The organism is Winogradskya humida, from assembly GCF_016862215.1.
Lineage (GTDB): Bacteria > Actinomycetota > Actinomycetes > Mycobacteriales > Micromonosporaceae > Actinoplanes > Actinoplanes humidus.
Genome location: NZ_BOMN01000057.1, coordinates 55,222 through 165,782 on the forward strand (window position 1 = coordinate 55,222; position 110,561 = coordinate 165,782).

The following is a 110,561-nucleotide window of genomic DNA, read 5'->3' on the forward strand; positions in this document are numbered from 1 at the left end:
GAACGGTGGCCCGCTGCTCAAGAAGTACCGCGAGCAGGGTGCGGCGCACCCGATCGAGATCACCGGTAACAAGCTGCGCGGCATGATGAGTTGGGTGGACCGCCCGATCACCGAGACCGCCTGATTATCGATGACTACTACGGGTCATGAGGTCTCCGGACCTCATGACCCGTGATGTTAATCGGAAACGTGGCCGTTACGTGCTGCTTACCTGTCCGGCGTCGTCATCGAATTGTGCACTGTTCAAGCACTTGTGAGTGGCATTGAACAGGTAGCCTCGCCGCATGCGACTGGCTGATTCTTTCCGGAGTGAGCGCTTCGGCGCGGTCCGGATTCATGAGCTCCAGAGGGTGATCGAGCTCGACTCGGGCGCCGTGCACGACACCGGTCAGGCGAGTCTTTCGGCTGGTAGCCGCGTCGTCCCGCCGGATGCAATGCGCGCCGTCGAATCGCAAATGGTAATCGTCGTCCCCTGCATGAATGAGACACGAAGCGTCATCGAAGGCGTGCTCTCCGGAATTCCCCATGACTGTCTCATTGTGCTCGTCTCGAACAGCGACAGGCTCCCTGTCGACCGGTACGAGATCGAGGCGCAGACCCTCGAACAGTTCTGCCGGCTCGCCGGGAGATCCGCGATCTCGATCCACCAGAAGGACCCCGGGCTGGCCGCGGCATTCAAGGCCGCCGGCATGGAAGAACTCATCGGCGACGATGGACTGATCCGTAACGGCAAGGGCGAGGCCATGCTTGTCGGCATGGCGGTGGCGGCTATGTCCGGGCGTCGTTACCTCGGCTATGTCGACGCCGACAATTACGTCCCCGGCGCCGTCAACGAGTACTGCAAGGCGTATGCGGCGGGGCTCCACCTGGCCGACAGCCCGTACTCCATGGTCCGCATCTCGTGGCACTCCAAGCCCAAGCTGCGTGACGGCCGGCTGTTCTTCAGCCGCAAGGGCCGCAGCTCGCAGATCACCAACGAGTGGCTCAACAGGTTCCTGGCGGAGTATTCGGGCTTCGGCACCGAGGTGATCGCCACGGGCAACGCCGGTGAGCACGCGATGAGCCTCGATCTGGGTCTGCGGCTGCGCCTGGCGGGTGGTTTCGCGGTCGAGCCGTACGAATACATGGATCTGTTCGAGCAGTTCGGCGGGGTCCTCGAGAGCAGCGACCGGGACGTCATGGCCGGCTCGGTGCCGATCCTGCAGATCGAGACCCGCAATCCCCATTTCCACGACAACAAGGGCGAGGAGCACGTGCAGGGCATGCGCATGCAGGCCCTCAACGTCATCTACCACTCGCCGGTGACCCTGCCGTCCGTGAAGAAGGCCATCGTCGACTTCATGATCGCCCAGGGCGCGCTCGAGCCGGGCCAGGAGCCGCCGAAGGAGCGGGTCTACCCGCCCGTGGGCAGTCTTGACCTGGAGCTTCTCTACGACGGCCTGGACGCGGAGGCGCTGACCTTCCGCCAGTTCGACGGCCGGGCGTCAGCGGGCCTGCCGCCGTCGCCACCGATCGCGCGCGCCTCGATCCCGCGCCAGAAGGTCTGATCACTGCAACCGGTCGGCGTGGCGGCGCCCACCGGTTCTTTCATTTCTGCAGAGCTCACTTCTGCAGGGCCCGCAGATATCGCCCGGTCATGAAGTCCTGGACCAGGGTCGCCACCGGCCCGCCGACCTTGGTGAGCAGCGTCGCCGGCCGCGAGAACGCCCTGATCCTGGCGCGCACCGCACCCTCCGCGGTGCGGTAGACCTCGAAGGCTTCCTCACCCTGTTCGGGATGGCCCGCGAGCGTTCCGTACGCGAACCCGCGCCGGTCCGGCTCGTCGAGCACATAGATCACCCGGCACAGAATCCGCACCACGAGTAGGTGCAGCGTCACTTCCACACCGGGCGCCGCCCGATCGGCTCCCGCATCAACCCGCAGTCCGGCGTCCCGGTGCATCTGCCAGGTCATCAGTCGTTCCGCTGCCTGATCCAACGACCCCTCGACCGCCACGTCACGGTCGACATGGCGATATCCGGCCGGCATCTCGGCGTCACGGGTGGCACCGACATTGACGTACGTGAACGGCTGCATGCGATTTCGTTTCACCTATGAGTCGGCTGTAACCGTATGATGACATCCCGTAGTGCAGGTCCGGGATGGAGACGTATGGCTCCCGTCGTGCTGATCGCAGAGGAACTCGCCCCCGCCGCCCTCGATGTCCTGGCCTACGACTTCGACGTGCGCCACGTCGACGGCACCGATCGCGCCGCCCTGCTCGGTGCGCTGGTGGAAGCCGACGCCCTGATCGTACGCAGCGCCACGCACGTCGACGCCGAGGCGATCGCCGTCGCGCCCCGGCTCAAGGTGGTCGCCCGTGCCGGGGTCGGACTCGACAACGTGGACGTCGCCAGCGCCACCGCGCACGGCGTCATGGTCGTCAACGCGCCCACCTCCAACATCGTCTCCGCCGCCGAACAGGCCATCGCGCTGCTGCTCAGCGTCGCGCGCAACACCGCCAGCGCGAGCGCGGCACTGAAACGCGGCGAGTGGAAACGGTCGCGCTACACCGGCGTCGAGGTGCAGGGCAAGATCGTGGGCGTGGTCGGGCTCGGCCGCATCGGGGTGCTGTTCGCGCAGCGTATGGCGGCTTTCGGGACCCGGCTGATCGCGTACGACCCGTACATCCAGCCCGCTCGGGCGGCGCAGTTGGGCGTACGCCTGGTCGGCCTCGACGAGCTGCTGCGCGAGAGCGACTTCATCTCCGTGCACCTTCCGCGTACCCCGGAGACCCTGGGTCTGATCGGGGAGAAGGAGCTGGCGACCGTCAAGCCGGGCGTACGCATCATCAACGCCGCCCGCGGTGGCCTCGTCGACGAGCAGGCCCTCGCCGACGCCCTGGCCGAGGGCCGGGTGGCCGGGGCCGGGCTGGACGTCTTCGTCACCGAGCCCGCGACCTCCTCGCCGCTGTTCGGCTTCGACAACGTCGTGGTGACCCCGCACCTGGGTGCCTCGACGGGCGAGGCGCAGGACAAGGCCGGGCTCGCGGTGGCCCGCAGCGTCAAGCTGGCCCTGCAGGGTGAGTTCGTGCCCGACGCGGTGAACGTGCAGGCCGGCGGCGTGGTCGACGAGGACGTGCGGCCGCTGCTCGGGCTCACGGAACGGCTCGGCAAGGTCTTCACCGCGCTGGCGGGCGGGATCGCGGCCAACGTCACCGTCGAGGTGCGCGGCCGGATCGTGTCGCACGACGTGGCAGTGCTCAAGCTCGCCGCCACCAAGGGGCTCTTCGCCTCCGTGGTGGAGGAGCGGGTCACCTATGTGAACGCGCCGCAGCTCGCCGCGGACCGGGGTGTCGAGGTCGAGCTGCTGGTGAACCGCGAGGTGTCCGACCATGACAACCTGGTCACCGTACGAGGCGTGCTGCCGGACGGGCGCACCGTGAGCGTCGCCGGGTCGGTCGCCGTCGTACGCGGCCGCGAGCTGCGCAAACTCACCCGGCTCGACGAGTTCGAGCTGGAGCTCGACGCCGGCGGGGTGCTGTTGTTCTTCCGCTACTCCGACCGGCCCGGCGTGGTCGGCCGGATCGGCTCGATCCTTGGCGAGGCCGGCGTCAACATCGCAGCGATGCAGGTGGCTCGCCGGGAGGCCGGGGGTGAGGCGCTGATGGCGCTGACCGTGGACTCGTCGGTCGACGCGGATCTGCTGTCCACGGTCGCCGCGGAGATCGGTTCCGCGCGGGGCAGCATCGTCGATCTGCGCGAGGAATGATCAGCGGGCCTTCACCGGCGGGGGGTAGACGGTGCCGTCCTGCAGATCCAGCAGATCCAGGTTGAGCTCACCGGCGAGTCGCTCGATCGTCTCCAGCACCGCGTCGGGGCAGCTCTCGTCCAGCCGCATCGTGATGTGGTCCGCGGCCGCGTGCAGCGGCGCGGTGGCCCAGGGGGAACCGGTCATCGTCGCGCGCGGCCCGCGATCCGGGTAAGTGCTGGTCAGGGAGTTGTAGAAGGCGACTACGCGGGGGTCTGCGGGGCGTTGCGCGTGCTCGCCACGGGCACAACGCGCATTAGCGGCCCGCACGTCGTCCGGCCGGTCGGCGTTGTCCATGGCCCACACCACGAGGTCGAAACTCACCGGCGCATGGTGCCATAAAGGTGGCCGCTACATCCCATTGTCGCGCCGACACGCGGGGGATGCGTCTTGCGCGACATTAGTCCGCATCGCTAGCGTTGGTCCTTGCCACGCGGGCGTGGCGGATTTGTCTTCGGGTGACGACTCCGTCGCTGTCCCGTGTGGTGGTTGCACCCCCGGCGGGCGCGAAGCCACGCGTTTTCGTCGTGACGGCCCCCGTGAGATCGTTGCCGCGATCCCGCGGGGGCTGTTCGCTGTCCGAACGCTTCCAATCCACAATCTGAGACCGCCGTACCGAAGATCGGGACAGCGAGATACGGTGGGCCTGGTCTTGTCTAGGTGAGGGAGTGCTCGTGAGCGTGGCGCGGATCGCGGTGGTGGCCGGCGACGGCATCGGGACCGAAGTGACCGCACAGGCTCGCAAGGTCATTGAGGCCGTCCTCCCCGGCGCTGAGTACAACGAGTACGACCTCGGCGCCCGGCTCTACAACCGCACCGGTGAAGTCCTCCCGCAGGCGGTCAAGGACGAGCTGGCCGGTCACGACGCCATCCTGCTCGGTGCCATCGGCGACCCCAGCGTGCCGCCGGGCGTGCTCGAGCGCGGCCTGCTGCTCAAGCTGCGCTTCGACTTCGACCAGTATGTGAACCTGCGCCCCTCGCGCCTCTGGCCCGGGACGGTCAGCCCGCTCGCCGGCATCAAGCCCGGTGAGATCGACATGGTGGTCGTCCGCGAGGGCACCGAGGGCCTCTACGTCGGCGCCGGCGGCGTCCTGCACAAGGATACCCCCGCCGAGATCGCCACCGAGGAGAGCCTCAACACCCGCTACGGCGTCGAGCGGGTCATCCGTGACGCCTTCGCGCGGGCGCAGAGCCGTGAGCGCCGCCACCTGACGCTCGTGCACAAGACCAATGTGCTCACCCACGCGGGCGGGCTCTGGGCGCGCACCTTCAAGGCCGTCGCCGCCGAGTTCCCGCAGGTCACCACGGAATATCAGCACATCGACGCGGCGAGCATGTTCATGGTGAGCAACCCGCAGCGCTACGACGTCGTGGTGACCGACAACCTCTTCGGTGACATCCTCACCGACATCGCCGCTGCCGTCACCGGCGGCATCGGCATGGCAGCCAGCGGCTCCGTCAACCCGGAGCGCCAATACCCGTCGACGTTCGAGCCGGTGCACGGCTCCGCGCCCGACATCGCAGGTCAGGGCATCGCCGACCCCGCCGCCGCCATCCTCTCCGCCGCGCTGCTCCTCGAGCACCTCGGCCACCCGGACGAGGCCCGCCGAGTATCCGAGGCGGTCGCGGCCGAGGTCGCTTCCCGTGCCCCGGGAGCCTCGCTGCGCACCGCCGAAGTCGGGGACCGGGTCGCCGCCACCGCGGCCGCCTGATCCACTCGTCGCCCTATCGGGCGTTCTCTCCACCCCGAGTCCCCTCGCCTGAGCGGGGGGACGGTCAAGCCTGACATCGGCTTTGAACGACCGTTCGGGGTAAGTTCATGGGGCCCTACGGGTGCTACCGCATGTCTTGAATCAGTCTTTTCGACAGAAAGCAGGTCTCTGCCATGAGTGGTGGTGACAACCTCGATTTCGAGATCCGTCCGCACACCGCGCCCGTAGGCGACGCGGACCGGTCGGCACTGCTGACCAACCCCGGCTTCGGCAAGATCTTCACCGACCACATGGTCACCATCCGGTACGCGGAGGGTAAGGGCTGGTACGAGCCCCGTGTCGAGGCCCGCGCCCCGATCCCGATGGACCCGGCCGCCGCTGTTCTGCACTACGCCCAGGAGATCTTCGAGGGGCTGAAGGCCTACACGCTGCCCGACGGCGGCGTCGCGATGTTCCGCCCGGATGCCAACGCCACGAGGTTCGCCCAGTCGGCGCAGCGGATGGCGATGCCGGCGCTGCCCGTCGACACGTTCATCGAGTCGCTGCACCAGATGATCAAGATCGACCGGTCGTGGATCCCGCAGAGCGAGGACGGCTCGCTCTACCTGCGCCCGTTCGCGTATGCGAGCGAGGTCTTCCTCGGGGTGCGCCCCGCCATGGAATACCTCTACCTGGTCATCGCGTCCCCGGCCGGCGCGTACTTCAGCGGCGGCGTCAAGCCGGTGACGGTGTGGGTGACCCCGGACTACACGCGGGCCGCGCCCGGTGGCACCGGCGCCGCGAAGTGCGGCGGCAACTACGCCGCCGGTCTCTCGGCGCAGGCCGAGGCGATCGAGCACGGCTGCGACCAGGTCGTCTATCTCGACGCGGTCGAGCGTAAGTACATCGACGAGCTCGGCGGCATGAACATCATCTTCGTGATGGACGACGGCAGCCTGGTCACGCCGCCGCTGACCGGCACGATCCTGCCGGGCATCACCCGCGACTCGGTGCTCAAGCTGGCCGAGCGGGCCGGTCGCAAGGTCGAGGAGCGCCCGGTCAGCATCGACGAGTGGCGCGAGGGCGCGGGCTCCGGCCGCATCCGGGAGACTTTCGCGTGCGGCACGGCCGCGGTGATCACCCCGATCGGCACGGTCCGCTCGACCGAGGGCGAGTTCACCGTGGCCGACGGCGGCTCCGGCGAGGTCACCATGGGCCTGCGCGAGGAGCTCACCGCCATCCAGCGGGGCCGCGCCGAGGACCCGTTCGGCTGGGTCCATAGGGTTCTGTAGCGCTTATTCGAGCAGGTGGTCGCGCATTGCGGCCACCTGCTCGCCGGTCACCCCGAGCTCCTTCACGTACGCCTCGACCGAGCCGTGCCGCGCCCGCAGGTCGTCGAGGAACAGCAGCATGGCGTCCCTCGGGCAATTGAACATGTGGTACTTGTCGTTGATCACGTGCGGCCTGGTCCTGGTCAGGTATTCGGTCAGCGATGCCATGGACGCCTCGGTGAGCGCGTAGTCCTCGGCGATGTCGGTGTCCGAGACCCCGAGCAGCTCGAGGGTCAGCGCGCAGACCACGCCGGTGCGGTCCTTGCCGGCCATGCAGTGCACGACCATCGGGGCGGCCTCGGGGCTCGCGATCAATGACAGTGCCGCAGCCAGCCCGTCCCGGCCGTCCTCCGCGAAGTTCAGGTAGCGATCGGCCAGCCACCGCTCGTGCGGCGTGCCCGCGGGCTCCGGCACGGTCGCCCAGTCCACGTGCTCGATCACCAGGTTGTGATAGTCGAGCCCCTCCGACTCCGGCACCCGGCCGATCTCCTCGACCTCGTGCGCGCGGCGCAGGTCGATCACGCTGCGGATCCCCAGCGCGTCCCAGGTGACCAGGTCGTCACCCTTGAGCCGGTGCAGCGAGTCGGAGCGGAACAGCCGCCGCCAGCGGACCGTCCGGCCATCGAGCCCGGCGTATCCGCCGACGTCCCGGAAGTTGTAGTTCGTGGTGAATGCAAGACTCCGCGAGGTCATGGACCCAACCTAATGTCTGCCGGCTCGCGTCCCGGAGTCTGGACTTCTGTCCCACAAAGCGGCAAGCAGTGGCATGCTTCCGTACGTGACCCACCACTACGTGCTGATTATTCGCACCTTGCGCGCCGGCTGACGCTCCCCGCCGACGCGCAGACCTCCCGCATCCGCGGGGGGTCTTTTGTTTTGGGTCTAAACAGTCCTCCGAAAGGAAGCTCGGCATGGTCTACCAGGTGTTCGACACGACGCTGCGAGACGGCGGTCAACGCGAGGGCATCAGCTACTCGGTCGTCGACAAACTGGCCGTCGCGCGGCTGCTGGACGAGTTCGGCGTGGGCTTCATCGAGGGCGGCTGGCCGGGTGCGATGCCCAAGGACACCGAGTTCTTCGAGCGGGCCAAGACCGAGCTGGACCTCAAGAACGCGCTGCTCGTCGCGTTCGGCGCCACCCGCAAGGCCGGCGTCGACGTCGCCACCGACCCGCAGGTCAAGGCACTGCTCGACGCCGAGACCCCGGTGGTCTGCGTGGTCGCCAAGTCCGACATCCGGCACGTCGAGCGGGCCCTGCGCACGACCGGCGAGGAAAATCTCGCCATGGTCCGCGACACCGTCGCCCACCTGGTCGCCAACGGCCGCCGCGCGTTCGTCGACTGCGAACACTTCTTCGACGGCTTCCGCTACGACCCCGATTACGCCGCCTCCGTGGTCCGCGCGGCCTTCGACGCCGGCGCTGAGCGCGTTGTCATGTGCGACACCAACGGCGGCATGCTCCCGTCGATGATCACCGCGGCGATCAACGACGTGGTCGAGCGCGCCGGGGTCAGCCCCGACCAGCTCGGCATCCACTGCCAGAACGACACGTCCTGCGCGGTGGCGAACACCATCGCCGCCGTCGAGGCGGGCGTCGAGCACTTCCAGTGCACGGCCAACGGCTACGGCGAGCGTCCCGGCAACGCCGACCTCTTCGCCGTCGTCAGCAACCTGCAACTCAAGCTCGGGCTGAAGGTCCTACCGGACGGATGCCTCGAGAAGGCGACGCGGGTGTCCACCGCGCTCGCCGAGATCGCCAACATCGCCCCCGACACCCACCAGGCCTATGTCGGGGCCGCTGCCTTCGCTCACAAGGCGGGGCTGCACGCGAGCGCGATCAAGGTGGATCCGCTGCTCTACAACCACGTCGACCCGTCGGTTGTCGGCAATGACATGCGGATCCTGGTGACCGAGATGGCCGGCCGCGCCAGCATCGAGCTCAAGAGCCGCGAGCTCGGGCTGGACCTGGCCGGCCATCCGGAAACCCTCACCGAGGTGACCCGCAAGGTCAAGGATCTCGAGGCGGGCGGGTGGTCCTTCGAGGCCGCCGACGCCTCCTTCGAGCTGCTGGTCCGCGACGTCCTGCCGGGCGCGGCCCTGGTGCGGCCGTTCACCCTGGAGTCCTACCGGGCGCAGGTCGAGCACCGCGAGGACGGCACGGTCGTGTCAGAGGCAACGGTCAAGGTACGCGTACGAGGCGAGCGCGTGATCGCCACCGCCGAGGGCAACGGCCCGGTCAACGCCCTCGACGAGGCCCTGCGCGTAGCCCTCTCCCAGCACTACCCGGAGCTCAAGGACTTCCAGCTCGCCGATTACAAGGTGCGCATCCTCGAAGGCTCCCACGGCTCCAACGCCATCACCCGCGTCCTCGTCGAGACCAGCGACGGCGCGCGCGACTGGACCACGGTGGGCGTACACGAGAATGTCGTCGAAGCCAGCTGGCGCGCCCTCACCGACGCCCTCACCTACGGCCTCGCCCCCGCGCGAGCGAAGGTCTGACCGTCAGTCCCGCCTGGTCATCACTCGCAGGGTGATGGCCAGGCCGGCGACGCACCACACGCCGAGCACGGCGAAGGACAGTGCGGGAGCGCCCCCGGCCGGCGAGGTCAGGGTGTCGCGGACGGCGTTGGCCATGTGCTCGAAGGGCAGGAAGTGGTGTATCGCCTGGAGCCAGCCCGGCAGGCGGTCGGCCGGGAAGTTGATCGGTGAGAACATCAGCGAGATGAAGATGAGAGCCTGGCTGACCAGGTTGGTGATGGCCGGGGGCAGCGCGTAGGCCAGGGCGAAGCCGACCGTCGTCGACGTGAGCGCGACGAGCAGCATCGCGGGAACCACGAGCCAGCTGACGTGCAGGTGCAGGTCGAAGCGGAACACCGCCGTCACCAGCCCGAGGACCAGACCGGGCAGGCCCGTGACCAGCCACGTCGTCAGGTCGGCGGCGAGCACCGCGGTCCGGGGCACCGGCAGCGTCCGGTTGTAGGCGAACGTACCCTCGGACTTGGCCTCCGCCACGAGCTGCGGGGCCATGACCATCCCGATGGTGATGAGGCCGAGGGTGGGTGCGCCGGTGGAGAGGTACAGCGCGGTCGCCGGGTCCACCTCGGGCATCAGGTAGGCGAAGCCGATGACTATGCCCACGGCGAGGAACGTCTGGATGATCAGGAAGAGCGGGAGCAGGAAGCGCATGCGCAGCGCGGTCCAGCGTACGAGCAGCAGGTAGCTACGGAACCAGGACCGCATCGTGATTCCCTTCGGTGAGGCCGACGTAGACGTCTTCGAGGCTTGCGGGGTTGAGCGAATAGCGGTCGGTGTGCTGCCCGGCCCAGGTCACGGCCGCCGCGGCGTCGGCGGCGGCGAGGGTGACGGTCAGCCGATCGCCTTCGCGCCGCGGGGTGTGCGCCCAGCCGGGGAGCGCCGGATCGGCCGGCGTGGACAGCGAGAGGTGCATCTCGCGCCCGGCGGCCAGCGCGGCCGGGGTGCCGGTGGCCACCACCCTGCCGTGGTCGAGGACGACGACGTGGTCGATGGTGCGTTCGGCCTCGGCGATGTTGTGGGTGACCAGGACAACCGCGTGCCCGGTCGCGGACAGTGCGCGGACCTGCTCCCACAGCAGACGGCGGCGCACCGGGTCGACGTCGTTGGTCGGCTCGTCGAGCATCACGAGCCGGCCCGGGACGACCACCGCCATGCAGAACGCCGTCAGCCGGCGGACCCCACCGGAGAGGCGCTCGGCGGGGGAGTCCGCCCACTCCTCGATGTCGAGAGCCGCGAGCAACTCCTTCGTGCGCCCGCGGACCTGTTTGCGGCCGCCCCCGCGCAACCGCCCGACGATCTCGATGGCCTGTCGCGCGGTGACGCCGGTCAGGGGTGCCTGGGCCTGGGGCTGGAACGAGCACACGGTCCGGGCCCAGGCGGCCTCGGCCACCGGGTCGCGACCGAGCAGCGTGATGCGCCCGGAGGTCGGGCGGACCAGGCCGACAACCTGGCTGAGCAGCGTGGTCTTGCCCGCGCCGTTGTGCCCGAGCAGCCCGATCACCTGTCCCTCGCCGACGTCGAAACCGATGCCGTCGTTGGCCCGTACGCCCCGCCGGTAGGTCTTGGTCAGGTTCTCGATCGTCAGCATTCACATACTCCTCGGTATTCGAATACCACTCAGTATCTGGATACTCGGAAGAATGTCAACGGGTACGCTGGCCACGTGACAGAGCGACTGACCCGGGCCGAGCAGCAGGCGCGGACACGCGAGAAGCTGCTGGACAGCGCGGAGACGCTCTTCGGCGACAAGGGGATCCACCAGACGACGCTCGACGAGATCGCCGCGGCGGCCGGGCTCACCAAGGGCGCGATCTACGCGAACTTCGGCGGCAAGAAGGACCTGATCGCCGGGATCATGGCGCGCAAACTCGCCGAGGACGTGCCGATGCGGCCGCCGGCCTCGACGCAGGAGTGGATCCGCCGGCTCGGCGACGACTGGGAGACCAACGCGCCCACGCCGGAGGTCCGCCGGTTCGCGATGGCGTTCCTGGAGCTGCTGCTGCACGGCCTGCGTGACCAGGACAGCCAGGACACCCTGCAAAAATGGCTACAGACCGTCCGCGACTTCCACGTGCGTGACCTCGCGAGCTTCGACCTGCCGCTGCCGCCCGAGCAGATCGCCGCGCTGCTGGTGGCCCTCGACATCGGCGTCGCCGTGCAACACCTCGTCGACCCGGACAAGGTTCCGGTGCAGACCTACACCCGCGGCGTCGAAGCGGTGCTGCGAGAGGTCAAGCTGCGGGAATGACGATCGAGGCGATGACCGCGCGGTGATCGCTGTGCCGGGTGGTGTGCACGGAGACGTCGCTCACGCCGAGCCGCTTGTCGACAAGGACGTGGTCGATGGTCACCGGCGGGATCGGATCGCCGTCGTACGGTCCCCACGTCCCGATCAGCCCCTCGCCGGTCGCCGCCGCCGCGTCGCGGTAGCCGTCCCCGATCAGGTCACGCAGCGGCTTGTGGTCCAGCGTCGAGTTGAAGTCACCGAGCACGATGCGCGCCGTGCCGTTCGCGTCAGGCCGCGGCTCGGCGGCCAGATCGGCACGCCAGTTGTTCTCCGCGGAGAGCGCGGACGGCGCTGCCGGGTGCGCGGACTCGACGATGAACGCGCGGCCGCCGGGCGGCTGGACGGTGCCGTGCGCCTGGTTGAAGCCACCGGCCACGTTGCGCTTGACGCCCGGGTCGGTGATCGGGAACCGCGAGTAGAGCCCCGACCCGCTCGCACCCCACTCAGCACCGAGCACGGAGTAGGGCAGCAGGTCGCCGAGCCCGGCTTTGGCCAGCGAGTCCACCGCCCCCGGGCTGAACTCCTGCAGCGCCAGCACGGACACGTCGTTGTCCCGGACGTAGGACACGATCTCCGCCGCGTCCGCCGTACCGAAAAGCATGTTCTGTGTCATGACCTGCAGCTTCACGCCGCTCTGCGGCCCGCGGTCATTGTCGGCGATCGCCCGTGGCAGCACGGAAAGCGCAAACAAAGCCGCCGTCACGACAGCTACGGCCCCCACCAGCCACCGCCGGGTCGCCAGCGCAAGCACCGCCGGCAACACCGACCAAGCCGCTATGTACGGCGTGAACGCGAACAGCTGCACCAGCGGCCCCCGCTCCCACCCACCCAGCCGGACCGCCGCCCAGCCGGCCCCGGGCAGCACCAGCACCCAGAGCACCACGAGCCAGAGGGTCCGCCGAACCCGCGCCGGCCTGGCCACAGGATCCGAACTGGTGATGGTCATGGCGGCGACGGTATCCGCCCAGGGCCACCGTCACCGAGTAATCACGGCACAGGTCACATCAACCGGTACGGGTTGAAGTCCTGGGCCGCCATCAGGAACCAGGCCGTCGTGCCGACGTGCTGGCGGGGGAAATAGCCGAAGGCGAAGCCGGTGTCGAGGGGGCTCGTGGCCGCGACGATTCCGCCGTTGGTGGGCAGCGGGGTGCCGGTCCAGGAGCCGCCCTCGCCCGGCTGGGAGAGCTTGCCGTCCTGGGGGTCGCTGGTCCGGCCGACCGTCTGCCCCGCGCCGAGGGACTCCTGGGCCCGGACGGTATCGCGCAGCAGGTTGCGGGCACGGGCGGCGTCTCCCGGCTTGTCGCGCTGTCGCAGGGCAAGGGCGGTGTGGGCGTTTCCCTCCAGCCAGACCGCGTCGGTCTCGCCGCGGGCGTGGCTGCTGTAGGTGACGCCTGATACGTCGCGGTCGGTGGTCGAGAGGTTGGTGATCGCCCAGTCGACGGCCGTGTCGAAGCGTGGGTCGCCGAGGCCGAGAAGCTCCCAGGCCTGGACGTCCTCGGGGACGTTGCCGGTGTTGACCTCGTTCGGGTCCTCGTCGTCGAGGCCGCCGAGCGTGCCGGACCAGAAGTGGCCGGCGCTGCGGTTCCACATGGTGCGGACGAAGGTGGCGGCGACCTCACGGCGTACGGCCCAGGTCTTGTCCTTGGTGAGCTTCAGGAGCAGGTCGAAGAGGGCGTACGCGTCGATGTTGTGCTCGGTCGACGCCCAGCGCTGCACCGTCTCGCCGTCGGCCTGCACCCCGCCGTGGTAGCCGCCGCAGCGGTACGGCGAGCGCTGCTCCGCGATCCACCGGCCCAGGGCGATCGCGCCGTCGAGGTACTTGGCGATCCGGGTGTCGACGTAGAGCTGCGCGAGCGCCAGCCCGGCCCAGGCCTGGTCGCCCGTGGACGAGCCGCTGAAGCCGAACGGCCACAGGTGTGCCGCCTTGCCGTCCGCGCGTTTGAGGCCGGGGAAGTACGCGCCGTCGTCGCCGTAGAAACGCATCGGGCCGGCGGCGTACGCCTGGCGCAGCCGCCCGTCCTCGTACGTTTCATCATGGTCCTGGGCCCACAGCAGTGCGTCGCCGACCAGCCGGGCCCGGCGAACGTTGGCGACCGTCGGGTTGGCCAGGTAGGCGAGCACCGTCAGCGCGTTGTCGTAGACGAACGCGGTGGTCAGCAGCTCGGATTCGTTGTTGTAGCTCTGCAGCAGCCGCGGTTCGCCACCCGTGACGTACGCGTCCTGCACGACGTCGAGGTAGTGGTAGGCCCGCCCGACCGGCTCGGTGAGCACGGCGTCGGTGACGTTGCGGGGGGCGTACGCGTTGAGCGCCGCGGCCTCCGGGGCCAGCCTGGGTGCCGCCGCGGTCCGGGGCGCGGGAAGTGCGCGGCGGTCGAACGTGGCGGCGGAGGCGGTGAGATTCGTGGGCATGAGGCCGTCCCAAAACTGCGGGGGCCACCGCCGATCCCGACGGTGGCCCCGCAGCTTAACCCACCTTCTTCTACACCTCGGAGGTGATGATCTCGCCCAGCTTCGCGGCGGCGAGCTCGTCGCGGATCAATGCGGCGTCGCCCTCGACGACCAGCGTCAGGGCGTCCGGGTGCAGGTGCTGCGCGGCCGCGGCCGACACCTCCTCGGCCGTCGTCTCCAGCAGCCGCTTGCGCAGCGTCGGGTAGTAGTCGTCGGGCAGCCCATGGATGACCAGGGTGGCGAGCGCCCCGGCGATCGAGCCCGGCGTCTGCATGTCGACCGAGAGCGAACCCGCCCGCCAGGTACGCGCGACCGACAGCTCCTCCTCGGTGACCCCGTCGAGCCGGGTCCGGGCGATCTCGCCGATGGTGTCGGTCAGCGCCGGGGCGGTCACCGCGGTCTGCACCGAGGAGCTGACCCCGAACCGGCCGAACCGGCGGGTCATCGCGAAGTCCGCGCGGATGCCGTACGTGTAGCCCTTGACCTCGCGGATCAGGTGGTTGAGCCGGGACGTGAAGGCCCCGCCCAGCACCGTCGCCGCCAGCGTGATCGGCACGTAGTCGGGGTGGGCGCGTTCCGGTGCCCGGTGCCCGAGCCGCAGCGTCGACTGCACCGAGCCGGGCCGGTCGACGAGCAGCAAGCGGCGCGCGCCCGCGATCGGCACGCCGAGCGGACCCTCGACCGGCAGCGGGTCGCCGCCGGAGCCCGCGAATGCGGCCGCGCCGAGCTCCTCGAGGTCGAGCCGGTCGAGGTCACCCGCGACCAGCAGCACCCCGGGGCGCTTGAGCCAGGACTCGTGGAACGTCGTCACGTCCTCGACGGTCACCGCCGCGGTGGACGCCGGGTCGCCGTTCAGCGGGCGGCCGTAACGCTCCCCGGCACCGAACAGGTCGGCGCGCAGGGCGGCATCCGCTCGCGGGCCGGGCTGCGCCCAGTCCATCCGCAGCGCGGTCGCCTCGTCGTCGCGGACCCGTTCGACGTCGGCCGGGTCGAGCCGCGGTGCCCGGGCAGCCTCAGCCATCAGGGCGACCGCGCGGGACAGGACCCCGACGGGCACCGACAGGCCGACCCGGAACGAGTCCCAGTCGACCGAGGTGCTCAGTTCGGCGCCCAGACCCTCGAGCGCCAGCGCGTACGCCGCGGAGTCCCGGGTCGTCGTGCCCTCCTCCAGGCACTTGGCGAGCACACCGGCCGTGCCCTCGCGGCCGGCGGTCTCCCGGGAGGCACCCGCGTCGAGCAGCAGCGACGCGGAGGCGAGCAGGTGCCCGGGCATATGCGCGGCGACGATCTCGCCCCCGGCCACACTCGCGCGGCGGATCTCCGGGAACGCGTACGGCCGGGCTTCGCCGGTTTCGGGCCGCGTAGCGACGAGGCTCATGCTTCGGTCCCTTCCGGGAGGTACGTGAGAGTGACTCGGGATTCCGGGTTCAAAGTGCGAGCAGCGTCGGCGATGTCCTCCGACGTGACGGACTGCCACTGCGGCAGGCGGTACGCCGCGCTCGCCGGGTCGCCGAACTGGGTCGCGTAGCGGCTCAGCGTGTCGGCGCGGCCGGCGACCGTGGACATCTGCCGCCACCACGCGGTGGTCAGCAGCGCCTTGGCCCGTTCCAGCTCGGCCTCGGTGACGGGTTCGGTGGCCATCGACGCGACCACCTCGGCGACACCCTCGGTCAGCGTGGCGATGTCGACGCCGTCCTTGGCCGTGGCGGTGACGATCAGCGGCGCGGGTGCGTGCGCCAGGTCGACGCCGTACGAGCCGATGTAGTCCGGCTGCGCGATCCGGGCACCGTCGGCGAGCCGCTGGTAGAGCCGCGAACCACGGCCGCTGCCCAGCACCGTGGCAAGCACGGTGATCGCGTCGTACCCGGCTGTGCCGAACGGGTGCGTGCGGTGCGCGAGGTAGACGCGCGGCGCGGGCACGGTGCCGGTGACGGTCTCACTGACCGGGCTGGTCGCCGGGCCGGGAAGGTGTCCCGAGGGCGCGGCCGGGATGTTGGCGACCGTCTCGATCGCCCCGAAGTACTTCTCCGCGAGCGCGAAGACCTCGACCGGGGTCACGTCGCCGGCCACGGTCAGCACCGCGTTGTTGGGCGCGTAGTACTTCGCGTGGAACGCCTGGAACGTCTCGAGCCCCGCGGCGTTCAGGTCCTCCATCGACCCGATCGTCGCGTGGTGGTACGGATGCCCCGCCGGGTACAGCAGCTCCAGCATCCGCAGCCAGGCATCGCCGTACGGCACGTTGTCGTACCGCTGCCGGCGCTCGTTCTTCACCACCTCGCGCTGGTTGTCCAGCGTCTCCTGGGTGAGCGCGGGCACCAGGCCACCCATCCGGTCCGCCTCGAGCCAGAGCGCGAGCTCGAGGTGCTCGGCGGGCAGCGTCTCGAAATAGTTGGTCCGGTCGGGGTTGGTGGTCGCGTTGAGGGAACCACCGGCGCCCTGCACGTACCGCATGTGCTCGGTCTTGGCGACGTTCTGCGAGCCCTCGAACATCAGATGCTCGAAGAGGTGCGCGAATCCGGTCTGACCGGCCGGTTCGTGCCTTGATCCGACGTCGTACCAAAGGTTGACCGCCACCACCGGAGCGGTGCGGTCCTCACTGACGACGACCCGTAGCCCGTTGTCCAGGCGTGCGGTTTCGATTGGCCACGGATAACCGGTCTCGGCGACCGGCGCGGGCTGAGCAGACACGCAACCTCCCTTGTCGGATTCCAGTATCCCGTCTCACGCACCTTCGGCAGGTTTTCGGTGCGGGTTGCATAGTCGAAGGATGCGGTTGCTGGTGGTGGAGGACGAGGAAGACCTGGCCGAGGGGCTGCGGGTCGGGCTTTCCCGAGGGGGGTACGCCGTGGACGTCGCGGGCACCTGCGCGCGGGCCGGTGACCTGCTGGCGGTCAACGAGTACGACCTGATGCTGCTCGACATCAACCTGCCGGACGGTGACGGCTTCGCGCTGTGCCGTGCTCTGCGTGACGGGTCGCTCGTGACGCCGGGTGACAACGACGTGCGGGTCCTGATGCTCACCGCCCGGGGCCGGGTGGACGACCGGGTCCGCGGTCTCGACGAGGGCGCCGACGACTACCTGGTCAAGCCGTTCGCGCTCGCCGAGCTCCAGGCCCGGATCAGGGCGTTGCTGCGCCGCGACACCAACGGCGGGTCGGCCGTCCTGCGCGTCGGTGACCTCGTGCTCGACCAGCCCCGGCACACCGCCACCCGGGCCGGGACCCGGCTCCCCCTGACGCCGAAGGAGTTCGGCGTCCTGGAATATCTGATGCTGCGGCCCGAGCACGTCGTGTCGAGCGAGGAGCTGCTCGAACACGTCTGGGACGCCAACGCCGACCCGTTCACCCAGACCGTACGCGTCACGGTGGGCACGCTGCGCCGCAAGCTCGGCGAGGGCTCGATCGAGACCGTGGTCGGCCGCGGATACCGCTTGCGGGTGCCGGCGTGAAGCCGCCGCGGGTGCTGCGGTCGATCCGGTTCCGGCTCACGGTGCTCTACTCGACGCTGCTCTTCGCCCTGGCCGGGGCAGCGCTTGCAATCACGTACTTCGCGGTCGCCCAGACCACCGAGGCGCGGCCGTTGACCACCCGGGACGCGAAGCTCTACGAGGGGCACTCGTTCGTCCGCCGGGTCAGCTACGCCGATATCTCGGACATCGAGGCGGCGGTCAACTACGACACGCTGCAGTATCTGCGTACCTACTCGTTGATCGCGCTCGGCGGGCTCTTCGTCGCCAGTCTCGGCATCGGCTGGGTGCTCTCCGGGCGCGCCTTGCGGCCGGTCGGTGCGATCGCGCGGACCGCACGGGAGATCCAGGCGACCGACCTCACCCGGCGGATCCGGCTCGAGGGACCCCGCGACGAGCTGCGCGACCTGGCGGACACCATCGACTCGATGCTGGACCGTCTCGACCGCGCTTTCCAGGGGCAGCGGCAGCTCATCGACGACGCGTCGCACGAGCTGCGGAGTCCGCTCGCGATCATCCGTACCAATATCGACGCGTCCTTGAATGCTCCTGAGGCCACGATCGAGGAGCGCGAGCGGGCGGTCGCCGTGGTCGATCGGGCCACCACGCGGATGTCGCGGCTGGTGGAGGATCTGCTCGCTACGGCCCGCCGGGATGCCAGCGAGCTGACCGACGCCGATGTGGACCTGTCGGAGCTGGCCCGTGAGGCCGGTGAGGAGTCGTTCCTGCCGGACAGGCCGCTGCACCTGCGGTTTGTCACGGCCGAGGACCTGCAGCTCATCGGGGATGCGGACGCGTTGCGGCGGGCGGTGGGCAATTTGCTGTCCAACGCCGTACGCCTCGCGCCCGTGTCCTCGACCGTGACCGTCGCGACCGGCCGGACCGGATCATGGTTGTGGCTGGCGGTCGCCGACGAGGGCCCCGGCATCGCACCGGACGACCTGCCCCGGGTCTTCGACCGCTTCTGGCGCGGGTCGTCCCCGTCGAAGGAACGCCGCACGGGGCTGGGGCTGGCCATCGTGCGCCAGATCGTTGAGTCGCACGGGGGACAGGTCGCCGCATACTCCGAACTGGGCGTCGGCAGCACCTTCGTGCTGTGGCTGCCGGCGCTGGACCGCTCCGACGACAGCTCGCCGCCCGCGGACGACCCCTACCCGCGCACCTGATCCTGCAACGCTTTCCGGAACGCGCGGATGGCGGGCTGCTCGGCCGAACCGCTGCGCACCGCGGTGAAGAGCCGCCGTCGCGGTCGTCCCGGCAGCGGATGCAGCTCCACCCTGCCGTGGGCACGGTCGGTCCAGAGCAAGTCGGGTAGGAACGCCACGGCGTGCCCGGTCTCCACGAGCCGCACCTGGAGCAGCAGGTCACCGCTCACGAACCGCACGTCGGGCTCGAAGCCGGCGGAACGGCACTGGGTCCGCGCCCACTGGCCGGGCTCGATGTCGCCGGGATCGAAGACGAACGGCGCCCCGTTCATCTCGGCGAGGTCGCTCTGGTGCCACGGCCCGTCGACGGGCACGGCCATCCGGATCTCGTCGTGGACCAGGTCCTCCTCGTCCACACCGGGATTGCGGGGCTGGGCGAGACCGGGGTATTCCTCGCCGAGCACCACGTCGAACTCGTGCGCGAGCAGTCCCGCGAACGCGGGCCCGGCCTCCAGCTGGGTCACGCGGATCCGCAGCCCGGGATGCGCCGCGACGAGGCCGGACAGCACGCCGGGGACGAGCGCCAGCAGCACCGACTGGAACGACGCGACCCGGATCGTGCCGGTGACTTCCGTCATGCTCGTCGCCAGTTCCGCCTCGGCGAGCTCCAGCCGCTCCAGGATCGCGTCAGCGTGGCGTACCAGAATCCTGGCCTGCGGGGTGAGCCGGACCCCGCGCCCCACATGCTCGAGCAGAGTCGCCCCGGTCTCCGACTCCAGCAGGCTGAGCTGCTGCGATATGGCCGAAGGGCTGTAGTTGAGGGCCTTCGCGACGGCGGCCAGGGTGCCGCGTCGATCGAGCTCACGCAGCAGTCGCAAACGGTGAACGTCCAACATCGCTAATGATTATTGCTCAGAAACGTTCGCTGGACGAAATGATCGCCGGTCGGCGATGGTCAAGCCATGAACCGCCCCGCCGTCTTCATGGTCCTCGGCTCCTGCGCATCCCTGCAGGTCGGCGCCGCCCTCGCCGCCGGGCTCTTCCCCGTCGCGGGCAGCTCGGGCGCGACAGCGCTACGCCTCGGCCTGGCAGCGATCATCCTGGTCCTGCTCGCCCGCCCCGCGCTGCGCACCTGGACCGGCGGCCAGTGGCGAGCGGCCGCCCTGCTCGGCCTGGCGATGGCGGGCATGAACTCCTTCTTCTACGCCGCGATCGCCCGCATCCCGCTCGGCCCGGCCGTCACGATCGAATTCCTCGGCCCGCTCGTGCTCGCCGCCGTCCTCTCCCGGCGCCTCCGCGACATCGCCTGGGTGCTGCTCGCCGGCCTGGGCGTCGCGATCCTCGGCTTCGGCGACGGCGCCACCGCCCTCGACCCGCTCGGTGTCCTGTTCGTCCTGGTGGCGGCGGCGTTCTGGGCGCTCTACATCCTGGCGGGCAAGCGGGCCGGCGCGGCCATCCCCGGTCTCGGCGGCCTGGCGGTGGCGCTTTCGGTGGCCGCGCTGGCCGTGCTGCCGTTCGGTATCACCGGCGCCGCCAAGGTGGTCGTGTCGCCGCACCTGCTGCTCGTCGCAGTGGGCACGGCCGTGCTGGCCTCGGTGATTCCGTACTCGCTGGAGCTCTCCGCCCTGCGCCGCCTCCCGCACGGCGTCTTCAGCATCCTGCTCAGCCTTGAACCAGCGGTCGCAGCCATCGCCGGCTGGCTCCTGCTGTCCCAGGCCCTCTCCTGGACCACCGCGCTGGCCATCGTCGTGGTCATCCTGGCCAGCATCGGCTCAACCACCACGGCTCCCGCCCCGGCCGCTGAGGATGCCGTGTCGATCACAACTGGATAGCGACGAGGCGCCGGTGATGGAATGCTGTCGTCCGTGGCCGAAAGGGGGATCTCATGGCCGATGTAGTCGTCCGGCCGGGGATGGTCATCCCGGAAGCCGAACTGACCTGGCGTTTCTCGCGCTCCAGTGGCCCCGGCGGGCAGGGCGTCAACACGACCGACTCACGGGTTGAGCTGTCGTGGAACCTGCTCGCGTCGAGCCTGCTTTCGCCCGCGTTGAAGGAACGAGCGGTCGAGCGGCTCGGCAGCCGGCTGATCGACGGCGTCATCACCATCGCGGCCTCCGAGCACCGTTCCCAGCTCCGCAACCGCGAGGCTGCCGAAGCCCGCCTCGCCATGCGGGTCGGCGAGGCCATCGCCGCCCCACCCCGCCAGCGCCGCGCGACCAAACCGACCCGCGGCTCGGTCGAACGCCGCATCGGCGAAAAGAAGCGCCGGGCCCAGATCAAACGCAACCGCCGCAGCGACGAAGACTGACCACCCGACCAGGCGGCCCCGGCGACTAACGCTCCAACGGAATGGCGATCGCGCCCGGGTAGGTCGGGTTTTCGGCCTCGTCGAGCATGGCTGCGGCGACCGTTGCCCGGCTGACGCGGGCGGGGAAGAACCGTGCCGGTGCGTCGTTGAGGCCGACTGTGCGGCGGGTTTCGCTGAGCGGGCCGGTCGACAAGGGGCCCGCGTGGAAGACGGTGCCGCCGGCCGCGAGGATGGCGGCGTCCGAGGCGACCTTGTCGGTCAGTTTGTCGCCCATCAGTTTCAGCAGGGTGCGGGTAGCGGGGCCGGCCGCGTGGGCGGACGGGCCCGTGCCGAATGCGCCGAGCCAGATGATGCGCTGCGGTAGGGCGGCGACGACCGATCGGGCTCCGGCGGTGAGGGCACCCGGCTTGTCGCCGCTGGCGATGCCGAGGCCGGAGAGCACGATCTTCTGGCCGTCCAGAGCCGCCGCGATCGACTCCGGGTCGCGTACGTCGGCGGTCAACCGGATCAGCCGCGGCGAATCCGCGACGGTGATGTTGGCGGGGGTGCGGGCGATCGCCGTGACCGTGTGGCCGCGCAGCAGCGCCTGGCGGGTGAGTTCAAGACCGGTCGCGCCGGAGGCGGCGAGGATGGTGAGTTCCATGTCAGTGCACATCTCCCGCTTGCAGCAGAGCCAACAATTCTTTGTGTACGCCCGGAGCACCGGCAACGATGTCGCAGTGCCCCGGCCGCCAGGGTTCTCCCCGTAGATCGGTGACCACGCCGCCTGCCTCGCTGACGAGCAGGGCGCCCGCGGCCACGCCGACCAGGTCGCACTCGTACTGCCAGTAGGCGTCGGCGTGACCCGCGGCCACGTCCAGTTGCGGGAACGTGCTCGGCACCGTGGACCGGACGAACAGCACCTTGTCGAGCAGGGTCGCCACGGCGTCACCGAAGCGGCGGTTCGAAGTGCGGGGCTGGGTCATGGTGACGATCGCCGCGCCCAGCTCCGTCTTCGCTGACACGGTCAGTGGTTTGCCGTTGAGGAAGGCGCCGCCACCGCGCACCGCGGTCCAGGTGCGGTTGCCGACCGGCTGGTGGACGACGGTCAGGACCGGGACGTTGTCGCTGATCAGGGCCACGGTCACCGCCCATTCGTCCATGCCGTGCACGTAGTTGACGGCGCCCTCGGTCGGGTCGACGGCCCACCACTCGCCCGGGGGCAGGGCCGTCATCTCCTGGTCGTCGCCGGCCCAGCGGGCTTCGGGCCGGAGGTCGGCGAGGGCGGGTTGCAGGATGGCGGTGACGAGCTCGTCCAGGCGTCTGCCGGCTCGAGCCATGTCCGCTTTGGTCGCTGGTCGCGCCGTGGTGGCGTACCCGTCGAGCAGTTTCTCGCCGGCCTGGATGACAACGGCCCTGACCTGCTCCAGAAGCTGTTCCATCGGGATTTCCTTTCAGCTCGCGAGGCGGAGGATGACGAGCGCGGCCGCGTGGAGTCCCGGGGCGGCGGCGAGGTAACCGGCGCTGGAGATCTCCCACGGCTTGCCGTCGAGGTCGGTGACGGTCGCGCCGGCCTCCCGCGCGATGAGCACGGGGGCGATGTGCGAGCGCAGGTTCTCGAACTGCCAGTGCAGATCCATGCGGCCCGCGGCGACCTGGGTGAGCTGGTGACCGACCGGCACCGACGCGCGTACGTAGAGGGCGTGGCGCATCATCGCCGCGATGGCGGCACCGACCCGTTGCACGTGCGCCGGGTCGCGGTTGGGCTGGGCCTGGCCGGTGCCGGTCAGCGCCACGGACAGGTCGGTCTTCCCGGAGACGTGGATCGGCTCGCCGTTGAGGAACGCCCCCTCGCCGGCGAACGCGGTGAACGTCTCACCAACCGCCGGTGCGTGCAGGACCGCCAGCACGGGCCGGCCGTCGCGCACCAGGCTGACGCCGATGTTCCAGTCGGGCATGCCGTAGATGGCGTTGAGGTTGCCGCCGACCGGGTCGACGACCCACCAGTCGCCGCCGGGCATCGGGCCGGAGCCGTGCTCGTCGGTGTTCCAGCCGGAGCCGGGCAGCGCCGCGGTCAGAGCGGGTCGGAGCACCTCGGTGACGGCGTCGTCGTTGGCCTTGAGCGCGGCCATCAGGGCCTCGGAGTTCACGGGCCTGGAGTTGATGAAGCGCAGGTGTTGCCCGGCTTCCTGGACGGCTGTTGTTGCTGCTTCGAGCAGTTCGTGTGGCATGCATCAACCATCGAGCCCGCCGACGATTAAGTCCAGTGCACTCTCGTTACGCTAAGATTTACCACCATGCAATTGGATCTGAATCTGCTGACGGTGCTCGACGCGCTCCTGGAAGAGGGCAGCGTGCTCGGCGCCGCCGACCGGTTGCGGCTGTCCTCGCCGGCGGTCAGCCGTTCGCTGGGGCGGATCCGGCGGCTGACCGGCGACGACATTCTTGTGCGAACCGGCCGCACGATGACCCCGACGCCGTACGCGCTGGGTGTCCGCGAGCAGGTCGGCGATCTCGTGCGGCAGGCGCGGGACGTGCTCGCCCCCAGCCGGGAATTCGACCCCGCGGAGCTCGACCGCACGTTCACGCTGCAGTGCCACGACGCCCTCGCCACCTCGCTGGCGCCGCCGCTGCTGGACGCCATCGCCCGGCTCGCGCCCGGTGTGCGGCTGCGCTTCCTGGCGGAGCCCGCTTCCGACAACGACGATCTGCGTCACGGCCGCATCGACCTGGCGATCGGTTCGGCCGCCCCCGACCTGCCCGAGTTCCGCTCCGACAACCTGGGTCACGATCGGGTCGTCGCGATCCTGCGCCGCGATCATCCGTACGCGGGGAGGCTCGACCTGGCCGCCTACGCCGCGCAGCCGCACATCCTGGTCTCCCGCCGCGGCCGCCTCACCGACCCGATCGACGAGATGCTCGCCACGCACGGCCTGCGCCGCCGCGTCCTCGCCTCGGTCGGCACCGCCGCGAGCGCCCTGCTCGTCGTCAGCCGCAGCGACGCCGTCCTGACCGCCCCCGAAGCGACCTGGCTTCCCCTGATCGAGACGTTCGGCCTGAGGACCGAGCCGCTCCCGCTGCCCGTGCCGCCCCCGCCGATGATCTGCAGCTGGCACCAGCGCTATGACACCGACCCCGCCCACGCCTGGCTCCGCGCCCAGGTGCGCACAGCCCTCGGTTAGGCGTTGTTGGGGGCGACGGCTTCCCTGTTCTCGGCGGCCAGAGCAGGGCCGAGGAGCTCTTCGCAGACGCGGATCAGGCGGGCGCGCAGGGCTGACGCGCGCCGGGCGAACTCGCGCTGGCGGGCTACGTACTCCTGCTTGCCCTCCGGGGTTTCGATCTTTACCGCGGGCTCGTCGTAGGAGGTGAGGTCGTAGGGGCTGGCCTGCATGTCGAGCAGGCGGATGTCGCCGGCCAGGGCGAAGCAGTCCAGGGCGAGGGCGCCCGGGACCGCGGGGCCGAGCTTGGTCGCCCACTTGTGGCAGTCCATGGCCGCGTGCAGGCAGCCCGGTTGGTCCAGGTCGACCTGGGTGGCGCGGGTGGGCTGCAGCCGGTTGAGGCCGACCGCCTCCGGGGTGAAGAAGCGGAACGCGTCGAAGTGGGTGCAGCGGATCGGGTGCTGCTCGACGACCTTGTCCGTCTCGGCCTGTCCCAGCCGCAGCGGCAGCTGGTGGCGGCGGTGCTCCGGCTGGCGGTAGACCATCGCCCACTCGTGCAGGCCGAAGCAGCCCGAGAACGCCGGGCGGGACTCGGTCGCCGTGAGCAGGCCGTGGATGTAGCGGACGCTCTCGCCGCGGACCTGCATGTAGGCCTCGACGTTGAGCGTGACCACGCCGTCGGGCAGCGTCGCGTAGAACTTCCACGCCGCCTGCTCGGCCAGGCCGTCGGGTGCCTGGCCCAGCCCGGTGCCGACGCCGGGGTGCCAGCGGCGCAGCTGAGCCGGGCGGGTGCCGTAGTAGTCGTAGAGGAAATCCTCTATGGCGTGCTTCTCGCCGACCGATTTGCGCGCGCGATGACCTGCCGTCATCTCGTCAGCACGGTCCGCATGGGCGTGGGCCAGCGGGATCCAGCTGACGCTGGGCAGCACGGTAGCCAGCGCCTGCCTCTCGCTGATCCCCATCGCACCAGCGTATCCAGCAAGTCCAGTCCTATCGAGCCCTGGCGCCGCCGGTTGTGAGGAACGCCCGAACGAGGTCCGCCACCGCCGCGGGCGCCTTCTCGTCCGGCGCGTTGTGGTCGAGCCCCGGCGAGACCGTGTACGCCGCCTTGGGAATGAGCGCGGCCAGCTCCGACTGCACCTCACGAAGCCACTGCGGGCTCCGGCCACCGGCCAGGATCAGCGTGGGCGCGGTTATGGCGGCGTACTCGCCGCCGTTCGAGTCCAGGGCGAGGACTTCCCGCAGCTCGGAGGGGAGGGTGCCGAGCAGGGCGCGGGTCTCCCGGCCGTCCGCCGTGTGCAGCATGAGCCACGCGAACGCGGTGAACACCGGCATGGGCAGCAGCCCGATCGGCGCCAGGCCCAGACCGCTGATGAACGTCGTCATCGCCCTCGCCTCGCGCCCGGCGGCCAGCTTGCGCTCCATGTCGGACAGGATCACGGGGTTGATCCGGCCGTCGAGATTGAGGCCGGCCTCATAGATCACGAGCTTGTCCAGCCGGCGGCCGAGGGCGAGCCGCAACGCGATCAGCCCGCCGTAGCTGTGCCCGAAGACCTCGGCGGCACCGGTGGCGTCGAGCACGGCCGCGGCATCCTCGACCTCACGATCCATCGAGTACGCGGGACCTTGCGGCCCGCTGTCCCCGCGCCCGCGACGGTTGACGAGGTGGACCGTGCGCACCTCGGCGAGTGCCGCCGCGAACCGCGTGTAGTGGTGCGCCATTCTCAGCCCGCCCGGGATCAGGACCAGCCCCGGGCCGGTGCCGGTGGTTGTCACGGAGATCGGGGTGCCGTCCCTGCTTTGGATAGTTGGCATGCTGAGGAATGTAGTACATCTGCTACATAGTTGATAAGGTGCTGGACATGACGACAGTGACGGGGGCGCTCGAGACCGGCATGCCGATACCGGTTGACGAGCGCGTGCTGGACGTCCGTGACCTGCGGATGCGTTACGGCACGACAGACGTGCTCCACGGCGTGACATTCTCGGCCCGGCGCGGCGAGGTCATCGCCCTGCTCGGCCCGAACGGCGCCGGCAAGACCACGACCATCGAGATCCTCGAGGGTTTCCGGCGGCGCTCCGCCGGCGACGTGTCCGTGCTCGGCGAGGATCCGGGGGTCGCGGGGGAGAAGTGGCGGGCCCGGCTCGGTGTCGTGCTGCAGTCCTGGCGTGACCACGGGAAGTGGCGTGTCCGCGAGCTGCTCCACCATCTCGGCACCTACTACGCCGACTACTCGACGCCGGCGATCCCGCGGCCGTGGCCGGTCGACGACCTGATCGAGGCGGTCGGGCTGACCGCTCAGGCCCGCCAGCGGGTCGGCAGGCTCTCCGGTGGCCAGCGCCGGCGGCTCGACGTCGCCATCGGCATCGTCGGGCGCCCCGAGCTGCTCTTCCTCGACGAGCCCACGGTCGGCTTCGACCCCGCCGCGCGCCGCGAGTTCCACGACCTCGTGCACCGGCTGGCCGATGTGGACGACACCACGATCCTGCTCACCACGCACGACCTCGACGAGGCCGAGAAGCTCGCCGACCGGATCCTCATCCTCGCCGGCGGCCGGATCATCGCCGACGGCTCGGCCGACCAGCTCTCGCTGCTGGTGGCGGGGGAGTCGGAGATCCGCTGGACCCGCGACGGCTCGCGCTACGTGCATGCGGCCGCCGACGCCACCGCGTTCGTGCGCGAGCTGTTCCGGCAGTACGGCGACGGCATCGCCGACCTGGAAGTGCGCCGCGCCAGCCTGGAGGAGACCTACATGACCCTCGTCCGCGAGTCCGAGGCCGGCCGCGCCGCCGCGGCGGCCAGCACCTTCGAGGAGGCGTTGTGAGCAGCATCTCCACGGCCGCGCGCACGGGTTTCGCCCGCGGTGGTTACGAGTTCCGGCACACCCTGACAACCCCCGCCGACCTCTGGCAGTACATCTTCCCGACCATCGCGCTCTACGCCACGGTGTTCTTCATGCGCGGCGCGACCGTGCCCGGCACGGACATCGCGCTCGGCGCCCGCACCCTGCCCAGCGCGTTCGGCATGGGGATCGCGTTCACCGGGCTGATGACGGTGGCGATGCTGCTGGTGACCGATCGCGAGGACGGCACGCTGCTGCGGGCCAAGGCCACCCCCAACGGCATGTCCGGATATCTGGTCGGCAAGATCGTGCTGGTCGGCGGGATGACCGCGATCAGCTTCCTGCTCCAGCTCCTGCCGGGGTTGTTCCTCATCGACGGGCTGCACGTCGACGCGGTCGGCTGGTTCACGCTGCTCTGGCTCGTGCCGCTCGGGTTCGTCGCGACCATGCCGATCGGCGCGGTGCTCGGGTCACTGTTCGACGGGCCGCGCAACATCGGGCTGCTGATGCTCCCACTGGTCGGCCTCGTCGCCATCTCCGGCATCTTCTACCCGATCATGTCTCTGCCCGGGTGGGTGCAGGGCGTTGCACAGGTCTTCCCGATCTACTGGCTAGGGTTGGGTATGCGCTCCGTCTTCCTGCCCGACGCCCTCACGGCGGCCGAGCTGGGCCACTCCTGGCGGCACCTGGAGACCGTCGGGATGCTGGGCCTCTGGGCCGTCGCCGGGCTGGTCGTCGCGCCGATGATCCTGCGCCGGATGGCCCGCCGCGAGTCGGGCAGCGCGGTCGCCGCCCGGCGCGAGAAGGCCATGCAGCGGATCAGCTGAGAGACGGCACATGAGCTCCGAGATCACGTACAACCGCATCGCCATGCTGCGCGCCGAGCGGGGCATCTCCCGGCGGCAGCTGGCCGATGCCCTGGGTGTGCACTACCAGACCGTCGGTTATCTGGAGCGCGGCGAGTTCAGCCCGTCGCTGCACCTCGCGCTCCGGATCTCCACGTATTTCGAGGTGCCGGTCGAGATCGTCTTCGCGCTGGAGCCCTTCCCCCGGCTCGGGACGGATCCGGTGTCCCGCAGCGCGTAGCCTCGTCCCTGCGTACAAGCAAGTTCAAGGGATGGGGTTCACCCGTGCGTTTCGCTCGTTTTGTTCATGCCGGTGGCGTCTCCTTCGGGATCGTCGAGGGAGAGGCGCAGTCGGGTCTCACGATCGCCGAGATCGACAGCATCCCGTTCCAGAACGTCCGCCCGACCGGGAACCGCTGGGCCCTGGCCGACGTGCGGCTGCTCGCGCCGATCTTCTCCAGCAAGGTGATCGGCATCGGCCGCAACTACGCCGACCACGCCGCGGAGCTCGGCAACGAGCTGCCCAAGGAGCCGCTGATCTTCATCAAGCCGTCCACCTCGGTGATCGGCCCCAACGACGCGATCCGGATCCCCTCGGTCGCCAAGCAGGTCGAGCACGAGGCCGAGCTCGCGGTCGTGATCGGCGCCAGCGGTGCCCGCCGGGTCGACCGCGCCGGCGCCCAGAAGGCCATCTTCGGCTACACGGTCGGCAACGACGTGACCGCCCGTGACCTGCAGCGCAGCGACCCGCAGTGGACCCGGGCCAAGGGCTTCGACTCGTTCTGCCCGCTCGGCCCGTGGATCGAGACGGACCTCGACGTCAGCGATCTCGAGGTGCGCTGCGAGGTGGGCCGCAACCCCGACGCGATGGAGGTCCGTCAGCTCGGCCGCACCAAGGACATGGTCTTCGACGTCGCGACCCTGGTCTCCTACGTCTCCCACGTCATGACGCTGCTGCCCGGCGACGTCATCCTCACCGGCACCCCCGCCGGGGTCAGCCAGATCGTCCCGGGCGAGACCGTCTCGGTCAGCGTCCAGGGCATCGGCGAGCTGCGCAACCCGGTCGTCTCGCTCGACTAGTCCGTTGCACCAGGGCCCTCACTCCTTGCCGCAGGAGTGGGGGCCATCAATTTCTCCAGTGCCGTTCGATCACCGTCGGCGGCGGGGCGGAAGATCAGCAACCACTGGTCCGGGTCGTGCGCCGGCGTGAGCACCTCGAAGTTCAGGGTGATCTCCCCCACGTCGGGATGACGCATCACCTTGCAGCCCCGCCCGTTGATCGTGACGTCCGGCTCGGCCCACAGCCGCGCGAAATCGGCGTCGCGGGCGAGAAACTCGGCGATGAGCTCGTTGAGCGCCTGATCCTCGGGGTGCGCGGCCCAGGCGGTGCGCAGGTGGGCGATCCCGTCCCGGACAACGCTTTCGCGGTCGACGTAGTGCGCCCGGACCTGCGGATGCAGCAGGCACAGCCACACCAGGTTGCGCTGCGCCGGCGGCAGCGCGCCAAAATCCACCAGCAGCGCTGCCATGCCGTCGTTCCAGGCGAGGATGTCGAAGCGGTGGTTGAGCAGCATGGCCGGCATCGGCGACAGATCAGCGACGAGCCGGGCCAGGGGTGGCGACGCGGTGGCGGCGGGCTTGTCCGCGGTGCGGGGGCGTTGCTGGGCCAGGTCGAAGAGGTAGGCGCGTTCGTTGGGGGCCAGACGCAGGGCCCCTGCCAGGGCTTCCACCACGTCCGCTGACGGGCGCAGGCCACGGGCCTGCTCAAGCCGTACGACGTAATCGGTGCTGACCCCGGCCAGTTCGGCGACCTCCTCGCGGCGCAGGCCGGGGGTTCGCCTGGATTGCCGGCGCAGGGGCAGGTCGTCGAAGTCGCGCGGGTCCAGGCGTTCGCGCCGGGACCGCAGGAACGTGGCCAGCTCCCGCGTCCTGTTCGTCATGTCCGGTCCAACCGGAGGGTAGGACCGGTATTCCCAGGAACTTTCTTCCCTGACCCCGGCCGCCCCGCGATCGCAGACTCGAGTCCGCAAGGTTCTGCGACCACAGGAGGACACGATGGCACTCACCCTCGACACCTACCGGCTGCTGGGGCGCTCCGGGCTGCGGGTCTCGCCGCTGGCGCTGGGGGCCGCCACCTTCGGCACCGACTGGGGCTGGGGCGCCGACCGGGACGAGGCACGCAAGCTGTTCGACCTCTACGTCGGGCGCGGCGGCAACTTCATCGACACCGCCACCACGTACACCAACGGCAGTTCTGAGCGGTTGCTGGGCGAATTCAGCAAAGAGAACCGCGACAGCCTCGTGCTGGCGACGAAATACACGACACTGCGCCGGCCCGGGGACCCGAACTCCGGCGGCAGCCAGCGCAAGAGCCTGACCGGCTCGGTGGAAACCAGCCTGCGCCAGCTCAACACGGACTACCTCGACCTGCTCTACCTGCACGTGTGGGACTTCCGGACCCCGGTCGAGGAGATCCTGCGCGGCCTGGACGACCTGGTCCGGCAGGGCAAGGTGCTCTATGTCGCGATCTCCAACACACCCGCCTGGGAGGTGTCGCGGATGCAGGCGATCGCGGACCTGCGTGGGTGGTCACCGTTGGTCGCACTGCAGATGGAATACAACCTCATTGAGCGTACGGGCGAACGCGACCTGATCCCGATGGCACGCGAGATGGGCCTCGGGGTGGTCCCGTGGTCACCGCTGGCAGGCGGGGTGCTCACGGGCAAGTACAGCCGCGAGGACCTGACGGCGTCCCACGACGGCACCCGCAGAGGTTTCACCATCGCCAACGGCGGCCTCACCGAACGCAACTTCGCCATCGCGGACGTCGTGAAGCAGGTCGCCGCGGAACTCGGGCACACCCCCGCCCAGGTCGGGCTGGCGTGGGTACTGCAGCAGCCGGGCGTGACGGCTCCGATCATCGGCGCCCGTACGCCCGCGCAGCTGGAGGACAACCTCGGCGCCCTGGACGTCGAATTCACCGCCGCCCAGCTCGCCCGGCTCGACGAGGCCAGCGCGATCGACCTCGGCTTCCCGCACGCCATGCTCGCCGGCGACCACATCCGCGCGGTGACCCTGGGCGACCTGAAAGTCGGGACCCGCTAAGCCCCGGCCTCGGCCGCGATGCCGTTCAGGAGCAACCGCAGACCGTACGCGAAAGCCGCCGCAGCCTGCTCCTCGGTGCCCCCGCCATACCCGTTTGCGTGCCACAGGCGGGTCATGGTGGGGTGCTCCTCCGCGTCGAACCACTCCTCCCAGAAACCGCTGCGCGCCAGCCACCACGCGTCGTTGGAGAGCCCGCTCTCGCGGCGCAGGATCTCGTTCTCGCCCTCCTGCCGGGCCGCCGACGTGACGAACATCGCGATCGCGTTCGCCGCCTCGTTGACGCGGGCCAGGGGCAGGCCGGTGCTCGCCACCGCGGCGAGGACGAACTCCTTGCTCCGGAACGTGCCCGGGCCCAGCGGAGGGCGGACCGCCGGGACCTGGCTCAGCCAGGGGTGCGTCCGGTACGTCGTCAGGGTGCTCCGGGCGTACCCGAGAATGCGGTCCTGCCAGGATCCTTCGCCGGACAGCTCGGGGCTTCGCAGGACCTGGTCGACCATGAGATCCACGAGCTCGGTGCGGGACGGCACATAGGTGTAGAGCGTCATCGTGCCCACACCGAGCCGGGCCGCGACCTTCGCCATCGAGGCCGCTGCCAGGCCCTCGGCGTCAGCGATCGCGATGCCGGCCTGGATCACCGCGTCCACGCTCAGGCCCGGGCGGCGGCCCGTGCGTGCGGTGTCCGGCGGGCGGCTGTCCCGCCACAGCAGCGGCAGGATCCGATCCGGGTCCATGGTTCTCCCCTCAGTTCTCGTATACCCTACGGGAATGAAGATCCTGGTCACCGGGGCGACGGGTGGGGTCGGGCGGCTCGTTGTCGACGAGCTGGTAGCGCTCGGCGCGCAGGACATCCGGGCGCTGACCGTTGATCCGTCGAAGGCCCTGCTGCCCGACGGGGTCGAGGCCGTGCGGGGCTACCTCGGTCGTCCTTCGACGTTGCCCGCCGCGCTCGACGGGGTCGACCGGATGTATCTCGCACCGCTGATCAAAACGAACGCGGAGGTCTGCCGGATGGCGGCTGCCGCCGGGGTGCGGCGCATCGTCGACCTGGCCGGCGCCAAAGGCGGTCACTGGCAGCCGATCGAGGACGGCGTCGAGGCCTGCGGTGTGCCGTACGTGCATCTCGAGCCGGGCGAGTTCATGAGCAACGCCGAGATGTGGGCACCGCAGATCCGGGCGGGAGACGTCGTGCGCGACGGCTACGGGAAGTCGGGTGACGCACCCATCGCGCATGAGGACATCGCCACGGTGGCGGCTCGCTGCCTGGTCGAGGAGGGTCACGAAGGCTTGTCGTACGAGCTGAGCGGCCCCGAAACCCTCACCCGCCAGGAACGCGTCGCGCAGCTCGGAGCAGCGCTGGGTCGCGACCTCACCTTCATCGACCTGCCCCACGACGAGTTCGTCGCCCACCTCGCGCAGACCATGGGCGACTTCGCCACCTGGTACGCAGGCGGCATGGCCGCGATGATCGACCACCCGCAACGCCCCGTCCCCGCGATGAGTTCACTCCTTGGCAGGTCAGGGACGACGTTCGCCTCGTGGGCCCGCGACCACGTCGACGCCTTTCGGTGACGCCTTTCGGTAGTCGCGAGGTTACGAAAACGCGGGGTGGTGACCCGATTTGGTGGGCACCATGGGCTCAGGTAGAGTTTGTTCTCGGCGAGGCAAGCGCAAGCGGGCCTCACCAAATGGGGTATGGGGTAATTGGCAGCCCGACTGGTTCTGGTCCAGTTAGTCTAGGTTCGAGTCCTGGTACCCCAGCGCTACGATCTCCCAGGAGATCGAGGCGCTGGACTTCTGATAGAGTTCGGCACCGTTGCTCAAGCGGGAAGATCGCGCAAGAGCAACAAAGCAACAAAGCACCAAGCATCACCGGCAACAAACTGGGTCCCGTCGTCTAGCGGCCTAGGACGCCGCCCTCTCAAGGCGGTAGCGAGGGTTCGAATCCCTTCGGGACTACCAGATTAAAACGGCTCGCCTCTTCGGAGGCGGGCCGTTTTGCTGTAGGCAGAGTGGTGCGTCCCCCGCTGGGTCCCGTGAGCCGTGACACTGTCAGTGTGACGGATCACTTCGTGCGCCGCGTGGATTTTGGGTATTTCGTGCGGCCCGCTGAGGAGACGGAGACGGGGTCTCCGCGGGTGGAGCCCTGTCTCGGGTATCTCATCGGGCATCCGGAGGGGCTTGTGCTGGTGGATACCGGCATGGGGGTGCATCCCGGCGTTGATGCGCATTACCGGCCGCAGCGGGTTGGGTTGAACGAGGCGCTTGCGGCTGCCGGGACCCGGGTCGATGAGATTCGGTACGTGGTCAACTGCCATCTGCATTTCGATCACTGTGGCGGGAACGGGGAACTGCCCGGGCGGCCGAATTTCGCGCAGCGGGTGGAGTTGGAGCTGGCGCGGAGCAGTGATCAGTATCTGCCGGAGTTCGTCGACGTTCCCGGGGTCACCTATGAGGAGCTCGACGGGGAGACGGAGATTCTGCCCGGGGTGGTGATCGTGCCCACCCCAGGCCACACCGCGGGGCACCAGTCGGTGGTGGTACGGCGTACGGATGGCGCGGTCATCGTTGCCGGCCAGAGCCATGACCATGCGGTCGGATTCACCGGTGATGTGCTGGCGCATCGGGCCGTGGGCGAGAAGCTGGCGGAGCCGCTACCCGTCGCTCCCGCGTGGATCCCGCGGCTTCTGCAGTTCGATCCTGCGCGCGTGGTTTTCGCGCACGACAACGCGGTCTGGGAGCCGGCTGATACTCGGTGCTGAGGGAGCGCCATGAGTAACCGGCTGAGCCTTTGTTTCCAGGCGTCGCGGCTTGTTACGGGCCGCGACGCTTACAGGCCGCTGAGGCGCTGGCCGGCGCGGACGACGGCCATGGCGTGGCGTTCGCCGGGGCGGCGGCCGAGGCGTTCGATCGGACCGCTTATTGAGATGGCGGCGATGACCCGGCCCGTCCGGTCGCGGATCGGAGCGGAGACGCTGGCCACGCCGGGCTCGCGTTCGGCCACGCTCTGGGCCCAGCCGCGGCGGCGGACCTCGGCCAGGGTGCGGCCGGTGAACTTGCAGCGGGGGAGTAGGGGCATGACGGCTTCCGGGGGCTCCCACGCGAGCAGGATCTGGGCCGCGGAGCCGGCGACCATCGGCAGGACCGAGCCGACCGGCACGGTGTCGCGCAGGCCGCTGGCCCGCTCTGCCGCTGCCACGCAGATGCGCTCGTCGGCACGCCGGAGGTAGAGCTGGGCGCTCTCGCCTGTCGCGTCGCGCAACGCCGACAGCAACGGCTCTGCCGCGGTCAGCAGGACGTCGGGTGCTGCGTTCGCCAGCTCGCCCAGCCGGGGCCCGGGGCGCCAGCGGCCCTGGGTGTCCCGTACCAGCATTCGGTGGATCTCCAATGCCTGTGCGAGACGGTGTGCGGTCGCCCGGGGAAGCTTCGTCCGGTCGACCAATTCGGCCAGGCTCGCGCCGTCGACGCAGGCCGCGAGGATGACTACCGCCTTGTCGAGAACGCCTACGCCGCTCATACTGTGTCCCACAAGCCGAAACATACCTCCCAGAATTTAGGATGTCCAGATGGTGGGAGTCACTCCGAATCCCAAATCAGAGGAGCCCAGGACCCTGGCCCAAAAGGTGTGGTCCGACCACGAGGTGCGGACTGCCGAGGGCGAGCCTGATCTGCTCTACATCGACCTGCACCTGCTCCACGAGGTGACCAGCCCGCAGGCCTTCGACGGTCTGCGCGTGGCCGGCCGCCCGGTGCGGCGCACCGATCTCACGCTCGCGACCGAGGACCACAACACCCCCACGGGGTACGAGGACCCGTCGTTCAACACCCGGCGCGGCGACCTCTTCACGATCGCCGACACGACCTCGCGCACGCAGATCGAGACGCTGCGCAAGAACTGCGCCGAGTTCGGGGTGCAGATCCGCTCGCTCGGTGACGCGCAGCAGGGCATCGTCCACGTGATCGGCCCGCAGCTCGGTCTCACCCAGCCCGGCATGACGATCGTCTGCGGCGACTCGCACACCGCGACCCACGGCGCGTTCGGCGCGCTGGCCTTCGGCATCGGCACCAGCGAGGTCGAGCACGTGCTCGCCACCCAGACGCTGCCGCAGTCCAAGCCGAAGACGATGGCGGTCACGGTCGTCGGCGACCTGCGCCCCGGCGTCAGCGCCAAGGACCTGATCCTGGCCCTCATCACGCAGGTCGGCACCGGCGGCGGCAACGGCCACATCGTGGAGTATCGCGGCGAGGCCATCCGCAAGCTCTCCATGGAGGGCCGGATGACCATCTGCAACATGTCCATCGAGTGGGGTGCCAAGGCCGGCATGATCGCGCCCGACGAGACCACGTTCGCCTACCTGAAGGGCCGCGAGCACGCGCCCAAGGGCGCGGAGTGGGACGCGGCCGTCGATTACTGGCGTTCGCTCGCGACCGACGAGGGCGCGGAATACGACACCGAGGTCATCCTCGACGCCGCCGCGATCAGCCCGTTCGTCACCTGGGGCACCAACCCGGGCCAGGGCGCCCCGCTGAACGCGGCCGTGCCGGACCCGGAGGAGTTCATCGACGAGTCGGAGCGCAACGCCGCCCGCCGTGCGCTGGACTACATGGGTCTCGAGGCGGGGACCCCGCTCAAGGACGTGCCGGTCGACGTGGTGTTCGTGGGTTCCTGTACCAACGGGCGGCTCGAGGACCTGCGCGCCGCCGCCGAGGTGATCCGTGGTCACAAGGTGCACCAGGACGTCCGCATGATGATCGTGCCGGGGTCCTACCAGGTGCGCGAGGCCGCCGAGCTGGAAGGCCTGGACAAGATCTTCGTCGACGCGGGGGCCGAGTGGCGCTTCGCGGGCTGCTCCATGTGCCTGGGCATGAACCCCGACACGCTCAGCCCCGGCCAGCGGGCCGCCTCCACGTCGAACCGTAACTTCGAGGGCCGGCAGGGCCGTGGTGGGCGTACCCATCTGGTCTCGCCCGAGGTCGCCGCCGCCACCGCCGTGGTCGGCAAGCTGGCCGCGCCCGCCGACCTGTAAAGACGGAGCCATCGCCATGGACAAGTTCACCACCCACAGCGGCACCGTGATGCCGCTGCGCCGTTCCGATGTGGACACGGACCAGATCATCCCGGCCGTCTATCTGAAGCGGGTCACCCGGACCGGTTTCGAGGACGGGCTCTTCAGCGCCTGGCGCGACGACCCGTCGTTCGTGCTCAACAACCCCGCGCACAACGGTGCCACCATCCTGGTCGCCGGGCCCAATTTCGGCACCGGCTCCTCGCGCCAGCACGCCGTCTGGGCGCTGCGCGACTGGGGTTTCAAGGTGGTCATCGCCGCGCGATTCGGCGACATCTTCCGCGGCAATGCCCTCAAGGAGGGTCTGCTGCCGGTCCAGCTCGACCAGAAAGCTGTAGAAGCGCTGTGGGATCTGGCCGACAGCGAGCCGGACAAGCAGATCACCGTGGACCTCGCGGAGCGCCAGGTGCGTCTGGACGACGCCGTCTGGCACTTCCCGATCGACGACTTCAGCCGCTGGCGCCTCATGGAGGGCCTCGACGACATCGGACTCACCTTGCGCCATGAGAGTGACATCACCTCGTACGAGGAAAGGCGTCCCGGCTTCAAGCCGGCCGTGATCTGAGCGCAAAACCCTTCTAGCACAACGAATTTCGCCCTCGCCGGTTCTCCGGCGGGGGCGAATTCCGTTGCGACACAACGATTTTTTTTGAGGGAATGTTTGTGTCTGCTGGTCAGAGGGCATACGGTGCGCGCAGAATGGCTCGCATTGGGCCAGTTCTCACGTCCGGGAGGAAAACCGTGAACAAGGCCGAGCTCATTGAGGCGCTCGCCGCCCGACTGGGGGACCGGAAGACGGCGACAGCGGCGCTGGATGCGGTCATCAGTGAGGTGCAGACCGCCGTCACCAAGGGCGACCGTGTTGCCATTACCGGTTTCGGTGTCTTCGAGAAGCGGGCGCGAAATGCGCGCACCGCTCGGAATCCACGCACCGGCGAACCAGTCAAGGTGAAGAAGACGTCCGTCCCCGCATTCAAGCCCGGTACGGGCTTCCGGGAGATGGTCGCGAGCGGCAAGGTCGCGAAGGCGACAACCGCCAAGAAGACCACCGCGGCGGCGAAATCCACTACGGCGACCAAGGCCACTCCGGCCAAGGCGACCGCGACAAAGACAGCGGCGGCAAAGAAGACCACCGCTACCAAGGCAGCGCCGGCGGCCACCAAGGCCACCGCTACCAAGGCGACTGCCACCAAGGCGACGGCGACCAAGACCGCCACCGCCACGAAGGCCGCGCCTGCGAAGACGACGGCCACCAAGGCGACGGCAACGAAGGCGACCGCCACCAAGGCCACCGCGGCGAAGTCCACTGCGGCAAAGAAGACCACGGCGACCAAGGCCACGGCCGCCACCAGCACGCCGGCGAAGTCGGCCGCCACCAAGACGGCGCCGGCCAAGAAGACTGCGACGGCTACGAAGACGGCGGCGGCCACCAAGACCGCCCCCGCCAAGAAGGCGACCGCCACCAAGACGGCGGCCACCAAGGCGGCTCCGGCCACCAAGGCGGCTCCGGCGAAGAAGGCGACCGCCACCAAGACCGCGGCGGCCACCAAGGCCACTCCGGCCACGAAGGCCACCACGGCACGCACCAGCGCGGCTCGTAAGACCCGCTGAGGCACGCTCAACGGCTCGTAGCAGCGAAGAAAGGCGTCCACCCTAAAGGTGGACGCCTTTCGCGTGTTCCGGCGCTGTGCGGGCCGCTGAGCCTACGGTCCGCAGCATGGAGCGTTATCGCGGCCGCAGTTTCCGGGCAAGGCCGCGCGGGCTCGTCGCGCGGGCGCTTATCGCCGCCGCCGTCTTCGCCGCCACCGTGGTGCCGAGCTGGACCCTGGGCGACGCGGCCGAACGCTGGACCGGCTGGGCGTTGCTGGACTGGGTGGTGACCTGTGCGCTGTCCGGCCTGGTCGTCTTCGCGCTCGCGCCCTACGGCTCCTATCGCCGCCGTGACGCGGTGCTCGGGCTCGTACCGTTCTACGGCTGGTATCTGACCAGCGTGCTGTCGTGGCGGGTGGCTCTGCTGCCGTTGCGTGACTGGGAGCCCCGTGAGGACGAGCTGTGGCGGGCCCGCTGGCTCACCGGCGACCTCATCGGTTTCTGGCGGATGGACCCGCTGCCGCCGCCGTCGCCGCGGCGGCAGGGGGTCAGATCCGGCTCAGCGCCACGAGTTCCACGCCCGACCAGGTGAGGACCCAGCCGTCGCCCTTGGCCGTCTTGTAGGGCTGGTCGTCGCCTGCGTTCTCGAGGAGCGCGAGCAGCCCCGGGATCACCTTGCCCTGACTGCAGACCGCCACGGCCGGACCGTCGCGCAGCTCTGCCAGCCGGGCCGCCGCCAGCTTCACCCGGGCCGGCACCTGATCGGTGTCGTCGGTCTCGGCGAAGGAATTCTCCGTGACGATCGGCAGGCCGAGCCGTTCCGCGAGCGGTTCGAGGGTCTGCCGGCACCGAAGCGGGGTGGCCGCGACGAGCGACTCGGGATGGAACAGCTCGGCGACCGTGGCCATCGTCTCCGCCTGGGCCCGGCCCTTCTCGTCGACCGGGCGCAGCGCGTCGTCACCGGAGAAATGCTTGCGCTTGCCCGCGTTCGCGTGGCGGATCAGCAACGTCACCGCGGTGACCGGCGGCAGGGCCGCGGCGTGCTCGACCAGCTGCCGGTCGTCCGGGTAGCTCAGCTTGGCCACCGCGTCGGGCGGCGACAACCACACCACCTCGTCGACCTCGGTGGGGTCCTGGGGATCGGCCGCCGGACCGTCGCCGGCCCGCATCAACCAGAAATCCACGGTCTTGGGTACGCCGTTGGCCATCGTGTAGGCGATACCGGGCAGCCGTAACTGCGGCTCGGCACGCACCCCGGTCTCCTCGTGGACCTCCCGGACGGCGGCGACGAGCGTGTGCTCGGAACCGTCGAGCTTGCCCTTGGGCAGACTCCAGTCGGAGAGGTACGGCCGGTGCACGACGCAGATCTCGATGCCGTCGCTGCCGGGGCGCCAGACGACTCCACCGGCGGCGCGAACTGTCTTCGGCACCGGGGTCAGCCCGCCTTGCCGATGATGCGGCGCAGCAGCGCCTCCTGCAGGTGGACATGGGGGCTGGCGGGCGTCGACGCGCGCCGGTGCCAGGTGCCGTCGCCGGCGAGATCCCAGCCCTCGCTCTGCTCGCTCATCGACAGCTCGAAGACGTTCCGCAGATCCTGCTGCGCCGACGGCAGGGTCACGCGGACCAGCGCCTCGACGCGGCGGTCGAGGTTGCGGTGCATGAGGTCGGCCGAGCCGATCCAATACTCCGCGGTGTCGCCGACGCCGAATCGGAAGACCCGCGAGTGCTCCAGGAAACGGCCCACGATCGAGCGGACCCGGATGTTCTCCGAGAGCCCGGCGACCCCGGGACGCAGCGCGCACATGCCCCGGATCACCAGGTCGACCTGCACACCGTCGTGCGAGGCGCGGTAGAGCGCGTCGATGGTCTCCTCGTCGACCAGGGAGTTCACCTTGAACTGCACCAGGGCCTCGCCGCCCTCCCGGGCGATCTGCGCCTGCTCCTCGATGCGTTCGATCAACCCTTTGCGTACGCCGTGCGGCGCGACCAGCAGCCGCCGGAACGCGGTCTGGCGGCTGTAGCCGGTGAGCACGTTGAACAGGTCGGTGACGTCGGCACCCACCTCGGGGTCGGCCGTCAGCATGCCGAAGTCCTCGTACAGCCGGGCGGTCTTGGGGTGGTAGTTGCCCGTCCCGATGTGGCAGTAGCGGCGGATCTGATTGCCCTCCTGGCGTACGACGAGGGCGGTCTTGCAGTGGGTCTTGAGCCCGACCAGGCCGTAGACGACGTGGCAGCCGGCCCGTTCCAGGGTGCGCGCCCAGCCGATGTTGGCGACCTCGTCGAAGCGGGCCTTGACCTCGACCAGCACCACGACCTGCTTGCCGGCGGCGGCCGCGTCGACCAGCGCGTCGACTATCGGGGAGTCGCCGCTGGTGCGATAGAGGGTCTGCTTGATGGCCAGCACGTTGGGGTCCGCGGCGGCCTGCTCGATGAAGCGCTGCACGCTCGTCGAGAACGAGTGGTAGGGGTGGTGCACGAGGATGTCGGCCTCACGCAGCCGGTTGAAGACGCTGCGCGGGACCTCGCCGTCGGCCAGCTGCGGGTGTGTCGCCGGGACGAACGGGCGGTCCTTGAGATCGTCGCGGTCGCACTCGCCGAAGACCTGCCACAGCGAGGACAGGTCGAGCAGGCCCGGCACGCGCAGGACGTCCTCGTCGTACATGTCGAGCTCGCGGGCGAGCAGGTCGAGGACGTGATCGCTGATGGAGGCGGCGACCTCGAGACGCACGGGCGGACCGAACCGGCGCTGCGCCAGCTCGCGCTCCAGGGCCTGCAGCAGGTCCTCGTCGCGGTCCTCGTCGACCTCGACCTCGGCGTTGCGGGTGACCCGGAACAGGTGCCACTCGAGGATCTGCATCCCCGGGAAGAGCTGGTCCAGCTGCTCGGCGATGAGCTCCTCGACCGGCAGGAAGCGCGCGCCCCGGCTGTCGTTCTGCACCGTCACGTAACGCGGGACGTTGTTGGGGACCTTTATCCGGGCGAAGAGCTCGCCGCTGCTGTCCTGCGGGTCACGCAGCACCACGGCCAGGTTGAGCGACCGGCTCGAGATGTAGGGGAACGGGTGCGCCGGGTCGACCGCCAGCGGCGTGAGGACCGGGAAGACCTGCTCCCGGAAGTACGTGCGGAGCCGCTCGCGCTCCGGGGCGTTCAGATCCGTCCAGCTGACCAGCTCGATGCTCTCGGCCGACAGCTTGGGCCGGACCTCGTCGGCGAAGCACGCGGCGTGCCGGGTGACCAGGTCCGCGGCGCGTTCGGTGATCATCTCGAGCTGGTTGCGCAGCGAGCTGCGGTCACCGCCGCGCATCGGCAGGCCGGCCTTGAGCCGCCGCTTCAGGCCGGCGACCCGGACCATGTAGAACTCGTCGAGGTTGCTGGCGAAGATCGCGAGAAACTTGGCCCGTTCCAGCAGGGGTGTGCCGGGGTCCTCGGCCAGGGCGAGCACCCGGGCGTTGAAGTCCAGCCAGGAGAGCTCGCGGTTCAGGAAGCGGTCGTCGGGCAGTTCGAGCACGTCGTCCTCCTCCTCGTTATCGATGGTCGGGGTTGTCTCATCGATGATGGGTGCCACCTCCGCGGTGCCGGAGCTCTCCCCACGACGGAGGAATCGCCCGTTGGGGCCGCGTCGGCGAGAGGCCGCCGCGGGCACGGTTGTCTCGGGTGTCCGGTGCGGGGTGGTCATGAGTCCATCATTGCCCGTCGTAGGTGAACGGGAAATGAATGTGGCTCATGAGATTCCAGGAATTTGGACCTTGGTCACACCGCCGTCGTCACCGGTGGCGATGTCGACGCGCTGACCGAGGCGGAGCAGGCGCAACCCCGAGGCCCGGAAGGCCTCGGCGGGGAACGCCAGCTCGCTGCCGTCATCGAGCAGCAACGTGCCGGAATGGGCCTGGGGGTCGAAGGTCGCGACGGTGCCCTGCATGACCCAGACGCTACCGGGGCCGTCCGGCCGTCATGCGCGAAGCATCACACTCCGCTGTGAGTCCGACGTCACGCAGTAGCCTGCAGGTGTGGTCGCCGGGACCGAGGATCAACACGGCTCGCAGGTCGGCGGCCGTGTCGACGTCCTGCCGCAGGCCCGGCCATCCGCCGGGAAGTGCGGCGGCGCCCGAGGCGGCGTGTGCGGCCGCCGACCCGACACCGAAATGCGGGGCGAGCGCGATGCCCGGAGCGGCTGCGAGCAGGACCGTCCCCGAACCGGCCTCGTCCGCGACGAAGTGGCGGCCCCGCCCGGCGGCGAGCAGCGCGGCTCCCAGCTCGTCCGGCCGCAGCGCCGGTAGATCACCGGTCAGCACCGCCCGCGGCCGGCTCAGCCCCGCGACCGTGTCCGCGCCGAACCGCATCGCGGCGTTCAGGCCGCCACCCGGATCGGGCACCACCCGGGCGCCGAGCCCGGTCATCGCCGAGGTCACGCCGGGGTCGTCGGTGACCACCATCACGTCGGCGACCTGCTCACACGCGCCGATCGCGGTCACCGTGTCCCGCAACATAGCCAGGACGAGCTCCTGGTGGCGGGCATCGGCCACCGCGCCGCGCAGCCGGCTCTTCGCCGTGCTGAGCTGCTTGACGGGCACGACCGCCGTCCAGTCCGCTGCTGACACGCGGACAATCCTGCCACCGACCCGGCGCGCCGGACCCGCCCTGGCTCCCGGGACCGGGAGCAGGCATGATTTCGTCGCAGGCGTGGGGAAGAAGGGGTAACCGTGGCTCAGCGCAAGCTCGGGTTCTGGCGGCGGGTGGCGGTCGTGCTGGTCGTGTCGACGATGCGTGTCTGGACGAAGCGCACCTGGACGGGGATGGAGAACATGCCGCCCGGCGGTGGCTTCATCGTCACGCCCAATCACATGTCGCAGTCGGACCCGCTGGTGGTGGCCCACTACCTCTACGCGTCGGGACGCTGGCCGCGCTTCCTCGCCAAGGCGAGCATCTGGAAGATCCCGGTGCTCGGCTTCCTGCTCACGAAGACCCTGCAGATCCCGGTCGTACGGGGCAGCGTCGAGGCGGCCCGGTCGCTGGACACCCTGGTGCACGCCATCCAGCAGGGCGCGGTGGTGGTGATCTACCCGGAGGGCACCACGACCCGCGAGCCCGACCTGTGGCCGATGCGCGGCAAGACCGGCGCCGCCCGCCTGGCCCTGGTGACCGGCGCGCCCGTCGTGCCGATGGCGACCTGGGGCACCCAGGGCCTGCACGACGTGCGTACCAACAAGGTCTCGCTGAAGCCCCGCCGCGAGATCAGCGTGACCGTGGGCAAGCCGGTCGACCTGGCCCGTTTTTCGGGTGAGGCGCCTACCCGCTCGGTCCTGGAGCAGATGACCGAGCAGATCCAGCTCGCGACCCAGGACCTGCTCGCCGACCTGCGCCACGAGCCGGCTCCGACGGGGATCTACAACGCGCCGGCCGCACGCCGCCACGACAACGGAACGACGGGAAACCCCTTATGAGCAAGGCCGCGATGCTGGGGGCCGGGGCGTGGGGGACGGCGTTCGCCAAGATCCTCGCCGAGGCCGGCGCCGATGTCACGATGTGGGCGCGCCGCGAACCCGTGGCGGCCGCGATCCGGGAGTCCCACGTCAACGAGGCCTCGCTGCCCGGTGTGAAGCTGCCCGCCCGGGTGACCGCGACCAGCGACCTAGCCGCGGCCGTCGCCGACGCCGAGCTGGTGTTTCTCGCCGTGCCGTCGCAGACGTTGCGCGGCAACCTCGCCGACTGGGCCCCGCACCTGCCGCCCGACTCGACGCTCATCTCACTGATGAAGGGCATCGAGCTGGGTACGACCAAGCGGATGAGCCAGGTCATCGTGGAGACCGCGCGCGTCGACCCGAGCCGGGTGGTGGTCGTCTCCGGGCCCAACCTGGCCCCCGAGATCGCCGCCGAGCAGCCCGCGGCGACCGTGATCGCCGGCACCGACCCGGGCCGCGCCCAGCAGGTCCAGCAGGCGGTGGCGCTGCCCTATCTGCGGCCCTACACGAGCGACGACGTGATCGGGTGCGAGATCGGCGGCGCGGTCAAGAACGTGATCGCCCTCGCGTACGGCATGGCTTCCGCGATGGGCATGGGTGACAACACCAAGGCGTCGCTGATCACCCGGGGGCTCGCCGAGACCACCCGGCTGGGCGTGGCGCTGGGCGCCGACCCGATGACCTTCGCCGGGCTCGCGGGCCTGGGCGACCTGGTGGCGACCTGCTCGTCGCCGCTGTCGCGCAACCACACGTTCGGCGAGCACCTGGGCCGCGGCGAGTCGCTGGAGGAAGCGCAGCGCGCCACCAAGCAGACCGCCGAGGGCGTGAAGAGCTGCCTCGCGATCCGGGACCTCGCCCGGGCGCACGGCGTCGAGATGCCGATCACCGAGCAGGTCGAGCGGGTGTGCCACGAGGGTGTGGACCCGCGGGTCGCGGTGAAACTGCTGATGGGCCGGGAGATGAAGCCGGAATGAGCATCAACAAGGGTGACGGCACGCTAGTCGTGCACGCGGGACTGCCGGCGCCGGTGCCGGGGGAGCCGTTCTTGCCGGGGCCGGTCTTCGCGGCGCCCTACCACCTCGACCCGGTGACGGGACCGACCGAGAACGGCTACGGCCGCCCGGACAACCCGACCCGGCGCGCGCTGGAAGGCGCCATCGGCGAGCTCGAAGGCGGTTCGGTCCGCGCCTTCGCCACCGGTCAGGCCGCCATCACCGCGCTGCTGCTGTCGGTGCTGCGCAGCGGCGACACGGTGGCGCTGCCCTCGGACGGCTACTTCACCGTCCGCGCGTTCGCCGAGGGCACGCTGCGCGACCTCGGGGTCAAGACGATCCTGGTGCCGACGGCGGGGCCCTACCCGTCGTTCGAGGGCGTACGCCTCGTCCTGCTCGAAACCCCGGCCAACCCCGGCCTGGACGTCTGCGACCTCGCCTCGGTCTCCGCCCTCGCGCACGCGGCCGGCGCCCTGGTGGCCGTGGACAACACCACGGCCACGCCGCTGGGCCAGCGCCCCCTGTCGCTCGGCGCGGACCTCGTCGTCGCTTCCGGCACGAAGGCCCTGACCGGGCACTCCGACGTCCTGCTCGGCTATGTCGCCGGCAACGACGACGACCTGCTCGCCAAGGTCACCACCTGGCGGGCCCAGACCGGCGGCGTCCCCGGAGCGTTCGACTGCTGGCTCGCCCACCGCTCGCTGGCCACCCTGGACCTGCGCCTCGCCCGCCAGACCACCAATGCCGCCGCGGTCGCCGGCTTCCTGGCCACCCGCGCCGACGTGACCGGGCTGCGCTGGCCCGGCCTGCCCACGGATCCCTCCTACGCCGTGGCGACCGCCCAGATGCGCCGCATCCCCGGCGTCGTGTCGTTCGACCTGGGCAGCGCCGAACGGGTCGCCCGCTTCCTCGCCGCCTCCGAGCTGGTCTTCGCGGCCACGTCCTTCGGCGGGCTGCACACCACGGCCGACCGGCGCGCACAGTGGGGCGACGACACCCCGCCCGGCTTCCTGCGTCTCTCCTGCGGCATCGAGGACACCCCCGACCTCCTCGCCGACCTGACAGCGGCCCTCGACGCGGCCTGACCGGCCGGACCACGACCCGGCCGGCGGCGCTCGATGCGGCCTGATCGGCCGGACTGCGATCCGGCCGGCGGTGCTCGATGCGGCCTCACCGGCCGGGCCGCGACCTGACGATCGCCTTCAGCGCCGCCTGATCTACGTTTTTGGCATGGAGTGGAGCAGTTTCACCGGCAACGAGGTCACCGCGCTCGCGCAGGGGGAGAGCTTCTTCCTCGCCCCGGGGGAACGGGAGTGCCCCGCGTGCGGTAGTCGCAGCGTCCGGGCGTACGTGAATGCTCCGGAGAACGCCCGCCGCCCCACCCTGGTGAGCTACGTCTGGTGCTCGGCCTGCCACAGGTTCGTCGGCACGCGGGCCAAGCACCCCGAGGGCCTGGTCTTCTCCGACCCGCTGGCCATGCTGGACGCGACGCAGCGCCGTGAGCTGGAGCGCAGCCTCGTGGGGTTCCTCGACCACCTGGACCAGCTGTGGAACGACGGCGTCCTTCCGCAGTCCTTCGCGGCCGCGTAGAGCACTGACCGCTTGCGATCATGGCAGCATTGGCTCTATGGTTCGTTACATGAGTAATGAACCACTGAAGTAGGGAGGCGGAGAGGTGTTCGACGACCGCAGCCCGATCTATCAGCAGATCGCCGAGAGCATCAAGGACGACGTCCTGCGCGGGACGCTCAAGGAGGACGACCAGGTCATGTCCACCAATCAGTACGCCGCCTTCTTCCAGATCAACCCGGCGACCGCGGCGAAGGGGTTCGCCCAGCTGGTCGAGGAGGGCGTGCTCTACAAGAAGCGGGGCATCGGGATGTTCGTCAGCCCCGATGCGCGGGCCAGGCTGCGCGGTCAGCGGCAGGAGCGGTTCTTCACCGACGTGGTGGACCGGATGCTCGACGAGGCCCGGGTCATCGGGGTCTCGGTGGAGGAGATCAAGAAGCACATCGACGGGGGCAACCGATGATCTCGCTGCGTGACCTGACCGTGCGGTACGGCGCGACGACCGCCGTCGAATCGATCAGCGTGGACCTGGCGCCCGGCAAGATCTACGGGTTGCTGGGGCGGAACGGGTCGGGCAAGACGAGCCTGCTCAGCGTGCTTTCCGCGTACCGTAAGCCCTCCTCGGGAAGCGTGACCATCGACGGCTCGGACCCTTTCGAGAACCGTGCGCTGATGCGGGACATCGTTTTTGTCCGTGACGCCCTGGACGCGGTCGAGGGTGACCGGGCCGGCACGCTGCTCGACCTGCACGCCCGGATGCGGCCCTGCTGGGACGCGGAGCTCGCGGCGAAGCTGGTCGCGACGTTCGAGCTCGACCCGCGCAAGCGCATCGGAGCGCTGTCACGGGGGCAGCGCTCCAGCCTTGGCGTGGTCATCGGGCTCGCCTCCCGGGCGCCGCTGACCATCCTGGACGAGGCCTACCTCGGCATGGACGCGGCCGCCCGCATGGCCTTCTACCGCGAGATGCTCGCCGACTACCTGGAGCACCCGCGCACGATCATTCTCTCCACCCACCTCATCCAGGAGGTGGCCGACCTGCTCGAAGAGGTCGTCATCATCGACCGCGGGCGGCTGGTCGTGCACGAGGACACCGACACGTTCCGCTCGCGTGGTGTGGCGGTGACCGGGGCCGCCGAGACGGTGGACGCGTTCGCCGCCGGGCGTGCTGTGCTCGCCGAGCAGAGCCTTGGTGGCACCCGCCAGGTCACCCTCTACGGCGCTCTGGACGCCGATGAGCGGCGGCAGGCCGAGTCCGCGGGGCTGAGCCTCTCCCCGGTCGGCATCCAGGATCTCTTCGTCCACCTCACCTCGCCCGAGCGCACCCTGGAGGCAGCCCGATGAATGCCCGACGTCAGGTGACCGAGCATCTGCTGCGGACGTACCGGCCGGTCCTGATCTGGTTCACCGGCATCTTCGTCGTCGGCGTCGTGATCGCCGACATCGTCGCCGCCCGGGTCGCGGATCCGGCACCCGGGATCTGGATGTACGTCGCCATCGCGTTCCGCTACTGGATCGGGATCATCGCCGTCATCTTCATCGCCAACAACCTGCGCCAGTTCGTCGCCGTCGGCGTGACCCGGCGCGACTTCATGGCCGGCGCGCTGGTCGTCGGCGTCCTCGCGTCGGTGGCGTTCGCGGTGCTCGTGCCGCTGGGTCACGGCATCGAGTACGCGATCCACGGCGGCTCCGGCTTTTCGGCGGCGACGGGCTTCCGGGAGTTCGCGGTGACCCTGGTGGCCTGTCTCGCGTCCTTCATCGCGGGGTCGGCGGCCTGCTCGGGCATCTATCGTTTCGGGGCCTGGGGCGGTCTCGCGCTGATCATCCCGGCGCTGCTGCCGGCGGCGGCCACCACGATTTTCCTGCCCACGGACAGCGACGGTCAGCTCATCGCCCAGTACCTGCCGCTGTCCCTGGCGCTGACGGTCAGCCTCGTGGCGACGGCGGCTGTCACGGTGCTCAGCCACTGGGAGCTCAAGGACGCGACGATCCGGCGCTCGGCGCTTGGTTAGCTATCGCAAACTTCATGAGCCAGACCCGCTGGGCCTCGTTGTCGGGCACGGGTAGCCCCCGTGCCTCGGCGACGAGCTCCAGCGAACGTTCCGGACCCACCCCGAGCAGCAGCAGCGTCACGCAGGCCAGCAGCGTCGACCGGCCGATCCCCGCGAAGCACTGCGTCACCACGAAGCGGCCCGCCCGGATGTGCGCGGACAGCCGTATGCCCAGCTCCAGGACGTCGCCCGGGACACCCCGGTCGGGAATCGGCACCGAGAGGTATTCGATCCCGGCCGCAGCGGCTGCGTCCGCGACCCCGATGAGGCCGAGCCGGAGCTCCTCGCCCGGCGTCAGCGCGGAGACCAGGACGTCGACGCCCGCCTCGGCCAGGCCGGCCATCTCATCCTTCAGCCGGTCGCCGCCACGGGGGTGCGCCATGGTCGCGAGCCGGCCCGGCCCACCCCAAGCGACTACATGCAGTGCTGGTTTCATCGACTCCCTGTCTCGTTACCCCGTGCTGGCGCCTGCCGCCACCGCAAACTTGTCTACGGAGAGTAGGGTCACCCCCGTCGCGAACCGCGGCCCTGCAGAAGTCCGGCAACGAGAGGCCATTTCCATGACGACCCCTCGCAAAACCCGTGTGGCGATCGTGTTCGGCGGCCGCAGCACCGAACACGCCATCTCGGCGGTCAGTGCCGGCAGCCTCATCGCCGCCCTCGACCCCGACGAGTACGAGGTGGTGCCGGTCGGCATCACGCGTGACGGCGCCTGGGTCCTGGCGGACGGCGACCAGCAGAACCTCGCCATCGAGGGCGGCAAGCTCCCCGAGATCACCAGCGCGTCCGGGAAGTCCGTGGTGCTTCCGGCCGACCCGACCGCCAACGGCCTGATGGTCGTCGACCCGGCCGGCGGGGTTGCCGCACTCTCCGGCGTGGACGTCGTCTTCCCGGTGCTGCACGGTGCGTACGGCGAGGACGGCACGATCCAGGGCATGCTCGAGATGGCCGGGATCCCGTACGTCGGCGCCAACGTCTTCGCCTCCGCGGCCGGCATGGACAAGGAGTTCACCAAGAAGCTCGCCGCCGCCGAGGGCATCCCCACCGGGCCCTATGTGGTGCTGCGGGCCGGTGTCTCGCTGAGCGAGGCAGACAAGGAGCGGCTCGGCCTGCCGGTCTTCGTGAAGCCGTCCCGGGCCGGCTCGTCCTACGGCATCAGCAAGGTCTCCGACTGGGCCGACCTGGACGACGCGATCGCCGAGGCCCGTCAGATCGACCCCAAGGTGCTCGTCGAGGCCGCCGTCGTGGGCCGCGAGATCGAGTGCGGCGTGCTCGAGGGCGAAGCCGGTGGTGCCCCCGAGGCGTCCCTGGTCGCCGAGATCCTGGTCAACGCGACCGGCGACGACTTCTACGACTTCGAGGCCAAGTATCTCGGCGCGGGCACGCCCTACCAGCTCCCCGCCGACCTCAAGCCCGAGGTCGCGGACAAGGTCCGGGAGTACGCCTGCCGCACCTTCACCGCGCTCGACTGCGCCGGCCTGGCCCGCGTCGACTTCTTCGTCACGGCCGACGACGAGATCTACCTGAACGAGATCAACACGATGCCCGGCTTCACGCCGACCTCGATGTTCCCGCTGATGTGGGCCGCGACCGGCCTGGAATACCCCAAGGTCGTCGACCGGCTGATCCGCAACGCGCTGCGTCGCGGCGTCGGCCTGCACTAGGCGCTAGACGCACCCGTTAGGGACGCCCTGGGCGAGCGACTTGTCCGTCTCCACGACGATGTCGGAGAACTCGTTCGCCCACTGGGCCGCCTGGTCGTACTGCTTCGGCACCGTCACGGTCACCGGGACCTCGCGGTCCATGGTGGTGAATGCGGTGACCTCGGCCCGCTGATCGGCGTACCAGCAGACCCTGTTCATGTTCATCAGCTCGGAGTCCATCGGCACGCAGCCGGAACCCGCCGCGTCCATGGTCTCGCACGTCTTCGGCTGCGTGCCGCCGCAGGCGACGGTGATCGCCGGCTCGCCGTAGGCGGCGTTCTGCTCCGGCCCGGCGCTGACCTTGCGGCTTACCAGGTCGCGCACCTTCGCCGGCAGCTGCGAGGTCACCGCGAGACAGACCTCCGCCTGCCGGGCCGAGAGTTTGGGCGCGGCCATTTCAACAGCAGCACTGGGTACGACGGCGGGCTGCGACGCCACCGGATCGGCAGCCTTCTTCGCATCCGGAACGAGCTGCGAGAAGATTCCGAACGCGACAAGAGCCGCCACCGGCACGGCGACGACCGTGGCCCAGAGCGCGGCCTTTTTCGTCGTCCTGTCCTCTGCGGGGCTTTCCTCGGTGCGGGACTCCACGTCGACCATGGGTCAGAGATTTACCACGGAGCAGGTCACCGTCCGGGTGATACCCGGCACCAACTGGATGTTGCTCACAATCATCCGGCCGAGCTCGTCGACCGTGTGCCCCTCGGCGAGCACCACGACGTCATAGGGACCCGTCACCGCGTCCACCCGGACGACACCCTGAATTTTGTCGATCGCGGCGGCCACGTCACGGGCCTTTCCGACCTCCGTCTGGATGAGGATGTATGCCTGGACCACGATTCGACTCCTATCCGCCACACCGGCGACTCGAACGTGAAACTACAGTACGGAGCGCGGTCCTTGCGGGGCGCATCGCTGGCACCGCTCACCTGAGCACCTGATCACGAAGGGGACGGTAGACAGTTGAGCATCGCGGAGGCCGGAGAATTCGGACTCATCGCCCGGATAACCGCGCGCCTGGAGTCCGGCCCGGCGAGCCTGCTCGGGCCCGGTGACGACGCGGCCGTGGTCGCCTCGCCCGACGGCCGGACGGTGGCGTCCACCGACGTTCTGGTCGAGGGCCGGCACTTCCGCCGCGACTGGTGCAGCGCCGCCGACGTGGGACACCGCGCCGCCGCCGCCAACCTCGCCGACATCGCCGCGATGGGCGCGCGTCCCACAGCGCTGCTGGTCGCGCTCTGCGTGCCGCCGGATCTGGACGTCGCCTGGGCCGAGGACCTCGCCGGTGGGCTGTCGGCCGAGGCCGCCCGGGTCGGCGCGAGCGTGGTCGGCGGGGACATGTCGTCGAGCCCCACCCTGACGATCGCGGTCACGGCGCTCGGCGACCTCGGTGGTCAGGCCCCGGTGGTCCGCAGCGGCGCCCAGCCGGGAGACGTGGTGGCGCTGGCGGGGCGTACGGGCTACGGCGCGGCCGGCTACACGGTGCTCTCGCGCGGGTTCCGTACGCCCAAGGTGCTGGTCGAGGCCTACCGCCGCCCGGAAGTCCCGTATGCGGCCGGCCCCGAGGCGGCCCGGCTCGGCGCGACGTCGCTGATCGACATCTCGGACGGCCTCCTGCAGGACCTCGGCCACGTGGCGACCGCCAGCGTGGTCGGCATCGACATCAACCGCGACGCGTTCGAGGTGCCCGGGCAGATGCGGGACGCGGCGTCGGCGCTCGGCGTGGACCCGTACGTCTGGCTGCTCGCCGGTGGTGATGATCATGCTCTGGCCGCGACCTTCCCACCCGGGGTGACCCTGCCCGACACCTGGCGGATCATCGGCAGCGTGCACGAGGGCACCGGCGTCACCGTCGACCGTAAGCCCTGGCAGGGCGGCATGGGATGGGATCACTTCCGCTGAGATAGTTTTTCCCCGTGGAAGAGATGGAGATCCGCGAGGCTCGCTTCGACGAGCCCGCGGTGCAGGCGCTCATCGCCCTGGCGATGGCAGAGCTCAGCAAAAGGTACGGCGGCAGCGGCGACGACACCCCGGTGGCACCCTCGGACTTCGCGCCGCCGAACGGGTCGTTCTGGGTGGCGGCGGCGTCCGGGCGGCTGGTCGGGTGCGCGGGGTGGCGTTCGCACGAGGACGACGCGGAGCTCAAGCGGATGTTCACGATCGCCGCGGCCCGGGGTCAGGGCGTCGCGCGACGGGTGCTCACGGCGATCGAGGAATCGGCACGGGCTCAGGGGCGTAAGCGGGTGATCCTCGAGACCGGGGACAAGCAGCCCGAGGCGATCGCGCTCTACGAGAAGTGCGGGTATGTCCGGATCGAGGACTTCGGGTTCTACAAGGGCGAAGAGGGCGTGCTGTCGTACGCGAAAGTCCTGTAACGCACTTAACCCCCGGGTCGTGGTGACCCGGGGGTTAGGAAAGTGCGGAACTTAGGCGCGGACGACCTTGCCGGCCTTGATGCACGAGGTGCAAACCTTGAGCTTCTTGGTGTTGCCACCACCGGCAGGGGTGCGCACCGACTGGATGTTCGGGTTCCAGCGGCGGTTGGTCCGCCGGTGCGAGTGGGACACGTTGTGGCCGAAGCCCGGTCCCTTGCCACAGACGTCGCACACGCTAGCCACGGGGTACTCCAAGGATTGATACGCCAGCATCGAAATTTCACACCGGCTGCGAACTGAGGGTGCTACGAATCAAAGGTGCCTGGGACAGATTGCGCCCGGGCAACCCAGCCAGGCTACCTGATGTCCCGGGCTCGCTGCCAATCGGCCCTTGTCAGCAGCGCGACCCGGCAAATGTCAGAGGTGGTTAGTAGGCTTTTCGCGTGCTGGAGACGCTGGATGCCGCCGCCGTACGCCGCTGGTGCGGCGCTGGGCTGGCCGCGCTCCGGGCCCACCAGCACGAGATCGACGAGCTGAACGTCTACCCGGTCCCGGACGGCGACACCGGCACCAACCTCGTCCTGACGCTCGCCTCCGCCGAGCAGGCCCTCTCCGAGCCCGACTCCCTGGCCCTCACTTCGGACGCCGGCCGCGAGACGCTGGTGGGGCGGATGATGCGGCGGATGGCCCGCGGGGCGCTGCTGGGTGCCCGCGGGAATTCCGGGGTGATCGTCTCGCAGATCCTGCGGGGGATGGCCGACGCGTTCTCGACCACGGTCTCGGTTCGCGGCAGCGAGCTGGCGCGGGCGTTGAAGACGGCGAGTGAGGCGGCTTATGCGGCGGTTGCCCGGCCGGTGGAGGGGACTGTTCTCTCTGTCGTGGCCGCGGCGGCCGAGGGGGCCGGGCGGCTCAAGTCCGACGACCTGCTCGCTGTCGCCCGCGAGGCAGCCCGGTCGGCGGCCGAGGCGCTCGCCCGCACCCCTCAGCAACTACCGATCCTGGCCCGCGCCGGCGTGGTCGACGCGGGTGGCCGCGGCCTCGTCGTCCTGCTCGACGCCCTGGTCGAGTCGCTCGGCGGCTCCCCCGACACCCCACCCTCCCGGCCCGCGATCACCGCCGGCCCCTCCGCTACGCCTGGCTCGCCCGGGGTTTCGAGTGAGCGGGGGGCCGCGCTCGATTTGGCGGGGCCGGGAGAGGCGCCAGGGCCGCAGGGGGTGGCGCTGGACTTTGTCGGGCCTGCTGTGGGGTCGGACGCCACCTTTACCTATGGGCCGTCCGCCGGGCCTGCGGTGGAGCCGCCGGATCTGGGCTTCGGGTATGAGGTGCAGTATCTGCTGGATGCCGAGGCGGAGGCGGTGGACCGGCTTCGGGTGACGCTTGACGAGCTGGGGGATTCGCTGGTCGTGGTGGGGGCCGGTGAGGGTGACCCGCCGACCTGGAACGTCCACGTCCACGTCGACGACATCGGTGCGGCGCTGGAGGCGGGCGTGGTCGCCGGGCGGCCGCACCGCATCACCGTGACCCGGCTGGCCGACCAGCTCCACGCGCATGAGCCGCCGCCCGCGTCGTCCGAGCGCGGCACGGTGGTCGTCGCGGCGGGGGAGGGGCTTGCCGAGTTGTTCGCCGCGGAGGGCGCGGTGGTCGTCGGGCGTAATCCGTCGATCGCCGAGATGCTCGCCGCGATCAGGAGTGCCCGGGCGCGGGAGGTTGTGCTGCTGCCCAATGACGCGAACACGCTGGCGGTGGCCGGGACGGCTGCTCAGGAGGCGGCTTCCGGGGGTGTGCGGGTGAGTGTCGTGCCCACCCGTTCGCCGGTGCAGGCGCTGGCGGCGCTGGCGGTGCGGGATCCGCGGCGGCGGTTCGACGACGAGGTCATCGGTATGGCCGAGGCGGCCGGGGCATGCCGTTACGGCGAGGTGACGACCGCCGCCCGAGAGGCGCTGACCGTTGCCGGGTGGTGCCGGCCCGGTGAGTTGATCGGGCTGGTGGACGGCGAGGTCAATGTGATCGGCGGGGTGCTCGACGAGGTGTGCCGGCGGCTGCTCGACCGGATGCTCGGCGGCGGCGGGGAGCTGGTGACCCTGGTGCTGGGTGCCGACGCCCCCACCGATCTGGAAGAAGCGTTGCGCGGCCACCTCGCCCAGACGTGGCCGTTTGTCGAGTTGCAGTGTTATGCGGGCGGACAGCCTCGTTACCACCTGCTGGTTGGAGTGGAATGACCGACACGACCACCGAAGCCGGGCCAACCGAAGCGGCGCCCACCGTGACGACGACCAGCACGCCGCTGGCCAAGGTGCTCGGGGCGCGGGCTGCGAAGGCACTCGATACCCACCTCGACCTGAAAACGGCCGGGGATCTGATTTACCACTTCCCGCGCCGTTACGACGAGCGGGGCGAACACACCGATCTGCGGGAGCTCCAGGTGGGCGAGCAGGTCACCCTCCTGGCCCAGGTGAAGAGCCTTACCGTACGACCCATGCGTCAGCGCCGTGGCACCATGCTGGAGATCACCATCGGGGACGGTTCCGGGGCGACGCTGACCTGCACGTTCTTCAACCAGGCGTGGCGGGAGCGGGAGCTGCTGAAGGGCCGGTGGGGGCTGTTCGCGGGCAAGGTCACCGACTTCCGCGGCAAGCGTCAGCTCAACGGGCCCGCGTACCAGCTGCTCAAGGCCGACGCGACGCAGGACGAGGCGGCGGAGGAGATCGAGGAGTTCGCCGGGGCGCTGATCCCGGTCTACCCGGCGGCGGCCGCGATGCCGACGTGGACGATCGCCAAGCACGTGCGGACGGTGCTCGAGAATTTCCAGGCGCCCGATGATCCGCTGCCGGGCACGGTGCGGGCCAACCGCAACCTGGTCGGCATCGGTAAGGCGCTGCACGAGATCCACCGGCCGACGTCGCAGGAGGAGTTGTACAAGGCTAAATACCGGCTCAAGTGGGACGAGGCTTTCGCCGTACAGCTGACTCTGGTGCAGCGCAAGGCTCGCGCAGCCGAGTCTCCCGGACGGTCCCGGCCCCGCAGCGACACCGGGCTTCTGACGGCTTTTGACGCGTCGCTGCCCTACGAGCTGACCGAGGGCCAGGCGCGGGTGGGTGAGGAGATCGCCGCGGATCTGGCGCGCTCGCATCCCATGCACCGGCTGCTGCAGGGCGAGGTCGGTTCCGGCAAGACCCTCGTCGCGGTGCGGGCCATGCTCCAGGTTGTCGACGCGGGCGGGCAGGCGGCGCTGCTGGCACCGACCGAGGTGCTCGCCACCCAGCACCATCGCAGCATCGGCGCGCAGCTCGGGGCGCTCGGCCGGGCCGGGGAGATCGACGGCGACCCCGAAGGCACCCAGCTCACCCTGGTGACCGGGTCGCTCGGGGCTGCCGCTCGCCGGGCCGCGCTGGCCAAGGTCGCGGACGGCACCGCAGGGATCGTCGTCGGCACGCACGCGCTGCTCTACGAGGGTGTCGACTTCAAGGATCTCGGCCTGGTGGTCGTCGACGAGCAGCACCGGTTCGGCGTGGAGCAGCGGGACGCGTTGCGGGCCAAGGCCGCCCAGCCGCCGCATGTGCTGGTCATGACGGCTACGCCGATTCCGCGTACGGTCGCCATGACCGTCTACGGCGACCTGGAGACGTCCACCCTGTCGCAGCTGCCGCGGGGGCGGTCGCCGATCGCCTCGCACGTCGTGCCCCCCGAGCGGCCCGCGTTCCTCGACCGGGCCTGGAAACGGGTCCTGGAGGAGGTGAAGGCCGGCCATCAGGCCTACGTGGTGTGCCCGCGGATCGGGGACGCGGCCGGCACCGAGGAGGACGGCGAGCCACCGAGCGACAACGAGCCCGCCCGCCGCCCGCCGCTCGCGGTCATGGACGTGGCGCCCATCCTCGAGGAGGGGCCGCTGCACGGGCTGCGCATCGGGATCCTGCACGGCCGGCTGCCGGCTGACGAGAAGGACGCGGTGATGCGCCGGTTCGCTGCCGGTGACCTGGACGTGCTGGTGGCGACCACGGTCATCGAGGTCGGCGTGGACGTGCCGAACTCCACCGTCATGATCATCATGGACGCCGACCGGTTCGGGGTCTCCCAGCTGCACCAGCTCCGCGGCCGGGTCGGCCGGGGTTCGGCGCCGGGGATCTGCCTGCTCGTCACCGAGGCCATGGAGGGCACCCCGGCCCGCGAGCGGCTCGACGCGGTGGCCTCCACGACGGACGGCTTCAAGCTGGCCGAGCTCGACCTGGAGCAGCGCCGCGAGGGTGACGTGCTGGGCGCGTCGCAGTCCGGCAAGCTCAGCCACCTGCGCCTGCTGTCGCTGCTGCGGGACAGCAAACTGATCCACGAGGCCCGGGCGGAAGCGATGGAGCTGGTCGGCGACGACCCGGCCCTCGCCAGGTTCCCGGCGCTGGCAGCCTCGGTGGCCCTGCTGGTCAACGAGGAACGAGCCGAGTATTTGGAGAAGGGTTGATCCTGCACTTCTGCCCGCGCGCCGACTGGGAAGCGGCGCTCGAGACGGGCACATATCGCGCAGAGTCCCTGGAGACACAGGGATTCATCCACTGCTCGACCCCGCAGCAGGTGCACATCCCGGCGACGCTTCTCGCCCGGGGACGCACGGATCTGCAGCTGCTGGTGCTGGACGAGGCGCTGCTACCCGTACCCGTCGTCTGGGAAGACGGTGACCCACCGGATCCTGGCGGCATGCAGTTCCCGCACCTGTACGCCCCGATCCCGGTCGCGGCCGTGACCTCGGTGCACGAATGGCTTCCCGAACCGGACGGCAGCTTCGAGCCGCCGACCCACCTGGAGGCATAAAAAAGCGGGGGGCACGCGCCCCCCGCTTTTTCGATGCTGCCCTACGCGGTGAACTTCACCTTGCGGCGCCGGGCCACGAAGAAGAGCACCCCGCCCGCGACCAGCAGCGCGAGCGCGCCGGCCGCGATGCCACCGACTGCCGCACCGGTGACCGGAAGGCCGCCACCGTCGTCGTCGCCACCTCCGGTGCCGCCGTCGCCGTTGTCACCACCGTTGTCGCCGTTGTCGTCGCCACCGCTACCGCCGCCGTTCTCGTCGCATTCCTGCTTCGGGACGGACACGGTCACCGGCTCCTCGCCGTCGAACGCGACGGTCGCCTCGGTGGCGTCGTCAGCCGGGAAGGTGACCTTCTCGGACGACCCCGGAGCAACCTTCACGGTCTTGGTCTCGCCGTTGTAGGCCACGGTGGCCGTGGCCGGCGTGACGCCCTCGGGGTTGGTCACCGTGACGGTTACCGTCCGGCAGTCGTTCTCCACGGTCAGCGTCGGACGCGGGCAGTCGGCGGGCCGCTGCCACTCGTACTTCACGTCGTCCATGCCGTCCGCGGTGACCGTGATCGGGCCGGCACCAGCCGGGACCGTCACCGTGTCGCCCTTGCCCGGTGCGACGGTCACCGTCTTGCTGAAGTCACCGGCCTTGACCGTGAAGTCCACCGGGTACTTGCTCAGGTCGCCGGTGTTGCTCAGGTTGATGGTGACCGTGCCGTCGCAGCTGGACAGCGGTTCGACGGCCGGGGTCTGACAGGCCTTGCTGCCGCCGTTGTACCAGCCCTGCGGGCCCTTCGACCGGCTACCGGGCTTGCCGGCGCTGCCGAGCTTCTTGTCGTTGTAGCGGGCGCCACCCTCGGTGATCTCCGGGATGATGTCGCCCTCGTCGCCGAAGAAGAGGTCCACCTGGGCGTTACAGGCGGGCAGATCGGCGGTGAGCTCCACCGAGCGGTTCTCGTTGGTGATGGTGCCGCTCTCGTGGGCGAACGCGTACTGCGGGACCGAGAAGTTCGGCTTCGGCGCGAAGTAGGTGACCAGCGTGACCGGCTCGGCGTCACAGAGCTTGATGTCGTCGTCGAGCGTCACCGTCGCGGTCGACCTGCCGTCAGCGACAGCGAACGTGTGGTGGAACTTCGCGTCGTCGGCGCCGACACACGGCGTCTCGGCCGGCTTGCAGTCGCCGAGCTGCACGCTCGCCTTGTTGTCGGCGTCCTTGGTGTTGTCGGCCCAGATGCCGACGAAGGAGACCGTGGCCGCGGCGACTCCGCCGTCGACGGTCTGCTTGAAGATCTGCTTGCCGTCGACCCCACTGGGATTGCGGCGCGGGATCAGGGTGCCGTTGGTCAGCTCAGGAACCGGGACGGGCGAGGTCTGCAGCTTGTCGACCCGCGCGAGGGAGTCACCGCTGTTCGTGACCGTCCAGGTGACCAGCCACTGACCGGCCGCGGGGTTGCACTCGGCCGAGCCGGTGATCGTGATCTGGGGACCGGCGGCGCTGGCCGGCGCGGCGATCGCCACGAGGCCGGTCAGGCCGACAAGGGCGCCGGCGGCGATCGCCGCGACGCGATGGAGCAGCGTTTTCAACAGAGCCGCCTTCACGGACCGAAGAAGCAAGATTGAGCAGCAGGAGAAGCGACGTCGAGCCGATGGCGTCTCGTCGGCTCGCCGACCTTATCGAGACAGGGGAATCTGTGGAATCCCTCGGCGGTACCAAAGGTCGATGTTGCGAATTCGAGATCATCGACTGTGGAAAGCCGGAGGGCGCGCCGACCGATGGTCGACGCGCCCTCGTTGTTCAGGCGTTACGCGCTAGGCGCGGCCGGGTCAGGCGGTGAACTTGACCTTGCGGCGACGGGCGATGATGAAGAGCGCGATACCGGCACCGAGCAGGACAACCGCACCGGCGGCGATGCTGCCGGCAGCCGCACCGGTCAGCGGCAGCGAGCCACCGTCCTCGTCGCCACCGGCACCACCGGCGGAGCAACCGTCAGGGGCTTCCCAGGCGACGGTCTCGGAGTCGTCCTCGTAGCCCTGCAGGTAGATCTTGACCGAGAAGCCCTCGGACGCGTCGAACGTGTGGCTCTTCTTCTCGCCCGGCTTGACGTCGAGCGTGACCTTGTCGCCCTTGCTGGGCTCGAGGACCAGCGGGATCTCGACACCGTCGGCCGGGTTGTCCAGGCCGATCGTCATCGAGTCACAGGTGAGGTCGAAGATCGGCTGGGCCTCGCCGTAGCTGGGGGTCGGCTCCGGGGTGGGCTCGCCGGACGGCTCGGTCGACGGCGGGGTGCTCGGCTCGTCCGAGGGCGGGGTCGACGGCTCGTCCGACGGCGGGGTGCTGGGCTCGTCCGACGGCGGGGTCGACGGCTCGTCCGACGGCGGCGTGCTCGGCTCGTCCGACGGCGTCGGCTGGGTCGTCGGGGGCTCGGTCGTCGGCGGGACGACGACGCTGCACTCGCCCGGCTTCGCGATGGTCTTGGTGAGCCCACCGATGTAGTTGTCGGTCCACTTCAGCGTGACCTTGAGGCTGGCGGACTGGTCGCCGGCGCCGTAGGTGGTGCTGCCGAGCAGCGGGTTGCTGTAGTTCGGGGCGACCTGAGCGCCGTTCTTGATGGCGCCGATCTCGGTGGCGCCGTTCGAGGACTCGACGCCGCGGACGGTGGCCCACAGGCGGAAGTCGTTGGCGACCGACCAGTCGACCTTCCACTTGCCCCCTTCGACACAGGAGGTCGTGCCCTTGATTTCAGGCGCGTGCGCGCTGGCGGGACCGGTGATGGCCACAGTGCCGATCAGGCCGAGGAAGGCACCGGCCGCAATGGCCGTTGTGCGCCTAAGCGGGGACTTGAACAGGTTCACGCCAAAACTCCTGTGGTGAGGACCGAGGGGGACTACACAGGAAGGCGGTTCTGCAGACGATCGCGTCGTGACATGGGGTGTCCGCGAAGGCCTACGACGACACCTCCCCGCATCGTCGAGCCGACAGCGTTTCGTCGGCGGCGGACCGACCATAGCGACTGTGGCGAATCTGAAAAACATCTCAGCGCGCGCAAAGGTGACTGATGCATATCTGTGATCTTCGTTGAACGCAGAGCATCGATATCAATGCTCACGGTGGTTGATCCGGACGGAAGAGGAGGTAAAAGTTCACTCCGCAGTGGTCGGTCGGAGGTGTTGGCGTAGCGTCGGATCGTGCTACTTCGACAGCCGGACAGGGTCGGATGACCAGGATCATCGCCGGGGCGCACGGTGGACGGCGGTTGGCCGCTCCCCCGGGGGACAAGACGCGACCCACCTCGGATCGGGTGCGTGAGGCGTACTTCAGCGCGCTCGACACCATGATCGATCTGAGTGGCGCCCGATTCGCTGACCTTTATTCCGGTTCGGGCGCGGTCGGGCTCGAGGCACTGTCGCGCGGTGCCGCGTACACATTGCTCGTGGAGGCCGACGCCAAGGCGGCCCGGGCTATTCGTGACAACATCGTCACACTGCGGGTCGGAAATGCTGCGCGGTTGATCACCGGAAAAGTCGCTCAGGTGCTCGCCGCTCCACCCGAGGGCGGACCCTTCGACGTGATCTTCGCCGACCCGCCCTACGCCGTCACCGACGACGAGGTTGAGCAGGTCCAGCAGGCCCTGGTGGCCAACGGCTGGCTCGCCGGCGACGCGGTCGTGACCTTCGAGCGGTCGTCGCGCACGGCGGTGCGGGGCGAGCCGATGGGCTGGGTCGAAGGGATCACCGCGGATCGCAGCAGGCGTTACGGGGAGACCACTCTTTGGTACGGTCGCCGCTCATGAGGCGTGCGGTCTGTCCCGGTTCCTTCGATCCGGTCACCAATGGTCATCTCGACATCGTCGGGCGGGCCAGCCATCTCTTCGACGAGGTCATCGTCGGCGTGCTGATCAACAACTCGAAGACGGGGCTCTTCACGGTCGAAGAGCGCATCGAGATGCTGCGGCAGGCCACGGCCGTGTACGGCAACGTACGCGTCGAATCCTTCCACGGCCTGCTGGTCGACTTCTGCCGGGCCCAGGGCGCCGCGGTGGTGATCAAGGGTCTCCGGGCGGTCAGCGACTTCGACTACGAGCTGCAGATGGCGCAGATGAACATCGGGCTCTCCGGTGTGGAGACCCTGTTCATGCCCACGAACCCGACGTATTCGTTCCTCTCGTCCAGTCTCGTGAAGGACGTCGTGAAGTGGGGCGGCGACGCGTCGCCCTATGTGCCCGACTTCGTCCGGGAGCGGCTTGTTACGAGGTTGCGGCAAAACTGACGGCGTGGCCTATGCGGCTGCGCCGGGGGGCTCGGCAGTAACGTGATCGCACCACTCAGCGTGAGTGCGAGCTGTGACAGGAGTGAGGCGCCGGTGGATCCGCTCGACCGCATCGACGAGATCATCTCCCTGGTGGAGCAGGCACGGTCGGTCCCGATGTCCCGGACCAACTTCATGTTCGAGCGTGCCGAGATGGTCGCCCTCCTCGACGAGTTGCGCTCGGAGCTTCCGGGCGACCTGCGCCGGGCTGTCGCGCTCCTGGAGGAGCGCGACAAGATCATTGACGCCGGGAAGCGTGAGGCCGACCGGATCGTCAGTGAGGGTGAGACCGAGCATGCCCGGCTCGTGTCGGTGAACGAGATCACGGTCTCGGCCGAACACGAGGGGGCCCGGATCATCTCCGAGGCCCGGGCGGAGGCTCAGCGCCTGCGTGAGGAGGTCGACGATTACGTCGACACCGCGCTGGCCAACTTCGAGCAGTTCCTCACCAGGGCGCTATCGTCGATAGAGCGCGGCCGCGACAAGATGCACGCGCTGCGGGAAATTGGGACTTTCCAGGGCGAAGAGAACGAGCGACCCCTGCCGTTCTGACTGCCCCAGGCCCGATTCGACGCTACGCCCGCTGCTCAGGTAACCTTTCCTGTCGGCCTTCCCATGGCTGAGAGTTCATGATGCCCAAGATTTCGCAGAACCACCTCGATCCCAGGAAGCCGCTGGTCGTCGACACGACGAAGCTCCCGCGGCAGCCTGGTGCGACGCGTGCCCTGAAGCGGGTCATTCCGGCACCGAAGGACCTCGGCCTTGAGTTGATCTCGGTTCCTGAGGGTTCCGACGTCGAGCTCGATCTGAGCCTTACGTCGGTCTCCGAGGGCGTCTATGTCAACGGCAACGTGCGTGGCTCACTCACGGGTGAGTGCGGGCGCTGCCTCGACGAGATCGATCAGTCGTTCGACGTCACGATCGCGGAGCTGTTCGCCTACGAGGACAGCACCACGGAAGAGACGACGGACGAGGACGAGGTCGGCCGGATGCACGGCGACCTGTTCGACCTGGAACCGGCAGTGCGGGACGCAGTGGTCCTGACTCTGCCGACCAACCCGGTCTGCCGGCCGGACTGCCCAGGGTTGTGCCCCGACTGCGGGGTGCATCTCGACGATCTTCCGGCTGACCACAGCCACGAGGTCGTCGATGCTCGCTGGGCCGCTTTGCGCAACATTTCGAACACTGAGGAGTAGGTACCGTGGCTGTCCCCAAGCGCAAGATGTCGCGCAGCAACACCCGGTCCCGCCGGGCGAACTGGAAGGCGACCGTGGTGCAGACCGTGGCTTGCCCCCAGTGCAAGTCGCCGCACCTGCCGCACACTGCGTGCGGGGTCTGCGGCACCTACAACGGCCGTCAGGTCGTCGAGGTCTGAGCCTCGCGGAGTGACACGCCCGATTATCGGGCAGGTCGAGTCCGGGCAACGGCGATCGCCCGGTGCCCCGGATCCGGAGCGGAACGGCCAGCAGGCCGGCACCGCCCCGGTTCCGGGCACCGCGCGGATCGCCGTCGACCTCCTCGGCGGGGACCAAGCTCCCGCCGTCGTGGTTGACGGCGCTCTGCGCGCCTGTCAGACCGACCCTGCCCTTACGCTGCTGCTGGTCGGCCCGGTCGAGGCCGTCGGCACCGTTCTTGCTGCCCTGCCACCGGACGAGCATCACCGCGTGCGGTCGCTGCCGGGCCCATATCCGAGAGACACGACCCGCGCGGCAGTTCACGCCGTCGCCGAGGGCCTGGCCGATGCCGTCGTGTCCGCGGGTGACACCGGCGCCATCGTCACCTCAGCCGCGCTCGCCATGGGCCGCTGGCCCGGAGTGCGCCGCCCCCCTCTCGCCGCCGTGCTGCCGAGCGCGGCCGGCCGTCGCCTCCTGCTCGACGTGGGTTCCTCCGTCGACCCGGACGAGCGGACCCTCGCCATGCACGCCCACCTGGGCTCCGCGTACGCCGCCTCCGTGCACGGCGTCGCCGCCCCGCGAGTGGGCCTTCTCACCATCGGTACCGAGCCCGGCAAGGGTGACCGGCTGCGCCGTGCCGCGCCGGAGCTCCTCGCCGGGCTGGACCTGCCCGCGGGCGCCCGCTACGTCGGCCTGGTCGAGGGCGACGACGTCGTGTCCGGCGCGGTCGCCGACGTCGTGGTGACCGACGGCTTCAGCGGAAACATCCTGCTCAAAGCGCTCGAAATGGCGTACGCGACGATCGGCGCCCCCGGCCCCGGCGAGCCGCCCCCGCGGGCCGCCGTGCTGCTCGGGGTGGGCGGCACCGTAGTGGTCTGTCACGGCGCCGCCTCCGGCCGGGACATCGCCGCCGGAATCGGGCTGGCCGCTAACCTGCACCGCCGAGGGGCCATACCGGTCATCGCCGGGCTGATCCAGGGCAAAGAGATTCCCCGAACGCAAGAGGTGGTTCATGAGCAGTAGCAACATGCGGCGGTATCGGCCCTCGACCGAGCCACTCGAGGAGGCGTTCGGCGTCCCCTTCGAACCTGATCTGCTCGAGCGCGCGCTCACCCACCGGTCGTACGCGTACGAGAACGGCGGCCTCCCCACCAACGAGCGCCTGGAATTCCTGGGTGACTCCGTGCTCGGCGTCGTGATCACCTCGGCGCTGTTCCACAATCACCCCGACCTGCCCGAGGGCCAGCTCGCCAAGCTGCGCGCGAGCGTCGTCAACATGCACGCGCTGGCCGACGTGGCCCGCACGCTGGGCCCGCAGGGGCTCGGCCCGCACCTGCTGCTCGGCAAGGGCGAGGAGACGACGGGCGGCCGGGACAAGGCCAGCATCCTGGCGGACACCCTGGAGGCGCTGCTCGGGGCGATCTACCTGGAGCACGGCCTGGACATCGCGGGCGAGGTCATCCACCGGCTGTTCGACCCGCTGATGGCCGAGTCGGCGGGCCGCGGCGCGGCGCTGGACTGGAAGACGAGCCTGCAGGAGCTGACCGCCGCGCTGAGCCTTGGCGTGCCCGACTACGTGATCGACGACGCGGGCCCGGACCACGCCAAGACGTTCACCGCGTGGGTGGTCGTGGCCGGCGAGCGCTACGGCGGTTCCGACGGGCGCAGCAAGAAGCAGGCCGAGCAGCGCGCCGCCGCCGCGGCCTGGCGGATCCTCACCGATCGCGCGGAGGCCGCGACCCCGCCGCCCGCCGTTGCCGGTGGCGGGCACACGGACACCCCTGACGACGAGAAGCCGTCGGACGTCGAGTGAGTGCGACGGCGCAGGAGACGAAAGCCCCTGCCGTTCGTCTCTGGGATCTCGCCGGGCGCTGGGAGGGCGTGGGCACCGCGGTCGGGCTGCTCGCGCTCACGCGTACGGTGCAGATCCTGTTGCTCGTCGTTCTGGACCGGTCGATCCCGGAGCCGGCCGGTCTGCGCAGCAACCTGCTGATCTGGGACGGTGGCTGGTTCCAGCGGGTCGCCGCCGGCTACCCGCACGGCTACACGTACGGGCAGAGCGGCGCACTGGAAGGCAACGAGCTGGCCTTCTTCCCGCTCTACCCGATGCTGATCCGGCTGCTGTCCACGCTCGGGCTCGACCCGGGCACCGCGGCGCTCACGGTCAGCTGGGTCGCGTCGATCGGGGCGGCCGTGGCCCTGCACCTGCTCGGGACCAGCCTGTTCAGCAGCCGCCGGGCGGGCTGGGCGCTGGTGGCGATCTGCTGCAGCGCGCCGATGTCGGTGGTGCTGTCCATGGCGTATTCGGAGAGTCTCTTCCTGGCCCTGGTGGCGGGGATGTTCGTGGCCGCGCATCGCAGGGTGTGGTGGGCCGCCGGGCTGCTCGGCCTGGCGTGTTCACTGACCCGTCCCACGGGTGCCGCCGCCGCGGTGGGGCTCGCGGTCGCGGCGATCATGGCCGTCCGCGCGGACCGGTCCCGGATCTGGCCGCCGCTGGTCGCTGCGGTTGTGGCGCTGGCGGGCGTACCCGCGTATCTGGCCTGGGTCGGTCTGCGGGTCGGTGAGCCGGACGCCTGGTTCAAGATCCAGACGGCGGGGTGGGGTACGTCGTTCGACTACGGCAGCAGCACGATCAAGTTCCTCAAGGACACGCTGACCCTCGCGGACGGGTGGGTGCCGATGAGTGTGGCGCTCATCCTGCTCGCCGCGCTGGCCGCTGCCGGTGTGGCGCTGGCGGGCCGGCCCTGGCTGCCGATCGCCGTCTACGGGCTGGTCGCCATGGTGCTCGTGTATGGACAGGCGGGGTATTACCACTCCAAGCCGCGGCTGCTGCTGCCCGTACTCTTGACGCTGCTGCCCGCGGTTGCCGCCGCGGCGAAAGCCCGCCCTCGCGTAGCCATCCTCGCGATCAGCGCCTGGGCCGCGTTCGGCCTCTGGTACGGCGCGTATCTCGTGGCCGTGTGGCCGTACACAATCTAAGAGGGGTTTCTCGTGCCGGAGCTTCCCGAGGTCGAAACGGTCCGTCAGGGCCTGGCCAAATGGGTGACGGGCCGTCGCATCGAGGCGGTCGCCGTGCTGCACCCGCGGGCGATCCGCCGGCACCTGCCCGGTGACGTGCACTTCGCCGCGGTGCTGGCCGGTCGCACGATCACCGACGTCGCGCGCCGCGGCAAATACCTGTGGCTGCCGCTCGACTCCGGCGACGCGATCATCGGCCACCTCGGGATGAGCGGGCAGCTGCTGATGCAGCCCCCGGAGGCGCCCGACGAGACCCACCTGCGGGTCCGGTTCGAGTTCGCCGACGACGGACCCGAGCTGCGCTTCGTCGACCAGCGCACGTTCGGGGGCCTGTCCGTCTCCGAGGACGGTGCCGAGCTGCCGCACGAGATCGCGCACATCGCCCGTGACCCGATCGACCCGCTCTTCGACGACGAGCTCTTCGTCACCGCGATGCGGCGCAAACACACCGAGGTCAAGCGGGCCATCCTCGACCAGACCCTGATCTCCGGGGTGGGCAACATCTACGCGGACGAGGCGTTGTGGCGCGCTCAGCTGCACGGCACCAGGCCGACGGACGCGCTGACCAAGCCACAGGTACGCAGATTGCTCGCCGACATCCGCGATGTGCTCGGCGCGGCCATCGTGGCCGGTGGCACCAGCTTTGACGCGCTCTACGTCAACGTGAACGGGGAGAGCGGGTACTTCGACCGGTCGCTGGACGCGTACGGCCGGGAGGGCCAGCCCTGTCACCGATGCGGCACCGCGATCCGCCGTGAGCAGTTCATGAACCGCTCGTCCTTCAGCTGCCCGCGCTGCCAGCCACGCCCTCGGAAACCTTTGCGCTGACATACGGGCTGGTGTCGGTGGCCAGCCCGAACCCCGCGCCCCGCCGCCCCATCAGCCGGCGCGCGGCCGTCAGCATGTCCTGCGGCACGCCGTGCACCAGATGCCCGTCCCCCGCGACCACCCCGTCCCCGGCCCACCCCTGGTACGCCGACCACGGCCCGTCGAACGTGCAGATCCGCACGCCCAGCTCGCGGTAGAGCGGATGGGTCGGCACGCCCGGGTTCAGCACGATCCGGTGCAGACCCCGCCGCGCCGCCAGCCGGACTGTCAGCGCCACCGGCCCGACACCGCCCGACCCGGCCGGCGCCCGGTCGAGGAAGAGCCCCTCGACGCCCTCCTCCCGCCACAGGTCGACGTCGGCGAGCACATCGGCGAGGGAGCGCCCGCCCCAGTCCAGATCGACGCGGCCCAGGATCTGGTGCTCGGTGCGGCGCGGGCCGGGGCGTTCCTGCACGACCCAGGTGTCCTGGTCGGCGGGCAGGTCGGGCGACGGGCAGGCGTACGGCGGGAACAGGGTCCTCACGGCGTCCTCCAAAGGTCGGTGTGGGCCAGGGCCAGTTCGTAGGAGGGAGCGGGCGGTGGCGCGGACAGGTCCTGGTAGAGCGCGCCGTACGCGCGTACGACGTGATCGCTGGTGAAGTGGGCGAGTGCCCGGCGCCGTGCCGCGTCGCCCAGGGCGCGGCGGCGGGCGGGGGCCCTGAGCAGGGCGATGCAGGCGGCGGCGAGTGCTGCGGGGTCGTCCCGTGGCACGCACACCCCGCTGTCGCCCAGCGTCTCCGCGACCGGTCCGGTGTCGGCGCCGACCACCGCCCGGCCGGACATCATGGCCTCCACCAGCCGGGACGGCGGGTCGGACGGGCCGGGCAGGTGCACGACGAGGTGCCCCGGTGCGTACCGGTCGCGGGCGTCGGCGGGCAGCGGGTGCAGCCGGATCGCGTGGCCCAGCCCGTCCCCGGCCGTGTGCTCGTCGCCGAACAGGTGCAACACCGTCTTCGGGAGCTCCTCCAGGATCCGGCCGAACGCCTCCAGCAGGCACGTCAGCCCACTCTCCGGACCGCTGCCGCCGGCCCAGACAATCGCAGGAGGGGTACGCGCCTCAGGTGCCGCGGGAAAGTCCTGCGGATCAACACCGGCGGGTACGGGGACGAGCCGCTCCGGGGCAGCGCCGTGCCGCAGTGCCCAGGCGTGGTGGTAGTCGCTCAGCGGCGCGACCAGCCCGGCTTCTGCGTACCCGGTGCGGGCCACCGCGCGGCGGAATCTCCGCAGCACCGTGCGGACGGCCGGCGACAGCCGCTCCTCGCCGGCTCGTAGCCGCGCTATCGGCACCCGGGCCTCGGTCAGCAGCAGGGGAGTGCCGGTGCGCCGGCGGGTGGCGAGCGCGGTGAGCAACGGCGTGGTGCCACCGACGCAGTGCACGAGGTCGCTCGGCGGTAGCGGCACGGCGAGGGCGCGCATGGAGTGCCGGAGCAGCGTCGCCGCCGTGCGCGCATCCCGCAGGATCAGCCGCTTTTCTGCGCCGGCCCGCCATGCCTCCGAGAGGAGTTCGGCGAGCGGGACGGCGTTGAGCGGGGCTTCGGTCGTCGCGGTCAGCTTCACGAGTGCGCTGAGGCCCAGGGCGAAGTCGTCGCCGGTGTCGTCGATCAGCCCCTGGCAGAGCAGGACGGCCGCCAGCGTGGCCTGCTCGTCGCGGCCCTCACGCCGCGTGCTCTCCCGGGGCAGCGTGACGGCCTTCGCCGAGTCGACATGCTCAGGCAGCGGGTACGCGGGTCCGGACGCGGGTTCCCGGTCGCCGACCGCGACGAGCTCGAACCTGTGGGCGTCGAGGCCGTCGACGAGGGTGCGGCACCAGCCGCCGAGCGCGTCGCGCCGGAACGGGTAGCCGCCGCCGGTGAGCAGACAGATGCGCATGCGGTCAGCACCGCGGGTGCGGCGGGGGCGAAATCACGTTGGCTGCAACGACGCAGGCGCGGAGAGTAGCGGGACGGTGTCACCTAGGCGACATAACTTCGACCTATTTGCGCGCTTTGGTGGCATTTTTTAGGACACCGCCCGGCGCCGGGTGCCCCGCCACCGGCACCCGGCGCCGGGACGGCGGCCCATGGTCGCCCGCTCGACCGACGCATCGAGCGGCTTCGACGGGTCACGGTAAGCAGTCATGTGAATACGCGGCAAACCAGCTAAGCAAGACATAAGGCCCCGTTCAGGGAACCTGCCCCCGAACCCTGCGCTACGTGGTCGTTAGGTAGCCGGAAGTACGTAAGTGGGTATTCCTCGTCATCTCAAGAGGGAATTAGCTTGATCCAATGGCGGTCCGCGTGCCAGGGTGGCGTGATTCACTGGCTGACGGGGGTCGGCGCGGTGGCCCACGGCTTGACGGAGCCTGGACATCGGCGCACCATAGAAGTGTCGCCAGTCGCGCCCGTCTGTGCTCAGTCCAAGCTTCCAAGTCCCGAGCTTCTCTTAAGTTGCCTAGCTCGCTTTGGTTGCGTAGCTGAGTTCGGATAAATCTGCATCTCGTGCAAGACCTTGAGGTCAGATCTTTGTGCCTACGCGTGTCCGTGGGTGCAGGTGTGCCTACCGCTGCGCGCGCGTCTGGTCCGGCTAGTCCGGCAGCGCTTTACAAAGAGACCTGATGTCTCACAAGGAGAAGTCATGGCTAAGGCCCTCTATGGCCACGTAGGTGCAGCGCCCGATCGGCGGCTGCTCGACGAGGTCACCCGACTGCGTTCCAGGGTGCAGGCTCTGGAGTTCGAGATCACCCGTCTGCGGGCGGAGAACGATCGTCTCGCGGCTGCCGAAGCCGACGATCTTCTGCGGCTGACCGAGCCGGCGCTGACCTGAGCTTCACGCTGACCTGAGTCTCCCGCTGACCTGAGCTTTCCTTCCTGTTCTTCGGATCCGAGCGCTCGATATCCCCTCGCTTCCGACGTCTGGCACCGGAAGGCTCGGCACCAGAACGCCGCATCACCAAGCTCAGCACTGAAGACGATGCTCAGGATCACCACGCGCGCCTCCACGTAATCAGTGGTGGCGCGCATTTTTTTGTCGGCTTAGGCGGTGCAATGCCGGTTTTTGCAGACTGAGCGTGTCAATTCTTTCGCTTTTGTATTGCTTGAGTACGCCGCGTATTGCTGACGGCGCTCGGCGTGTTGTGAAACGCGTGCCACTCGATGCCGATCGCGAACAAAAGCCCCAGCAGGTAAAATACGGGTTGTAACGGGACGCGCGGCGTGCGCGGACATGGCGTGTGCGGACGGGTAACCTGCTGGCCAGAGCAAACCGCCGACCCTCGGAGATCCGTGCACCTCAAGAGCCTGACGGTCAAGGGCTTCAAGTCCTTCGCCTCCGCTACGACGCTGCGGCTGGAGCCGGGCATCACCTGTGTGGTGGGTCCGAACGGCTCCGGCAAGTCCAACGTCGTCGACGCCATCGCCTGGGTGCTCGGTGAGCAGGGAGCCAAGGCGCTGCGCGGCGGCAAGATGGAGGACGTCATCTTCGCCGGCACCGCCGGGCGGGCCCCGCTGGGTCGCGCCGAGGTGACCCTCACGATCGACAACGGCGACGGGGCTCTGCCCATCGACTACACCGAGGTGTCGATCACGCGCCGGATGTTCCGCGACGGCGCCAGCGAGTACGAGATCAACAACAACCAGTGCCGGCTGCTCGACATCCAGGAGCTGCTCTCCGACTCCGGCATCGGCCGCGAGATGCACATCATCGTCGGGCAGGGCCGGCTCGACGCGATGCTGCACGCGAAACCCGAGGACCGCCGCTCGTTCATCGAGGAGGCGGCCGGCGTACTCAAGCATCGCAAGCGCAAAGAGAAAGCCGTGCGCAAGCTCGACGCGATGCAGACCAACCTCAACCGGCTCAACGACCTCACCGCCGAGCTGCGCCGCCAGCTCAAGCCGCTCGGCAAGCAGGCCGAGGTCGCCCGGCGCGCCGCGGGCATCCAGTCCGACCTGCGCGACGCCCGGCTGCGGCTGCTCGCCGACGACCTCTACACGCTGCGCACCACGCTCGACAAGGAGATCGCCGACGAGTCGGCGATGCGGGACAGGCGCCAGCAGGTCGAAGCCGAGAACCGCGAGATCCAGCGGATGCTCGCCGACCTCGAGGCCCAGCACGCCGAGGACGCGCCGCTGCTGCAGGCCGCACAGGACACCTGGTACAAACTCTCCGCCCTGCAGGAGCGCTTCCGTTCCACCGAGCAACTCGCCTCCGAGCGGGCGCGGCACATGGCCGCCGCCCCCGAGGACGAGCGGCTCGGCCGCGACCCCGACCAGCTCGAAGCCGAGGCCGAGCGGGTCCGGGAGCAGGAAGAGGAGCTGCGCGAGGCCCTCACCGAGGACCAGATGCGTCTTGCCGAGGCCGTCGAGCACCGCCAGGAGCTGGAAAGGCAACTGCTTCAAGCCGAAGGCGCTCTGCGTACGGCGGCCAAGGCCATCGCCGACCGCCGCGAGGGCCTCGCCAAGCTGACCGGCAATGTGAACGCCGCCCGGGCACGCACGGGAAGCGCCGCCGAGGAGATCGAGCGCCTCGCCGCCGCCCACACCGACGCGCTGACCCGCGCCGAGGCAGCGCAGGCCGAGGTCGACGCGGTCTCCGCCGAGTCCACCGAGGCCGACCGCGACAACGTCGAGCTCGACGACCGGCACGCCGAAGCCGTCGCGCTGCACGACCAGGCCGCCGCCGTGGTCCGGGAGCTCTCCGACGCCGAGCGCACCGCGGAGAAGGACGCCGCCAGCTGGAAGGCCCGCGAGGAAGCACTCGCGATGGGTCTCAAGCGCAAGGACGGCGCCGGTGCGCTGCTCGGCAAGGCCGACCAGGTGCCCGGTCTGCTCGGCAGTCTCGCCTCGATGCTCACGGTCCGCCCCGGGCACGAGGCCGCGCTGGCCGCCGCGCTGGGCGCTCTTGCCGACTCGGTCGCCCTCAGCGGAGTGGACGAGGCCGTCGAGGCCATGCGTACGCTCAAGATCGCGGACGCCGGCCGGGCCGCCCTGGTCGTGGCGAGTCCCGCCGGGCCGGGCATGCAGGGGTCGCTGGACTCCCTGCGGCCGCAGCTGCCCGAGGGTGCTGTGTGGGCGCCCGACGTCATCGAGTGCCCCGACACGATCCGTCCCGCGCTCAACCGCGCGCTGCGCGACGTCGTACTCGTCCCGGATCTTGCCGCCGCCACCCAGCTCGTCGCGCACAACGCCGAGCTGCGCGCGGTCACCCCCGACGGCGATGTGCTGGGTTCGCACTCCGCAGCCGGTGGTTCGGGCAAGCAGACGAGTTACATCGAGGTCCAGGCCGCCGTCGACGAGGCCCGGGCCAACCGCGAAACCGCCGAGCAGGCGATCGGCGAGCTCAAGGCGCAGCTCGCCGACGCGCGTGCCGAGGTCGCCGAGCACAAGGAAGCGGTCAACGTCGCGGCCGCCGCCAAGCGAGCCGCCGAGGGCGAGCGCAACGCCGCCGCCCGCCGGCTCGCCGAGCTGGGTGCCGCCGCCCGATCCGCCAAGGCCGAGTCCGAGCGGCTCGGCGCCTCCCGGCAGAAGGCGGAGGGCAACCGCGACCGCGACCTCGCCGGGCTCCTCGAGCTGGAGGAGCGGCTGCGGCTCGCCGAAGCCACCCCGATCGACGAGGAGCCCTCCACGGAGGAGCGCGACACGCTCTCCGCGCTGGTCCCGCAGTCACGCCAGAACGAGATGGAGGTGCGGCTCGCGGTCCGCACGGCCGAGGAGCGGGTCTCCTCGATCTCCGGTCGCGCCGACTCGCTGCTACGCCAGGCCACCGCCGAACGCCAGGCCCGCGAACGAGCCGCTGCCCGGCGTGCAGCCCGGGTCCGCGGCGCCGAGATCGCCAAGGCTGTCGCGCTGGGTGCCGGCGCGGCGCTGGCCCGCGTCTCGGTCTCGCTGACCGCGGCCGTCGAGGTCCGCGACCAGCTGGCCCGGGCGCGTACGGGCCGGGAAGCCGAACTCTCCGAGGTCCGCGCGACCGCGAAGCGGCTGGTCTCCGAGCTGGAACGGCTGACCAGCGAGGTGCACCGCGACGAGGTGGCCCGCGCCGAGCAGCGGATGCGCATCGAACAGCTCGAGGCGAAGGCCGCCGAGGACTTCTCGCTCGACACCGACACCCTCGTCGCGGAGTACGGCCCCGAGCAGCTCGTGCCCCCGACCCAGGCCGAGGTGAACCTCGCCGAGAGCAACGGCAAGGAGCCCCCGGAGCCGGTCCCGTTCCACCGCCCCACGCAGGAGAAACGCGCCAACAAGGCCGAGCGCGACCTGGCCCTGCTCGGCAAGGTCAACCCGCTCGCGCTGGAGGAGTTCGCCGCTCTCGAAGAGCGCTTCAAATTCCTCTCCGACCAGCTCGAAGATCTCAAGGCGACCCGAAAGGACCTGCTCACCGTCGTCAAGGACGTCGACGAGCGCATCCTCGAGGTCTTCTCCTCCGCGTTCGAGGACACCGCCCGCGAGTTCCAGACCGTCTTCCAGGTGCTCTTCCCCGGCGGCGAGGGCAGGCTCGTCCTCACCGACCCGGAGGACATGCTCACCACCGGCGTCGAGGTCGAGGCCCGCCCGCCCGGCAAGAAGATCAAGCGCCTCTCACTGCTCTCCGGCGGCGAACGCTCGCTGACCGCGGTCGCGATGCTCTGCGCCATCTTCCGCGCCCGCCCCAGCCCCTTCTACATCATGGACGAGGTCGAGGCCGCCCTCGACGACGTCAACCTGGGCCGCCTGATCACGCTCTTCCAGCAGCTCCGCGAGAAGAGCCAGCTCCTGATCATCACCCACCAGAAGCGCACGATGGAGGTCGCCGACGCCCTGTACGGCGTCACCATGCGCGCCGGCGTGACCCAGGTGATCAGCCAGCGCCTCAACCGCGAGGAAGAAGCCTGACCGGCCCTCTTGAGGCCTTTTCGGCTCGTGGGGAAGAAGGGCTTAGCCTTGCAGCGTTCCCCCGAGCGCTGAGAAGCGTTCCCCCGAGCGCTGAGAGAGGACCGCGGACCGGATGCTGCGCCAACCCGCCAGGGCCATGCTGATCGACCTCGACGGCGTCGTACGCCGCTGGGACCCCACCGTCGCGGCAGGCGTCGAATCCACCTACGGGCTGGAGCCCGGCACGCTGATGAAGACCGCCTTCGCCTGGGAGCTCCTGCGCCCCGCGGTCGCCGGCGAGATGACCGACGCCGAATGGATGGGCCTGATCGCCCAGCGCCTCCCTCTCGACGAGGCCCAGGCCCGAGCGGCAGTCACCGAATGGCAGAAGCACCGAGGCACGGTCGACCCCGAGGTCCTCACCTTCATCCGCGAGGTCCGCGCCGCCGGCCGCCCGGTCGGCCTCGCCACCAACGCCACCGACCTCCTCCGCGGCGACCTCGAAACCCTCGGCCTCACCCACGAGTTCGACACGATCATCAGCTCCACCGAGTTGAAGATCCACAAGCCCGCCCCCGATTTCTTCGCCCGAGCCGCCGAAGCCCTCGACGAGCAACCGCCCTGGGTCCTCTTCGTGGACGACGACGACCGGGTCATCCGAGGCGCCCGCGCCGCGAAGCTCCCCGCCTTCCGCTGGACCGGCCCCCAGGACATCCTCTACCTGAAAAAGGCCCTCGGCATCAGCTAGCCCACGGCGGACCCCGGGCGCGGCCGGGTGAGATCAGGCCCCAGGCCGGGCGGGGTGAGGCTGGGGCCTGCACGGCCCGCACGGCCCGCACGAGGCCCGCACGGCCCGCGGCTCAAGGCCGCACGGGCCAACCCCACCGCAGCTCAGAAGTGGCCGGTCTCAGTCGCCGGTGACGCCGTCGATGCGTTCGCGGAGGAGGTCGGCGTGGCCGTTGTGGCGGGCGTACTCCTCGATCATGTGGAGGTAGACCCAGCGGAGGCTGATGGAGCCGCGGCGTTTGTTGGGGAATTCGTGGTCGAGGGGCAGGTCGGCGACGGTGGCTCGGACGGCGTCCAGCTCTGCCAGGTGGGTGGCGAAGTTGGCCTCCGCGTCGGCGTCCGCCACGTCGTCGAAGTCGCCGTCGAGGTTGGTGTCGTCGCAGTAGATGTCGGGGAGGTCCTGGCCGGCGGCGGCCTGGCGGAACCAGGCTCGTTCCACCTCGGACATGTGCCGGACCAGGCCGAGCAGCGTCAGGTTGGACGGCTCCACGGAGGCGACCTTGAGCTGCGGGGCGGTCAGGCCGGCGCATTTGCTCAGCAGGGTCTGTCTGTGCCAGTCGAGCCAGCCCTCGAGCATGGCTCGTTCGTCGCCGGTGAACGGTTCAGCGACGCGTTCGATTTTTGGTGCTGTCCATGTCGTCATCGGGCCATTATTTGTTAAGTGGGAGCTCGGCGACGGTGAATAAATCGCCGTCCTTGGTCGTGCCCTCGACTTTTACCTCGGCGCGGGGGCCTTCATGGTGCAGGGTGCTGATGGCGTTGCCGAAGTAGGGGCCCGCGAGGCGGCCCCAGGCGACGGTCGGGCGGCTGACTCCGGCGGAGCGGGCGACGCCTCGCATTGTCTTGGCGGCGGCGCGGGACCAGCTGAAACGCATCAGGGGGCGCATGAAGGCGGGGACCTGGTTGTGGATCGGGGAGCAGGTGAGCTGGTGGACCGGGGTGGTGACCGCGGGGCCGAGGTCGGCTGCTGCGACGTAGGAGTGATGGACGTCACCGGACAGCACGCTGATCGAGGCCGGCGCGGAGTAGGCGCCGCCCGCGCCGACGCGGTGGGCCGGGGCTGACGGACCGCCTTCGCCCAGGCGGCGGAAGAGCTCGGTGAGGGCGTCGAACGAGCGCATGAACGCGGCCCAGTGTTCAAGGTCGAAGGCGCGGCGGATCTTCTCGGCGAGGGCGGCGCGGCGGGGGCCGGCGGAGTCGGCCATGCGTTCGTTCCAGGCTTCGCCGTGGTGGATGGCCGGGGGCATCAGCCAGGGCAGGGACGAGCCGACCACCAGGTGGTCGTAGTCGCCGTGGGCCTGGTCGACGAACCATTTCCATTCCGTGGCGGGGAGCATCTCGCGGCGTCCGGGAGTGAGGACCCGGTTGCAGCGGTTGTCCAGCATCACCAGGCGGGTGCGGCCCACGTCGAGGGCGAAGCTCCACTGGAACGGGACGTCGGTGTTCTCCGCGGACTCGGGGGCGTCGACCGTGATGCCGAAGTCGTGCAGGATCCGGGTGGCGTCGGGCACCGCGGTGATCTGGGCGAGCAGGGGGTCGGTGGCCAGCTGGTCGGGGCTGAGGTTGCCGAGGTGCTGGTAGACCCAGTAGGAGGCCAGGCCGCTGGAGATGCGCTCGGGCCACCACGGCTGGGCTGACATGTCGCGGCGCCAGGAGGCCGAGGTGTTCCAGTCGTCGATGATCTCGTGGTCGTCGAAGATCATGACGCTCGGCACGGTGGCGAGCAGCCAGCGGACCTCCGGGTCGCGCCAGGACTCCAGATAGAGCTTGGTGTACTCGTCGAACGAGACGACCTCGTTCGCCGGCCCGTCGTGCCCGGCCGCCCGGCGGCGCTTGAGGAAGCGGCGCACCTTCGCCGAGGTGTTGTCGGCATAGACCTGATCACCCAGGAGGACCATCAGGTCCGGGCGTAGCTGCGGGTCGTGCGGGTCGGTCATCAATCGCCTCGCGTACGCGTCCAGCGCGTCAGGTGGCAATTTTCGTGAATTCGACTGCGGGGTCGCCTCGCGGCACGAGCCGAAGATGAAGCTGACCGGGTGCTCCTGGTCGTCCGCGGGCCGGGTGACGATCAGGCTCGGCGGGTAGGGCGACTCCGGGTCGGGCCAGGCCCGCTTGTCGTCGAGCCACACCTCGTACTCGCTGGCGGCGTCGAGGGGCAGCCCTTCGACCACCACGATCGCGTAGTGGTGGCCGTACGCGGAAAAGGTCTGTGCCGAGCCTGAGCCCCCGTCCCTCGCCTCGACCCGGACGGTCGTGGGTTCCGTGGTCTCGACCCAGACGGTCGCTTTGCCGGCCACGACGCGCCGGAGCACCGGGCCGATCAGGAGATAAGCGGTCAACGGATCACCACAGAGAGACGCATGATTCCATCGTCCCCACCGCTCCGGCATTACGCCAGGGCGGTTTCCGGCACGGCGGGATCACCCCGCGTGGTGTTGGACACGGCCGGGTGGCCCCGCACAGCCGCAGCGCATCTGTCAGGATTTCGTACATGGAATACGTCGTCGCCTCACTGATCCTGCTGGCGGTGCTGATCGTCGGGGCCGTCGGCCTCGTCGTCCCGCGCCTGCGCCGGCGCGAGCTGCCGCCGTCGGAGCAGACGGGGGCGGGCACGACGACCCTCGAGCGTCCGCCCGTGATTCCCCCGGTCGAGGAGCTTCCGCCGCTGGTCGAGCGGCCCGCCCCGGTCGAGGAGGAGCCCGCTGCTCCATCGCTCGAGACCCCGGAGCCCACGGCCGGGCGTCTGGTCCGGTTGCGGGCGCGGCTGAGCCGTTCGCAGAGCGTCTTCGGGCGCGGTCTGCTCAGCGTGCTCTCCCGTGACCACCTCGACGAGGACGCGTGGGAGGAGATCGAGGACAGCCTGATCTCCGCCGATGTCGGCGTCGAAGCGAGCCAGGTCCTGGTCGAGCGGCTGCGCGAGCGGGTCCGGGTGCTGGGCACCCGCACGGTTGCCGAGGTGCGGGCACAGCTCGCCGAGGAGCTCACCGCAGCCCTCGAGCCGGAGCTGGACCGCAGCCTCAAGACCTCCCCGCACGACGGGCGTCCCGCGGTGGTCCTGGTCGTCGGCGTCAACGGCGCCGGTAAGACCACCACCTGCGGCAAGATCGCCCGGGTGCTGGTGGCCGACGGCCGCACGGTGCTGCTGGGTGCCGCCGACACGTTCCGCGCCGCCGCCGCCGAGCAGTTGGCGACCTGGGGTGAGCGGGTCGGCGCCGAGACCGTGCGCGGCCCCGAGGGCGGAGATCCGGCCAGCGTGGCTTTCGACGCGGTCAAGCGGGGTATCGACGTCGGTGTGGACACGGTTCTGATCGACACCGCCGGCCGCCTGCAGAACAAGATCGGTCTGATGGACGAGCTGGGCAAGGTCAAGCGGGTGGTGGAGAAGCACGGCTCGGTCGACGAGACGCTGCTGATCCTCGACGCGACCACCGGGCAGAACGGCCTGGAGCAGGCGCGGGTCTTCACCGAGGCGGTCGAGGTGACCGGTGTGGTGCTCACCAAGCTCGACGGCACGGCCAAGGGCGGCATCGTCATCGCCGTGCAGCGCAAGCTGGGCATCCCGGTCAAGCTGGTCGGGCTGGGCGAGGGGCCGGACGACCTGGCGCCGTTCGAGCCGGCGGCCTTCGTCGAGGCCCTGCTTGGCAGCGATGCGTAATCTCAAGAGCAGGACATCGGCGGTAGTGATCACACTCGGGGGAGGTCGTGCGTGACGCAGGAGCCTCTGCGCGAGATTCCTCTGCACGGTGGGAACGTCAGCACGGTCTCGAAACTCGGCGACACGGTTCGCCGTAACGCCGGACCGTGGACGCCCGCCGTGCACTCGCTGCTCAACCATCTGCAGCGGGTCGGGTTCACCGGGTCGCCGCACGCCCTGGGCATGGACGACCGTGGCCGGGAGGTCCTGTCGTACCTCGACGGGGAGTGCGGGGAGTATCCGCTGGCCCCGCACTGGACCACCGAGGAAGCACTGGTCACGGTCGCGACGATGCTGCGCATGTTCCACGACGCGCAGTACGGCTTCCAGCCCCCGCCCAACGCGGTGTGGCGCAGTTTCGGCCCGCCGCCGCCGGACACCGAGGTGATCTGTCACCACGACGCCGCCCCGCACAACGTGGTCTGGCGGCCCGACGGCACCCTCGCGCTGATCGACTTCGATCTCGCCTCGCCGGGTGCGCGTATTTACGACGTGGCTTATGCGGCCTGGACCTGGGTGCCTTTGTTCAGCGACCGGGATTCCTACACGCTCGGCTGGAAGCGCCCCAATCGGCCGCGCCGGCTCCGGCTCTTCGCCGACGCCTACGGCCTTATTCCGCGCGACCGTCATCGCCTGGTCCGCACTATTCGTAAGCGGATCGTGGACCACGTCGAGGGCATCCGGCGGATGGCGGCCGCCGGTGACCCGGCGTTCGTGCGAATCGTGCACAAGGGGCATCTGCGTCGTCCGATGCGCGATCTGCGTCTGCTCGATTACGAACGTCACACCCTCGAGTACGCACTTCGTTAACTGGCCGTCGACCTTCTGGTCTCGCTCGGTCGGTGCTTACTTAGGCGTTTTGTGGAGGTTCGTGGCGATTTTTCTACACGGCTGTGAGAGTTTCTTCACACGTACGAAACAAGCGGTCACGTGTTGGAAATCGCGCGTAGACCCTGCTCGAAACAGCAGGCCGGAAGGCTTCCGCCCTACACCGGCCGACTGGAGCGATGCTGCCCTCTCGGTCGTTTGGGAGGACACTAACCGAGAGGAGGCAGCGTGGAGATCAACACCGGCAATACCGCCTGGTTGCTCCTGTCGTCTGCGCTCGTATTGCTCATGACCCCGGGTCTGGCGCTGTTCTACGGTGGCCTCAACCGGTCCAAGGGCGCCCTGAACATGATGATGATGAGCTTCTCGTCAATCGGGCTCATCTCCGTGCTCTGGGTGCTGTATGGGTTCACTTTGGCATTTGGTAGCAACGATTCCGAGGGCGTCAACAAGTTCCTCGGCAGCTTCACGCAGTACTGGGGCACCGGCACCAGCTGGATCCCCGAGATGTGGCTCGAGACCGGCATCCCGACCTACGTCTTCATGGTCTTCCAGATGATGTTCGCCATCATCACCGTCGCGCTGATCAGCGGTTCCCTCTCGGACCGCTTCAAGTTCGGCGGCTGGGTGCTCTTCGGCTTCGGCTGGTTCACCCTGGTCTACGTCCCCGTCGCCCACTGGGTCTGGGGCGGTGGCTGGATCGGTGTCAACCTCGGCGCGCTCGACTTCGCCGGTGGCACCGCGGTCCACATCAACGCCGGTGCTGCCGCGCTCGGTGTCGCCGTGGTCCTCGGCAAGCGCATCGGCTGGCCGCGGGAGAACATGCGCCCGCACAACGTGCCGTTCGTCGCCCTCGGCGCCGGTCTGCTCTGGTTCGGCTGGTTCGGCTTCAACGCCGGCTCCGAGCTGACCGTCGACGGCGTCACCGCGGTCGCGTTCGTCAACACCCAGGTCGCGACGGCCGCCGCACTGCTCGGCTGGATCATTGTCGAGTGGCTCCGCGACGGTAAGCCGACCCTGGTCGGCGCGTCCTCCGGTGCGGTCGCCGGTCTGGTCGCCATCACCCCGGCCTGTGGCTTCATCGCCCCGCTGCCCGCGGCTCTGCTCGGCATCATCGCCGGTGTCCTCTGCGCCCTGGCGGTCGGCCTGAAGTACAAGCTCGGCTATGACGACTCGCTCGACGTGGTCGGCGTGCACTTCGTCGGTGGCTGGATCGGCTCGCTGGGCATCGGCTTCTTCGCCACCACCCAGGTGAACGCGCTCGCCTCGCGCGAGAGCCTCTTCTACGGCGGCGGCGTCGACCAGCTCTGGCGTCAGTTCGTCGGCAGCGCCGCGGTCACCGTCTACTCGTTCGCGATCGCCGCGGTCCTCGCTCTCGTCCTCAAGGCCGTCAAGCTCGGCCGGGTCAGCGACGAGGCCGAGGTCGAGGGCATCGACATCTCCGACCACGGCGAGACCGCGTACGACTTCACGCCCTCGGGCGGCTCCGGTGGCGGCGGGTTCGCACTCGCCGGCCTGAAGCCAGGGGTCGACGCTGACGGTAAGGCCGACGCGAGCCAAAAGGTCGCCGGTTAAGTTCTCATGGCTGCTCCGATGGAGGGACTAAGCATGAAGCTGGTGACCGCGGTCATCAAGCCGTACCAGCTCGACGCGGTGAAGGAGGCGCTGCACGCACTGGGCGTCGCCGGCCTCACCGTGAGCGAGGTGCAGGGGTACGGACGTCAGAAGGGCCACACCGAGGTGTACCGGGGAGCCGAGTACACGGTGGAGTTCCTGCCGAAGATCAAGGTCGAGGTGCTGACCGACGAGATCGACGTCGAGAAGGTCGTCGACGCGGTGATCACCTCGGCGCGTACGGGCAAGATCGGTGACGGCAAGGTCTGGGTCACCGGCGTGGACGACGTGATCCGGGTACGTACCGGTGAGCGCGGACTCGACGCGCTGTAATAATCACCTATGAGCTACGTGGTCAGTGAGCCGTCAGCAGCACCTCGTGTGCCCAAGGACGGCTCACCGGCCGCGCTCAGATCGCACATCGGCGCCGCCGCCCGGTCAGACCGGGCGGCGGCGCTTGATGCGTGGCTGGCGGCGATGTTCCCCGGTCACCTCCCCGGGGTCAGCCTGGTGGCGGTCGGTGGCCTGGGTCGCCGCGACTGCGCGCCCTACAGCGACCTCGACCTCGTCCTGCTGCACAACGGCACTGCCGGCATCGACCGGATCGCCTCCGCACTCTGGTACCCGATCTGGGACGCCCGGCTCGGCCTCGACCACTCCGTGCGTACGCTTCCCGAGGCCCTGTCCGTGGCAGTCGACGACGTGAAGGTCGCGCTCGGCCTGCTCGACGCCCGCCACGTCGCGGGCGATGCGGCACTCTCCGCTGAACTCATCGCGGCCACCGGCGACCAGTGGCGGCGCACCGCGGTGCGGATGCTGCCCCAGCTCCGGGAGATCACCGAGAGCCGCTGGGCCACCCACGGCGAGCTCGCGTTCCTGCTCGAAGGCGACCTCAAGGAAGCCGCCGGCGGCCTGCGTGACCTGACCATCCTGCGCGGCCTGGGCCGGGCCGGGATCGCCGACACCATGCGCCCTGCGGTCCGCGCCGCCAACCTGCGCCTGCTCGACACCCGCGACGCCCTGCACCTCGCCGTCGGCCGCCGCGTCGACCGCCTCGTCGCCCAGGAACGCGGCACCGTCGCCACCCTGCTCGACCTCGACGACGGCGACACCCTGCTGCGCCGCGTCGCCGGAGACGCCCGGACCATCGCCCACGCCCTCGACGACGCATTCCGCGCCGCCGACCGCCTCCGCAACGGCCGCCGCCGCGGCACCCCTCCGGGCACCCCCAAACGCCGCCCGGTAGCGCGGGACGTCGTCGAACAGGACGGCGAGCTCGTCCTCGCCCGCACGGCGATCGGCCCGGTCCCCGACCCCACCCTCTCCCTGCGCGTCGCCGCGGCCGCCGCAACCGTGCGCCTGCCCATCGCCCGCGCGACCTGCGAATGGCTCGCCGCCTTCTGCCCGCCGCTGCCGACACCCTGGCCGGACGCCGCCCGCGCCGCCCTGGTCTCGCTGCTCGGCTCCGGCCAGGGACTGCTCCCCACCTGGGAAACCTGCGACAGGTACGGCCTCATCGACGCCTGGCTCCCCGAGTGGGCCCGGATGCGCAGCCTGCCCCAGCACCACCCCGTACACCGCTTCACCCTCGACCGGCACCTCGTGCAGGCGGCGTACGAGGCAACCGCGTACACCCGTGAGGTCGACCGCCCCGACCTGCTGCTGATCGCGGCCTTCCTGCACGACGTCGGCAAGGGCCTCCCCGGCGACCACAGCACCGTGGGCGCCCCGATCGCGCGCGAGATCGCCACCCGCATCGGCCTCTCACCCACCGACGCGGCCACCATCGACAAACTCGTCCGGCTCCACCTGCTCCTCCCGGACATGGCAACCCGCCGCGACCTCAGCGACCCGATCACCATCTCCACCGTCGCCGAAACCGTCGGCGACATCACCACCCTCGACCTCCTGCACGCCCTCGCCCGCGCCGACTCCCACGCCACCGGCCCGGCCGCCTGGTCGGACTGGAAGGGCCGCCTGATCGCCGAACTCGTCCACCGCGTCCACACCGCCCTGGACACCGGTGCCCTCCCCGCCGCCCCCGAGCCCGACCCGCTGCTGCTGGAAGGCGACCTGCCCGCCGTACACCTGGATGGAGACCGGGTGTCGGTTGCCGCAGCCGACCGCCGGGGGTTGCTCGGCTCGGTGGCCGCGGTCCTGGCCCTGCACCGCCTCGACGTGCTCGCTGCGGACGCTTCCACGGTGGACGGGCGAGCGATCGTCGAGTTCCTGACCCAGCCCCGCTACGGCTCCCCGGCCGAACCCGTCGCACTGACCGCCGACCTGCGCCGAGTCGCGGCCGGAGACGTCTCTGTCACCCAGCGGCTGCGCGCCCGAGCCGGCAACTCCCGCGAAGGGGCGGCACCGCGCGTCGTCTGGCTCCGCTCGGTCGCCACCGACGCAGTGGTCCTCGAGCTCCGCGCGCCCGACTCATCCGGCCTGCTGTACCGAGTCTCCGCCGCCCTCGACGAAGCCGGCGCCGAGGTCCGCGCCGCCCGCATCTCCACCCTCGGCGGCGACGTCGTCGACGCGTTCTACCTCGTCGGAGCCTGGGCCGACGAAGCCGACCGCGACCGGGTCGAAGCCCTGGTGCTCGCAGCGGTCTGAAACGTCAGGGCCTCTGATAGATCTCGTGGCGGCCGATCCGTCGCCACCTGACTGCGGTGTGCCCATCGAGCTGGAAGAACTCGAATGTCGCACGGCCGTCAGGGCCCGAGAACGGCCAGGTCATCTCCCAGATCCCCGCTGAATGGGCCATCGGCTTGACCCGTAGGTTCGCGGGCCACGGCTGCCCAGGATTGTCGATATACGCCTGGCACGCCGTGTTGAAGGCGGGCATGAGGGATCGAAAAATGCGCCGATGGTCGATCGGCATGGACTTCCAGTCGGCGGCGAACTCGTCGGTCTTGTCGAACTTCACTCGTCGATGTCCAGGCTGTCCATGAAGTCATCGACATTGTCATAGGTAGTGGTTCGGCCGGCAACGACATCGGCGTCTGCGCGCCGTTCGCCCTCCTGCCAACCCTCGGTCCAGAACCATGCCTGGCTCGCGGGCACTGAAATAGCCGGGCGAAGCGTCGCTTTCGTCGCCTCATGTCCGGTTTGGGCATCGCCGACGTTACGGACAGTCCTGCGAACAGTTCTGCTGCCGCTCCGGCCGGTGACGACGGCCTTAGTGGCTCGCAACCGTCGGCTCGCTGCAGTGCTGCGGGGGCTCTCCTCCATGGTTCGAGAATGCAGCGCCTGAGTCGTACCGCCAAGCGGTATTACTGCAATGCAGCAATACCGCTCACGTCTGAGTCCTGCCACTTCCGTCACAGCGCCGCACCAACGCTGCCCGCTTCGCTCCGTTGGATGGGGAACTACAGTGCCGGACGTGGTCGAATTTGATGCCTTCGGCGTTGCTCGCGACGCCTACGACGAAGCTGCTTCTGCCTACGCGGACCTCTTTCGCGACTCGTTGCGGGAGAGCCCGCTGGACCGGGCGATCCTGGGCGCTTTCGCCGAGTTCGTGGGGGTCGGGCGGGTTGCGGATCTGGGGTGCGGGCCTGGGCACGTCACTGCGTACCTGGATGGGCTTGGGGTCGAGGCGTTTGGGGTGGATGCTTCGCCGGTGATGGTGGGGTTGGCTCGGGAGGCCTACCCGGGGCTGCGGTTCGAGGTGGGGTCGATGGCCGCGCTGGATATCGCGGACGGGGTGCTGGGCGGTGTGCTTTCACGGTGGTCGATCATTCACACGCCGCCACCGGACGTTCCCGCGATAGTGGGGGAGTTCCACCGGGTTCTGGTGCCCGGCGGTCACCTGTTGATGTGCTTCTCGGCAACCGATGACGCGTCTCACCCGACGCAGATTTACGACCACGCGGTCGCGCCGGCGTATCGCTGGTGGCCCGACCATCTAACTGCGCTGCTGCGTGAGTGCGGGCTGGCCGAGGTGGCCCGGATGGTCAGCGAGCCCGCGCCCACGGACAAGCGGCAGTTCAAGGGCGTCCAGTTGCTCGCCCGTAAAGGCTGACCCGTCACCGCGACTTCGCCTAGTGTCGGAGGGCATGACGCGTGTGGCAATCGTCGGGGCGGGACCCACCGGGCTGTTCACCGCGACCGTGCTCGCCCGGCGCGGCCATCGGGTCACCCTTGTGGACCGTGACCCCGGGCCGGCGGCGGACGGCAGCTGGGCGCGCAGTGGCGTCATGCAGTTCCATCATCCGCACGGGATCCGTCAGCCGATTGTGGACGTGCTCGGCTCCGACCTGCCTGACGTCGGCGCCGCGCTGGTGGCCGCCGGGGCGGAACCCATCCTGGTGAAGGGGTATCCGGGCGGTCTCAGGTCGCGGCGGATCACGTTCGAGCGGGTCCTGCGGGCGGCCGCGGTCACCGAGCCCGGTGTCACGGTGGTGACCGGGCACGCCGACGAGGTGCTCAGCGACCGGGGCCGGGCTGCCGGGGTGCGGATCGACGGAGCTGTCCTCGAGGCCGACCTGGTGATCAACGCCTCCGGGCGGTCCGGGCGGCTCGCCGAGGGGCTGCGGGCGCCGGAGACGAGCGGCGACTGCGGGGTCTCGTACGTCTCCCGGCAGTATCAGCTCCGGCCCGGCGCGCAGCCGGGCCCGTCGAGCTCGCCGGTCGGTCTGATCAGCCGATTCGCGGGTTACCTCGGTGTGGTCTTCGTGCAGGACGCCGGCACGGTGTCGGTGTCGCTCACCCGCCGCGACACCGACGAGGAACTGGCGGACTGGCGCTTCCCCGAGGTGTACGAAGCTGTGGTCCGGGTCGTGCCCGGGCTCGCCGAGTGGACCGATCCCGCGCGCAGCCGGCCGATCACCCGGGTCCTGCCCGGCGTGCACCTGCGCAACACCTACCGCGGGCAGCTCGACGATCGGGGCCGGGTCGCGCTACCCGGCCTCATCCACCTCGGCGACGTCGTCTGCACCACCAACCCGACCGCGGGCCGGGGCATCGCCACCTCGCTCGCCCAGGCCCAGAGCCTGACAGGACTCCTCGCCGAGCACCCCAGCGACGTGCTGACGGCAACCCTGGCGTTCGACGACTACTGCACCACATCGATCAAGCCCTGGTTCGACGACCACCAGACCTCAGACCCAGCCGCCGTACGCCTGCTGGCAGGCGAAAAAATTGACCTGACCCGCCCCCTGACCTCGATCCACATCACCGCAGCAGCCGACGCGAACCCCCAACTCACCCCCATGGTCGCCCCCTACCTGGGAATGAACGCCCTCCCCTCCACACTCGCCGCAGCCGAACCCGCAGCCCGCCAGGTCTACGCAACAGGCTGGCACCCGGCCCCCCTCCCCGGCCCCACCCGCGAAGACCTGATCACCCTGATCCACCAAACAAAAACCACCCCCGCCTGACACCACTGACCCCCAGGTGGCACCGACCGACCGCAGATCGCTGACAACGCCTCCGCCTGTCAGGTAGTGGCAAGAACGGGTTGCGGCCGGGACTTCCCTTCGCCGAGCTCGCGCTGCTAGTAAGCACCGCCGAGACCCGGACGCTGAGCTTGGACCACGATGATGTGCAGGGCCATGGTGAGCCGGCGGTTGCCGCGGGCGTTGAGACGGCGGCGTTGGCGGGGTCCGCTGGGTGAGACCCCCACACCTTCGTCGCGCTGTCGGAATCGGTCCACGCCAGAAGCTGTTTCCCCAACCGCAACCGGCGAGGTGCGTCGCGAAACCACCCACTCACGCCGGCCTGCTGAGCCCTCGCTGAAACCGCGCCCACAGCGCGGCAGCCAGACCACCTGCAAGAGGTGGGCGCTGAGCCCGGCCATGCACCCAGCGGCGGGCGACCACCGATGACCGGCATCATCTCGCACGCAAGGGTGAGGGCCGGGGTGGCCGGGACAGGCATAAAAACGCTCTTCAAGCCTGTCTCGGTCACCCCGGCCCTCACCCGTCCAAGAGTGAGAAAGCCTATGCAGTCCCAGCACAGGTCAGAGCAGGAACGCTATTGGTCCCGCTCCACGACCCAAGGAACCCGAACGTCGTGGACGCCCCGGCAGCAAGAGCACCGTTGTAACTGACATTACGAGCGGTGACCGCAGACCCACTAGAGGACACGGTTGCATTCCACGCTTGGGACACGCTCTGCCCGTTGGCATACGTCATGGTGACAGTCCAGGTCTTGATGGCCGTGCTGCCCGCCGTGACCTTGACCTCGCCCTGGAATCCGCCCTGCCACTGCCCGGTGACCGAGTACGCCGGCGTGCAGCTGACCCCGGCCGGCGGCGGCGTGGTGGTGGGAGGCGTGGTCGTGGGCGGTGTCGTCGTGGGGGGAGTGGTGGGCGACGTGCCGTAGATGGTGGCCTGCTTGGCGGTGGCCTTGATGCCGTGGGGGCCGTTGATGATGCGCTGACCCCAGGTGGTGAGCTGGGCGGGGTCGAAGTTGACGGTCATGTCGAGGATGGGGTCGGTGTTGCCGGCCCAGGACCAGCCGATGTATCCGAGCCCTCGGGCGTCGGCTTCGGCCATGAGGGTCTGGTCGTCGACCTCGCCGGAGGCGAATTGCCAGCCGAATTCGCCGATGACCAGCGGCCAGCCTTTGGCTTTGAACGTGTCCAGGTAGGAGACGATCGAGGCGGCGGTGTTGAAGACGGCGTACATGTGGATCGAGAGCACGGTGTTGTGCTGGGTGTCGGCGTCGAGGATGGTCTGGCCGTTGTCGCGCATGACGTAGTTCCAGTCCTGGCCCCAGTTGGGGGCGTCGATCATGAGCAGGTGCTGGAAGCCGTTGGTGCGCATCTTCTGGATCGCGGCGGTGGTTGCGGCTGTCCACTGGGACGGGTTGGTGTTGCCGATCGGCTCGTTGCCGATGTTGATGGCGATGTAGTCCTCCTGGCCGACCAGCACGCTCTTGAGGCCGATCCAGTAGTTGGCGGCCTGGTCGAGGGTGTACGCCGCGCTGTCCTCGCCGTACCCGGTGGTGTCGTGGTTCTCGAGGACGCAGATGAGCTTGTTGGCCTTGCACAGGGCGATGACGTTCGCCACGTCGGTGGCCGTGTTGGCGGTCCAGCGGCCGCCGCTGAGGACGACGCGGACGGTGTTGGCGCCGGTGGCCTTGATGTTGGCGAACGATGAGGTCTGGTTGGTGTACCAGGTGTGGGCGTGGTTGATGCCGCGCATGATGAATGGCTGGCCGTTCGCCTCGACGATGTTCGTGCCGCTGACGTGCAGGCCGGCGGCGGCGTATGCCGGATTCACCACGAACAGGACGGAAGCGACGGCTGCGAGCGCCGCTGCGGCCAGGGTGGCTAGTCGTCTCTTCATGCCCATCTCCTTTTGTAACGGGGTGGTAACACGTTAGAACGATGAACGTCGATGCACAATGGGAGCGCTTCCATGAAGATGCGACCGGTTCCACGTCACCTCGCCACGAGCAGGGGCGTTGCCTATAGCGACATAGCGGCCGTAGCGAAGAGGTCAGTTGCACCATGGGGGAACCAGCAGGTCTGCTCGACGACTACCTGAGGGTCGCCCGGTACCACGTTCAGCGGGCTATGCCGGCCACCGCGGTCCGGCTCCGGTCGCTGGAGATGCGACGGCTCATCGCGTACACGGCGCTGCGGGGGTCCGGGGCGACGTACGAACAGTTGATCATTGCCGCGCGTAACAAGGACGTGCGCTGGTTCAAGGGGATCGCGGGGGGCGTCCGGCCCTCGGTGGTGGCCGGGCTCGCCCAGACGCTCGCGCTTCAGGACATGCTGCCCGGGGACCGTACGGACGCCCTGGCCATCTACGAACTGATGCGCGCGAGCCTCGGGGCGAACGGCGTACCGGGATCGCATCAGGGTCTGCACGCCGAGCTCACGTTCTCGTGGCGGGGCGCGGAAGCAGCGCGCGAGCTGCTCACGGCGTACCGGTCGATCAGTCCGGCAGTGCGCGGTGACCTCGAGATCGACGTGGTCAACCCGTTCCTCGAAGGTGGGGCGAAGCCGGTCGCGCCCTGGCTGGCGGTCTTCCAGCGGCTCATGCCGAAGCCCTACCCGGCGCTGGAAACCGCCGAGGGGCCGCAGCCGGTACTCGGGCTGCCCGCGTTCGACCGGCTGACCGTCGCCGCCGAGGCCGCGCCGGTGGAGGAGCCGCAGCGCGTCTCGGTGGTCGTCACGGCGTACCACCCGGGTGAGGGCCTGATCACCGCGGTGCGCTCGATCCTCGCGCAGTCCTGGCGCAACGTCGAGATCATCATCGTGGACGACGCGTCGCCGCCGGAGTTCGACGAGGTGCTGCGCCGGGCGATGACCCTCGGCCCGCGGATCCACCTGGTCAAACAGCTACGCAACCAGGGAACGTACGCGGCCCGCAACGCCGGGCTGGACGCCGCGGAAGGTGAGTTCGTCGCGTTCCAGGACTCCGACGACTGGTCCCATCCGCGCCGGCTCGAGCTGCAGGTACGCCCGATGCTGGAGAACACCCGCATCGTGGCCACGACCAGCGACGGGCTCGGGGTCACCGACGAGCTCGTGCTGACCCGCCCGGCCGTGCGGCGTGGCCGGTTCAACCCGTCGTCGCTGGTGTTCCGCCGCTCGCAGGTGATGGACCGGATCGGCTACTTCGACCAGGTACGCAAGGCCGCCGACTCCGAGTACATCGGACGGATGCGCGCGGTCTACGGCGAGCGGGCGGTGCAGCACCTCGACACCGAGCCGCTCGCGCTGATCCGGCTGTCGTACGGCTCGTTGTCCCGCTCGGAGATCCGCGCCTACTGGATGCATCCGGCGCGGGTGGCGTACTCGTCGGCCTATCAGCAGTGGCACGGCCGGATCGCGTCCCAGGGGGCTAAGCCCTACCTGCCTCGCGAGGGTGGGGAGCGCCAGTTCGCCGCTCCCGACCATCTTCGCTACGCCCGCGGCGAAGCCCCCGCCCGCCCCGAGTACGACGTCGTGCTCGCCGGTGACTGGCGTTTCCTGCAGGGCCCGCAACTGTCGGCGATCGAGGAGATCCAGACGCTGGTCGACCGGGGTCTGCGTGTCGCCGTGCTGCACATCGAGTCGCTGCGCCCGATGGCCCGGCGGCGGTATCCGCTGAACTCGCAGATCCAGGCGATGGTCAACGACGCCCGGATCACTCAGGTGCTGCCGGCCGAGGCCGTGGAGACGGCGCTGCTGATCGTGCGGCACGCCGCGGTGCTCCAGTTCGCCGAGGGTGATGACTATCTGCTCCGGCCACGGCAGATGCTGGTGGTCGCGGATCAGGCCCCGGTACGCCTCGACAACCTCGACAACCGCTACGACGTGGCGGACTGCACGCGGGTCGCCGCCCGCCTGTTCGGGGTGCAACCGGTGTGGTGCCCGCAGGACCCGGAGATCCGGGCGGTGCTGCGCGCGTACAAGCCGGCGGTGGAGTTGACGCCGTACGACCTGCCGACCGTCATCGGCACCGAGCGCTGGGCGGCGGTCCGCACCGGTGCCGGGCCGGGGCTGCCGGTGATCGGGACCGACCTGTGCGACCAGGGCGTGTGGCCGCGGGACACCCGGGAGGCGCTCTACGTCTACGACGAGCTCGGCGCGGCGGACGTGCGGGTGCGGCTGCCGGACTGGCCGCGTACCGACATGGTCCTGAACGGTCCCCGCTCGCACCTGGTCTATGAAGCCACGGACCTGGACCTGCGCACCTTCCTGCACCAGCTCGACTTCTACCTGCACTTCCCGCATCCGGCGGCGATCGAGACGTTCTCGCGTCCCGCGCTGGAGGCGGCCGGGCAGGGGTGCGTGGTGCTGACCCAGGAGCGGCACGCCGCGGTCTTCGGGGACGCGGCCATCTACTGTGCACCGAACGAGGTCGACGGGCTGATCAGGCGTTACAGCGCGGACCGGGTGCTCTTCGCGGAGCAGAGCCGGCGGGCGCGGGCCGTGATCACCAAGGCGTACCACCCGCAGCTCTTCGTCGATCGGATCGCGGGACTGGTGCACGCGCCGCGTACGTCAGCCCCCGCGCAGCGCACACCCGAACCTTCCCACGCGTAACGGGCGGGCAGTCGGCGCCGTTAGGCGTCGTGTTGAATCAGCGCACCTCGGAGGTCTTGAAGAATGAGCAGCCTGACCCGGTTCGGCGGTCGGCTGACGGTACGGCTGCAGAGCCTGACCCGTCCGCAGGTGGTGGTTCTCATGCTGGTCGTCGTGCTCGTAGCGGGCATCTGGACGGCGGCGGGGACCGGTCATCAGGGACTCGCCGTGTCCCTCGTGGCCGCCCTGCTCCTCGGTGTGCTGCTCGGCATCCTGCACCTGTCGCGCTGGATGGGCGGGATGCACCGCGCCAACCAGGCCGCGAACCGTGACCTGCGCACGGTCGTGGAGCAGATGCAGCGCCGGGTCGTGGCGACCGTGGAGAAGGAACGGCTGAGCGCGGGGGACCGGCACCAGGACCTGACCCGGACCATCACCCGGGGACTGCGGCAGAACGGGCACGGCCACGATCTGCTGCTGCGTTCGCAGAGTCGCGAGTTCGAGGCGATGTTCCAGCTGTTCCAGGAGTTCACGCCGCGGGCGCCGATGCCGTCGTCCGGTGACTTCGCGCTCAACCCGACGGACCTGCTGGAGCTGCTGCACATCGTCCGGCTGCGTCAGCCGCAGCTGGTGGTCGAGCTGGGCAGCGGTACGTCGTCGGTGTGGCTCGGCTACGCCCTCGAGAAGATCGGCGGCCGGCTGATCTCGCTCGACCACGACGAGGACTACGCCGCCAGGACGCGCACGATGCTCGACGCGCACGGGCTCGGCGCGGTGGTCGAGGTGCGGACGGCGCCGCTGACCGAGCTGCTGCTCGACGGGCGCGCGTACCAGTGGTACGACCGGGAGCAGCTCAAGGATGTCCGCGACATCGACCTGCTGGTGATCGACGGCCCGCCCGCGGCGACCGGCCCGGACGCGAGATTCCCGGCGCTGCACGCGATGGAGAGCAAGCTCGCCCCGGTCGCCACGATCGTGCTCGACGACGCGAACCGCGCCGACGAGCAGGACGCGGTGCGGCGCTGGACGGAGAACATCTCCGGGCTCGTCTCTGAACCGCACCTGATCGGCCGGCACGCGGTGCTTTCCTACTCCCGCAGCGGGGCGCGGGTCTCGGTGTAGATCCTTCGGAGATGGAAAAGGACCGGCCGGCATGCGGGGGCATGCCGGCCGGTCACGGGGGAGGGAAAAGATCAGCGGCTACCGAAGTCCTGGGTGTAGTACGGGTTGCCGTTCGACGCGTAGATGACGCCGACGGCGAACGTCCTGGCACCACAGTCGAGCAGGTTGGCACGGTGACCCGGCGACTTCATCCACGCGTTGACGACCTCGGCGGCGCTGCGGTAGCCGTACGCGATGTTCTCGCTGCGGGCGGCGGTGTAGCCGGCGTTCTTGGCACGGGTGATGAACGTGGAGTTGCGGGCGCCGGTGTGGCTGAACGAGCCGCTGGTGGCCATGAACTTGCTGTGGCCGCGGGCGGCGCGGAGCAGGTTGGCGTTGACCTTCAGCGCCTTGCAGCCGGCCTTGACACGCTGCGTGTTGGACAGCTTCACGATCTGCGTCTGCAGGGTGGAGGTGGAGACCGGCGCGGCCTCGGCGGGAGCAGCGGCGAGGGCCAGGCCGATGAAGGCGGCGACGGGGATCAGAGCAAGGGTGGCGAGGCGACGGACCAGAGGCTGGTTCTTCTGCACGGGACACGACCTTTCGGAGAACTCCGCACCGGCGCTTGTTCGCCGTTACGCCATTCCATTCGGGCCGTTCCAGGAGTCGCTGATGCCCGTTCAGGTGCCTTGGCGTGAGTGCTGAGTTGCCGATCGGGTGCCTGCCGCAGTCCGGTTGCGGGACGGTTTCCCACCCGGTTGCGGACATGGTGCAAAGAAGGGCCCGGCGGCTTTAAAACTGCGCCGGGCCCTTCGATGAGGTGCTTTTTCAGGATGCTGCGAGTGCCGCCCCGAGTTGAGGGGCGAGCAGTTCGCTGTACGCCGTGGTGATGTGGTGCTGGTCGCGGTAGACGAGCACGTTGCCGACGATCACCGGGCAGAAGGCCGGCGTGCAGAACCACTTGACCGGGTCGACGACGACCGCGCCGGCCTCGCGGACCGCTTCCGCGACCAGCTGGCGCCGATCGGGCAGCGCCAGCGCGATCTCCGGGCTGCGTCCGCACGCGGCGGGGGAGTCCATGTGCGCCGACAGGCACTCCGGGACCGGCCCGGCCTGCCAGGGCGTGTCGGTCATGAAGTAGACCTCGGTGCCGGGGGCGGACAGCGCCTGCACCGAACGCTGCCAGGCGCTCACCCAGGCCTCGTCCTGCGTGCCGGGCACGTTCAGCAGCTCGTTGCTGGGGTAGGTGGAGGCCAGCAGGATCTTCGCCGGGTGCAGCGACCTGACGTACTCCCAGGCACTCCTGCGCCACTCCACGCACTCCGTGAACTCGCGTTTCAGCTGCGGCGAGAAGATCATGCCGTCGGCCGCCGTGCAGGCGCTCTTGGTGACCACGACCAGCTTCCAGTGCCGTTCCAGGGCCGCTTTCTCCATCGCGGGGAACCACATGCCGGCGTGGGAGTCACCGAAGAGCACGACGGTGGTCGGGGAGGTCAGATCACCGTACGCACAGGGCTTCTTCACCTCGGCGTCGGAGAACGTGCCCGAGCAGCCCTCCTGGTAGAAGTGCGGCAGATCCTTGGCGACCCGCTCGAGCGCCGGGGTGAGGTTGGCCGGGACGGCGGGCATGGCGACGCTCGCGGCGACGTCCCTGCCGAGATCCGTCGAGTCGTCGAGGGCGCTCGCCTGGTAGGTGCTGACGCCCCGGGCCCGGTCCGCCGCGACGCGGACCGCGACGCAGAGCCCGGCGCAGAGCAGCGAGATCGCCAGCCCGGCGGCGATCCCGCGCCACGGGTTGTTCCGCAGGCCGGTCAGGTGGCGGGCGGGGTTCTCGACGAGGGCGTACGTGAACATGGCCAGGACGAGTGCGCCAAGCGCGACCAGCACGTTCTCCCATCCGGCCAGCGGGCGGCCGAGGATGGCGGGGGCGATCATCAGCGTCGGCCAGTGCCAGAGATACCAGGAGTACGACAGCCGCCCGATCCCCTGCAACGCGGGATGAGCGAGGATCCCGCCGGGCTGTTCCGTTCCACCGGCGATGACCGCTGCCGTGCCGAGAACCGGGACCAGGGCGGCGTACCCGGGGAATGGGGTCTGTGCAGTGAAGATGACTGCGGAGGCAGCGACCGCGAGCAGACCGGCCGGAACGCACCACCGCGGGAGCCGAACCGCGAAGACCGCCAGCAGTGCGCCGACGCCCAGCTCCCATGCCCGGGTGTGCGCGCCGAAATATGCCCAGCCTGCGTTCGCCTGCGTCTGCCACAACGACAGACCGAGCGAAACCACAGTCAATGCGATGAGTACGCCGGCCCGCGCCCGCTTGGCCCTGAACGCGATGATCAGCAGCGGCCAGAGCAGGTAGAACTGCTCCTCCACCGCCAGCGACCAGAAGTGCTGCAACGGCGACGGCTCGGCATCGGCGTTCAGATAGTCCGTGCCGACCGCCGCGAGCCGCCAGTTCATCGCGTACACGCTGGTGTGCAGGGCGTCCGACACGATGCCGGCCAGGCGCAGCGGCGGCAGCCACAGCGCGGCCGCGATCACCGTGGCCACGACGACGACCGCCGAGGCGGGCAGCAGCCGCAGGGCACGGCGGGCGTAGAACCGCGGGATGGAGATCCGGCCGGTCCGGTCCGCCTCCCGCAGCAGCAACCCGGTGATCAGGAAGCCGGAGATGACGAAGAAGACGTCGACCCCGACATATCCGCCGGAGAAGAACGACAGATCACAGTGGTACGCGACCACGAGGAGCACCGCGACCGCGCGTAACCCCTCGATGTCGCGACGATGCCTCGAGGGCTGCGTCTTCGTGGCGACGGTGAGGCCGGTCCGGGGCCGGGTCGCGGTGCTCGTCTCGATCACAGCCGGTGCGCCTCCCGGCTGGTGGTGACACCCCGCGTGTCGAAGAAGCGCTTCGAGATGCTCGCCAGGTGATCCGCGTCGTACTCGCGGTGCTGCTGGACCAGGATCACGAGGTCGGCGGCGGCCGCGGCGCCTTCGAGGTCGTCGGTGCGCGGGACGCTCCACTCGCGGACGTGCGGGTCGTGGTACGTCAGCACCGCACCCAGCGAGGCCAGGTGCCGGGCGAGCGGGGTGGCCGGCGACTCGCGCTGATCGGCGATGTTCGGCTTGTACGTGACACCCAGCAGCAGCACCCGGGCGCCGTGCAATGCCTGGCCGTCGGCGTTGAGGAGGTTCTGCGCGCGCCGGGCGACGTACGCCGGCATCGTGGCGTTGATCTCCTGGGCGAGCTCGACGAAGCGGAACGGGTAGCCGAGCTTGCTGCGTACGTTATGGCTGAGGTAGTTGGGGTCGATCGGGATGCAGTGCCCGCCCACGCCCGGTCCCGGATAGAACGCCTGGAACCCGAAGGGCTTGGTCGACGCGGCGTGGATGACGTCCCAGAGGTCGATGTCGAGCTCGTGGCAGAACCGGGCCATCTCGTTGACCAGCGCGATGTTGACGTGCCGGTACGTGTTCTCGAGCAGCTTCGAGGTCTCCGCCTCGCGGGTGCCACGGGTGCGTACGACCGTCTCCACGAACCGTCCGTAGAACTCGGCGACCCGGTCGGTGCAGGCCGGCGTGGTGCCACCGACCACCTTCGGGGTGTTGTGCGCGCCCCACTTCTCGTTGCCCGGGTCGATCCGCTCGGGCGAGAACGCCAGGTGGAAGTCGACCCCCGCGGTCAGGCCGGACAGGCTTTCCAGCAGCGGGCGCACCACGTCGTCGGTGGTGCCCGGGTAGGTCGTCGACTCGAGCACGACGAGCATGCCGGGCCGCAGGTTGCGCCCGACCGCCTCGGTGGCGCCGATCACCGCGCGCAGGTCCGGGCCGTCACCCTCGGACAACGGCGTCGGTACGCAGATCACCGCGACCGCCGCCGTGGCGATCAGCCGCTCGTCCGTGGTGGCGCCGAACCCGCGGGTCAGCATCTCGGCGATGTCGGTGTCGGACAGGTCGTCCACATGGGAACGGCCGGCGCCGAGCGCCTCGACCACCGCCGCGTTCACGTCGAAGCCGAGCACGGACAGACCGGCCCGGGCGGCCTGCTGGGCCAGGGGCAGCCCCACGTAGCCGAGGCCGAGGATGGCGACGTCGAAGCTCACGAGCGAGATCTCCTTCTGCGGATCCCCGTCAGGCGACGGGCGTGTTGGTGGGGGCCGGGCCGCCGCTCTGGCTCGGGATCTCCGCGCGGCGGTCGGCCTGCGGGCGGACCGGGGGACCGGCGCCCCGCTCGTACGGGGAGGCGAACGGCAGATAGGCCGGCAGGAACTCGCCGAGCAGGGCCGCCTGCTCGACGGCCACCGCCTCGTCGGAGTCCGTGTCGTTCAGGCAGAACGTGTCGAGGTCGCGGTGGCGCAGCAGCCGGGCGAGCTTGAACGGGGTCGCCGGGTTGGCGAGGTCCGCGTACATGTAGGCGACCGTCCCCGGCGCCGCGCGTCCCGTCAGGTACGCGTAGTACTGCTGCAGCGACGAGAGCAGCGCGATGTCCTCGGGGTGGCGGAACTGATGCCCGGCGGTCGCGGTCACGTACTCCGTGAACCGCTGCTCGATCTCGGTGATGATGCTCAGCCGCGACGGGTGCGGGGTGTGCATCATCTTGCGGGTCAGGACGCGGCCGAACGCCGTACGGATCAGCTCGCGGTTGTTCTTGCCGGCCGAGTCGGCGGGCGGGTCGTCCGGGCGCCGCGGTGCCGAGTCGACCTGGGCGCTCGACGGGAAGAACCGGGTCAGCCCGCCCGGCGTGAAGAACAGGTCCGGGCTCAGCGGCCGGCCCAGGAACACGTCGTCGTTCAGGTAGAGGAAATGCTCGCTGAGACCCGGGATGCGATGCAGGCGTGACTCGATGGCCTGCGAGTTGAACGTCGGCAGCCGCCCGGTGTCGCCGAAGATCTCCCGATGGCTCACCAGGGTCAGCCCCGGCTGCGCGGTGTCCAGCCAGTCCGGCACCTGATCGTCCGTCACCAGGTAGATGTGGTTGACCCAGGGCGCGAAGCAGTGCAGCGAACGCAGGGAGAAGCGCAGCTCGTCGCGGGAGGTGTAGCGGGCGCTGTTGTGGGCCAGGCGGCTGCCGGTGTCGAGCCAGGCGTTCGTACCCTGGGCCGCGGCCTTGCGGGCCTGCCAGGACGGGTCGCTGCCGTCGACCCAGGTGTAGACCACGTCGATCGGGAAGGCGATCCGGTCCGGGCCCGGCATGGTGAAGATCTGTTTCGTCCGGTACGCCGAGACGTCGTGCGGCGAGCTGAACGGCCCGAACGCGGCCTCGCTCGCGTGCGCCACCGGCTCGTCCAGCGCGATCACGTCGGCGATCGGGTTGGGGCGCGGGCCGGCCAGGACGCCGTCGCGCTCCGCCCAGAACTCGATCTCGCAGCCCACGTCCGTGGCCAGCACCAGGCTGCCGTTCGGGTCGGTCACCGGCCAGCACACCCGCAGCACCTCGGCCGTCTTGCTGCTCTTGGCCTTGCGCGGCTTCACGACGTCCAGCAGGCCGGTGCCGGTGGTGAGCGCCTCCAGCAGGCGGATCGTGGCCGCGCGGTCGGTCACGAGCACCGCGACGGCGGTGGTACGCAGGGACTTGGCGGGGATGCGGAACCAGTCGATGCCTGCTTCGTCGAGGGCGGCGACAACCCTGTCGAGGTTGTCACGGCGTACGCCTGCCGGGCTCGCCGCCGGGTCACGCCGGGCGGTCACCCAGCCCCGGCCGGTGCGGACCCGCATGGTGACGGCGGCCTCGGCCGTACGCATGAGCGGCAGCCGGGGCGGGTGTGACAGCGACACGATCCGCCGGGCCATGCCGAGCCGCTGGTCCTCGGAGACCCGGGGCAGCACCCGGCGCTGCACGCTGGCCAGGATGCGTGACCGGACCTGCCAGGGTGCCATTCGTAGGATCCGCCGCAAGGGCACGAGTTCGTCCTTCCGCCGGATGTCGTCGGGGCTGATCGGCTCAGCCGCCCGGGGTTCCTGTGCCTCAACGTCGCGGTCACCCGGTTGGTTGCGGTCAATGGCGTCTTTCCGGACATCTGTGCTATGCGCCTTTAGCGGTTTTACGCGACTTTTGTTCTCTTTGGGGGCTGAATTGCGACCCGCCCACCCCTACGGGTGCGTCCCTGATGCGGGGGCTTGCGCCGGGGGAGGATGGTGGAGGCCTGACTTCTTTGGAGGACTCCCCATGGGCAAGGCAGTTGCGTACGTGGTGGCGATGGTCGCCGGGGTGATCGTGGTGGGCTGGATCGCCGTGTCGGTCCTGCACTGGCTCGTCGGTGCCCTCGCGTACCTGATCGTGGGCGCGATCGTGGTCGGCGGCGGCATCTACCTCTACGGCAAGGCGAAGAAGGGGCTCGCCCCCGGAACCCGCACCCAGTACCGGATCGAGGCCGCGAAGAAGACGTACCGGATGCGGAACCGGTGAGCCCGGCGGCGGGCGGCTAGGCTTGGGCCTCTCCTCCCTTTCGACCAACGGGAAGTTGTGCCGTGTTTGACAACTTGAGTGACCGCCTCTCCGGCATCTTCACCAAGCTCCGGGGCAAGGGCCGGCTCACCGACGCCGACATCGACGCCACCGCGCGCGAGATCCGTCTCGCCCTGCTCGAGGCTGATGTCGCGCTGCCCGTGGTCAAGCAGTTCATCGCCAACCTCAAGGAGCGCGCCCGCGGCTCCGAGGTCTCCGAGGCGCTCAACCCCGCCCAGCAGATCATCAAGATCGTCCACGAGGAGCTCATCACCATCCTCGGTGGCGAGGGGCGCCGCCTGCAGTTCGCCAAGAACCCCCCGACCGTGATCATGCTGGCCGGCCTCCAGGGCTCCGGTAAGACCACGCTCGCCGGCAAGCTGTCCCGCTGGCTCAAGGGCCAGGGCCACCAGCCCCTGCTGGTCGCCGCCGACCTCCAGCGCCCCAACGCGGTCAACCAGCTCCAGGTCCTCGCGGGCCGCGCCGGCGTCGACGTCTACGCCCCGTCACCCGGCAACGGCGTCGGCGACCCGGTCCAGGTCGCCAAGGACTCCATCGAGCACGCCAAGCGCACCGCCAAAGACATCGTCATCGTCGACACCGCCGGCCGCCTCGGCATCGACGCCGACATGATGCAGCAGGCCCGCGACATCCGCGACGCCGTCGACCCCGACGAGGTCATCTTCGTCATCGACGCCATGGTCGGCCAGGACGCCGTCAGCACCGCCGAAGCCTTCCGCGACGGCGTCGGCATCACCGGCGTCGTCCTCTCCAAGCTCGACGGCGACGCCCGGGGCGGCGCGGCCCTCTCGGTCCGCCACGTCACCGGCCAGCCCATCCTCTTCGCCTCCACCGGCGAGAAGCTCGAGGACTTCGACGTCTTCCACCCCGACCGGATGGCCAGCCGCATCCTCGGCATGGGCGACGTCCTGACCCTCATCGAACAGGCCGAACAGGCCTTCGACGAGGATCAGAAAGAAAAGATGACCTCCAAGCTCATGGGTGGCGAAAGCTTCACCCTGGAGGACTTCCTCGACCAGCTCATCGCCGTCCGCCGGATGGGCCCCATCGCCAACATCCTCGGCATGATGCCCGGCATGGGCCAGATGAAGGACCAGCTCGCCGAGCTCGACGACAGCCACTTCGACCGGGTCACCGCCATCATCCGCTCCATGACCCCCGGCGAACGCACCAACCCCAAAATCATCAACGGCTCCCGCCGCGCCCGCATCGCCCGCGGCTCCGGCGTCCAGGTCATGGATGTCAACCAGCTCCTCAACCGCTTCGTCGAAGCCCAGAAGATGATGAAGCAGATGAGCGGCATGATGGGCCTCCCCGGCGGCAACCGCCGCAAGGCCACCAAGAGCCCCAAGAACAAGCGCAAGGGCACCAAGGGCGGCAACCGCCCCCGCGTCGGCGGCGGCATGCCGGCCGGCTTCCCGGGCGGCATGCCCCAGCTCCCCCCGGGCCTGGACCCGAACGCTTTGGGCGGCGCTCCCGGCCTGCCGCCGGGCTTCAAGCTCCCCAAGCTTGACTTCAACAAACTCAGCAACCCCAAGCGCGACGACGACAAGAAGTAGCTATTGCTGGGTGACAGGTGGTCTCGTGTCTAGTAGCGTGAGCGGCAGTCCGCATCCTTATGGGGAGGAATCGATGACTGCCGCTCTGCGTCAACTCGACTATCTCGGGCTCGCCGACAAGCAGGTATGGACCGTCGACGACCTCGACAGCCTTCCGGAGGATCTCCTTTATGAGCTCCTTGACGGAAGGCTCGTCTTGTCCAGCCCGACAGATTTTCATCAATGGGTCGGCATCAGGTTGGTTGTTGCTCTCGAGGAAAACGAACCTGACGGCTTCTACATAGTTACTGATCTGTCAGTTGCTGTGGATCACGACAACCAACCACGCCCCGACGTGGTGGTCGTTTCCAACAGTGGCGTGACGCGCGTCCCGCGTCTGGCGAGAGATGTCCTGCTGGCGGTCGAGATCCTCTCGCCGAGCTCGATCGACGATGATTGCGGCTTCAAAGTGAAGAGGTATGCCGCCGCCGGTATCCCGCGGTACTGGGTGATCGACCCCCTCCGCGAGCGCATGACTTTCACCGAGCACATCCTCGGCTCGGACGGGCAGTATCGGTCCGGTCCACCTCGGGTTGGCCGCATCGATCTGGACTGGCCGTGGCCGGTGTCGTTCGACCTCTCCCGCTTCGAACGGCGCAGGGACTGGCTCCGCTGAGGAGGACCGCACTGAAGTGGGCGGCCATTGGAATCGGCGCCAGGATGTGCCGTTTCCGGTGGTGCTCGACCTCCCCGCGTTGACGGGTTAGCGGCAGGCGCGGGCGGCGGAAATCGGGTAGGACTTAGGCATGGCTTTCCATGTGCGTGGGGTCGTTCTGCCGGATGGTGAGGTTCGGGATCTCTGGGTGGTCGGGGATCGGGTGACGTTTGAGCCGGTGCGGGATGCCGAGACCGTGAGCAGCGGCGGGTGGGTGGTGCCGGGGCTGGTGGATGCGCACTGTCACCTGGGGATCCGGTATGGCGCTTCGCCCATCGAGAGTGTCGATGAGGCCCGGGGGCTGGCCTGTCAGGACCGTGACGCGGGGGTGCTGGCGTTGCGTGACGCGGGGTCGCCTTTTCCGTACCCGGAGCTGGATGATGAGCCCGAGATTCCCCGGCTGGTGCGGGCTGGGCAGCACGTAGCTCCGCCGCGGCGGTATCTGCGGGACATCGGGGTCGAGGTGGCGGCCGGGCAGGTTGCCGAGACCGTGGCTGCGCAGGCCAAGGCCGGCACCGGGTGGGTCAAGCTGGTGGGCGACTGGATCGACCGGGGCGTCGGTGACCTGACGCCCTCGTGGGATGCCGCCACCATGACCGCCGCCGTCGAGGCCGCGCATGCCGCCGGAGCGCGGGCGGCCGTGCACACGTTTTCCGAGGAGGGTGTCGCGCTGATGGTTCGCGCGGGTGTCGACTCCGTGGAGCACGGCACGGGGTTGTCGCTCGACCTGATCGACGAGATGGCACGGCGGGGCACGGCGCTGGTGCCGACGATGATCAACATTAAGACGTTCGGCAAGATCGCGGACCAGGCCCGATCCAAATTCCCCGGGTACGCGGACCACATGCTCGCCCTTCGCGACGGCTTCCCGGCAGTGGTCGCCGCTGCGTATGAGGCCGGCGTACCCATCTTCGTCGGCACCGACGCCGGCGGCAGCATCCGGCACGGGCAGGCCGCCGAGGAGATGTTGCTGTTGCACGAGGCCGGCATCCCCGCGGAGCAGGTGCTGGCGTCGGCGTCCTGGCGGGCCCGCGAGTGGCTGGGCTTCTCCGGACTGGTCGAGGGCGGCCTCGCCGACCTGGTCGTCTACCCCGAGGATCCCCGGCGTGACCTCCGCGTGGTTCGTGCCCCCGAGCGGATCATCCTGAAGGGCCGGGTCATCCGCTAGGCCGTTCCTGCCGATCCAGGCCGTCGTGATCGGCAGGACACGGCCTATGCGAGCGAGAAGATGCGCAGGGCGGTCTCGTCGGGGCAGGCCAGGCGGTCCGTGGTCCAGGCGCAGGGGTTGTCCGACGGAGGCATCGTGCCGAGGACCTGGCGGGTGCCGGTCAGGGCCGAGATCCGGACTATCTCTCCGCCGTTGGGGCCGGGGAGGGCCAGCAGAGAGTCCTTGTCGATCCAGGACATGTGGGCGGCCGCCGTGACTTTCCTGCCGTCCGTTGTGTAGAGGATGCTCTCGGACGGGCCGGTGACCAGGATGCGGTCGCCGAGCGGCTGCACGATCGTCGCGTCGGGGGTGGCCGGGGTCTGCCAGTCCGTGCTGGCGAAGCCGGGGCCGATCGTGGTGAGGACGGCGCTGCGGTCGGGTGGCGTCACGGTGAGGCAGAGTCGGTCGCCGCACGGGGCGATGGCATCGATGTGGTGGCCGGGCAGCGATTCGTAGATGTTGCGGGGCTGCGGGTCGGCCAGTTCGGTCCGCACGATCTGAGTCGCGCCGGGGGTGAAGCCGGTGCCGGGGACGAAGACGATCCCTTCGTACGCGACCGGTGCACCCGTCGGCACGATGGCCGCGGTGGTGCCCCGGAGCGTGCCGGTGCCGGCGTCGCGGTATTCGACCTTGCCGGAGCGGGTGATCTGGATGAGGTTGCGGTCGGTGAACGTGAGGGACATCTCGTCGGAGCGCACGTGCATGCCGAGGGTCCGCTGTGCCCGGTCCGCCTCGGCAGGCAGGGTCCAGCGGGTCGTCCCGTCGGACCAGCTCAGGGCGCGGGTCTCGCCGGTCGCCGCCGACTGGGTGACCAGGAGGTCGTTGTAGTAGACGAGGTCGTCGTCGGTGGCGTACGGGAAATGCCAGCGTTCCCTGCCGGTGGCGGGGTCGAGCACGTACATCGTGCTGCCCCTGTCGCCGCGGACGTTGACCAGCACCGCCGCGGGGAGGGCGACGACGCCGGTGAGCCTGTCGAACGTGCCCAGGCGTTTCCGCAGCCACGTCGTCGCGCCGGTGTGCAGGTCGGCCGCGGAAACCCCGACCACGCCGTCCAGCCCGCGCCACGCCGTGAAGACGGCCTTCGTGGACACGGCCGTCGCGGCGTAGGTCACCGTCACGCCGAAGGACCGGGGGGAGCCGACCTCGGCGAGGCTCCATGTGGGCGCGGCGGGGGCGGTGTGGTGGTTGCGCCACGCGAAGCTCGTACCCGCGAAGGCGAGACAGACCACGACGGTCACTGCGGTGATCGCGAAGCGGGTGCGGCGGATCTGGTCACCGCGGCGGCGGGCGGCGACCGGCGGGCCCAGCGGGACCCCGTCGGCCTGGTGGTTGAGAGAAGCGAAGATCTCGTCGAGGTCAGTGGACATTGCGGGCTCCTCCCGGGGGTGACGGCTCGGGGGACCGGACAGCGCCGGGCGCCGGGTCCAGGTTGAGCGCGGTGGCGAGGGCCGCCCGGCCGCGGGACAGCCAGGATTTGACCGTGCCCTCGGGGACACCCGTCTCGGCAGCGATGTCGGCCACCGAGCGGTCCAGCAGGTAACGCAGGGCCAGGGCGTGGCGGTGGGCTTCCGGGAGCGTGCGCATGGCACGGACGAGCAGGACCGTGTCCTCCGACGGCGGGTCGGCCGGTGGCAGGGGTGCGGCGGCGGCGCTGTGGGCTCGGCGTACGCGCAGACGTCGCCAACGGTCCGTCGACAGCCGGTTGACCACCAGCCGCAGCCACGCCTCCGGGTCGTCGTAGCCCGGCAACCTGCGCCAGCGCTGCCATGCCCGGGCGTACGCCTCCTGGACGAGGTCCTGCGCCTCGCCCGGGTCTCCCGTCAGCCCGTACGCGTAGCGCAGCAGCCGCCGTGAGGTGTCCCGGTAGAACGCGTCGAACGCGTCCGCCCGCTCCTCGGTCATGGTCACCGCCCTTCGTATAGGGACACGGGAAGCCCACTGGCCGGGTTGCAGTCGGGACGCGACTAAGATGCTGGGTCATGGCTCGCGTGCTCACCCCCCGGTCGGAAGACTTCCCCCGCTGGTACCAGGACCTGATCAACAAGGCTCGGCTGGCGGACAACGGTCCGGTGCGGGGCACGATGGTGATCCGGCCCGCCGGTTACGCCATCTGGGAGCACATGCAGAAGGACATGGACGCCCGCATCAAGGACGCCGGTGCGGAGAACGCCTATTTCCCGCTGTTCATCCCGGAGAGCTACCTGCGCCGCGAGGCCGAGCACGTGGAGGGCTTCTCGCCGGAGCTCGCCGTGGTCACCCACGCGGGTGGCAAGCAGCTCGCCGAGCCGCTCGTGGTCCGCCCGACCAGCGAGACCGTCATCGGCGAGTTCATGGCCAAGTGGGTCGACTCCTACCGTGACCTGCCGCTGTTGCTGAACCAGTGGGCCAACATCGTGCGCTGGGAGCTACGGCCGCGCACCTTCCTGCGCACCACCGAGTTCCTCTGGCAGGAGGGCCACACGGCCCACATCAGCGAGGAAAACGCCCGGGAGTACGCCCGTCTGATCCACAAGACGGTCTACGAGGAGTTCATGGTCGAGATGCTGGCCATCCCGGTCGTGCCCGGCCGCAAGACCAAGGGCGAGCGGTTCGCCGGCGCGACGAACACCATGACCGTCGAGGCCATGATGGGCGACACCAAGGCGCTCCAGATGGGCACGTCGCACGAGCTCGGGCAGAATTTCGCCAAGGCGTTCGACATCACCTACACGTCCCAGGCCGGTGCCGTCGAGCACGCCTGGACCACGTCGTGGGGCACCTCCACCCGGATGATGGGTGGGCTGATCATGGTCCACGGCGACGACAACGGCCTGCGGCTGCCGCCGAACATCGCCCCGATCCAGGCCCAGATCATGGTGGTCAAGGCCGGCGAGGGCGTCACCGAGGCGGCGGTCAAGCTCCGTGACGAGCTCAAGTCCGCTGGTGTACGGGTGAAGCTCGACGACCGTGCCGACATCCCCTTCGGCCGGCGCGCAGTCGACGCCGAGCTGCAGGGCATCCCGATCCGCATCGAGGTCGGCCCCCGCGACCTGGCGAACGGCAACGCCGTCGTGGCACGCCGGATCGACGGCACCAAGTCCCCGATCGCGCTCGCCGAGGTCGTCAACGACGTCGTGGCCGCGCTCAAGGCCGACCAGCAGCGCCTCTACGACGACGCCCTGTCCTTCCGCGAGGCCAACACGGTCGACGTGAAGACCCTCGACGAGGCGATCGACGCCGCGCAGACCGGCTGGGCCCGGGTGCCGTGGGCGTCGGTCGGCACCGAGGGTGAGAAGAAGGCCAACGGCAAGGCCATCACCGTGCGCTGCCTGACCCGTGTCGACGGCACCATGCCCGACTCCGACGACGAGCCGGAGCTGCAGGCGATCCTGGCCCGCGCGTACTGATGCTCGCCCCGGGCACGGTCTTCCTCTACCGCAACATCGACGGGCCGCGCCTCGCCTCGGTGCGGCCCTGCCGGGTCGTCTCGGACGACGAGCGGGGGCTGCTGCTGTGGCTGACCCGCGGCACGACGGTGATCGTCGAGGAGACGCTGGACGGGCGTGGCATCCGTGACATGCCGTTCACCGAGTGGGTGACGCAGCCCGTCCGGGTCGTCCCGTCCGTCTGGCAGGGCCCGGGCCTGCTCAAGTTCATCCCGCCCGGCGCCGACCACTCGGTCTGGTTCTTCCAGGACGAGCAGGAGCACTTCAAGTTCTGGTACGTGAACCTGGAGGAGCGCGCGCTGCGCTGGGACGACAACAGCGACGGCGGCGGGCTGGCCGGTGTCGATGTGATCGACCAGGATCTCGACATCGTGGTGCGCCCCGATCGCACCTGGCAGTGGAAGGACGAGGACGAGCTCGCCGAGCGGCTCGCCCTCCCCGACCACTACTGGGTCCACGACGAGGACGCGTTGCGGGCCGAGGGCCTGCGTGTGATCAAGCAGATAGAAGCCGGCGACTTCCCGTTCGACGGCACCTGGACCGACTTCCGGCCCGACCCGTCCTGGCAGGCCATCACGGACCTGCCCACCGGCTGGGACCGCCCACCGGTCCCGCGGCCCTGACCTGGTCTGAGGTTTTCGCCACTCACTCAGGATGAAGCGGCCGGGCGGCTGTTCTGGCGCCCTCGGCGCCTTGGCCGGTCGGGCGCGGCCTCGGTGGGAACTGCGGTCGGTGCCATGCAATCAGATGCGACATGATCCTTTTGATCTTGATTGTGGCGTTTCCCGGCCCGGTTGGCGTGCATGGCTGCCCGTCTGGCAGAATGGACAGCTGGTATCCGGCTCGTGAGCAGCGCCCTCTAACCCTTCTCACGTAGCCAGTCCACGAGACATTCGGTCCCGCATCCCCACGTGGGTTCCGTTCGGCTCACCCACGTCATTACTTGGAGCGAAACAACCGTGGCCGTAAAGATCCGGCTCCTGCGGATGGGCAAGATCCGCAACCCGCAGTACCGCATCGTCGTCGCCGACTCGCGCACCAAGCGTGACGGCCGCGCCATCGAGTACGTGGGCATCTACCAGCCTAAGTTCGACCCCTCGGTGATCGAGGTCAAGAGCGAGCGCGTGCAGTACTGGCTGAGCGTCGGCGCGCAGCCGAGCGAGGCCGTGCAGCGCATCCTCGAGAAGACCGGCGACTGGCAGCAGTTCAAGGGCCTCCCGGCCCCGCCGCCGCTCCTGGTCGCGCCCGAGAAGGCCAACCGTCAGGCGGCCTACGAGGCCGAGGCGAAGGCCGCTGCCGGCATCGCCGAGACCCCGGCGAAGTCCACCCCGAAGAAGGCCAAGGCTGAGAAGCCCGCCGCCGAGGCCAAGGCTGAGAAGCCGGCTGCGGACGCTGACAAGACCCCGGCTGCGCCGGAGGTTGCCGAGGGTCGCCCGAGCGACACCAAGGCTGTCGACCCGGCCGAGCCGAACCGTGAGGCTGTCGCCGCAGACGCGAAGGACCCGGCCGGTGCCGGCGCCGACGCGAGCTGACGGGGCGCTCCGGCCTGCGCTGGAGCACCTCGTCAAGGGCATCGTCGACAACCCGGACGACGTCCGGGTCCGCATGGTCGACTCGCGTCGCGGCAAGCGGCTCGAGGTGCGTGTCCACCCCGAGGACCTGGGAACGGTCATCGGGCGTGGCGGTCGCACGGCCAAGGCGCTGCGTCAGGTCATCGGGTCGATCGGTGGGCGCGGTATCCGCGTCGACATCGTCGACGCGTACTGATCGGCTGTCGTCACGATGCTGCTGGTTATCGGTCAGATAGGTAAGCCCCACGGGATTCGTGGGGAGGTCCTCGTGACTGTCCGGACCGATGATCCAGAGGCGAGATTTTCCGCCGGGTCGACGTTCGCCACGGAGGTCCCTCGGGACCGCCGGGTGAACGCCGGCCCGGCGCACGCCACGCCCCCGGCTGGCGTCGCCTACCAGGTGCCCGGCAAGCTGACCCTCGAGTCGCTGCGCTGGCACCAGGGCAAGATCATCGCTCAGTTCGAGGGCGTGCACGACCGCAACATCGCCGAGGCGCTGCGCGGCGTGATGCTGCAGGTCGACAGCGCGGAGATTCCCGCGCCGGACGACCCGGACGAGTTCAACGACCACCAGCTGGCCGGCCTCTCGGTGGTCGACCTGGACGGCGTGGAGCTGGGTAAGGTCGACCGGATCGACCACGCGCCCTCCTCCGACCTCATCGTCCTGAAGAAGGCCGCGGGCGGCACCGCGCTCATCCCGTTCGTCAGCGCGATGGTGCCGACGGTCGACCTGGCCGCCGGCCGGATCGTCGTCGACCTGCCCGAGGGCCTGCTCGACTTGTAAGGGTGTGCCCCCGCAGTGCGCGTCGACATCATCTCGATCTTTCCGGACTACTTCTCGCCGCTGGACCTTTCGCTGATCGGGAAGGCGCGCGGGACCGGACTCCTCGATCTTTCCGTGCACGATCTGCGCACCTGGACCTCCGACGTGCACCGGACGGTCGACGACAGCCCGTACGGCGGCGGCCCCGGCATGGTGATGCGACCCGAGCCGTGGGCTGCTGCCTTTTCCGCCGTCGCGTCGCCGTCGTCGCTGCTGGTGGTGCCGTCGCCGGTCGGGAAGCCGTTCACCCAGGCGGACGCTGCCTCGCTTGCCTCGGAAGATCATCTTGTCTTCGCGTGCGGCCGCTACGAGGGCATCGACCAGCGGGTTCTCGACTCCGCTCCGATGCCGGTCCGCGAGGTCTCGCTCGGCGACTACGTGTTGTTCGGCGGCGAGGTCGCGGTCATCGTGATCATGGAGGCCATCACCCGGCTGCTGCCCGGGGTGCTCGGCAACGCGGAGTCGCTGACCGAGGAGTCGCACTCAGACGGGCTGCTCGAAGCGCCCGTCTACACCAAGCCGGCGTCATGGGGCGGTCTCGACGTCCCCGAGGTGCTGCGCTCCGGTGACCACGGGAAGATCGCCCGATGGCGGCGTGAGCAGTCACTGCTGAGGACCGCCACGCGGCGTCCCGACCTGTTCGAGGCCTACCCGCCCGAGAAGATCGGCAAGTTGGACCGGGCGGCCATCGAGGGCGCCGGATTTCGGATCCCGGGGTCGGGTGTGGCAAAGTAGTGAGGTTGCCATTTGTCTCCCACGCCGTGGGTGGGCAGATGAGGATCCCGGCCTTTCCGGGCCGGGTTCAGAACCACCCCAATCGCGCATCGAACTCCCGGTGCGCTTTGAGTAGCACGAGGATGCAGCGATGAACACGCTGGACGCACTCGACCTCCAGTCGCAGCGCACCGACATTCCCGACTTCCGCGCCGGCGACACGCTCCGCGTGCACGCTCGGGTCGTCGAAGGTAACCGTTCCCGTGTCCAGGTCTTCCAGGGCGTCGTCATCAGCCGCCAGAACGGTGGCCTGCGGGAGACCTTCAAGGTCCGGAAGATCAGCTTCGGCGTCGGTGTCGAGCGGACCTACCCGCTCAACAGCCCGCAGATCGACCGCATCGAGGTCGTGACCCGTGGTGACGTGCGCCGCGCGAAGCTCTACTACCTGCGCGAGCTCCGTGGCAAGAAGGCCAAGATCAAGGAGCTCCGCGAGAAGCAGACCGCCAACTGAACTCCTCGGTCGTCCGAGCCGTACGTTCACTCGGACTGACGGTTCCTGCGCAGGAGCACTAGGCTTGCGCATGTGACGGATGGGAATCAGGGCCAACGTGGCGTTCGCCGCGCTGGTGGGCCATTCGCACTACCGCCTGACAGGTTCCCCACGGGGACTTTCGGGCGGTAGTGCTGTATCCGGGTTGATTCGCCCGGACGGCGGCGGGAGATACGTAGCGTGGAACCGATGCAGGGGTATCGAGGCTCCTCCTCCGGACGGCGCCGCGGGCGGGTGATCCGTCGCAAGGAGATGCCGCTCTGGCAGGAGCTTCCGCTGCTGCTCGTGGTGGCGTTCTGCCTGGCCGTGCTGATCCGCACGTTCCTCGTCCAGGCGTTCTTCATCCCGTCGGGCTCGATGGAGAACACCCTGCTCATCAACGACCGCGTCCTGGTGAACAAGGTCGTCTACGACATGCGCGACCCGCTCCGGGGCGAGATCGTCGTCTTCCGCGGCACCGACAACTGGGCGCCCGAGCAGCCCAGCACGCCGGTCAGCAACGCCTTCGGCGCCAAGCTCGGACGCACGATCGGTGACCTCGTGGGCGTCAGCCGCCCCGGCGAGCGTGACTTCATCAAGCGCGTGATCGGCCTGCCGGGCGACAAGGTGGCCTGCTGTGACGAGAAGGGCCGGATCACGGTCAACGGCGAGCCGATCGATGAGGCGTACATCGACGAGAATTCGCCCCTCGACCAGCCGCCGAACCCGCGGCAGTGCAGCAGTCGCCGATTCACCGAGGTGACCGTCCCCGCGGGTGAGATGTTCGTCATGGGCGATCACCGCCTGGTGTCGCAGGACGCCCGCTGTCAGGGGCCCGTGCCGATCGACAACGTCATCGGGCGGGCCTTCGTCGTGGTATGGCCGACGAGCCGGTTCACCAGCCTCTCCGTGCCCGACGTCTGGCAGGAGTATGCGACCGCGCACCCCGTCGGATCGGCCCCGCTCGGCGCGAAGCCGGAGCCGAAGCTCGATCCGGCCAGCACGGCGGTAATGCTGCCGTTCCTGCTAAGTGTCGGCGTATCCGCGCGTTCCGGACTGTGCTTGAGGCTCCGGCGACGTAGGCTCCGGTCGTGATTGACGACCAGACCGCCGCCGAGAAGAGCGGTAATTCCTTCTGGCGTGAGCTCCCGATCCTCGTGGGCGTGGCGATCCTCGTCGCGGTCCTGGTGCGGGCCTTCGTCCTGCAGACCTTCTACATCCCGTCGCCCTCGATGGAGCACACCCTCAACATCTGGGACAGGGTGCTGGTCAACAAGCTCGTCTACGACTTCCGCGAGCCCCGCCGCGGCGAGATCGTGGTCTTCAAGGCGCCGTCGGACTGGCAGAGCGGCACCGAGGGCGAGGACTTCATCAAGCGCATCATCGGTGTCCCCGGTGACCACCTGGTCTGCTGCGACACCCAGCAGCGTCTGATGATCAACGGGCACTCGATCGACGAGCCGTACATCTACACCGATGACAGCGGCACCCAGGACCCGGCCGCCGATGAGCCGTTCGACATCACCGTGCCGGCCGGCCGCCTGTGGGTCATGGGTGACCACCGCTCGGCCTCGGGCGACTCCCTGGAGCACTGGGAGCAGACCGAGAACATCCAGGAAGCCACGATCAAGTCCGATTCGATCGTCGGCCGGGCCTTCACGATCTTCTGGCCGGTGGGCCGCGCGACCTGGCTGACCGTGCCGAAGCCGTTCGACGGTGTCCCGGACGCGACACCGGCCAAATGAGCCCCGGGGCACCCGCCCTCAAGATCGATGTCCGGCGCAATAGGCTTGGGATGTGACACACGTCGACCGGCGCGCCGCACGCGTGCTTCTCCTCGATGGCCAGGACCGGGTTCTGCTCATGCACGGCGGTGACCCGGCCCGGCCCGGCGAGCGCTGGTGGTTCACGCCCGGCGGTGGCCTCAACGAGGGCGAGACGCACGCCGAGGCCGCGGCCCGCGAGCTGTTCGAGGAGACCGGGCTGCGGGTCGACCCCGCCCAGCTGGGCGAGTCCGTGCATCACGAGGTGGCTGAGTTCAGCTATCGCAACCGCAGCTACCGGCAGGACCAGCACTTCTTCGTCCACCGGGTGCCGCAGTGGGAGGTTTCCACCGCCGGCTACGACGCGGACGAGCAGGAGACCATCACCGAGAGCCGCTGGTGGACGGCCGCCGAGATCGAGTCCTCCACCGAGCAGCTCTTCCCGGACCAGCTCGCCGACCTGGTCCGCAAGGTCGCCTGATGCTCGCTCCTCCCCGCACCGTGGTCCGCCGGGAAGGTGGCCTCTACGCGATCGAGCGTGCCCTGCAGCGCCGCGGTTTCCGTAACGTCGCCGGAGCCGACGAGGCCGGCCGTGGCGCGTGCGCCGGGCCGCTGGTCGCGGGCGCGTGCATCCTGCCCGAGGGCAAGCGCGGCGAGATCGATGAGCTGGCCGACTCCAAGCTGCTCACCGCGGCCGCCCGCGAGCGCGTCTACGCCGAGGTGGTCAAGCGCGCCCTGGCCTGGTCCGTCGTCATCGTCCCGGCCACCGAGGTCGACGCGCGCGGCCTGCACGTCTGCAACCTCGCCGCCATGCGCCGGGCGCTGGCCTCGCTGACGGCCACGCCCGACTACGTACTGACCGACGGCTTCCCGGTCGACGGCCTGAACGCCCCCGGCCTCGCGGT

At 69.7% G+C, this 110,561-nt stretch carries 111 protein-coding genes, 2 tRNA genes and 2 pseudogenes (2 of these 115 only partly in view); 74 read left to right on the plus strand and 41 right to left on the minus strand.

All coding sequences use genetic code 11. The features are described 5' to 3' along the window. Window positions 1-124: the 3' end of a ketol-acid reductoisomerase gene (gene ilvC, locus Ahu01nite_RS22220; protein ID WP_203838515.1), read on the plus strand. The gene continues 890 nt to the left of window position 1, outside the view; only the last 124 of its 1,014 coding nucleotides appear in the window; its start codon lies off the left edge, out of view; the stop codon is at window positions 122-124. 160 nt (window positions 125-284) lie between these two features. Continuing rightward, entirely contained in the window at window positions 285-1,547 is a 1,263-nt protein-coding gene (mpgS, locus tag Ahu01nite_RS22225) for a mannosyl-3-phosphoglycerate synthase (protein ID WP_203838516.1), read from the plus strand. A gap of 55 nt (window positions 1,548-1,602) precedes the next feature. On the opposite strand, the gene Ahu01nite_RS22230 is transcribed toward mpgS, so the two are convergent. After that, a complete protein-coding gene (locus Ahu01nite_RS22230; RefSeq protein WP_203838517.1) occupies window positions 1,603-2,076 on the minus strand; it encodes a DUF1990 domain-containing protein in 474 nt (157 codons plus the stop codon). Between the two features lie 75 nt (window positions 2,077-2,151). On the opposite strand from Ahu01nite_RS22230, the gene serA reads away from it, so the two are divergent. Further along, window positions 2,152-3,750, plus strand: coding sequence for a phosphoglycerate dehydrogenase (gene serA, locus Ahu01nite_RS22235; protein ID WP_203838518.1), 1,599 nt, complete (start codon window positions 2,152-2,154; stop codon window positions 3,748-3,750). On the opposite strand, the gene Ahu01nite_RS22240 is transcribed toward serA, so the two are convergent. Next, entirely contained in the window at window positions 3,751-4,086 is a 336-nt protein-coding gene (locus Ahu01nite_RS22240) for a hypothetical protein (RefSeq protein ID WP_438874814.1), read from the minus strand. 383 nt (window positions 4,087-4,469) lie between these two features. On the opposite strand from Ahu01nite_RS22240, the gene Ahu01nite_RS22245 reads away from it, so the two are divergent. Beyond that, a complete protein-coding gene (locus tag Ahu01nite_RS22245) occupies window positions 4,470-5,501 on the plus strand; it encodes a 3-isopropylmalate dehydrogenase (RefSeq protein WP_203838703.1) in 1,032 nt (343 codons plus the stop codon). A gap of 173 nt (window positions 5,502-5,674) precedes the next feature. Then, the gene (locus Ahu01nite_RS22250) at window positions 5,675-6,772 is read left to right on the plus strand and encodes a branched-chain amino acid aminotransferase (protein WP_203838520.1); all 1,098 of its coding nucleotides are present in this window, start codon (window positions 5,675-5,677) and stop codon (window positions 6,770-6,772) included. Window positions 6,773-6,775: 3 nt separating this feature from the next. Here Ahu01nite_RS22250 and Ahu01nite_RS22255 read toward each other — a convergent pair whose 3' ends face one another. Continuing rightward, complete coding sequence (locus Ahu01nite_RS22255) at window positions 6,776-7,504, minus strand: tyrosine-protein phosphatase (protein WP_203838521.1); 729 nt, start codon at window positions 7,502-7,504, stop codon at window positions 6,776-6,778. A gap of 218 nt (window positions 7,505-7,722) precedes the next feature. On the opposite strand from Ahu01nite_RS22255, the gene cimA reads away from it, so the two are divergent. Then, entirely contained in the window at window positions 7,723-9,309 is a 1,587-nt protein-coding gene (gene cimA / locus Ahu01nite_RS22260; RefSeq protein WP_203838522.1) for a citramalate synthase, read from the plus strand. Between the two features lie 3 nt (window positions 9,310-9,312). Here the strand turns inward: cimA and Ahu01nite_RS22265 are convergent, their stop codons facing one another. Together Ahu01nite_RS22265 and Ahu01nite_RS22270 are read right to left on the minus strand one after the other, a co-directional pair. Further along, window positions 9,313-10,050, minus strand: a complete 738-nt coding sequence (locus Ahu01nite_RS22265) for an ABC transporter permease (protein ID WP_203838523.1) — start codon at window positions 10,048-10,050, stop codon at window positions 9,313-9,315. Then, window positions 10,031-10,933, minus strand: coding sequence for an ABC transporter ATP-binding protein (locus Ahu01nite_RS22270; protein WP_203838524.1), 903 nt, complete (start codon window positions 10,931-10,933; stop codon window positions 10,031-10,033). The genes Ahu01nite_RS22265 and Ahu01nite_RS22270 overlap by 20 nt, the downstream gene beginning before the upstream one ends. Window positions 10,934-11,008: 75 nt before the next feature. Between Ahu01nite_RS22270 and Ahu01nite_RS22275 the strand changes: the two genes are divergently transcribed. Next, the gene (locus tag Ahu01nite_RS22275) at window positions 11,009-11,593 is read left to right on the plus strand and encodes a TetR/AcrR family transcriptional regulator (RefSeq protein ID WP_203838525.1); all 585 of its coding nucleotides are present in this window, start codon (window positions 11,009-11,011) and stop codon (window positions 11,591-11,593) included. On the opposite strand, the gene Ahu01nite_RS22280 is transcribed toward Ahu01nite_RS22275, so the two are convergent. The 4 genes from Ahu01nite_RS22280 to Ahu01nite_RS22295 all read right to left on the minus strand — a co-directional run bounded on the left by Ahu01nite_RS22280 (window position 11,577) and on the right by Ahu01nite_RS22295 (window position 16,768). Then, a complete protein-coding gene (locus Ahu01nite_RS22280; protein ID WP_203838526.1) occupies window positions 11,577-12,578 on the minus strand; it encodes an endonuclease/exonuclease/phosphatase family protein in 1,002 nt (333 codons plus the stop codon). The genes Ahu01nite_RS22275 and Ahu01nite_RS22280 overlap by 17 nt on opposite strands. A gap of 53 nt (window positions 12,579-12,631) precedes the next feature. Continuing rightward, a complete protein-coding gene (locus Ahu01nite_RS22285; protein WP_203838527.1) occupies window positions 12,632-14,041 on the minus strand; it encodes a hypothetical protein in 1,410 nt (469 codons plus the stop codon). Window positions 14,042-14,111: 70 nt separating this feature from the next. After that, complete coding sequence (locus tag Ahu01nite_RS22290) at window positions 14,112-15,458, minus strand: M16 family metallopeptidase (RefSeq protein ID WP_203838528.1); 1,347 nt, start codon at window positions 15,456-15,458, stop codon at window positions 14,112-14,114. After that, entirely contained in the window at window positions 15,455-16,768 is a 1,314-nt protein-coding gene (locus tag Ahu01nite_RS22295; RefSeq protein ID WP_203838529.1) for a M16 family metallopeptidase, read from the minus strand. Before Ahu01nite_RS22295 ends, Ahu01nite_RS22290 begins: the two co-directional genes overlap by 4 nt. Before the next feature lie 79 nt (window positions 16,769-16,847). Between Ahu01nite_RS22295 and Ahu01nite_RS22300 the strand changes: the two genes are divergently transcribed. Both Ahu01nite_RS22300 and Ahu01nite_RS22305 read left to right on the plus strand, forming a co-directional pair. Then, window positions 16,848-17,528 (plus strand): response regulator transcription factor, encoded by a 681-nt coding sequence (locus tag Ahu01nite_RS22300; protein WP_203838530.1) that lies wholly within the window; start codon window positions 16,848-16,850, stop codon window positions 17,526-17,528. Beyond that, window positions 17,525-18,712, plus strand: coding sequence for a sensor histidine kinase (locus Ahu01nite_RS22305; protein ID WP_203838531.1), 1,188 nt, complete (start codon window positions 17,525-17,527; stop codon window positions 18,710-18,712). The genes Ahu01nite_RS22300 and Ahu01nite_RS22305 overlap by 4 nt, the downstream gene beginning before the upstream one ends. Here Ahu01nite_RS22305 and Ahu01nite_RS22310 read toward each other — a convergent pair. Then, entirely contained in the window at window positions 18,697-19,587 is an 891-nt protein-coding gene (locus Ahu01nite_RS22310) for a LysR family transcriptional regulator (protein ID WP_203838532.1), read from the minus strand. The two genes, Ahu01nite_RS22305 and Ahu01nite_RS22310, sit on opposite strands and share 16 nt — an antisense overlap. A gap of 66 nt (window positions 19,588-19,653) precedes the next feature. Between Ahu01nite_RS22310 and Ahu01nite_RS22315 the strand changes: the two genes are divergently transcribed. Then, on the plus strand, window positions 19,654-20,523 hold the full coding sequence (locus Ahu01nite_RS22315; protein ID WP_239159047.1) for an EamA family transporter: 870 nt from the start codon (window positions 19,654-19,656) through the stop codon (window positions 20,521-20,523). A gap of 53 nt (window positions 20,524-20,576) precedes the next feature. Further along, complete coding sequence (arfB, locus tag Ahu01nite_RS22320; RefSeq protein WP_203838533.1) at window positions 20,577-20,999, plus strand: alternative ribosome rescue aminoacyl-tRNA hydrolase ArfB; 423 nt, start codon at window positions 20,577-20,579, stop codon at window positions 20,997-20,999. Window positions 21,000-21,024: 25 nt separating this feature from the next. Here the strand turns inward: arfB and Ahu01nite_RS22325 are convergent, their stop codons facing one another. Genes Ahu01nite_RS22325 through Ahu01nite_RS22335 form a run of 3 tightly spaced genes read right to left on the minus strand, consistent with a single transcriptional unit; the run spans window position 21,025 to window position 23,209 of the window. After that, on the minus strand, window positions 21,025-21,642 hold the full coding sequence (locus Ahu01nite_RS22325) for an NAD(P)-dependent oxidoreductase (RefSeq protein WP_203838534.1): 618 nt from the start codon (window positions 21,640-21,642) through the stop codon (window positions 21,025-21,027). 1 nt (window position 21,643) lies between these two features. Then, on the minus strand, window positions 21,644-22,420 hold the full coding sequence (locus Ahu01nite_RS22330) for an inositol monophosphatase family protein (protein WP_203838535.1): 777 nt from the start codon (window positions 22,418-22,420) through the stop codon (window positions 21,644-21,646). Window positions 22,421-22,432: 12 nt separating this feature from the next. Beyond that, on the minus strand, window positions 22,433-23,209 hold the full coding sequence (locus tag Ahu01nite_RS22335; RefSeq protein WP_203838536.1) for an inositol monophosphatase family protein: 777 nt from the start codon (window positions 23,207-23,209) through the stop codon (window positions 22,433-22,435). Window positions 23,210-23,275: 66 nt separating this feature from the next. Here Ahu01nite_RS22335 and Ahu01nite_RS22340 point away from each other — a divergent pair, with 66 nt between their 5' ends. Beyond that, window positions 23,276-24,160, plus strand: a complete 885-nt coding sequence (locus tag Ahu01nite_RS22340) for a LysR family transcriptional regulator (protein ID WP_203838537.1) — start codon at window positions 23,276-23,278, stop codon at window positions 24,158-24,160. Here the strand turns inward: Ahu01nite_RS22340 and Ahu01nite_RS22345 are convergent. Both Ahu01nite_RS22345 and Ahu01nite_RS22350 read right to left on the minus strand, forming a co-directional pair. Next, a complete protein-coding gene (locus Ahu01nite_RS22345; RefSeq protein WP_203838538.1) occupies window positions 24,157-25,098 on the minus strand; it encodes a 3-methyladenine DNA glycosylase in 942 nt (313 codons plus the stop codon). The two genes, Ahu01nite_RS22340 and Ahu01nite_RS22345, sit on opposite strands and share 4 nt — an antisense overlap. A 28-nt stretch (window positions 25,099-25,126) precedes the next feature. Then, complete coding sequence (locus tag Ahu01nite_RS22350) at window positions 25,127-25,951, minus strand: alpha/beta fold hydrolase (protein WP_203838539.1); 825 nt, start codon at window positions 25,949-25,951, stop codon at window positions 25,127-25,129. Window positions 25,952-25,998: 47 nt separating this feature from the next. Here Ahu01nite_RS22350 and Ahu01nite_RS22355 point away from each other — a divergent pair, with 47 nt between their 5' ends. From Ahu01nite_RS22355 to Ahu01nite_RS22370, 4 genes are read left to right on the plus strand one after another with little or no spacing between them, the layout of a single operon-like run. Next, window positions 25,999-26,961: an ABC transporter ATP-binding protein gene (locus Ahu01nite_RS22355; RefSeq protein ID WP_203838540.1), complete on the plus strand. Its 963-nt coding sequence runs from the start codon at window positions 25,999-26,001 to the stop codon at window positions 26,959-26,961. Continuing rightward, window positions 26,958-27,806, plus strand: a complete 849-nt coding sequence (locus Ahu01nite_RS22360) for an ABC transporter permease (RefSeq protein WP_203838541.1) — start codon at window positions 26,958-26,960, stop codon at window positions 27,804-27,806. Before Ahu01nite_RS22355 ends, Ahu01nite_RS22360 begins: the two co-directional genes overlap by 4 nt. Window positions 27,807-27,816: 10 nt before the next feature. Further along, complete coding sequence (locus tag Ahu01nite_RS22365) at window positions 27,817-28,065, plus strand: helix-turn-helix transcriptional regulator (protein WP_203838542.1); 249 nt, start codon at window positions 27,817-27,819, stop codon at window positions 28,063-28,065. Window positions 28,066-28,109: 44 nt separating this feature from the next. Then, window positions 28,110-28,904 (plus strand): fumarylacetoacetate hydrolase family protein, encoded by a 795-nt coding sequence (locus Ahu01nite_RS22370; protein WP_203838543.1) that lies wholly within the window; start codon window positions 28,110-28,112, stop codon window positions 28,902-28,904. Here Ahu01nite_RS22370 and Ahu01nite_RS22375 read toward each other — a convergent pair. After that, window positions 28,901-29,764, minus strand: a complete 864-nt coding sequence (locus tag Ahu01nite_RS22375) for a helix-turn-helix transcriptional regulator (RefSeq protein WP_203838544.1) — start codon at window positions 29,762-29,764, stop codon at window positions 28,901-28,903. The genes Ahu01nite_RS22370 and Ahu01nite_RS22375 overlap by 4 nt on opposite strands. 115 nt (window positions 29,765-29,879) lie before the next feature. On the opposite strand from Ahu01nite_RS22375, the gene Ahu01nite_RS22380 reads away from it, so the two are divergent. Continuing rightward, on the plus strand, window positions 29,880-30,929 hold the full coding sequence (locus Ahu01nite_RS22380) for an aldo/keto reductase (protein WP_203838545.1): 1,050 nt from the start codon (window positions 29,880-29,882) through the stop codon (window positions 30,927-30,929). Here Ahu01nite_RS22380 and Ahu01nite_RS22385 read toward each other — a convergent pair. Continuing rightward, window positions 30,926-31,660, minus strand: coding sequence for a TetR/AcrR family transcriptional regulator C-terminal domain-containing protein (locus Ahu01nite_RS22385; RefSeq protein WP_203838546.1), 735 nt, complete (start codon window positions 31,658-31,660; stop codon window positions 30,926-30,928). The two genes, Ahu01nite_RS22380 and Ahu01nite_RS22385, sit on opposite strands and share 4 nt — an antisense overlap. 34 nt (window positions 31,661-31,694) lie before the next feature. Here Ahu01nite_RS22385 and Ahu01nite_RS22390 point away from each other — a divergent pair, with 34 nt between their 5' ends. From Ahu01nite_RS22390 to Ahu01nite_RS22405, 4 genes are all read left to right on the plus strand, one after another. Then, window positions 31,695-32,498 carry an NAD(P)H-binding protein gene (locus Ahu01nite_RS22390; protein ID WP_203838547.1) on the plus strand — a complete coding sequence of 268 codons (804 nt, stop codon included), beginning with the start codon at window positions 31,695-31,697 and terminating at the stop codon, window positions 32,496-32,498. Between the two features lie 117 nt (window positions 32,499-32,615). Continuing rightward, window positions 32,616-32,687 (plus strand) — tRNA-Gln (locus Ahu01nite_RS22395). A gap of 125 nt (window positions 32,688-32,812) precedes the next feature. Then, window positions 32,813-32,888 (plus strand) — tRNA-Glu (locus Ahu01nite_RS22400). 95 nt (window positions 32,889-32,983) lie between these two features. Then, window positions 32,984-33,688, plus strand: coding sequence for an N-acyl homoserine lactonase family protein (locus Ahu01nite_RS22405; RefSeq protein WP_203838548.1), 705 nt, complete (start codon window positions 32,984-32,986; stop codon window positions 33,686-33,688). A gap of 68 nt (window positions 33,689-33,756) precedes the next feature. Here Ahu01nite_RS22405 and Ahu01nite_RS22410 read toward each other — a convergent pair whose 3' ends face one another. Continuing rightward, complete coding sequence (locus Ahu01nite_RS22410) at window positions 33,757-34,443, minus strand: IclR family transcriptional regulator (RefSeq protein ID WP_127497394.1); 687 nt, start codon at window positions 34,441-34,443, stop codon at window positions 33,757-33,759. A gap of 49 nt (window positions 34,444-34,492) precedes the next feature. Between Ahu01nite_RS22410 and leuC the strand changes: the two genes are divergently transcribed. The 4 genes and pseudogenes from leuC (at window position 34,493) to Ahu01nite_RS22430 (ending at window position 38,174) form a co-directional block, all read left to right on the plus strand. After that, window positions 34,493-35,953 carry a 3-isopropylmalate dehydratase large subunit gene (gene leuC / locus Ahu01nite_RS22415; protein WP_203838549.1) on the plus strand — a complete coding sequence of 487 codons (1,461 nt, stop codon included), beginning with the start codon at window positions 34,493-34,495 and terminating at the stop codon, window positions 35,951-35,953. A 16-nt stretch (window positions 35,954-35,969) separates the two neighbouring features. After that, entirely contained in the window at window positions 35,970-36,557 is a 588-nt protein-coding gene (gene leuD / locus Ahu01nite_RS22420; protein WP_203838550.1) for a 3-isopropylmalate dehydratase small subunit, read from the plus strand. Between the two features lie 176 nt (window positions 36,558-36,733). Continuing rightward, window positions 36,734-37,372, plus strand: a pseudogene (locus Ahu01nite_RS22425) (HU family DNA-binding protein); the annotation flags it as partial. Between the two features lie 337 nt (window positions 37,373-37,709). Next, window positions 37,710-38,174, plus strand: a complete 465-nt coding sequence (locus tag Ahu01nite_RS22430) for a hypothetical protein (protein ID WP_239159048.1) — start codon at window positions 37,710-37,712, stop codon at window positions 38,172-38,174. On the opposite strand, the gene Ahu01nite_RS22435 is transcribed toward Ahu01nite_RS22430, so the two are convergent. The 4 genes from Ahu01nite_RS22435 to cofC are packed head-to-tail and all read right to left on the minus strand — an operon-like array spanning window position 38,131 to window position 42,180. Continuing rightward, window positions 38,131-39,012: an NUDIX hydrolase gene (locus Ahu01nite_RS22435; protein ID WP_203838552.1), complete on the minus strand. Its 882-nt coding sequence runs from the start codon at window positions 39,010-39,012 to the stop codon at window positions 38,131-38,133. The genes Ahu01nite_RS22430 and Ahu01nite_RS22435 overlap by 44 nt on opposite strands. Window positions 39,013-39,017: 5 nt before the next feature. After that, a complete protein-coding gene (locus Ahu01nite_RS22440) occupies window positions 39,018-41,258 on the minus strand; it encodes an RNA degradosome polyphosphate kinase (protein ID WP_203838553.1) in 2,241 nt (746 codons plus the stop codon). Between the two features lie 45 nt (window positions 41,259-41,303). Continuing rightward, window positions 41,304-41,501 (minus strand): cold-shock protein, encoded by a 198-nt coding sequence (locus tag Ahu01nite_RS50540; protein WP_212996152.1) that lies wholly within the window; start codon window positions 41,499-41,501, stop codon window positions 41,304-41,306. 10 nt (window positions 41,502-41,511) lie between these two features. Next, complete coding sequence (cofC, locus tag Ahu01nite_RS22445; protein ID WP_239159049.1) at window positions 41,512-42,180, minus strand: 2-phospho-L-lactate guanylyltransferase; 669 nt, start codon at window positions 42,178-42,180, stop codon at window positions 41,512-41,514. A 102-nt stretch (window positions 42,181-42,282) separates the two neighbouring features. On the opposite strand from cofC, the gene Ahu01nite_RS22450 reads away from it, so the two are divergent. The 7 genes from Ahu01nite_RS22450 to Ahu01nite_RS22480 all read left to right on the plus strand — a co-directional run bounded on the left by Ahu01nite_RS22450 (window position 42,283) and on the right by Ahu01nite_RS22480 (window position 47,611). Next, window positions 42,283-43,023 carry a lysophospholipid acyltransferase family protein gene (locus Ahu01nite_RS22450; RefSeq protein WP_203838554.1) on the plus strand — a complete coding sequence of 247 codons (741 nt, stop codon included), beginning with the start codon at window positions 42,283-42,285 and terminating at the stop codon, window positions 43,021-43,023. After that, complete coding sequence (locus Ahu01nite_RS22455; RefSeq protein ID WP_203838555.1) at window positions 43,020-44,015, plus strand: NAD(P)H-dependent glycerol-3-phosphate dehydrogenase; 996 nt, start codon at window positions 43,020-43,022, stop codon at window positions 44,013-44,015. The genes Ahu01nite_RS22450 and Ahu01nite_RS22455 overlap by 4 nt, the downstream gene beginning before the upstream one ends. Continuing rightward, window positions 44,012-45,118, plus strand: a complete 1,107-nt coding sequence (locus tag Ahu01nite_RS22460) for a cystathionine gamma-lyase (protein WP_203838556.1) — start codon at window positions 44,012-44,014, stop codon at window positions 45,116-45,118. Before Ahu01nite_RS22455 ends, Ahu01nite_RS22460 begins: the two co-directional genes overlap by 4 nt. Window positions 45,119-45,263: 145 nt before the next feature. Further along, window positions 45,264-45,623: a hypothetical protein gene (locus Ahu01nite_RS22465; protein WP_203838557.1), complete on the plus strand. Its 360-nt coding sequence runs from the start codon at window positions 45,264-45,266 to the stop codon at window positions 45,621-45,623. Window positions 45,624-45,708: 85 nt separating this feature from the next. Next, on the plus strand, window positions 45,709-46,065 hold the full coding sequence (locus tag Ahu01nite_RS22470; RefSeq protein WP_203838558.1) for a GntR family transcriptional regulator: 357 nt from the start codon (window positions 45,709-45,711) through the stop codon (window positions 46,063-46,065). Beyond that, entirely contained in the window at window positions 46,062-46,943 is an 882-nt protein-coding gene (locus Ahu01nite_RS22475; RefSeq protein WP_203838559.1) for an ATP-binding cassette domain-containing protein, read from the plus strand. The genes Ahu01nite_RS22470 and Ahu01nite_RS22475 overlap by 4 nt, the downstream gene beginning before the upstream one ends. Further along, complete coding sequence (locus tag Ahu01nite_RS22480; protein WP_203838560.1) at window positions 46,940-47,611, plus strand: hypothetical protein; 672 nt, start codon at window positions 46,940-46,942, stop codon at window positions 47,609-47,611. Before Ahu01nite_RS22475 ends, Ahu01nite_RS22480 begins: the two co-directional genes overlap by 4 nt. Here Ahu01nite_RS22480 and Ahu01nite_RS22485 read toward each other — a convergent pair. Then, the gene (locus tag Ahu01nite_RS22485) at window positions 47,574-48,086 is read right to left on the minus strand and encodes a protein-tyrosine phosphatase family protein (protein ID WP_203838561.1); all 513 of its coding nucleotides are present in this window, start codon (window positions 48,084-48,086) and stop codon (window positions 47,574-47,576) included. The genes Ahu01nite_RS22480 and Ahu01nite_RS22485 overlap by 38 nt on opposite strands. Window positions 48,087-48,210: 124 nt before the next feature. Here Ahu01nite_RS22485 and Ahu01nite_RS22490 point away from each other — a divergent pair, with 124 nt between their 5' ends. Further along, window positions 48,211-49,314 (plus strand): D-alanine--D-alanine ligase family protein, encoded by a 1,104-nt coding sequence (locus tag Ahu01nite_RS22490; RefSeq protein ID WP_203838562.1) that lies wholly within the window; start codon window positions 48,211-48,213, stop codon window positions 49,312-49,314. Between the two features lie 3 nt (window positions 49,315-49,317). On the opposite strand, the gene Ahu01nite_RS22495 is transcribed toward Ahu01nite_RS22490, so the two are convergent. Both Ahu01nite_RS22495 and Ahu01nite_RS22500 read right to left on the minus strand, forming a co-directional pair. Further along, entirely contained in the window at window positions 49,318-49,953 is a 636-nt protein-coding gene (locus Ahu01nite_RS22495; RefSeq protein ID WP_203838563.1) for a DUF3515 family protein, read from the minus strand. 3 nt (window positions 49,954-49,956) lie between these two features. After that, on the minus strand, window positions 49,957-50,190 hold the full coding sequence (locus Ahu01nite_RS22500; protein ID WP_203838564.1) for an Lrp/AsnC ligand binding domain-containing protein: 234 nt from the start codon (window positions 50,188-50,190) through the stop codon (window positions 49,957-49,959). 126 nt (window positions 50,191-50,316) lie between these two features. On the opposite strand from Ahu01nite_RS22500, the gene Ahu01nite_RS22505 reads away from it, so the two are divergent. Together Ahu01nite_RS22505 and Ahu01nite_RS22510 are read left to right on the plus strand one after the other, a co-directional pair. Beyond that, window positions 50,317-51,255, plus strand: coding sequence for a thiamine-phosphate kinase (locus Ahu01nite_RS22505; RefSeq protein WP_203838565.1), 939 nt, complete (start codon window positions 50,317-50,319; stop codon window positions 51,253-51,255). Window positions 51,256-51,269: 14 nt separating this feature from the next. Continuing rightward, entirely contained in the window at window positions 51,270-51,728 is a 459-nt protein-coding gene (locus Ahu01nite_RS22510) for a GNAT family N-acetyltransferase (protein ID WP_203838566.1), read from the plus strand. Window positions 51,729-51,779: 51 nt separating this feature from the next. Here Ahu01nite_RS22510 and rpmB read toward each other — a convergent pair whose 3' ends face one another. After that, on the minus strand, window positions 51,780-51,971 hold the full coding sequence (gene rpmB / locus Ahu01nite_RS22515) for a 50S ribosomal protein L28 (RefSeq protein WP_023561910.1): 192 nt from the start codon (window positions 51,969-51,971) through the stop codon (window positions 51,780-51,782). A 200-nt stretch (window positions 51,972-52,171) separates the two neighbouring features. On the opposite strand from rpmB, the gene Ahu01nite_RS22520 reads away from it, so the two are divergent. The 3 genes from Ahu01nite_RS22520 to Ahu01nite_RS22530 are packed head-to-tail and all read left to right on the plus strand — an operon-like array spanning window position 52,172 to window position 56,525. Continuing rightward, window positions 52,172-53,947 (plus strand): DAK2 domain-containing protein, encoded by a 1,776-nt coding sequence (locus Ahu01nite_RS22520; protein WP_203838567.1) that lies wholly within the window; start codon window positions 52,172-52,174, stop codon window positions 53,945-53,947. Next, window positions 53,944-56,178, plus strand: coding sequence for an ATP-dependent DNA helicase RecG (recG, locus tag Ahu01nite_RS22525; protein WP_239159050.1), 2,235 nt, complete (start codon window positions 53,944-53,946; stop codon window positions 56,176-56,178). Before Ahu01nite_RS22520 ends, recG begins: the two co-directional genes overlap by 4 nt. Further along, window positions 56,175-56,525, plus strand: coding sequence for a DUF952 domain-containing protein (locus Ahu01nite_RS22530; protein ID WP_203838568.1), 351 nt, complete (start codon window positions 56,175-56,177; stop codon window positions 56,523-56,525). Before recG ends, Ahu01nite_RS22530 begins: the two co-directional genes overlap by 4 nt. 41 nt (window positions 56,526-56,566) lie before the next feature. On the opposite strand, the gene Ahu01nite_RS22535 is transcribed toward Ahu01nite_RS22530, so the two are convergent. Beyond that, entirely contained in the window at window positions 56,567-58,096 is a 1,530-nt protein-coding gene (locus Ahu01nite_RS22535; protein ID WP_203838569.1) for a cell wall anchor protein, read from the minus strand. A gap of 240 nt (window positions 58,097-58,336) precedes the next feature. Continuing rightward, the gene (locus tag Ahu01nite_RS22540) at window positions 58,337-59,365 is read right to left on the minus strand and encodes a PT domain-containing protein (RefSeq protein ID WP_203838570.1); all 1,029 of its coding nucleotides are present in this window, start codon (window positions 59,363-59,365) and stop codon (window positions 58,337-58,339) included. Window positions 59,366-59,727: 362 nt separating this feature from the next. Here Ahu01nite_RS22540 and rsmD point away from each other — a divergent pair, with 362 nt between their 5' ends. The 9 genes from rsmD (at window position 59,728) to mutM (ending at window position 66,058) form a co-directional block, all read left to right on the plus strand. After that, a complete protein-coding gene (rsmD, locus tag Ahu01nite_RS22545) occupies window positions 59,728-60,303 on the plus strand; it encodes a 16S rRNA (guanine(966)-N(2))-methyltransferase RsmD (protein ID WP_203838571.1) in 576 nt (191 codons plus the stop codon). Next, entirely contained in the window at window positions 60,300-60,779 is a 480-nt protein-coding gene (coaD, locus tag Ahu01nite_RS22550; protein WP_203838572.1) for a pantetheine-phosphate adenylyltransferase, read from the plus strand. Before rsmD ends, coaD begins: the two co-directional genes overlap by 4 nt. Before the next feature lie 93 nt (window positions 60,780-60,872). Beyond that, window positions 60,873-61,370, plus strand: coding sequence for a hypothetical protein (locus tag Ahu01nite_RS22555; RefSeq protein ID WP_203838573.1), 498 nt, complete (start codon window positions 60,873-60,875; stop codon window positions 61,368-61,370). A gap of 80 nt (window positions 61,371-61,450) precedes the next feature. Beyond that, the gene (locus Ahu01nite_RS22560; RefSeq protein WP_203838706.1) at window positions 61,451-62,014 is read left to right on the plus strand and encodes a YceD family protein; all 564 of its coding nucleotides are present in this window, start codon (window positions 61,451-61,453) and stop codon (window positions 62,012-62,014) included. 5 nt (window positions 62,015-62,019) lie between these two features. Next, window positions 62,020-62,193: a 50S ribosomal protein L32 gene (gene rpmF, locus Ahu01nite_RS22565; RefSeq protein ID WP_203838574.1), complete on the plus strand. Its 174-nt coding sequence runs from the start codon at window positions 62,020-62,022 to the stop codon at window positions 62,191-62,193. 127 nt (window positions 62,194-62,320) lie between these two features. Further along, window positions 62,321-63,235 carry a phosphate acyltransferase PlsX gene (locus tag Ahu01nite_RS22570; RefSeq protein WP_239159062.1) on the plus strand — a complete coding sequence of 305 codons (915 nt, stop codon included), beginning with the start codon at window positions 62,321-62,323 and terminating at the stop codon, window positions 63,233-63,235. A gap of 4 nt (window positions 63,236-63,239) precedes the next feature. Beyond that, a complete protein-coding gene (rnc, locus tag Ahu01nite_RS22575; protein WP_203838707.1) occupies window positions 63,240-64,025 on the plus strand; it encodes a ribonuclease III in 786 nt (261 codons plus the stop codon). Further along, window positions 64,022-65,191, plus strand: coding sequence for a mannosyltransferase family protein (locus Ahu01nite_RS22580; protein WP_203838576.1), 1,170 nt, complete (start codon window positions 64,022-64,024; stop codon window positions 65,189-65,191). The genes rnc and Ahu01nite_RS22580 overlap by 4 nt, the downstream gene beginning before the upstream one ends. 12 nt (window positions 65,192-65,203) lie before the next feature. After that, window positions 65,204-66,058 (plus strand): bifunctional DNA-formamidopyrimidine glycosylase/DNA-(apurinic or apyrimidinic site) lyase, encoded by an 855-nt coding sequence (mutM, locus tag Ahu01nite_RS22585; RefSeq protein ID WP_203838577.1) that lies wholly within the window; start codon window positions 65,204-65,206, stop codon window positions 66,056-66,058. On the opposite strand, the gene Ahu01nite_RS22590 is transcribed toward mutM, so the two are convergent. Next, entirely contained in the window at window positions 66,012-66,581 is a 570-nt protein-coding gene (locus tag Ahu01nite_RS22590) for a putative glycoside hydrolase (protein ID WP_203838578.1), read from the minus strand. The two genes, mutM and Ahu01nite_RS22590, sit on opposite strands and share 47 nt — an antisense overlap. Next, entirely contained in the window at window positions 66,578-67,966 is a 1,389-nt protein-coding gene (locus Ahu01nite_RS22595) for a DUF3492 domain-containing protein (protein ID WP_203838579.1), read from the minus strand. The genes Ahu01nite_RS22590 and Ahu01nite_RS22595 overlap by 4 nt, the downstream gene beginning before the upstream one ends. A 744-nt stretch (window positions 67,967-68,710) precedes the next feature. On the opposite strand from Ahu01nite_RS22595, the gene Ahu01nite_RS22600 reads away from it, so the two are divergent. The 3 genes from Ahu01nite_RS22600 to Ahu01nite_RS22610 all read left to right on the plus strand — a co-directional run bounded on the left by Ahu01nite_RS22600 (window position 68,711) and on the right by Ahu01nite_RS22610 (window position 73,666). After that, entirely contained in the window at window positions 68,711-68,899 is a 189-nt protein-coding gene (locus Ahu01nite_RS22600; protein ID WP_203838580.1) for a hypothetical protein, read from the plus strand. A gap of 458 nt (window positions 68,900-69,357) precedes the next feature. Then, window positions 69,358-72,939 carry a chromosome segregation protein SMC gene (smc, locus tag Ahu01nite_RS22605; protein WP_203838581.1) on the plus strand — a complete coding sequence of 1,194 codons (3,582 nt, stop codon included), beginning with the start codon at window positions 69,358-69,360 and terminating at the stop codon, window positions 72,937-72,939. A 112-nt stretch (window positions 72,940-73,051) separates the two neighbouring features. Beyond that, the gene (locus Ahu01nite_RS22610) at window positions 73,052-73,666 is read left to right on the plus strand and encodes an HAD family hydrolase (RefSeq protein ID WP_203838582.1); all 615 of its coding nucleotides are present in this window, start codon (window positions 73,052-73,054) and stop codon (window positions 73,664-73,666) included. Between the two features lie 159 nt (window positions 73,667-73,825). On the opposite strand, the gene Ahu01nite_RS22615 is transcribed toward Ahu01nite_RS22610, so the two are convergent. Both Ahu01nite_RS22615 and Ahu01nite_RS22620 read right to left on the minus strand, forming a co-directional pair. Continuing rightward, window positions 73,826-74,347, minus strand: coding sequence for a DinB family protein (locus tag Ahu01nite_RS22615; protein ID WP_203838583.1), 522 nt, complete (start codon window positions 74,345-74,347; stop codon window positions 73,826-73,828). Between the two features lie 7 nt (window positions 74,348-74,354). After that, window positions 74,355-76,043: an alkaline phosphatase D family protein gene (locus Ahu01nite_RS22620; RefSeq protein ID WP_239159052.1), complete on the minus strand. Its 1,689-nt coding sequence runs from the start codon at window positions 76,041-76,043 to the stop codon at window positions 74,355-74,357. Between the two features lie 152 nt (window positions 76,044-76,195). On the opposite strand from Ahu01nite_RS22620, the gene ftsY reads away from it, so the two are divergent. The 5 genes from ftsY to Ahu01nite_RS22645 all read left to right on the plus strand — a co-directional run bounded on the left by ftsY (window position 76,196) and on the right by Ahu01nite_RS22645 (window position 82,447). Continuing rightward, window positions 76,196-77,359, plus strand: a complete 1,164-nt coding sequence (gene ftsY / locus Ahu01nite_RS22625; RefSeq protein ID WP_203838585.1) for a signal recognition particle-docking protein FtsY — start codon at window positions 76,196-76,198, stop codon at window positions 77,357-77,359. Window positions 77,360-77,410: 51 nt separating this feature from the next. After that, window positions 77,411-78,208, plus strand: a complete 798-nt coding sequence (locus Ahu01nite_RS22630; RefSeq protein WP_203838586.1) for a phosphotransferase — start codon at window positions 77,411-77,413, stop codon at window positions 78,206-78,208. Window positions 78,209-78,454: 246 nt separating this feature from the next. Continuing rightward, window positions 78,455-79,801, plus strand: a complete 1,347-nt coding sequence (locus Ahu01nite_RS22635) for an ammonium transporter (protein WP_275411773.1) — start codon at window positions 78,455-78,457, stop codon at window positions 79,799-79,801. A 33-nt stretch (window positions 79,802-79,834) separates the two neighbouring features. Then, a complete protein-coding gene (locus tag Ahu01nite_RS22640; protein WP_203838587.1) occupies window positions 79,835-80,173 on the plus strand; it encodes a P-II family nitrogen regulator in 339 nt (112 codons plus the stop codon). A 9-nt stretch (window positions 80,174-80,182) separates the two neighbouring features. Further along, complete coding sequence (locus Ahu01nite_RS22645; RefSeq protein WP_203838588.1) at window positions 80,183-82,447, plus strand: [protein-PII] uridylyltransferase; 2,265 nt, start codon at window positions 80,183-80,185, stop codon at window positions 82,445-82,447. A gap of 4 nt (window positions 82,448-82,451) precedes the next feature. On the opposite strand, the gene Ahu01nite_RS22650 is transcribed toward Ahu01nite_RS22645, so the two are convergent. Both Ahu01nite_RS22650 and Ahu01nite_RS22655 read right to left on the minus strand, forming a co-directional pair. Beyond that, on the minus strand, window positions 82,452-82,760 hold the full coding sequence (locus Ahu01nite_RS22650) for a hypothetical protein (protein WP_203838589.1): 309 nt from the start codon (window positions 82,758-82,760) through the stop codon (window positions 82,452-82,454). Beyond that, window positions 82,757-83,065, minus strand: a complete 309-nt coding sequence (locus tag Ahu01nite_RS22655) for a hypothetical protein (RefSeq protein WP_203838590.1) — start codon at window positions 83,063-83,065, stop codon at window positions 82,757-82,759. Before Ahu01nite_RS22655 ends, Ahu01nite_RS22650 begins: the two co-directional genes overlap by 4 nt. A gap of 151 nt (window positions 83,066-83,216) precedes the next feature. On the opposite strand from Ahu01nite_RS22655, the gene Ahu01nite_RS22660 reads away from it, so the two are divergent. Both Ahu01nite_RS22660 and Ahu01nite_RS22665 read left to right on the plus strand, forming a co-directional pair. Continuing rightward, entirely contained in the window at window positions 83,217-83,855 is a 639-nt protein-coding gene (locus tag Ahu01nite_RS22660) for a class I SAM-dependent methyltransferase (RefSeq protein ID WP_239159053.1), read from the plus strand. Between the two features lie 34 nt (window positions 83,856-83,889). Next, window positions 83,890-85,212, plus strand: coding sequence for an FAD-dependent oxidoreductase (locus Ahu01nite_RS22665; RefSeq protein ID WP_203838592.1), 1,323 nt, complete (start codon window positions 83,890-83,892; stop codon window positions 85,210-85,212). 561 nt (window positions 85,213-85,773) lie between these two features. Here the strand turns inward: Ahu01nite_RS22665 and Ahu01nite_RS22670 are convergent. Continuing rightward, the gene (locus tag Ahu01nite_RS22670; RefSeq protein WP_203838593.1) at window positions 85,774-87,126 is read right to left on the minus strand and encodes a cellulase family glycosylhydrolase; all 1,353 of its coding nucleotides are present in this window, start codon (window positions 87,124-87,126) and stop codon (window positions 85,774-85,776) included. A 164-nt stretch (window positions 87,127-87,290) separates the two neighbouring features. Between Ahu01nite_RS22670 and Ahu01nite_RS22675 the strand changes: the two genes are divergently transcribed. Further along, window positions 87,291-89,822, plus strand: coding sequence for a glycosyltransferase family A protein (locus Ahu01nite_RS22675; protein ID WP_203838594.1), 2,532 nt, complete (start codon window positions 87,291-87,293; stop codon window positions 89,820-89,822). Window positions 89,823-89,885: 63 nt separating this feature from the next. Then, entirely contained in the window at window positions 89,886-90,923 is a 1,038-nt protein-coding gene (locus tag Ahu01nite_RS22680) for an O-methyltransferase (RefSeq protein WP_203838595.1), read from the plus strand. Between the two features lie 71 nt (window positions 90,924-90,994). Here the strand turns inward: Ahu01nite_RS22680 and Ahu01nite_RS22685 are convergent, their stop codons facing one another. The 4 genes from Ahu01nite_RS22685 to Ahu01nite_RS22700 form a co-directional block, all read right to left on the minus strand. Then, window positions 90,995-91,492: a CAP domain-containing protein gene (locus tag Ahu01nite_RS22685; RefSeq protein WP_239159054.1), complete on the minus strand. Its 498-nt coding sequence runs from the start codon at window positions 91,490-91,492 to the stop codon at window positions 90,995-90,997. Window positions 91,493-91,730: 238 nt separating this feature from the next. After that, on the minus strand, window positions 91,731-93,764 hold the full coding sequence (locus Ahu01nite_RS22690; RefSeq protein WP_203838596.1) for an acyltransferase family protein: 2,034 nt from the start codon (window positions 93,762-93,764) through the stop codon (window positions 91,731-91,733). After that, window positions 93,761-95,008, minus strand: coding sequence for a nucleotide sugar dehydrogenase (locus Ahu01nite_RS22695; RefSeq protein WP_203838597.1), 1,248 nt, complete (start codon window positions 95,006-95,008; stop codon window positions 93,761-93,763). Before Ahu01nite_RS22695 ends, Ahu01nite_RS22690 begins: the two co-directional genes overlap by 4 nt. A 28-nt stretch (window positions 95,009-95,036) precedes the next feature. Continuing rightward, the gene (locus Ahu01nite_RS22700) at window positions 95,037-96,782 is read right to left on the minus strand and encodes a stealth family protein (protein ID WP_203838598.1); all 1,746 of its coding nucleotides are present in this window, start codon (window positions 96,780-96,782) and stop codon (window positions 95,037-95,039) included. 289 nt (window positions 96,783-97,071) lie between these two features. Between Ahu01nite_RS22700 and Ahu01nite_RS22705 the strand changes: the two genes are divergently transcribed. The 4 genes from Ahu01nite_RS22705 (at window position 97,072) to Ahu01nite_RS22720 (ending at window position 100,792) form a co-directional block, all read left to right on the plus strand. Further along, a complete protein-coding gene (locus Ahu01nite_RS22705; RefSeq protein ID WP_203838599.1) occupies window positions 97,072-97,311 on the plus strand; it encodes a hypothetical protein in 240 nt (79 codons plus the stop codon). A 62-nt stretch (window positions 97,312-97,373) separates the two neighbouring features. After that, window positions 97,374-98,930 carry a signal recognition particle protein gene (gene ffh / locus Ahu01nite_RS22710; protein ID WP_203838600.1) on the plus strand — a complete coding sequence of 519 codons (1,557 nt, stop codon included), beginning with the start codon at window positions 97,374-97,376 and terminating at the stop codon, window positions 98,928-98,930. A gap of 73 nt (window positions 98,931-99,003) precedes the next feature. Continuing rightward, entirely contained in the window at window positions 99,004-99,585 is a 582-nt protein-coding gene (locus Ahu01nite_RS22715) for a Uma2 family endonuclease (RefSeq protein WP_203838601.1), read from the plus strand. Between the two features lie 130 nt (window positions 99,586-99,715). Beyond that, window positions 99,716-100,792, plus strand: a complete 1,077-nt coding sequence (locus Ahu01nite_RS22720; RefSeq protein ID WP_203838602.1) for an amidohydrolase family protein — start codon at window positions 99,716-99,718, stop codon at window positions 100,790-100,792. 44 nt (window positions 100,793-100,836) lie between these two features. Here Ahu01nite_RS22720 and Ahu01nite_RS22725 read toward each other — a convergent pair whose 3' ends face one another. Both Ahu01nite_RS22725 and Ahu01nite_RS22730 read right to left on the minus strand, forming a co-directional pair. Then, window positions 100,837-102,198, minus strand: coding sequence for an outer membrane protein assembly factor BamB family protein (locus tag Ahu01nite_RS22725; RefSeq protein WP_203838603.1), 1,362 nt, complete (start codon window positions 102,196-102,198; stop codon window positions 100,837-100,839). Then, the gene (locus Ahu01nite_RS22730) at window positions 102,188-102,733 is read right to left on the minus strand and encodes an RNA polymerase sigma factor (RefSeq protein ID WP_203838710.1); all 546 of its coding nucleotides are present in this window, start codon (window positions 102,731-102,733) and stop codon (window positions 102,188-102,190) included. Before Ahu01nite_RS22730 ends, Ahu01nite_RS22725 begins: the two co-directional genes overlap by 11 nt. Before the next feature lie 77 nt (window positions 102,734-102,810). Between Ahu01nite_RS22730 and proS the strand changes: the two genes are divergently transcribed. The 11 genes and pseudogenes from proS to Ahu01nite_RS22785 all read left to right on the plus strand — a co-directional run. Then, window positions 102,811-104,217: a proline--tRNA ligase gene (proS, locus tag Ahu01nite_RS22735; RefSeq protein WP_203838604.1), complete on the plus strand. Its 1,407-nt coding sequence runs from the start codon at window positions 102,811-102,813 to the stop codon at window positions 104,215-104,217. Beyond that, the gene (locus tag Ahu01nite_RS22740) at window positions 104,214-104,879 is read left to right on the plus strand and encodes a ribonuclease FAU-1 family protein (RefSeq protein WP_203838711.1); all 666 of its coding nucleotides are present in this window, start codon (window positions 104,214-104,216) and stop codon (window positions 104,877-104,879) included. Before proS ends, Ahu01nite_RS22740 begins: the two co-directional genes overlap by 4 nt. A gap of 336 nt (window positions 104,880-105,215) precedes the next feature. Then, window positions 105,216-105,659, plus strand: a pseudogene (rpsP, locus tag Ahu01nite_RS22745) (30S ribosomal protein S16); the annotation flags it as partial. Window positions 105,660-105,765: 106 nt separating this feature from the next. Then, window positions 105,766-106,023 (plus strand): RNA-binding protein, encoded by a 258-nt coding sequence (locus tag Ahu01nite_RS22750; protein WP_015624940.1) that lies wholly within the window; start codon window positions 105,766-105,768, stop codon window positions 106,021-106,023. 18 nt (window positions 106,024-106,041) lie between these two features. Next, complete coding sequence (rimM, locus tag Ahu01nite_RS22755) at window positions 106,042-106,611, plus strand: ribosome maturation factor RimM (RefSeq protein ID WP_203838712.1); 570 nt, start codon at window positions 106,042-106,044, stop codon at window positions 106,609-106,611. Between the two features lie 15 nt (window positions 106,612-106,626). After that, window positions 106,627-107,385 (plus strand): tRNA (guanosine(37)-N1)-methyltransferase TrmD, encoded by a 759-nt coding sequence (trmD, locus tag Ahu01nite_RS22760; RefSeq protein WP_203838606.1) that lies wholly within the window; start codon window positions 106,627-106,629, stop codon window positions 107,383-107,385. Between the two features lie 130 nt (window positions 107,386-107,515). Next, window positions 107,516-107,875, plus strand: coding sequence for a 50S ribosomal protein L19 (gene rplS / locus Ahu01nite_RS22765; protein WP_203838607.1), 360 nt, complete (start codon window positions 107,516-107,518; stop codon window positions 107,873-107,875). Between the two features lie 228 nt (window positions 107,876-108,103). Then, window positions 108,104-108,988 carry a signal peptidase I gene (gene lepB, locus Ahu01nite_RS22770; protein WP_203838608.1) on the plus strand — a complete coding sequence of 295 codons (885 nt, stop codon included), beginning with the start codon at window positions 108,104-108,106 and terminating at the stop codon, window positions 108,986-108,988. Then, window positions 108,985-109,638 (plus strand): signal peptidase I, encoded by a 654-nt coding sequence (gene lepB, locus Ahu01nite_RS22775; protein ID WP_203838609.1) that lies wholly within the window; start codon window positions 108,985-108,987, stop codon window positions 109,636-109,638. The genes lepB (Ahu01nite_RS22770) and lepB (Ahu01nite_RS22775) overlap by 4 nt, the downstream gene beginning before the upstream one ends. Before the next feature lie 52 nt (window positions 109,639-109,690). Next, the gene (locus Ahu01nite_RS22780; protein WP_203838610.1) at window positions 109,691-110,137 is read left to right on the plus strand and encodes an NUDIX hydrolase; all 447 of its coding nucleotides are present in this window, start codon (window positions 109,691-109,693) and stop codon (window positions 110,135-110,137) included. Further along, window positions 110,137-110,561 carry the 5' portion of a ribonuclease HII gene (locus Ahu01nite_RS22785; RefSeq protein ID WP_203838611.1) on the plus strand. It continues 406 nt past the right edge of the window, so 425 of the gene's 831 nt are visible here — the first part of the coding sequence; it begins with the start codon at window positions 110,137-110,139; the stop codon falls past the right edge of the window. The genes Ahu01nite_RS22780 and Ahu01nite_RS22785 overlap by 1 nt, the downstream gene beginning before the upstream one ends.

Excerpts from the sequence above, each read along its gene's own strand:
- mpgS (WP_203838516.1), top strand. The coding sequence starts at position 285 with ATGCGACTGGCTGATTCTTTCCGGAGTGAGCGCTTCGGCGCGGTCCGG.
- Ahu01nite_RS22230 (WP_203838517.1), bottom strand. The coding sequence starts at position 2,076 with ATGCAGCCGTTCACGTACGTCAATGTCGGTGCCACCCGTGACGCCGAG.
- serA (WP_203838518.1), top strand. The coding sequence starts at position 2,152 with ATGGCTCCCGTCGTGCTGATCGCAGAGGAACTCGCCCCCGCCGCCCTC.
- Ahu01nite_RS22240 (WP_438874814.1), bottom strand. The coding sequence starts at position 4,086 with ATGGACAACGCCGACCGGCCGGACGACGTGCGGGCCGCTAATGCGCGT.
- Ahu01nite_RS22250 (WP_203838520.1), top strand. The coding sequence starts at position 5,675 with ATGAGTGGTGGTGACAACCTCGATTTCGAGATCCGTCCGCACACCGCG.
- Ahu01nite_RS22255 (WP_203838521.1), bottom strand. The coding sequence starts at position 7,504 with ATGACCTCGCGGAGTCTTGCATTCACCACGAACTACAACTTCCGGGAC.
- cimA (WP_203838522.1), top strand. The coding sequence starts at position 7,723 with ATGGTCTACCAGGTGTTCGACACGACGCTGCGAGACGGCGGTCAACGC.
- Ahu01nite_RS22265 (WP_203838523.1), bottom strand. The coding sequence starts at position 10,050 with ATGCGGTCCTGGTTCCGTAGCTACCTGCTGCTCGTACGCTGGACCGCG.
- Ahu01nite_RS22270 (WP_203838524.1), bottom strand. The coding sequence starts at position 10,933 with ATGCTGACGATCGAGAACCTGACCAAGACCTACCGGCGGGGCGTACGG.
- Ahu01nite_RS22280 (WP_203838526.1), bottom strand. The coding sequence starts at position 12,578 with ATGACCATCACCAGTTCGGATCCTGTGGCCAGGCCGGCGCGGGTTCGG.
- Ahu01nite_RS22285 (WP_203838527.1), bottom strand. The coding sequence starts at position 14,041 with ATGCCCACGAATCTCACCGCCTCCGCCGCCACGTTCGACCGCCGCGCA.
- Ahu01nite_RS22290 (WP_203838528.1), bottom strand. The coding sequence starts at position 15,458 with ATGAGCCTCGTCGCTACGCGGCCCGAAACCGGCGAAGCCCGGCCGTAC.
- Ahu01nite_RS22300 (WP_203838530.1), top strand. The coding sequence starts at position 16,848 with ATGCGGTTGCTGGTGGTGGAGGACGAGGAAGACCTGGCCGAGGGGCTG.
- Ahu01nite_RS22310 (WP_203838532.1), bottom strand. The coding sequence starts at position 19,587 with ATGTTGGACGTTCACCGTTTGCGACTGCTGCGTGAGCTCGATCGACGC.
- Ahu01nite_RS22315 (WP_239159047.1), top strand. The coding sequence starts at position 19,654 with ATGAACCGCCCCGCCGTCTTCATGGTCCTCGGCTCCTGCGCATCCCTG.
- arfB (WP_203838533.1), top strand. The coding sequence starts at position 20,577 with ATGGCCGATGTAGTCGTCCGGCCGGGGATGGTCATCCCGGAAGCCGAA.
- Ahu01nite_RS22325 (WP_203838534.1), bottom strand. The coding sequence starts at position 21,642 with ATGGAACTCACCATCCTCGCCGCCTCCGGCGCGACCGGTCTTGAACTC.
- Ahu01nite_RS22330 (WP_203838535.1), bottom strand. The coding sequence starts at position 22,420 with ATGGAACAGCTTCTGGAGCAGGTCAGGGCCGTTGTCATCCAGGCCGGC.
- Ahu01nite_RS22335 (WP_203838536.1), bottom strand. The coding sequence starts at position 23,209 with ATGCCACACGAACTGCTCGAAGCAGCAACAACAGCCGTCCAGGAAGCC.
- Ahu01nite_RS22340 (WP_203838537.1), top strand. The coding sequence starts at position 23,276 with ATGCAATTGGATCTGAATCTGCTGACGGTGCTCGACGCGCTCCTGGAA.
- Ahu01nite_RS22345 (WP_203838538.1), bottom strand. The coding sequence starts at position 25,098 with ATGGGGATCAGCGAGAGGCAGGCGCTGGCTACCGTGCTGCCCAGCGTC.
- Ahu01nite_RS22350 (WP_203838539.1), bottom strand. The coding sequence starts at position 25,951 with ATGCCAACTATCCAAAGCAGGGACGGCACCCCGATCTCCGTGACAACC.
- Ahu01nite_RS22355 (WP_203838540.1), top strand. The coding sequence starts at position 25,999 with ATGACGACAGTGACGGGGGCGCTCGAGACCGGCATGCCGATACCGGTT.
- Ahu01nite_RS22365 (WP_203838542.1), top strand. The coding sequence starts at position 27,817 with ATGAGCTCCGAGATCACGTACAACCGCATCGCCATGCTGCGCGCCGAG.
- Ahu01nite_RS22375 (WP_203838544.1), bottom strand. The coding sequence starts at position 29,764 with ATGACGAACAGGACGCGGGAGCTGGCCACGTTCCTGCGGTCCCGGCGC.
- Ahu01nite_RS22380 (WP_203838545.1), top strand. The coding sequence starts at position 29,880 with ATGGCACTCACCCTCGACACCTACCGGCTGCTGGGGCGCTCCGGGCTG.
- Ahu01nite_RS22385 (WP_203838546.1), bottom strand. The coding sequence starts at position 31,660 with ATGGACCCGGATCGGATCCTGCCGCTGCTGTGGCGGGACAGCCGCCCG.
- Ahu01nite_RS22390 (WP_203838547.1), top strand. The coding sequence starts at position 31,695 with ATGAAGATCCTGGTCACCGGGGCGACGGGTGGGGTCGGGCGGCTCGTT.
- Ahu01nite_RS22410 (WP_127497394.1), bottom strand. The coding sequence starts at position 34,443 with ATGAGCGGCGTAGGCGTTCTCGACAAGGCGGTAGTCATCCTCGCGGCC.
- leuC (WP_203838549.1), top strand. The coding sequence starts at position 34,493 with ATGGTGGGAGTCACTCCGAATCCCAAATCAGAGGAGCCCAGGACCCTG.
- leuD (WP_203838550.1), top strand. The coding sequence starts at position 35,970 with ATGGACAAGTTCACCACCCACAGCGGCACCGTGATGCCGCTGCGCCGT.
- Ahu01nite_RS22430 (WP_239159048.1), top strand. The coding sequence starts at position 37,710 with ATGGAGCGTTATCGCGGCCGCAGTTTCCGGGCAAGGCCGCGCGGGCTC.
- Ahu01nite_RS22440 (WP_203838553.1), bottom strand. The coding sequence starts at position 41,258 with ATGACCACCCCGCACCGGACACCCGAGACAACCGTGCCCGCGGCGGCC.
- Ahu01nite_RS50540 (WP_212996152.1), bottom strand. The coding sequence starts at position 41,501 with ATGCAGGGCACCGTCGCGACCTTCGACCCCCAGGCCCATTCCGGCACG.
- Ahu01nite_RS22455 (WP_203838555.1), top strand. The coding sequence starts at position 43,020 with ATGAGCAAGGCCGCGATGCTGGGGGCCGGGGCGTGGGGGACGGCGTTC.
- Ahu01nite_RS22460 (WP_203838556.1), top strand. The coding sequence starts at position 44,012 with ATGAGCATCAACAAGGGTGACGGCACGCTAGTCGTGCACGCGGGACTG.
- Ahu01nite_RS22465 (WP_203838557.1), top strand. The coding sequence starts at position 45,264 with ATGGAGTGGAGCAGTTTCACCGGCAACGAGGTCACCGCGCTCGCGCAG.
- Ahu01nite_RS22475 (WP_203838559.1), top strand. The coding sequence starts at position 46,062 with ATGATCTCGCTGCGTGACCTGACCGTGCGGTACGGCGCGACGACCGCC.
- Ahu01nite_RS22480 (WP_203838560.1), top strand. The coding sequence starts at position 46,940 with ATGAATGCCCGACGTCAGGTGACCGAGCATCTGCTGCGGACGTACCGG.
- Ahu01nite_RS22485 (WP_203838561.1), bottom strand. The coding sequence starts at position 48,086 with ATGAAACCAGCACTGCATGTAGTCGCTTGGGGTGGGCCGGGCCGGCTC.
- Ahu01nite_RS22490 (WP_203838562.1), top strand. The coding sequence starts at position 48,211 with ATGACGACCCCTCGCAAAACCCGTGTGGCGATCGTGTTCGGCGGCCGC.
- Ahu01nite_RS22495 (WP_203838563.1), bottom strand. The coding sequence starts at position 49,953 with ATGGTCGACGTGGAGTCCCGCACCGAGGAAAGCCCCGCAGAGGACAGG.
- recG (WP_239159050.1), top strand. The coding sequence starts at position 53,944 with ATGACCGACACGACCACCGAAGCCGGGCCAACCGAAGCGGCGCCCACC.
- rsmD (WP_203838571.1), top strand. The coding sequence starts at position 59,728 with ATGACCAGGATCATCGCCGGGGCGCACGGTGGACGGCGGTTGGCCGCT.
- coaD (WP_203838572.1), top strand. The coding sequence starts at position 60,300 with ATGAGGCGTGCGGTCTGTCCCGGTTCCTTCGATCCGGTCACCAATGGT.
- Ahu01nite_RS22560 (WP_203838706.1), top strand. The coding sequence starts at position 61,451 with ATGCCCAAGATTTCGCAGAACCACCTCGATCCCAGGAAGCCGCTGGTC.
- rnc (WP_203838707.1), top strand. The coding sequence starts at position 63,240 with ATGCGGCGGTATCGGCCCTCGACCGAGCCACTCGAGGAGGCGTTCGGC.
- Ahu01nite_RS22595 (WP_203838579.1), bottom strand. The coding sequence starts at position 67,966 with ATGCGCATCTGTCTGCTCACCGGCGGCGGCTACCCGTTCCGGCGCGAC.
- Ahu01nite_RS22600 (WP_203838580.1), top strand. The coding sequence starts at position 68,711 with ATGGCTAAGGCCCTCTATGGCCACGTAGGTGCAGCGCCCGATCGGCGG.
- Ahu01nite_RS22610 (WP_203838582.1), top strand. The coding sequence starts at position 73,052 with ATGCTGCGCCAACCCGCCAGGGCCATGCTGATCGACCTCGACGGCGTC.
- Ahu01nite_RS22615 (WP_203838583.1), bottom strand. The coding sequence starts at position 74,347 with ATGACGACATGGACAGCACCAAAAATCGAACGCGTCGCTGAACCGTTC.
- ftsY (WP_203838585.1), top strand. The coding sequence starts at position 76,196 with ATGGAATACGTCGTCGCCTCACTGATCCTGCTGGCGGTGCTGATCGTC.
- Ahu01nite_RS22640 (WP_203838587.1), top strand. The coding sequence starts at position 79,835 with ATGAAGCTGGTGACCGCGGTCATCAAGCCGTACCAGCTCGACGCGGTG.
- Ahu01nite_RS22645 (WP_203838588.1), top strand. The coding sequence starts at position 80,183 with ATGAGCTACGTGGTCAGTGAGCCGTCAGCAGCACCTCGTGTGCCCAAG.
- Ahu01nite_RS22655 (WP_203838590.1), bottom strand. The coding sequence starts at position 83,065 with ATGGAGGAGAGCCCCCGCAGCACTGCAGCGAGCCGACGGTTGCGAGCC.
- Ahu01nite_RS22665 (WP_203838592.1), top strand. The coding sequence starts at position 83,890 with ATGACGCGTGTGGCAATCGTCGGGGCGGGACCCACCGGGCTGTTCACC.
- Ahu01nite_RS22670 (WP_203838593.1), bottom strand. The coding sequence starts at position 87,126 with ATGAAGAGACGACTAGCCACCCTGGCCGCAGCGGCGCTCGCAGCCGTC.
- Ahu01nite_RS22675 (WP_203838594.1), top strand. The coding sequence starts at position 87,291 with ATGGGGGAACCAGCAGGTCTGCTCGACGACTACCTGAGGGTCGCCCGG.
- Ahu01nite_RS22680 (WP_203838595.1), top strand. The coding sequence starts at position 89,886 with ATGAGCAGCCTGACCCGGTTCGGCGGTCGGCTGACGGTACGGCTGCAG.
- Ahu01nite_RS22700 (WP_203838598.1), bottom strand. The coding sequence starts at position 96,782 with ATGGCACCCTGGCAGGTCCGGTCACGCATCCTGGCCAGCGTGCAGCGC.
- Ahu01nite_RS22705 (WP_203838599.1), top strand. The coding sequence starts at position 97,072 with ATGGGCAAGGCAGTTGCGTACGTGGTGGCGATGGTCGCCGGGGTGATC.
- Ahu01nite_RS22715 (WP_203838601.1), top strand. The coding sequence starts at position 99,004 with ATGACTGCCGCTCTGCGTCAACTCGACTATCTCGGGCTCGCCGACAAG.
- Ahu01nite_RS22720 (WP_203838602.1), top strand. The coding sequence starts at position 99,716 with ATGGCTTTCCATGTGCGTGGGGTCGTTCTGCCGGATGGTGAGGTTCGG.
- Ahu01nite_RS22725 (WP_203838603.1), bottom strand. The coding sequence starts at position 102,198 with ATGTCCACTGACCTCGACGAGATCTTCGCTTCTCTCAACCACCAGGCC.
- Ahu01nite_RS22730 (WP_203838710.1), bottom strand. The coding sequence starts at position 102,733 with ATGACCGAGGAGCGGGCGGACGCGTTCGACGCGTTCTACCGGGACACC.
- proS (WP_203838604.1), top strand. The coding sequence starts at position 102,811 with ATGGCTCGCGTGCTCACCCCCCGGTCGGAAGACTTCCCCCGCTGGTAC.
- rplS (WP_203838607.1), top strand. The coding sequence starts at position 107,516 with ATGAACACGCTGGACGCACTCGACCTCCAGTCGCAGCGCACCGACATT.
- lepB (WP_203838608.1), top strand. The coding sequence starts at position 108,104 with ATGCAGGGGTATCGAGGCTCCTCCTCCGGACGGCGCCGCGGGCGGGTG.